The 115,343-nt window shown below is 60.6% G+C and carries 80 protein-coding genes and 1 pseudogene (1 of these 81 running past the window's edge); 28 read left to right on the top strand and 53 right to left on the bottom strand.

Annotated elements, in window-relative coordinates; genetic code table 11:
* The 7 genes from atpA to ACYVM5_RS09005 all read right to left on the bottom strand — a co-directional run.
* Positions 1-536: the 5' end (the start) of a F0F1 ATP synthase subunit alpha gene (gene atpA / locus ACYVM5_RS08975; protein ID WP_460617787.1), read on the bottom strand. The gene continues 1,045 nt to the left of window position 1, outside the view; the window shows 536 of its 1,581 coding nt (coding positions 1-536); its start codon is at positions 534-536; its stop codon lies off the left edge, out of view.
* Positions 537-620: 84 nt separating this feature from the next.
* Positions 621-1,181 (bottom strand): F0F1 ATP synthase subunit delta, encoded by a 561-nt coding sequence (gene atpH, locus ACYVM5_RS08980; RefSeq protein WP_460617788.1) that lies wholly within the window; start codon positions 1,179-1,181, stop codon positions 621-623.
* Between the two features lie 96 nt (positions 1,182-1,277).
* Positions 1,278-1,778, bottom strand: coding sequence for an ATP synthase subunit B family protein (atpF, locus tag ACYVM5_RS08985; protein WP_460617789.1), 501 nt, complete (start codon positions 1,776-1,778; stop codon positions 1,278-1,280).
* A 136-nt stretch (positions 1,779-1,914) separates the two neighbouring features.
* A complete protein-coding gene (gene atpE / locus ACYVM5_RS08990) occupies positions 1,915-2,190 on the bottom strand; it encodes an ATP synthase F0 subunit C (protein ID WP_196287135.1) in 276 nt (91 codons plus the stop codon).
* 123 nt (positions 2,191-2,313) lie between these two features.
* Positions 2,314-3,378 carry a FoF1 ATP synthase subunit a gene (gene atpB / locus ACYVM5_RS08995; protein ID WP_460617790.1) on the bottom strand — a complete coding sequence of 355 codons (1,065 nt, stop codon included), beginning with the start codon at positions 3,376-3,378 and terminating at the stop codon, positions 2,314-2,316.
* 39 nt (positions 3,379-3,417) lie between these two features.
* Entirely contained in the window at positions 3,418-3,822 is a 405-nt protein-coding gene (locus tag ACYVM5_RS09000; RefSeq protein WP_460617791.1) for a hypothetical protein, read from the bottom strand.
* A gap of 27 nt (positions 3,823-3,849) precedes the next feature.
* The gene (locus ACYVM5_RS09005; protein WP_460617792.1) at positions 3,850-4,083 is read right to left on the bottom strand and encodes an AtpZ/AtpI family protein; all 234 of its coding nucleotides are present in this window, start codon (positions 4,081-4,083) and stop codon (positions 3,850-3,852) included.
* A gap of 172 nt (positions 4,084-4,255) precedes the next feature.
* On the opposite strand from ACYVM5_RS09005, the gene porW reads away from it, so the two are divergent.
* The 3 genes from porW (at position 4,256) to uvrC (ending at position 12,103) form a co-directional block, all read left to right on the top strand.
* Positions 4,256-7,699 carry a tetratricopeptide repeat protein gene (gene porW, locus ACYVM5_RS09010; protein WP_460617793.1) on the top strand — a complete coding sequence of 1,148 codons (3,444 nt, stop codon included), beginning with the start codon at positions 4,256-4,258 and terminating at the stop codon, positions 7,697-7,699.
* Positions 7,700-7,784: 85 nt separating this feature from the next.
* On the top strand, positions 7,785-10,124 hold the full coding sequence (locus ACYVM5_RS09015; RefSeq protein ID WP_460617794.1) for a penicillin-binding protein 1A: 2,340 nt from the start codon (positions 7,785-7,787) through the stop codon (positions 10,122-10,124).
* A 143-nt stretch (positions 10,125-10,267) separates the two neighbouring features.
* The gene (gene uvrC / locus ACYVM5_RS09020; RefSeq protein WP_460617795.1) at positions 10,268-12,103 is read left to right on the top strand and encodes an excinuclease ABC subunit UvrC; all 1,836 of its coding nucleotides are present in this window, start codon (positions 10,268-10,270) and stop codon (positions 12,101-12,103) included.
* Between the two features lie 70 nt (positions 12,104-12,173).
* Here the strand turns inward: uvrC and porN are convergent, their stop codons facing one another.
* The 10 genes from porN to lipB all read right to left on the bottom strand — a co-directional run bounded on the left by porN (position 12,174) and on the right by lipB (position 22,729).
* Positions 12,174-13,145 (bottom strand): type IX secretion system ring subunit PorN/GldN, encoded by a 972-nt coding sequence (gene porN, locus ACYVM5_RS09025; protein WP_460617796.1) that lies wholly within the window; start codon positions 13,143-13,145, stop codon positions 12,174-12,176.
* Between the two features lie 58 nt (positions 13,146-13,203).
* Positions 13,204-14,805 carry a type IX secretion system motor protein PorM/GldM gene (porM, locus tag ACYVM5_RS09030; protein WP_460617797.1) on the bottom strand — a complete coding sequence of 534 codons (1,602 nt, stop codon included), beginning with the start codon at positions 14,803-14,805 and terminating at the stop codon, positions 13,204-13,206.
* Positions 14,806-14,856: 51 nt separating this feature from the next.
* Entirely contained in the window at positions 14,857-15,663 is an 807-nt protein-coding gene (gene porL, locus ACYVM5_RS09035) for a type IX secretion system motor protein PorL/GldL (protein WP_460617798.1), read from the bottom strand.
* 77 nt (positions 15,664-15,740) lie between these two features.
* On the bottom strand, positions 15,741-16,760 hold the full coding sequence (gene porK, locus ACYVM5_RS09040) for a T9SS ring complex lipoprotein PorK/GldK (protein ID WP_198069399.1): 1,020 nt from the start codon (positions 16,758-16,760) through the stop codon (positions 15,741-15,743).
* 248 nt (positions 16,761-17,008) lie between these two features.
* On the bottom strand, positions 17,009-18,007 hold the full coding sequence (locus ACYVM5_RS09045; RefSeq protein WP_198075607.1) for a PorP/SprF family type IX secretion system membrane protein: 999 nt from the start codon (positions 18,005-18,007) through the stop codon (positions 17,009-17,011).
* A gap of 187 nt (positions 18,008-18,194) precedes the next feature.
* Positions 18,195-19,013, bottom strand: coding sequence for a uroporphyrinogen-III synthase (locus tag ACYVM5_RS09050; protein ID WP_460617799.1), 819 nt, complete (start codon positions 19,011-19,013; stop codon positions 18,195-18,197).
* Between the two features lie 75 nt (positions 19,014-19,088).
* The gene (locus ACYVM5_RS09055) at positions 19,089-20,282 is read right to left on the bottom strand and encodes a DUF4271 domain-containing protein (protein ID WP_460617800.1); all 1,194 of its coding nucleotides are present in this window, start codon (positions 20,280-20,282) and stop codon (positions 19,089-19,091) included.
* A 13-nt stretch (positions 20,283-20,295) separates the two neighbouring features.
* The gene (locus tag ACYVM5_RS09060; RefSeq protein WP_460617801.1) at positions 20,296-21,378 is read right to left on the bottom strand and encodes an MraY family glycosyltransferase; all 1,083 of its coding nucleotides are present in this window, start codon (positions 21,376-21,378) and stop codon (positions 20,296-20,298) included.
* Between the two features lie 57 nt (positions 21,379-21,435).
* Positions 21,436-21,855 carry a hypothetical protein gene (locus tag ACYVM5_RS09065; protein WP_460617802.1) on the bottom strand — a complete coding sequence of 140 codons (420 nt, stop codon included), beginning with the start codon at positions 21,853-21,855 and terminating at the stop codon, positions 21,436-21,438.
* A gap of 49 nt (positions 21,856-21,904) precedes the next feature.
* Complete coding sequence (gene lipB / locus ACYVM5_RS09070) at positions 21,905-22,729, bottom strand: lipoyl(octanoyl) transferase LipB (protein ID WP_460617803.1); 825 nt, start codon at positions 22,727-22,729, stop codon at positions 21,905-21,907.
* A gap of 151 nt (positions 22,730-22,880) precedes the next feature.
* Here lipB and ACYVM5_RS09075 point away from each other — a divergent pair, with 151 nt between their 5' ends.
* The gene (locus ACYVM5_RS09075; protein WP_460617804.1) at positions 22,881-23,240 is read left to right on the top strand and encodes a YraN family protein; all 360 of its coding nucleotides are present in this window, start codon (positions 22,881-22,883) and stop codon (positions 23,238-23,240) included.
* Positions 23,241-23,245: 5 nt separating this feature from the next.
* Here the strand turns inward: ACYVM5_RS09075 and ACYVM5_RS09080 are convergent, their stop codons facing one another.
* The gene (locus ACYVM5_RS09080; protein WP_460617805.1) at positions 23,246-24,298 is read right to left on the bottom strand and encodes a toxin-antitoxin system YwqK family antitoxin; all 1,053 of its coding nucleotides are present in this window, start codon (positions 24,296-24,298) and stop codon (positions 23,246-23,248) included.
* 198 nt (positions 24,299-24,496) lie between these two features.
* On the opposite strand from ACYVM5_RS09080, the gene ACYVM5_RS09085 reads away from it, so the two are divergent.
* On the top strand, positions 24,497-28,525 hold the full coding sequence (locus tag ACYVM5_RS09085) for a DUF7948 domain-containing protein (RefSeq protein WP_460617806.1): 4,029 nt from the start codon (positions 24,497-24,499) through the stop codon (positions 28,523-28,525).
* 105 nt (positions 28,526-28,630) lie between these two features.
* Complete coding sequence (locus ACYVM5_RS09090; RefSeq protein ID WP_460617807.1) at positions 28,631-31,978, top strand: DUF7948 domain-containing protein; 3,348 nt, start codon at positions 28,631-28,633, stop codon at positions 31,976-31,978.
* A 10-nt stretch (positions 31,979-31,988) separates the two neighbouring features.
* Here ACYVM5_RS09090 and ACYVM5_RS09095 read toward each other — a convergent pair whose 3' ends face one another.
* The 5 genes from ACYVM5_RS09095 to ACYVM5_RS09115 form a co-directional block, all read right to left on the bottom strand.
* A complete protein-coding gene (locus tag ACYVM5_RS09095; protein WP_460617808.1) occupies positions 31,989-33,254 on the bottom strand; it encodes a lipopolysaccharide biosynthesis protein in 1,266 nt (421 codons plus the stop codon).
* An 85-nt stretch (positions 33,255-33,339) separates the two neighbouring features.
* The gene (locus ACYVM5_RS09100) at positions 33,340-34,551 is read right to left on the bottom strand and encodes a glycosyltransferase family protein (protein ID WP_460617809.1); all 1,212 of its coding nucleotides are present in this window, start codon (positions 34,549-34,551) and stop codon (positions 33,340-33,342) included.
* A 153-nt stretch (positions 34,552-34,704) separates the two neighbouring features.
* Positions 34,705-38,151, bottom strand: a complete 3,447-nt coding sequence (locus tag ACYVM5_RS09105; RefSeq protein WP_460617810.1) for a TonB-dependent receptor — start codon at positions 38,149-38,151, stop codon at positions 34,705-34,707.
* Between the two features lie 335 nt (positions 38,152-38,486).
* Positions 38,487-40,175, bottom strand: a complete 1,689-nt coding sequence (locus tag ACYVM5_RS09110) for a T9SS type A sorting domain-containing protein (protein WP_460617811.1) — start codon at positions 40,173-40,175, stop codon at positions 38,487-38,489.
* A 210-nt stretch (positions 40,176-40,385) separates the two neighbouring features.
* Complete coding sequence (locus ACYVM5_RS09115; protein WP_460617812.1) at positions 40,386-43,211, bottom strand: TonB-dependent receptor; 2,826 nt, start codon at positions 43,209-43,211, stop codon at positions 40,386-40,388.
* Between the two features lie 260 nt (positions 43,212-43,471).
* On the opposite strand from ACYVM5_RS09115, the gene ACYVM5_RS09120 reads away from it, so the two are divergent.
* Both ACYVM5_RS09120 and ACYVM5_RS09125 read left to right on the top strand, forming a co-directional pair.
* The gene (locus ACYVM5_RS09120) at positions 43,472-44,371 is read left to right on the top strand and encodes a YicC/YloC family endoribonuclease (RefSeq protein WP_460617813.1); all 900 of its coding nucleotides are present in this window, start codon (positions 43,472-43,474) and stop codon (positions 44,369-44,371) included.
* Positions 44,372-44,726: 355 nt separating this feature from the next.
* Positions 44,727-45,263, top strand: coding sequence for a hypothetical protein (locus ACYVM5_RS09125; protein WP_198069415.1), 537 nt, complete (start codon positions 44,727-44,729; stop codon positions 45,261-45,263).
* A 54-nt stretch (positions 45,264-45,317) separates the two neighbouring features.
* Here the strand turns inward: ACYVM5_RS09125 and ACYVM5_RS09130 are convergent, their stop codons facing one another.
* From ACYVM5_RS09130 to ACYVM5_RS09170, 9 genes are all read right to left on the bottom strand, one after another.
* A complete protein-coding gene (locus tag ACYVM5_RS09130) occupies positions 45,318-47,141 on the bottom strand; it encodes a VanZ family protein (RefSeq protein ID WP_460617814.1) in 1,824 nt (607 codons plus the stop codon).
* Positions 47,142-47,173: 32 nt separating this feature from the next.
* Positions 47,174-47,554 (bottom strand): glycine cleavage system protein H, encoded by a 381-nt coding sequence (gene gcvH / locus ACYVM5_RS09135; RefSeq protein WP_460617815.1) that lies wholly within the window; start codon positions 47,552-47,554, stop codon positions 47,174-47,176.
* Positions 47,555-47,679: 125 nt separating this feature from the next.
* Positions 47,680-55,215, bottom strand: a complete 7,536-nt coding sequence (sov, locus tag ACYVM5_RS09140) for a T9SS outer membrane translocon Sov/SprA (RefSeq protein WP_460617816.1) — start codon at positions 55,213-55,215, stop codon at positions 47,680-47,682.
* 122 nt (positions 55,216-55,337) lie between these two features.
* A complete protein-coding gene (gene ruvA, locus ACYVM5_RS09145; RefSeq protein WP_460617817.1) occupies positions 55,338-55,943 on the bottom strand; it encodes a Holliday junction branch migration protein RuvA in 606 nt (201 codons plus the stop codon).
* Positions 55,944-56,139: 196 nt separating this feature from the next.
* On the bottom strand, positions 56,140-58,410 hold the full coding sequence (locus ACYVM5_RS09150) for an NADP-dependent malic enzyme (RefSeq protein ID WP_460618078.1): 2,271 nt from the start codon (positions 58,408-58,410) through the stop codon (positions 56,140-56,142).
* Positions 58,411-58,529: 119 nt separating this feature from the next.
* Positions 58,530-60,704: a LysM peptidoglycan-binding domain-containing protein gene (locus ACYVM5_RS09155; RefSeq protein ID WP_460617818.1), complete on the bottom strand. Its 2,175-nt coding sequence runs from the start codon at positions 60,702-60,704 to the stop codon at positions 58,530-58,532.
* A gap of 173 nt (positions 60,705-60,877) precedes the next feature.
* Positions 60,878-62,308: an amidase gene (gene gatA, locus ACYVM5_RS09160; RefSeq protein WP_460617819.1), complete on the bottom strand. Its 1,431-nt coding sequence runs from the start codon at positions 62,306-62,308 to the stop codon at positions 60,878-60,880.
* 34 nt (positions 62,309-62,342) lie between these two features.
* Entirely contained in the window at positions 62,343-62,813 is a 471-nt protein-coding gene (locus ACYVM5_RS09165) for a Sec-independent protein translocase subunit TatA/TatB (RefSeq protein WP_460617820.1), read from the bottom strand.
* Between the two features lie 51 nt (positions 62,814-62,864).
* Positions 62,865-63,266 (bottom strand): Sec-independent protein translocase subunit TatA/TatB, encoded by a 402-nt coding sequence (locus tag ACYVM5_RS09170; RefSeq protein ID WP_460617821.1) that lies wholly within the window; start codon positions 63,264-63,266, stop codon positions 62,865-62,867.
* A gap of 269 nt (positions 63,267-63,535) precedes the next feature.
* Here ACYVM5_RS09170 and ACYVM5_RS09175 point away from each other — a divergent pair, with 269 nt between their 5' ends.
* Complete coding sequence (locus ACYVM5_RS09175) at positions 63,536-64,480, top strand: GAF domain-containing DNA-binding protein (RefSeq protein ID WP_460617822.1); 945 nt, start codon at positions 63,536-63,538, stop codon at positions 64,478-64,480.
* A 284-nt stretch (positions 64,481-64,764) separates the two neighbouring features.
* Here ACYVM5_RS09175 and ACYVM5_RS09180 read toward each other — a convergent pair whose 3' ends face one another.
* From ACYVM5_RS09180 to ACYVM5_RS09210, 7 genes are all read right to left on the bottom strand, one after another.
* Positions 64,765-66,306 carry a murein hydrolase activator EnvC family protein gene (locus ACYVM5_RS09180; protein ID WP_460617823.1) on the bottom strand — a complete coding sequence of 514 codons (1,542 nt, stop codon included), beginning with the start codon at positions 66,304-66,306 and terminating at the stop codon, positions 64,765-64,767.
* A 169-nt stretch (positions 66,307-66,475) separates the two neighbouring features.
* Positions 66,476-67,264, bottom strand: a complete 789-nt coding sequence (locus ACYVM5_RS09185; RefSeq protein WP_460617824.1) for a DUF4292 domain-containing protein — start codon at positions 67,262-67,264, stop codon at positions 66,476-66,478.
* Positions 67,257-69,077: a tetratricopeptide repeat protein gene (locus ACYVM5_RS09190; protein WP_460617825.1), complete on the bottom strand. Its 1,821-nt coding sequence runs from the start codon at positions 69,075-69,077 to the stop codon at positions 67,257-67,259. The genes ACYVM5_RS09185 and ACYVM5_RS09190 overlap by 8 nt, the downstream gene beginning before the upstream one ends.
* Before the next feature lie 113 nt (positions 69,078-69,190).
* A complete protein-coding gene (locus tag ACYVM5_RS09195) occupies positions 69,191-70,201 on the bottom strand; it encodes a sugar phosphate nucleotidyltransferase (protein WP_460617826.1) in 1,011 nt (336 codons plus the stop codon).
* 60 nt (positions 70,202-70,261) lie between these two features.
* Positions 70,262-70,699: a dUTP diphosphatase gene (gene dut, locus ACYVM5_RS09200; RefSeq protein WP_460617827.1), complete on the bottom strand. Its 438-nt coding sequence runs from the start codon at positions 70,697-70,699 to the stop codon at positions 70,262-70,264.
* A gap of 57 nt (positions 70,700-70,756) precedes the next feature.
* Complete coding sequence (locus ACYVM5_RS09205; RefSeq protein ID WP_460617828.1) at positions 70,757-72,268, bottom strand: lipopolysaccharide biosynthesis protein; 1,512 nt, start codon at positions 72,266-72,268, stop codon at positions 70,757-70,759.
* Positions 72,269-72,415: 147 nt separating this feature from the next.
* Positions 72,416-73,207 (bottom strand): enoyl-CoA hydratase/isomerase family protein, encoded by a 792-nt coding sequence (locus ACYVM5_RS09210; RefSeq protein ID WP_460617829.1) that lies wholly within the window; start codon positions 73,205-73,207, stop codon positions 72,416-72,418.
* Between the two features lie 242 nt (positions 73,208-73,449).
* On the opposite strand from ACYVM5_RS09210, the gene mscL reads away from it, so the two are divergent.
* Both mscL and ACYVM5_RS09220 read left to right on the top strand, forming a co-directional pair.
* Entirely contained in the window at positions 73,450-73,878 is a 429-nt protein-coding gene (mscL, locus tag ACYVM5_RS09215; RefSeq protein WP_460617830.1) for an MscL family protein, read from the top strand.
* 239 nt (positions 73,879-74,117) lie between these two features.
* Positions 74,118-74,567, top strand: a complete 450-nt coding sequence (locus tag ACYVM5_RS09220) for a hypothetical protein (RefSeq protein WP_460617831.1) — start codon at positions 74,118-74,120, stop codon at positions 74,565-74,567.
* Between the two features lie 196 nt (positions 74,568-74,763).
* Here the strand turns inward: ACYVM5_RS09220 and infB are convergent, their stop codons facing one another.
* The 3 genes and pseudogenes from infB to ACYVM5_RS09235 form a co-directional block, all read right to left on the bottom strand.
* Positions 74,764-77,835, bottom strand: a complete 3,072-nt coding sequence (infB, locus tag ACYVM5_RS09225) for a translation initiation factor IF-2 (protein WP_460617832.1) — start codon at positions 77,833-77,835, stop codon at positions 74,764-74,766.
* A gap of 346 nt (positions 77,836-78,181) precedes the next feature.
* Positions 78,182-79,414, bottom strand: a pseudogene (gene nusA, locus ACYVM5_RS09230) (transcription termination factor NusA); the annotation flags it as partial.
* Between the two features lie 16 nt (positions 79,415-79,430).
* The gene (locus tag ACYVM5_RS09235; protein WP_460617833.1) at positions 79,431-79,901 is read right to left on the bottom strand and encodes a ribosome maturation factor RimP; all 471 of its coding nucleotides are present in this window, start codon (positions 79,899-79,901) and stop codon (positions 79,431-79,433) included.
* A gap of 306 nt (positions 79,902-80,207) precedes the next feature.
* Between ACYVM5_RS09235 and ACYVM5_RS09240 the strand changes: the two genes are divergently transcribed.
* The 3 genes from ACYVM5_RS09240 to ACYVM5_RS09250 all read left to right on the top strand — a co-directional run bounded on the left by ACYVM5_RS09240 (position 80,208) and on the right by ACYVM5_RS09250 (position 82,507).
* Positions 80,208-80,762: a DUF2911 domain-containing protein gene (locus tag ACYVM5_RS09240; RefSeq protein WP_460617834.1), complete on the top strand. Its 555-nt coding sequence runs from the start codon at positions 80,208-80,210 to the stop codon at positions 80,760-80,762.
* An 86-nt stretch (positions 80,763-80,848) separates the two neighbouring features.
* The gene (gene selD / locus ACYVM5_RS09245) at positions 80,849-81,892 is read left to right on the top strand and encodes a selenide, water dikinase SelD (RefSeq protein WP_460617835.1); all 1,044 of its coding nucleotides are present in this window, start codon (positions 80,849-80,851) and stop codon (positions 81,890-81,892) included.
* A gap of 21 nt (positions 81,893-81,913) precedes the next feature.
* Positions 81,914-82,507 carry a hypothetical protein gene (locus ACYVM5_RS09250; protein WP_460617836.1) on the top strand — a complete coding sequence of 198 codons (594 nt, stop codon included), beginning with the start codon at positions 81,914-81,916 and terminating at the stop codon, positions 82,505-82,507.
* Positions 82,508-82,510: 3 nt separating this feature from the next.
* Here ACYVM5_RS09250 and ACYVM5_RS09255 read toward each other — a convergent pair whose 3' ends face one another.
* Positions 82,511-83,920, bottom strand: a complete 1,410-nt coding sequence (locus ACYVM5_RS09255) for a hypothetical protein (protein ID WP_460617837.1) — start codon at positions 83,918-83,920, stop codon at positions 82,511-82,513.
* 180 nt (positions 83,921-84,100) lie between these two features.
* On the opposite strand from ACYVM5_RS09255, the gene ACYVM5_RS09260 reads away from it, so the two are divergent.
* From ACYVM5_RS09260 to ACYVM5_RS09305, 10 genes are all read left to right on the top strand, one after another.
* Complete coding sequence (locus tag ACYVM5_RS09260; RefSeq protein WP_460617838.1) at positions 84,101-84,523, top strand: ribosome-binding factor A; 423 nt, start codon at positions 84,101-84,103, stop codon at positions 84,521-84,523.
* A 111-nt stretch (positions 84,524-84,634) separates the two neighbouring features.
* Complete coding sequence (locus tag ACYVM5_RS09265; protein WP_460617839.1) at positions 84,635-85,444, top strand: class I SAM-dependent methyltransferase; 810 nt, start codon at positions 84,635-84,637, stop codon at positions 85,442-85,444.
* 200 nt (positions 85,445-85,644) lie between these two features.
* Complete coding sequence (locus ACYVM5_RS09270; protein ID WP_460617840.1) at positions 85,645-86,877, top strand: ABC transporter permease; 1,233 nt, start codon at positions 85,645-85,647, stop codon at positions 86,875-86,877.
* Between the two features lie 129 nt (positions 86,878-87,006).
* Positions 87,007-89,985 carry an SNF2-related protein gene (locus ACYVM5_RS09275; RefSeq protein WP_460617841.1) on the top strand — a complete coding sequence of 993 codons (2,979 nt, stop codon included), beginning with the start codon at positions 87,007-87,009 and terminating at the stop codon, positions 89,983-89,985.
* A gap of 109 nt (positions 89,986-90,094) precedes the next feature.
* A complete protein-coding gene (locus ACYVM5_RS09280) occupies positions 90,095-90,535 on the top strand; it encodes an SRPBCC family protein (RefSeq protein WP_460617842.1) in 441 nt (146 codons plus the stop codon).
* A gap of 41 nt (positions 90,536-90,576) precedes the next feature.
* A complete protein-coding gene (locus ACYVM5_RS09285) occupies positions 90,577-91,773 on the top strand; it encodes a class I SAM-dependent rRNA methyltransferase (RefSeq protein WP_460618079.1) in 1,197 nt (398 codons plus the stop codon).
* A gap of 120 nt (positions 91,774-91,893) precedes the next feature.
* The gene (gene crtD, locus ACYVM5_RS09290) at positions 91,894-93,399 is read left to right on the top strand and encodes a phytoene desaturase family protein (protein WP_460617843.1); all 1,506 of its coding nucleotides are present in this window, start codon (positions 91,894-91,896) and stop codon (positions 93,397-93,399) included.
* Positions 93,400-93,544: 145 nt separating this feature from the next.
* Positions 93,545-94,222, top strand: coding sequence for a carotenoid biosynthesis protein (locus ACYVM5_RS09295; protein WP_460617844.1), 678 nt, complete (start codon positions 93,545-93,547; stop codon positions 94,220-94,222).
* 118 nt (positions 94,223-94,340) lie between these two features.
* Positions 94,341-94,913 carry a TetR/AcrR family transcriptional regulator gene (locus ACYVM5_RS09300; protein WP_460617845.1) on the top strand — a complete coding sequence of 191 codons (573 nt, stop codon included), beginning with the start codon at positions 94,341-94,343 and terminating at the stop codon, positions 94,911-94,913.
* Between the two features lie 40 nt (positions 94,914-94,953).
* Positions 94,954-96,681: a M28 family metallopeptidase gene (locus ACYVM5_RS09305; RefSeq protein WP_460617846.1), complete on the top strand. Its 1,728-nt coding sequence runs from the start codon at positions 94,954-94,956 to the stop codon at positions 96,679-96,681.
* 107 nt (positions 96,682-96,788) lie between these two features.
* Here the strand turns inward: ACYVM5_RS09305 and ACYVM5_RS09310 are convergent, their stop codons facing one another.
* Entirely contained in the window at positions 96,789-97,220 is a 432-nt protein-coding gene (locus tag ACYVM5_RS09310; RefSeq protein WP_460617847.1) for a hypothetical protein, read from the bottom strand.
* A 159-nt stretch (positions 97,221-97,379) separates the two neighbouring features.
* On the opposite strand from ACYVM5_RS09310, the gene ACYVM5_RS09315 reads away from it, so the two are divergent.
* A complete protein-coding gene (locus tag ACYVM5_RS09315; RefSeq protein ID WP_460617848.1) occupies positions 97,380-99,014 on the top strand; it encodes an NADP-dependent glyceraldehyde-3-phosphate dehydrogenase in 1,635 nt (544 codons plus the stop codon).
* Here ACYVM5_RS09315 and ACYVM5_RS09320 read toward each other — a convergent pair.
* Together ACYVM5_RS09320 and ACYVM5_RS09325 are read right to left on the bottom strand one after the other, a co-directional pair.
* Positions 99,004-101,139, bottom strand: a complete 2,136-nt coding sequence (locus tag ACYVM5_RS09320) for a tetratricopeptide repeat-containing sensor histidine kinase (RefSeq protein ID WP_460617849.1) — start codon at positions 101,137-101,139, stop codon at positions 99,004-99,006. The genes ACYVM5_RS09315 and ACYVM5_RS09320 overlap by 11 nt on opposite strands.
* Before the next feature lie 152 nt (positions 101,140-101,291).
* Complete coding sequence (locus ACYVM5_RS09325) at positions 101,292-101,852, bottom strand: hypothetical protein (RefSeq protein WP_460617850.1); 561 nt, start codon at positions 101,850-101,852, stop codon at positions 101,292-101,294.
* A gap of 204 nt (positions 101,853-102,056) precedes the next feature.
* On the opposite strand from ACYVM5_RS09325, the gene ACYVM5_RS09330 reads away from it, so the two are divergent.
* Complete coding sequence (locus tag ACYVM5_RS09330) at positions 102,057-104,105, top strand: M13 family metallopeptidase (protein ID WP_460617851.1); 2,049 nt, start codon at positions 102,057-102,059, stop codon at positions 104,103-104,105.
* Between the two features lie 159 nt (positions 104,106-104,264).
* Here ACYVM5_RS09330 and ACYVM5_RS09335 read toward each other — a convergent pair whose 3' ends face one another.
* The 3 genes from ACYVM5_RS09335 to ACYVM5_RS09345 form a co-directional block, all read right to left on the bottom strand.
* Entirely contained in the window at positions 104,265-106,211 is a 1,947-nt protein-coding gene (locus tag ACYVM5_RS09335; RefSeq protein ID WP_460617852.1) for a sensor histidine kinase, read from the bottom strand.
* 261 nt (positions 106,212-106,472) lie between these two features.
* Positions 106,473-107,348 carry a twin-arginine translocase subunit TatC gene (tatC, locus tag ACYVM5_RS09340; RefSeq protein ID WP_460617853.1) on the bottom strand — a complete coding sequence of 292 codons (876 nt, stop codon included), beginning with the start codon at positions 107,346-107,348 and terminating at the stop codon, positions 106,473-106,475.
* A gap of 166 nt (positions 107,349-107,514) precedes the next feature.
* Entirely contained in the window at positions 107,515-108,807 is a 1,293-nt protein-coding gene (locus ACYVM5_RS09345; protein WP_460617854.1) for a serine hydroxymethyltransferase, read from the bottom strand.
* A 252-nt stretch (positions 108,808-109,059) separates the two neighbouring features.
* Between ACYVM5_RS09345 and ACYVM5_RS09350 the strand changes: the two genes are divergently transcribed.
* A complete protein-coding gene (locus ACYVM5_RS09350) occupies positions 109,060-109,581 on the top strand; it encodes an RNA polymerase sigma factor (RefSeq protein ID WP_460617855.1) in 522 nt (173 codons plus the stop codon).
* A gap of 188 nt (positions 109,582-109,769) precedes the next feature.
* Positions 109,770-110,570 carry a hypothetical protein gene (locus ACYVM5_RS09355; protein ID WP_460617856.1) on the top strand — a complete coding sequence of 267 codons (801 nt, stop codon included), beginning with the start codon at positions 109,770-109,772 and terminating at the stop codon, positions 110,568-110,570.
* An 81-nt stretch (positions 110,571-110,651) separates the two neighbouring features.
* Here the strand turns inward: ACYVM5_RS09355 and ACYVM5_RS09360 are convergent, their stop codons facing one another.
* From ACYVM5_RS09360 to ACYVM5_RS09375, 4 genes are all read right to left on the bottom strand, one after another.
* Positions 110,652-110,945 (bottom strand): Riean_0653 family protein, encoded by a 294-nt coding sequence (locus ACYVM5_RS09360; protein ID WP_460617857.1) that lies wholly within the window; start codon positions 110,943-110,945, stop codon positions 110,652-110,654.
* Positions 110,920-111,192, bottom strand: coding sequence for a Riean_0653 family protein (locus tag ACYVM5_RS09365; RefSeq protein WP_460617858.1), 273 nt, complete (start codon positions 111,190-111,192; stop codon positions 110,920-110,922). The genes ACYVM5_RS09360 and ACYVM5_RS09365 overlap by 26 nt, the downstream gene beginning before the upstream one ends.
* Before the next feature lie 332 nt (positions 111,193-111,524).
* Positions 111,525-114,071 carry an autotransporter outer membrane beta-barrel domain-containing protein gene (locus tag ACYVM5_RS09370; RefSeq protein WP_460617859.1) on the bottom strand — a complete coding sequence of 849 codons (2,547 nt, stop codon included), beginning with the start codon at positions 114,069-114,071 and terminating at the stop codon, positions 111,525-111,527.
* 552 nt (positions 114,072-114,623) lie between these two features.
* Positions 114,624-115,322 carry a metallophosphoesterase family protein gene (locus ACYVM5_RS09375; RefSeq protein WP_460617860.1) on the bottom strand — a complete coding sequence of 233 codons (699 nt, stop codon included), beginning with the start codon at positions 115,320-115,322 and terminating at the stop codon, positions 114,624-114,626.
* Positions 115,323-115,343 lie beyond the last annotated feature (21 nt).

The raw sequence follows: 115,343 nt of genomic DNA on the forward strand, positions 1-115,343 counted from the left end.
GCCGACTTTCCGGTCTGGCGGTCACCGATAATCAGCTCGCGCTGGCCCCGGCCAATCGGAATCATCGCGTCAATCGACTTGATGCCGGTTTGCATGGGCTCGGTTACGGGCTGACGGAAGATTACGCCGGGGGCTTTGCGCTCCAGCGGCATGTCGTACAGCTCGCCCTGGATAGGGCCGCGGCCGTCGATGGGCTGGCCCAGCGTGTTCACCACGCGGCCCACGATGCCCTCGCCCACCTTGATGGAGGCGATTTTGTTGGTGCGCTTCACCGTAGCGCCTTCCCGGATTTCCGAGTAGTCGCCCAGCATTACGGCACCCACGTTGTCTTCTTCCAGGTTGAGCACGAGGCCTTGCAGGCCGTTCTCGAATTCAATCAACTCGCCGGCCTGAGCTTTGCTCAAACCGTAAATGCGGGCCACGCCGTCGCCAACCTGCAATACGGTGCCGACTTCTTCGAGCTCGGCTTCGGACTTGAAATTGGACAGTTGCTGCCGCAGGATTGCGGAGACTTCATCCGGACGTACTTCTGCCATCTTGGGAGGGAATAAGGTATAGGGAATCAGGGATATGGGGCGGGGATGCAGGGAACGTATCCCCTATCCCAACTTCCCTATACCCTACAGTTGATTTTGGTAAGAATTTTCTTGCAGCGAGGTGCGCAGCTTGCGAAGGCTGGTCCGCACAGAATCGTCAATTTGGTTGTCGCCCACCCGCAGCACGAAGCCGCCGATGAGTTCGGGGTCCACCTTCTCGGTGAGCTGCACCTCGGTAAGACCGGTTTGCTTGGTCACCAGCGCCTGAATCTCGGCACGCGAAGCAGGCGTGAGCGGCGTAGCCGACGTCACTTGCGCCGACTGTACGCCTTGCATCACATTGTATTGCGCCAGAAACTCGGGCCCAATGCCCTCGATGGCCGACTCGCGGTTTTTCTCGGTGAGGATGGTGAAGAAGCGCAGCGTCATGTCCGACACTTTGCCTTTGAAGATGGCATTCAGGATGGCCAGCTTCTTGTCGTGCTTCACAATCGGGTTGCGCAGCAACAGGCGCAGGTCGCGGCTTTCGGCCATGGTCTTGCTCAGCAGGTCCATGTCCTCTTTCACTGCGCTCAGGGTACCCATCTCCTTGCCCAAGTCGAGGAGCGACTTGGCGTAGCGGGCCGCTACTCGTTGGTCAGCCATATTTAGTAGTGGTTAACGGTTAATGGTTAGTGATTAATTTTTGCAGCCGAACGGTTAGCAAAAGCTCACTAACCACTGACCGTTAATCATTAACCGTTAATTCAATTTAACGTCTTTCAGGTAAGAATCAACCAGCTGCGTTTGGGCGGCGGGGTCGGTCAGCTCGCGGCGCAGGATGCGCTCGGCGATGTCGAGCGACAGCTTAGCAGCGGTGTTTTTCACTTCGGCCAGGGCCGCGTTTTTCTCCGTTTGGATGGCTTCGCGGGCTTGCTGGATGATGGTGTTGGCTTCGGCGGTGGCGCGGGCCTTTTCGGCTTCGCGGTGCTGGTTGGCCATTTGGGTGGCTTCCTGCATCATGCGGTCGCGCTCGAGGCGGGCTTCGGTCAGCAACTTCTCGTTGCCGGCTTTCAGCTGCTGCATCTCGATTTTGGCCTGGTCGGCCATGCGCAGCGCACCTTCGATGTTGTCTTCACGCTCCTTGAGAGCGAGCAGAATCGGCTTCCAGGCAAATTTCCCCAGCAGGAACAAGACCAGCAGGAAAATGACCAGTTGCCAGAAAATCAGGCCGAGTTCAGGGGATAAAAAAGCTGGCAGCATTGATATGGTATTTTAAAGAAATGTCAACTAATCAAGTACTCAGATTAGGAGCAGGTAAGCCCGCCGCGCCAACTGCGTATTGCAGCAGCGGGCGGCGGGCTTCCAACTACTTCCGGGCCCGAAGCCCGGCCCGGCACTAAACGAGTTTCGTCCAGATAAGAACGCAGACTACGACTGCGAACAGGCCCAGACCTTCAATCAGAGCGGCGGCGATAATCATAGCCGTCTGGATTTTGCCCGAAGCTTCCGGCTGACGGCCGATAGCATCCATGGCGCTGCCGCCGATGCGGCCAATGCCCAGGCCTACGCCCAGAGCAACCAAACCAGCACCGATACCGGCACCCATTACAGCCAGACCAGGACCGTAGTTAGCCGCCATAGCAGCAACTTGCAACAACAAAGAGAGCAACATAAAAATTGGAAAAAGGGGAAAAAGATAAAGTTCGTCAGTCCCGCGGCGGGGGGGGGGGATTGCCACGGTCTGGGCGAAACAGCCAGTTGGTCGGATGGCGGGCATCCGGCCGGTTAAGTCAGATTAATGGGAAACGTGGGGAGCGGTGCTGTCCTCATTGTAGCCGATTTGCAGGTCAGCGTCGTGGTGCTCTTCTACTGCGCCGCCGATGTACATCGAGGTCAGCAGCGTGAAGATGAAGGCCTGCAGAACGGCCACCAGCAGTTCCAGCACGTTGATGAACAGGCCGAAGGCCAAGGTCACCGGTGCTACGGCCCACGATTTGAAGATAAACACCAGGCTGATAAAGCTCAGCACTACGATGTGACCCGCCGTGATGTTGGCGAACAGACGAATCATGAGCGAGAAGGGCTTGGTGAAAATACCAATTACTTCCACGATAATCATGATGGGCAGCAGAGGCTTGGGCACGCCGGGCGTGGCAAAAATGTGCGCCCAGTAGTACTTGTTGCTCGATGCCAGGGTAATAATCAGCGTGAGCAGGGCCAGCACCATGGTCACGGCGATGTTGCCGGAGAGGTTGGCCGCGCCGGGCGTGAGGCCCAACAGGTTGTTGAACCAGATGAAGAAGAACACCGTGAGCAGGTACGGCATGTAGCGCTCGTACTTCGGGCCGATGTTTTTCTTGGCTACTTCGTCGCGGATGAAGACGATGATGGGCTCGAAGAACGACTGAATGCCTTTGGGGGCGCGGCCGTGGTTCTTGCGGTAGCCGCTGGCTACAGCGGTGAACACAACCAGCATCAGAATAGCGCTGCCGATAAGACCGGCAACGTTTTTGGTAATGGAGAAGTCGTAGAGCTTACTGCCATCGGTGCTCACGAGTTTCTCGTGGTCGAGCTTCAGGCCGTCGTATTCTTTGGCGGGGCCTTCCGACTCGCCGTTGGAAATGTGCTTCGACGAGAACACCGACAAGCCCTTGCCGGGACGGTAGGCAATGATGGGGAGGTAGGTGGTGAAGTTGCCGTTGTCGGTAGCCAGCCAATGCCACTCGTGCGAATCGCCGATGTGGTGCAAAATCATTTCACCGGGATTGAAGCCTTCGGCCTTTGCGCCCTCGCCGGTGGGTTCGTTAGCGAAAACGGACAGGGAGACGAAGCAAAGGAGAATCGAGAGTAAACGCTTCATTCAAAGTTAATTAATGACTAATTCCGGGCTAACGCATTATCATTGCGCTACTTGCTTTCCTGAAATCGGCCGCAAGTTACTCAAAGTAGCCCAGATTTCAAACCCGGCCCATGAAAAGTACAGGATGAAGAAGGCAGCAAGGAAGGTCCAGATGCCCCTTGGCTCGCGGGCAATTCCGCCCGCCAGCAGCCACGTGACGAGGCCCAGCGAGGTGAGTAAACGGACCGTCATGCCTATCAAATAGCCCATGGCCAGGCTGTGCGGGTCGCGGGCCACAAGGCGCGCGGTGAGGCTGTAGGCGAAGTAGGTGAGCGCCGCCATGACGGCAAAAATGAGCCCGGTTCGCGGGTGCACCACAGCGGTGCCATATATGCGGTGCAGAGCGTAGATGGGCAAGCCCAGCGCGGCGGTAAAGACCAGAAACTGGCGCAGAAACTTAGACATGGATTTTACTAGCGTTGCAGCCGTGCCTTACAGCGACTCTTTGGTGAGGCTGCGGATGACCTGGAATACGGCCACGAACACGCCCAGCAACAGCAGCCCAATGGTAAGCCAGGGCTGGGTGTGGAAACGCCCGTCGAGCCAGGTACCCAGCCAGGCGCAGCCCCCGATGATGGCCAGCATCTGGAAGGCTAGGCCGGAATACTTCATGACGGCCTGCAGGCGGTTGTTGCCCGTGGGCTGGGGGTCGGCGGGAGTGGGCATGGGTGGGATGGGAAAGACGGTTGACAAAGTTACGGCGCGGGCGGGGCTACGTTTGCCCGGGGAAAAACGTAATTTTACCCGTGCGGCTTCGTTATCTGACAGAGCCGTCGAACATTTCCGGCTGCTTTGGGCGTTCCGGCTGCTCCGGGCCGTCCTTTCCCTTGCTTTGATTTTGACACATTATTCGCTGACATATCGCTGGGCTGCGCTGCTCACCTTCCTGCTGGGAGTGGGGGCGGCGGGCTGCGCATCGGACAAAAACCTGGTGGCGCACGCCTTCAACAACGTGGCCGCCCGCGACAACGCTTATTTCCTGGCCCGCGAGAAGCTGCATGCCGCCGAAGACAAGATGTACGCGGCGCGGGTGAACGACTACAACCAGACGTTGCCGCTGTTCCCCACGCTGGACAGCGCCAGCGTGAAGGCCAACCGCGCCGACTTGAATGACATCATTAAGAAGGCCTCAATGCCGATTCAGAACCGGCCGGGCTCGGACTGGACGGATGACGCCTACATTCTGGTGGGCTGGGCACGGTTTTATCAGATGCAGTTTGACGACGCGGGCCAGACCTTTAAGTATGTAAACTCGACCAGCAAGGACGCTAATGCTAAGCACGAAGCCCTGATTGGACTGATGCGGACGTTTGTGGCGCAGGGCGAGATGGAGAGTGCCAAGGCCGTATCGGACCTGCTGGACAAGGAAGAAGGCTTGCCGCAGGATGCGCGCCAGCTGTTTCTGACGCGTGCCGACTACTATATCCGCACGGAGGAGCCGGCTAAGGCCATTCCGCAGCTGGAAAAGGCCATTCCGCTAATTGAGTTCAAGAACGAGCGGTCACGCACGCGCTACATTCTGGCGCAGCTGTACCAGGATGCCGGCGAGAACAAGAAGGCCTACGAGCAGTTGGAGCAGATTATCGCCCGCAACCCGCCGTACGAGCTGGACTTTCAGGCCAAGCTGATGCTGCCGCAGGTATCGGACCTGAGCCCGGCCGACCGGGTGAAGCTGAACAAAAACTTCGCCGCCCTGCTGAAAGACCCGAAGAACAAGGACTACCGCGACAAAATCTACTACGAGATGGCGCGGCTCAACTACCGCGAACAGAACTACCCTGAAGCGCTGAAGCTGCTGCGGCAGTCCGTCAAGGCCACGACTACCAACCGCCTCCAGAAAAGCTACACCTACCTGCTGGCCGGCCGCATCTATTATGAGAACCTGCAGAAGTACCGCCTCGCGGCGGCGTACTACGACAGCACGGTGCAGAACCTGAACAAGGAGGCCAAAACCTACGCCGCCATCAAGGAGCGGAGTGGAATTCTGAAGGATTTTGCCAAGCAGTACACCATCATCGAAACGCAGGACAGCCTGCAGGCGCTGGCCCGCCTGGCGCCCGATGCGCTAAGTCAGCAGCTCAATACCTACGCCGAAGCTGAATTGGCCGCCAAAAAAGTTGCCGCCGACCGGCTGGCCGCGCAGCAGAAGAAGCAAGCAGCCGCCGCCGAGTTTGCCAGCCGGACCACCTCCAGCAGCAGCGGCCTGGGCAGCAACCTGCCCGGCGGGTCCAACAGTCCCGACCCGATGGCCTTTGACCCCACGGCGGTGGCGGCGGGAGCACAGTGGTACTTCGACAACCCGGCGACGCTGGGCACGGCTCGCGCCGACTTTATTCGAAAATGGGGCGACCGGCAATTGCAGGACAACTGGCGCACCAGCCGGCAGACCAGCAGCTCGCCCAATACGACGGCCAATGGCGGCGTGCCGCTGACGATGACCGGCAACGACAATACGCGGGTGAATGGCGGCCGGCCCGATTCGGCGGCCACTGCCGCTGCTGCCAACCCCAACGCCGCCAAGGATGCTTTGGTGGCGCAGTACCGCAAGGATATTCCCACAACGCCCGCTCAGTTGGCTGCCTCCGACAAGCAGGTGGAAGGCGCGCTGTATGAACTGGGTGGCATCTACAAAGAGCAACTGAAAGAGCGCGAAAAGGGCTTCGAGACTTACGAAAAGCAGGTGACCCGCTACGTGCGCGGCGAGCACGCGCCCGATGCCTACTACCTGTTGTACCTGTACTATAAAGACAAGCCCGACGCGGCGAAAACCGCACAATACGCGGCGGCGCTGCAACGCGAGTTCCCGGAGTCGCTGTATGCCAAGCTGATTGCCGACCCGCTGTACCGCGAGCACCAGTTGGCGCTGCACAACGCCGTAGCCAGCCGCGTCGATTCGGCCTTTACTTACTATAAAAATCAGGAATTCCGTAAGGCCACGGCCGTACTGACGCGTACCGAGCAGCAGTACCCCAAAAGTGACCTCAACGACCGGGTGGCCTACCTGAAAACGCTGCTCGTGATTCGGACCCAGCCACCGCTCACGGCTCGTTCCTCGGTGGAGAAGTTCTATAAGGACTACCCGGATAGCCCGCTGGTGCCGCAGGCCCAGGCACTGGCCGCCACTTACAAGAAAATAGATGACGGACAGATTGCCGGCGCGCTGGCTTCTACCGAAAAGCCCGTGGTGTCCATTTTTCGCCCTGGTGAAATTGACAACCGCATGCGCATTGTGTATCGGGAAGGCGACAGTCCGGCCAAAGCGCTGGGACCAACGACGACACCGACTCCGGCAACGCCAGCCCCTACGGCGCCGGCACCGGATGCGATGCGGCCCCGGCCCAAGCCCTCGGCTCTTGTTGAGGCCAAGCCAGAAGCGGAGAATTCGGCCAACGCAGCGGGTTTGTCGACTAATCCTTCCGGTGAAGTTCCGGCTGCTGCTCCTGCCAAAAATGCGGCCCCCACGCTCACGGCGGGCGGGGCACCGATAGCTGCCGCTCCGGTTCGGAAAGGCCGACCTACCCGCAAGCAGCTGGCCGATGAAGCAGCAGCGAAAAAAGCGGCGGCTTCCGCAGCAGCTACTTCTGCTACCGGCGCTGTGCCAACGCCGACTACTGGTAGCAGCCCGACTACTACCGTGCCTGCACCAACAACCACGCCGACTTCTGCCGCTGCTCCGATTGGGGCACCGGGCGCAACGATGCCCGCAACGGCGGCTCCCGTTCGCAAAGGCCGCCCCACGCGCAAGCAGCTGGCCGATGAGGCCGCCGCCAAAGCCGCCGCCGCCAAAACTGCAGCAGCAACCGGGGCCACACCCGGCGCTACGCCTCCTGTGCCCGCCAACACCACCCCGACAACTTCTGCGCCGGCTCCTGCCCCCACAGCTGGCGCCAGCACGGCCTCCTCGGCCCCGGCCACAGCTTATACCACGCAACTGAATAGCCCGCACGTGGTAGTGCTGGCCTTTCCGAAGGACTCGCCGGCTATTGCGGGTCTGGCGGCGCAACTGGCCACGTATAACACCCGTTTCTTCAAGGCGAATAACCTGACGGTGGAATCATCGCCGCTGGGGGCTGAGCAGGAGCTTATCGTAGTGAAAACGCTGCCGTGGGCTAAGGTGGCCCAGAGCTATGCCACGAAGCTGCGCGGGCCGCAGTCGCCGCTGGCCAAGCTGCGCGGGGCCGGTTACCAAACGCTCGTCATCAGCCCCGAAAACCTGGCCTTGCTGCAGAGTAGTGGGGATTTGGCGGGGTATTTGACGTTCTACCAGCGTGTTTACAAATAACCGGTTGTCGACCTGAACAGTACTTCAAAGCCTCCGGCGCGGCCGGAGGCTTTATTTTTGCTGAATAATTCCGTTTTTGATTCCTATGCCCACCTCCTCCCCCGCCCGTCGTCCCAAGCCCATGCCCCTGAAACCGGCCCGTTCCGGCCGATTCACGGCGTTTGTGCGCACCATGTGGCTGCTGTTTGGCGTGGGCGTGGTGGGGCTGGGCCTGTTTGTACTGGCTGTCAGTGGCAACTTCCTGAACCTGTTCGGGCGCATGCCCAACCTCAAAAGCCTCGAAAACCCGCGCTCGGAACTGGCCTCCGAGATTTATTCGGCTGATGGCGTGTTGCTGGGCAAATACTTCCGCGAAAACCGCACGCCCGTCGACTTCAAGGACCTGCCGCAGAACCTGATTGACGCCCTCATCGCCACCGAGGACGTGCGCTTCGAGCAACACTCCGGCATTGATGCCAAGAGCGTGCTGCGGGCCGTAACCGGCGTGCTCACTTTCTCGCACAACGGCGGCGGCTCCACGCTCACGCAGCAGGTGGCCAAGGTGCTGTTTCGTACCCGCGGCGACCTGAACGACGGCACCCTCAACAGCACCGGCAAGCTCGGCCTGCTCATCACCAAAACCAAGGAGTGGATTCTGGCCATCCGGCTGGAGCGCAACTACACGAAGCGCGAAATCATCCGCATGTACTTCAACACCGTGGAGTACGGCTCCAACGCTTTCGGCATCAACACTGCCGCCAAGACGTTCTTCAACAAAGCCCCCAAAAACCTGACCACGCCCGAGGCCGCCACCCTCGTTGGCATCGTGAACGCGCCGGGCCGTTTCAGTCCTGTGCTGCACCCCGACCGCTCGCGCAAGCGCCGCAACTGGGTGCTGCGCCAGATGGCAAAGTCGAACTACATCACGGATGTCGAGCTGGCCCAGGACACCGCCAAGCGCATCGTGCTGCACTACTCCGTCGAGAATCCCAGCAAGGGCCTGGCCCCCTACTTCCGGGCCGAGGTGGTGAAGTCGCTGCTGAGCTGGGCCAAGGAAACCGACCACGACCTGTACGCCGACGGCCTGAAAATCTACACCACCATCGACTCGCGCATGCAGGCTTACGCCGAAAAGTCGCTGGCCGAGCACATGACCTTGCAGCAGAAATGGTTTTCGGCCCACTGGAAGGGTCAGCTGCCTTGGCGCGACGAGAACGGCAAGGTTATCCCCAATTTCCTCGTGAATTCCATGCGCCGCACCCAGCGCTACAAGTCGCTGATGGCCCAGTACGACGGCAACCGCGACTCGGTGAACTACTACCTGCACAAGAAGTACAAGATGCCGGTGTTCACTTGGCAGGGCGAGAAGGAGATGATGATGTCGCCCTACGACTCGCTCGAATACTACAAGCGCTACCTCCAGGCCGGCTTCATGGCCATGAACCCGCTGAACGGCCAGGTGAAGGCCTGGGTGGGCGGCCCCAACTACAAGTTTTTCAAGTTCGACCACGTGCGCCAGGGCAAGCGCCAGCCCGGCTCCACGTTCAAGCCCATCGTGTACGCCGCCGCCATCGACCAGGGCTACTCGCCCTGCTACCCGCGCCCCGACGTGGCCACCACTTTCCCCGCCGTAGCCGGCCGCGCCGCCTACACGCCCCACAACTTCGAGGGCGGCTTTTCGGGCCGCACCTTCACGCTGCGCCAGGCCCTGGCCCGCTCCATGAACTCCATCACCGCCTGGCTAGTGATGAAACTCGGCCCCGAAACCATCGCCACCTACGCCAAGCGCCTCGGCATCACCTCGCCTGTCGATGCCGTGCCTTCCATGGGCTTCGGCACCTCCGATTGCAGCATTTATGAACTGTGCGGCGTGTACTCCACTTTCGTAAATAAGGGCGTGCACACCGAGCCCATCATGGTCACGCGCATCGAGGACAAGAACGGCAACGTGCTGCGCGAATTCGTTCCCCAGACCAAGGAAGTACTTAGTGAGGAAACGGCCTTCATAATGACCAACATGCTGCAAGCCAGCACTACCGAGCCTGGCGGCACCAGCACCATCCTGCACACCGGCTTCAAGTTGCCCTATGAAATCGGGGCTAAAACCGGCACCACCAGCAACTACTCCGATGCTTGGTTCATGGGCATCACCCCCGACCTGGTGTGCGGCATGTGGGTAGGCGGCGAAGACCGCAGCATCCACTTCCGCACCGGCACCTACGGCCAGGGCGCCCGCGAGGCTCTGCCCCTCTACGGCCTCTTCATGCAGAAGGTGTACAAGGACAAGAGCATCGGCATCAATACCGGCCCTTTCCCAGTTCCCGCCGCCCCGCTCAGCATAGAAATCGACTGCTCGAAATACTACGGCGGCCAGCGCGACACCATCCCCGCCGACCAAAAGATGCAGGTGCCCGACGCCGGCGATTTGGACGACAAGGATATTTAATCCCCTTTTAAACCGCAACAATTACCCTTTTTCAAAAATGACCGGCGACTTTTGCCGGTCATTTTTTGTTATTTCCGTACGCTGAACCGCGGGCTTTTTTCTCACCGCCTCCTCCGCCGAATCCGTCTGTCTAACTCTGCGCTATGGCCGCCAACCCCGAACTACAAGCCCAAATCTCCGCCCTGCCCCACAAGCCCGGCGTCTACAAGTATTTCGACGACGAGGGCATCATCTACGTGGGCAAGGCCATCGACCTGCGCAAGCGTGTAAGCAGCTACTTCACCAAGCAGGACCACAACAAGAAAACGCAGCAACTGGTCCGCAATATCAAGCGGCTCGAGTTTACCATTGTCGACAGTGAATCCGATGCTTTCCTGCTCGAAAACAACCTCATCAAGCAGCACCAGCCCAAGTACAACATCCTGCTCAAGGACGGCAAAACATACCCCTTCCTGTGCCTCACCAACGAGCGGTTCCCCCGCCTCATCCCCACCCGCAACAAGATAAACGACGGCTCGCGCTACTACGGCCCCTACGCCAACGGCACCGCCCTCAACGTCCTGCTGGAGCTCATCCGCGCCCTCTACCCCCTGCGCACCTGCAACTACAACCTCACCCCCGCCAACGTCGAAGCCGGCAAGTTTAAGCCCTGCCTCGAGCTCCAAATCGGCAACTGCAACGCCCCCTGCATCGCCAAGGAGGATGAAGCCACCTACAACGGCTACATCCAGCAAATCCGCAATATCCTCAACGGCGACCTGCGCATCCCCAAGCAGTACTTCAAGGAGCGCATGAGCGCCGCCGCCCAGGAAATGCAGTACGAGCTGGCCCACGCCTTCAAGGTCAAGCTCGATAAGCTTGAAGCCTTCCAGGCCAAGTCCACCATCGTCTCGGACACGCTCACCAACATCGACGTCTTCGCCATCGCCAGCAACGAGAAATCGGGCTTCATCACCTATTTAAAAGTGATGAACGGCAGCATCATCCTCACCCAATCCCTCGAAGTCACCAAAAAGCTCGACGAGGATGACGCCGAAATCCTTGCCCCGCTCATCATGCAGCTCCGCCAGGAATTTGAAAGCGAGTCGAAGGAAATCCTCACCAACGTGGCCGTGTCACTCCCGCTGCCTGGCACCACCCTCACCGTTCCCCAAATCGGCGACAAGCGCAAGCTGCTCGAATTAGCCATCAAAAACGTGCTCTACGCCCGCAAGGAAAAGGAAAGCATGAACGAGAAGAGCAAGGACGTGAACGAGGTGCGCATCATGGAAACCATCAAAAAGGACCTGCGCCTCACCGAACTCCCCAAGCACATCGAGTGCTTCGACAACTCCAACTTCCAGGGCGATAACCCCGTCTCGGCCATGGTCTGCTTCCGCAACGCCAAGCCCAGCAAGAAAGACTACCGCCATTACCATGTCAAAACCGTCGTCGGCCCCAATGACTTCGATACCATGTACGAAGTCGTCACCCGCCGCTACCGCCGCCTAGTCGACGAAGGTGCCAGTCTGCCCCAACTCATCATCATCGACGGCGGCAAGGGCCAGCTCGGTATGGCCGTCAAGGCCCTGAAAGACCTCAACCTCTGGGGCCAGATGTCCGTCATCGGCATCGCCAAGCGCCTCGAAGAAATCTACGTCCCCAACGACCCGCTCCCTATCTACATCGACAAACGAAGCGAGTCTCTGCGCCTCTTCCAGCGCATGCGCGACGAAGTGCACCGTTTCGGCATCACCTTCCACCGTTCCCGCCGCGACGCCGGCACCCTCAAAACCGAGCTCACCGATGTTAAAGGCCTCGGCCCCGTCACCGCCGACAAGCTCCTCAACAAGTTCAAGTCCGTCAAGAAAATCCGCGAGCTCAGCGAGTCCGAGCTAGTCGCCGAAGTAGGCAAAGCCAAAGCTAAAATCCTCCAAACCTACTTTGCCGAGCACGATGCCCCCTCCCACCCCATGCCCCCACGCCAACTTCCGGCTTAAGCAAATGTCACCAAATAAAAAGGCCACCGCATTGCTGCGGTGGCCTTTTCGCTTTAGTAACCAAGTGAGGCTAGAAGCTCCACAGGTTGTACTCGTACTCTACCAGGTCAGCCGCCGTCTGCTGAGCAGCCAGGATGCCCTGCTGAGCACCACCGTAGATATCATCCAGACGGCTGTCGCCAGCGTTCGACACTTTGGTGATGTAGGAGTTGAACAACCACAGTTCAAACGCATCAGCGAGGTTCTTGTGCTGCGCATCATTCTCGGCATTGAACCAGATGGCATTCTGCGGATTATTGCGGAACACCTTCACCAAGTCGCTGTACTTGAAGTAGCCAATCGGCTTTTCAATGCCCGAAGTGTTGGCAGGCAACGTCGAAGGAACGAAAAGACCAATGGACTTAATGTCGTGATACATCCGCGACCGTTTCTTGTCGAAAATCATATCTTCCTTCAACTCCATCTCATACAGGTCCTTGTACCGGTACAGGTTGGCGGGAGGTGCTGGCGGGGCTACCGGAGCAACTGCTACGGTCTCATAAATGGTTTTGCCCTTCTTGTCCTTCATCGGCTTGCCGTTAGGGCCAATCTTGGGCTGACGAACCGTTTTAGCACCAGTGGTTTTCTTCTTAGGAGCGCCCCAGTCATCACCGCCACCGCCCAGGTCGGCCTGGCTGAAACCAGCAGCCTTCTCCTCGTCGCTCAACTTCACCGCCTCATCGGCATATGACATGTTGGACGAGATTTCCTGAGGGTTAAACGTAGACGTCAGCGAATCATTTTTGTATGCCTGCAATTCGCCACGCTTCACAGCCTCCAGAATCACCCGGCTGATTTCCTTGCCTTCGGAAAACATGGGCTTGTTCTGCTTCTCGCGCAGGTCTACCTGCCGCCAGATGCTCTTGCGAAACATTTGGTCCGACGGCGGAATCGGCCGGTGCGAGCCCGTGCTGCTCGCCGTAGTGGCTTGCTCCTGGGCCGAAGCCGAGAGGGAAAGCGACAGGCCCGCCGCAATGGCGGCCAAGGTGTGAATGGATTTCATAACGGGCAAAAGCAAATTGATTTTAAGATAGTTCGCTAACGTGACTACAGCACAAATATTATAGCAGCGGGATGTTGAACTGTTTCGAAACGCTCACCGGTTCCACGTTGCCCTGGAAGGTCTGACGCTGCACCTCTTTCACTTCGATGTACAGACGGTCACCGTCGCGGTAGGCATTCACCACATCGCTCAGGTCAGCCGTGGGGCCAGTGATGGTTTTCGTCGGCAGAGCCGGACGACGGCCACGTACCAGCGTCACTTCGTAGCGCGATACGCGGAACTTCGCGTCATCGGGCAGGAAGGTAGCAAAGCCGGCATCCGGGATAGCGCGCAGGTTCAGCGAGCGAACAGCCGTACCGGGGGTACCCTGCTTCTCGTTGGCCTGACGGCCACCTACCCAGCATTCAACGGTAGGCTTAGGAATAGGACGCACCTGGAAAGTCTGCGAGCCAATAGCATTGCCACCGCTGCTAACGTTCAGGGTAACTTCCTTCGAGTTCGGAATCAGCGTCACATCGCCAACCTTCGCACCCTGGATAGCCGAAGCACCCGAAGCCGAGAAGCTAGGTTTGTACTGAGCACCCAAAGCCGGCACCGAAACGTTTAGCTTGTTGCCGCACTTGAAGTACAGGGCCTGCACCGAAGCTGACTGAATCTGCATCACCGGCTTGGTGATGGTGTACTCTACCTTTTTGGTAAAGGTCGTGTCGCGGCCGTTCTGATTGAAACGGATGGTGCCAGTCCAAGAAGCCTTGGCATTACCCGAAGCATCGAAGTTGCCCGGACGAGCCGTGAATTCAATCTTGCCGTGGCCATCAGGACCAACCGGAATGGGCGAGCCATTCAACGCCATTTTCTGCTGCAGGCCAGTAGCCGAAGCAGTCAGGAAAAGTTCGGCTTTGTACTTAGTGCCAGCAGCCACCGTGTTCGACTCAGCGCTAGCGAAAGCACCAATTTTGTCGAACGAAACGATTTTGGCACCTACTTTCTTAGCCTGCTCCGACAGTGCGTCAGCTTCCAGCTTCAGCACAGCTGTTTCCTTCTGCGACAGTACTGCCAAGGCAGCTACCAGCGGTGTGTTCTCAAAGTTCAGCTCAGCAAAATCCTTATTGCGCTGCTCCATGGTGGTGTGCTCCTTGGAGTTGATGATACGCGCATCTTCCCGGCCGTCCAGTGCCAGCGGAGTCGCGTTTGGCACGTAGGTCTTGATGAAGGTCGAGTAGTTGTTCAACTCCGCCTTCAGCGGGTAAGCCAAACCATTCTTTTTGCCGCCCAGCATGATGGGCATCACTTTGTTGTTGGCGTCCGGGTCTTTAAAGTCGGGCGAGCCCTTCACGTTGCCCGTGCCAGCGATGAGCTTGTCGCGAACGTCCTGCAGATAGGCAATCATTGCCTTCGTTTTGGTCCGGATTTCTTCGCTTTGCTTCAGCACAGCCACGTCGCTGGCCATGTTGTGGTTCTTGTCCACAGCTGCCTGAATACCTTTCACGGTATTATCAGCCGCCAGGTTCGTTTTGCCATTGACGTCAATCAAGCTGTCGTCGATGAACTTGAACTTCAGCAGAATCGCTGAGTTCACTTGGAGCGCCAGAAGAGCGGTTAGCACGAGGTACATCATGCCAATCATCTTCTGCCGCGGGGTTTCTTTTCCGCCTGCCATTATCTGTTTCCGCTAAAATTGGATGAGAACTATCTGATGCGCTGGTAGTGCTTAGGCTTGGGCCGGGGCACGCATGGCGTTCAGCATGTTGCCGTACACCCGGTTCAGCGAGGTCAGGTTGCCCGTCAGGTCAGATACTTGCTTCTGGAATTGCTCGGTGTCTTTGCCGGCCTGGGTCATGTTGTCCATAGCCTTGCTCAGCGTACCGTAGAACTGGTTCATGGACTTCAGGTGCGTGTTGGCATCCTGCAATTCCATTTCGTACACAGCGTTCAGCGCGCCCAGGTTTTTGGTCACGTTCTGCACCTGCATGTGGTACTCTTTGGCATCCGAAGTAGCATTCGACATGGCCGAAATAGCTTCTACCGTGTTGCCGTAAGCCACGTTGATTTTGTCGAGCGAGTCAGCGGCCGAGCGCACTTTCTTGGTGTACTCGTCGGTCACGTTAGCAGCTTCGCCCAGTTGCGACATCTGCGAAGTAGTGGTGCTGAGGCGGTTCAGGCCCTGGCCCAGGCTGCTGAGAGCCTCCGGGGTTACGTTAGCATTTTTCAGCATATCGTCCAGCTTCATCGTGAGGCCTTTGGCATCATTGGCACCACCTACCTGGCGGCTGCTGGTCGACGGGTCATAGCCATCATTCAATTCCGGGTACACCAATGCCCAATCGGGCTCGTGTGCCTGGGGCTGGAAAGCGCTGAGGAAGAAGATAACGGCTTCCGTTCCCAGACCCACAATCAGCATGATGTCGGCACCCTGCCAGTGTTCGATTTTGAACAATGCACCAACAATTACAACGGCTGCACCGATGCCGTAGATTTTGGGCATCAGCGAATCATAGAGAAAACTTTTAGCTGCCATGAGGATTAACGATTGAAAGAGGTTGAAGAAGGTGTGGGGGGAGGGTGGTTAAAAGATGGCGTCAGCCGTTTGAAATCTTAGTTGAGGGAGCTGTTCGTGCCCATGCCGATTTGAATCATCGAGCAACGGAAGCCAATGTAGGAACGAGCCGAATCCTGGTATTCGAAATTGCGGGTACCGGTTTCGAGGAAGTACGCAATGTCTTTCCATGAACCACCACGCACCACTTTGCGGGGCTCGTTGTCGTCCGGGTTGGTCGGGTTCAAGTCCCAAACAACGGGTACCGAAGCTTCCATGTATGCATCATCACACCACTCCGAAACGTTGCCCGCCATGTCGTACAGGCCAAAATCGTTGGGGAAGAACGAACCCACTTCCGAAGTGTAAGCGAAACCGTCGGAAGCATAGTCGCCACGGCCAGGCTTAAAGTTGGCCAACATGCAGCCTTTGCTGTTGCGCAGGTAAGGGCCGCCCCAGGGGTACGTAGCCAAGTCACGGCCGCCACGAGCAGCGTACTCCCATTCAGCCTCGGAAGGCAAACGAAAGTTCGGGTCAGCAGCCGAACCGGTTTCTTCGCGGGCGGCGTTGCGGAACTTGGTGCGCCAGTTGCAGAAATACTTTGCAGCAAACCAATCGACACCTACCACCGGGTAATCATCGAAGGCGGGGTGCGTGTAGTAGTACTCCAGCAGTGGGTCGCCCATGTGGTAGGTGAAGTCACGCACCCACACCGTAGTGTCGGGGTAGAGTTCGGTCATCACATACTCTTCGCCCAGAACATCCAAAGAGTCCTGTTTGATGGCATCGACAAACTGGCGGTATTCGTTGTTGGTAATCTCCGTTTCGTCCATGTAGAAGCCGGCGATGGTTACCTGCTTGTTCATGTTCACCATCGACGCGGAAATGTCCTGGTCGGTTTGGCCCATGTGAAACGTGCCTCCTGGACAGGGTACCATTCCAAATGGAACTTCCTGAGGATTAAAGAACGGACGGTCTTCGGAACCAACGAGGTCACCCGTAGGGCCTTTGCCAAATCCACACCCGCCTAATAATGCCCCGGAAATAGCGAAAAGGGATAGTGCTAGAAGCTTGTTCATGAGAGTTAAAAATTCTGTTTTAATTGCCGATACCGCTAAAGTACATTTGGATGGGCTGGCAAATCTACACTTTTTTAGGTCGCGGTGCAATACCTGCCTTCCGCAAAAGGCGACCAAATTGAGGGTAAACACGCTGAATAGCGTAAATAACTCGGTTAATCCGTTTTATTCCTTGCGAGGCCGACTAAATTTTATCCTAACTGAATAGGACAATGCTCATCCTGAGTACAAGATAAGAAATAGGAGAATTAGAAGCTATAACGAGGCGTGCGAATGGCTGGCCGGGTATTAATCGTCGCTTTGGGCAAGCGGTAGGAGAGCATAATTTCGTGCGAGCTGAACGCGCGGGCATCCTGGTTGAAGGCAATGAAGTCGAACGCATAGCCCAAACGCACGGCGTTATCCTTTGCAAAGCTTAAGCCAAGAAGTCCTGAAACGGATTCCTCAGTGCGATAGTTAGCACCAATCCAGTACTTGTCATCAATGGTGGCACGAACGCCGCCTTCGAAAGAGTAGTTCTTAGAGTTGTTAAATTTGCTTGAGCTGGAGAAATCGCCCGGCAATACTGCTTTCGCGAGCACCATCGGAGTTACTACAACGGAAGACGAGGCTTCGATATTGTAACCAGCCGTGAAGTAGGCGTGATTTTCCGCGATGTACTTGCTGGGGGTACCGGCAGTACCGGCGCTCTTGAAGGAATACTCCGAGCGCAGCAGGTTGTTGACACTGAGGCCAGCATAGAACTTTGGTGACTCGTACCAAACGCCCGCACCGGCATCGAACTTGCTGTCGGAAGCACCGCTGGGCACGTTCACGTCGTTCGCGTCGATGGCGATATAGGTGCCTTTGCTCAGGTAGGTATAGATGCCCTGAATACCGAAGCCCAACTTGCCCGAACCCAGCTTGACGTGCTGCGAGTACGAGAGAGCCGTATTAGTCATTTTCGACTGGCCTACTTGGTCGTAGTACACGGACAGGCCAACGCCGCCGTTGAGCGCCAAGATGGGCAGCGAAACGGTAATCATGCCCGTCCGCGGCGAACCGTTGTTACCGTCGAAAGTGCCGTTGTAGTTGTAGTACTGGTAGCGGCCGATGAGGTTTACTTCTCCTTGACCTTTAATACCGGCATAAGCCGGGTTCAAATACATGCCATTCAAGCCGTAATGCGTGAACTGGGGCTGCTGTTGGGCAAGCGCCGAGCCAGCCGCAGCCGTGAGCAGCAGAGTAACGAGTAACGTTCCTTTCATAAGGCGGGGTGGTGATGGTGAAAGAAGAGGGAGGTGGGTGTGCGAAAAAGTGCGGGGGTGGGCACAGTGTAGAAGAACAGCTTCCAAATGTAAGGGAAAAACCGGCTCTAAAAAACTCGGGCAAAAAAAACCGGCGCAATGGTGGGTTGCGCCGGTTCTCAGTTGCTTACGAAAACGCTACGTTGGGCTAAGCGTTTTTGGCGTTCGGCTTTCCGACATCGGTTTGGGCGTGCCGCCGAATGTAGGCCTCGATGGCCCCGGTCATGGAAGGCGCGTTGGGGTGAGGCGCTTCGATGTCGAGGATAAGGCCGGCGTCGATGACGGCTTTGGCCGTGGTGGGGCCAAAGGCGGCAATGCGGGTGCCATCCTGCACGAAATCGGGGAAGTTGATGAAGAGCGAACTGATTCCGGAAGGGCTAAAAAACGCAATGCTGTCGTATTTCACGTCCGAGAGGTCGGACAAGTCGCTGGCGACGGTGCGGTAGATGACGGCCTCCGAAAACTTGAGATTGTTGGCCCGCATGAATACCGGCAGGTCATCCTTGCGGATGTCGGAGCAGGGGTACAGGAACTTTTCGCCCTTGTGTTTCTTGATGACGTCGAACAAATCGGCGGCCGTGCGCTCGCCTACAAACAGCTTACGCTTGCGCAGGACAATGTACTTCTGAAGGTAATTGGCGGTCTGTTCAGAAATACAGAAATATTTCATTTCTGCCGGCATTTCCAGCTTGGCTTCCTGACAAATCCGGAAGAAGTGGTCGACGGCGTTGCGGCTCGTAAAGATTACGGCCGTGTATTCCAGAATATTGATTTTATCCTTCCGAAAATCCTTATAGGACACGGGCTGCACATCAATAAACTCCCGGAAATCTACTTTAATACCGTATTTCTCGGCAATGGAAAAGTAGGGGGAAACGTCGGTGGTGGGCTTGGGCTGGGTAACCAGAATGCTGCTTATGCGCTTGGCATGCCGGCCTGTGCCCGGCTTATCTGCACTATCGGCCATACAGGTAGGAAAGGGTAATGCTTAGGACAATAAGAGAGACGAAAGGAGCTGAACGAAACTGCCGGATGAAGACAATCAATACGTAAAAACAATAAGTTTAAGTAAAACCAATAAAGGCAGTACTTCAGTAGCACAAAGATAAGCAAACAAATGTAGATTCAGGAGGGAGGCGTAGTGGTGCAAGGTGCGGGCTACCCGCAACACTGCGCCGACCAGCAAAACGCCAATAGCAGCGCTGGCCGCCCAGGCCACGGTGTGGGGCCAGCTGCCGTTGAGGCTGAGGTAGAGCAGCAGCACCAGCGGTAGGAACAAACCGGCCAATAAGGTGGTGCGCAGGAACTCTCGGTACTGAATATCGGCCAAAGGCTCGAGACCAAAGATGTAGCCCATAATTTTGACATACAGATACTTGCCGAAAACAAAGGAAGTAATGACGGCCGTGTAGAGCAGTACCCGGGCGACGATGGCAGTTTCGGGCACGTCGAAGAATCGGCGGAGCAGGGGCAGGTTTTGCAGGTCGGTGTGGATGGCGGTGAGAAGCAGCGCAAACGACAGGGCAAAGAGCAAAACCAATAACAGGTTGAGCAGCGAAAAGGCGGGCTTGGTCAGGAAGGCTTGCTGGTCGCTGTTGCGGCCGAACAATTCATCAAGCTGAAAGATGCGTGCCATGCCGGGCTGGTAGGTGGTGCGCACGGCCCCGTAACACAGGCCCAGCACGAGAAGAAAACCCAGATAAACGTTTTGGCCCTGGGGGCCGGGCAAGCGGGGCTGGGCTTGGCCGGAGCTGGCTTTGGCGGACTGGCTGGCACCGGTGGGGGTGTTGCTCACGCCCGAGAATGAGGCCAGAGCGGGAGAGCCATCGGGCTGCCATACGGCGAGCAGATGTTTGCCGGAAGGCAGATTGGGAGGCAGCAGTTGGCCCAGGTCGAGCGAATAGTTACCAGCTGTGCGAGCCGTGAATATCAGCTGATTATCAATAAAAAGGCTAAGACCGCGCTGAGCGGCGAATGACAGCGGGAAGGACTGTGTGTGGCTGACGCGCACCCACTGGTAATACGCATGGGCCGGCTGGTGATAGCCGGGCAGGTAGAAAATGAGGCGGTTGCGGCCGGCATCGTGGATGAGCCAGTCGGTGGAGAGGGAGGTTGGGGAGGCCGGGGGAAGCTGGCGGTACTCGCTGGCGCGCACAGAGCCCGGACTGGCTGCGAAAGCCAGCCATAGACCGATGGCCAGCAGCCACCTCATGCGCCACAAGCCCGGGGTGTTCATTTATGCCTATCTGCTAATTGCTGCTTTCGGCGGCCAGCAGCTGGCGGCGGGAAATGCGGCTTTGATACACTCCGAAGAAAATGCTCAGCAGGGCGGAGAAAACAGCCAGGGCACTGATAAGCACCGTATTGCCGAGGTAGGCGAACTGAATAACGGAGAGCGTGACCAGAATATTGAGCAGGCCCAGCAGCAGCACGGTGCTGATTTGCTGGAAGCCCATGGCCAGGATGCGGTGGTGAATATGGTTTTTGTCGGGTGAGAAGGGCGACTTGCCGGCCGCCATGCGCAGCGAGAACACGCGCAGCGTATCAAACAGCGGCACGAACAGAATACCCACGGCCACCGACGGCGACGAGGAACCGAACGGCTGGCCGACCCGCAGGCCCATCTCGATGAACTGAATGGCCAGCACCGACACAATAAAGCCGCAGACGAGCGAGCCGGTGTCGCCCATAAAAATGGGGGCCCGGTGGAAGTTGTAGCGCAGGAAACCCAGCAGGCCGCCTATGAGGCAAACGGCTACGTAGGCATAGTTGCCGTAACTGGCCCCGCCGTATTGGTAGAAATAATAGCCGAATGTGCTGCAGATAATCAGCACGATAGTGCCGGCCAGACCGTCGAGGCCGTCGATGAGGTTGATGGCGTTGGTGACGCCCACAATCACGAAGAAGGTGAAGGCGTAGCTGATGCCCACGGGCAGCGTACCGATGCCGAGGATGCCCTGGAAGCTGGTGAGGCGCACATCGGCCATTATCATCACGATGCCGGTGGCCAGGAGCTGGCCCACGAACTTTTTGGAGACAGACATACCTACCAGGTCATCCTTGAGCCCCACAAAAAACAGGATGATGCAGCCGGCCAGTAGCTCCTTGACGCCGTTTTCGAGGGGCGCGAAGATGGTGAGGGCCGACATGAAGCCCGCAAACACGGCTACCCCGCCCAGGCGCGGCGTGAGGGACTGGTGCACGGTGCGCCCATTGGGCGTATCGAGCATGTTTTTGAGGTGGGCAATGTAAATGATGGACGGCACCGCGAACAGGGACACCAGCAGTGCCCACATCCAGGACAGCCCTAATGGAATATCGAAATGAGTCATATGACAATACAGTAAAAGAACGGAGAGAAGCCCTGGCTGGCGGCCAGGGCAACGCGTTTAGCTATGTAATACGCCCACGCGGTCGAGCAGGGCAATGTGGGTAAAGTTGTCGGGCACGATGGAATCGGGCACGAAGATGAATTTTTTGTCGAAGATTTTGGGGCCGTGGTAGTAACTCACCCAGTACTGATTGTTGAGGTGCAACAGGGCCGAATCGAGCGGTTCGATGGGCACGGCGGAATGGGGCGGCACTACTTCGAAGAGGTAGCGCAGAGTGGAAGTTCGCACTTTCTCGCCGTCCTCGGGCTGGCTGTAGCCGTTGGCGTTGACGATGACGTTTTCCAGGGGAAAAGCATTGTGATTGAGCAGGTAGACCTGCCAAATGGGTAGACCGTCGGGCGTGAGGGCATTGTCTTCGGCGGGCACTACGGCTACCGAAACGCCTTCTACGGGGTCAAAAGAAATGTCTTGCTTCATGAGGGGTCAGGCAGATTAGGAGCGGCTGGGGGCTTGGGCCCTGCCTTCGCTATTCGGCAGAATTGGAATCGGAGGAGGAAAACGTAGCGGTCTGTGCACCGAGCAGGGCCAACAGATGGGGCAGCAGGCGCTCCTGCACTTCGGCGACGGACACAGAGGCAGCGCCACCCAATTCCTGGGCCAAAGAAGTCACGGCTTTGTCGGTGATGCCGCAGGGCACGATGTGGCCGAAATATGAAAGGTCGGGGCTGACGTTGAGGGCGAAGCCGTGGAGCGTGACCCAGCGACTGCACTTCACGCCGAGGGCGCAGATTTTGCGCGGGTTGGATGCACCTTCTTCCCAGTCGAGCCACACGCCGGTGAGGCCGGCGATGCGGCCGGCGTTCAGGCCATATTCGGCCAGGGTACGGATGACGGCTTCCTCCAGCACGCGCAGGTACCAGTGGATGTCGGGCCGGAAATTATCGAGGTCGAGGATGGGGTAGCCCACCAGCTGGCCGGGACCGTGGTAGGTGATGTCGCCGCCGCGGTTGATGCGGTGGAAGCTGGCTTCGTGCGCCGTGAGGGCGGCTTCGTCGAGGAGCAGGTGCTCGGGCTTGCCGCTTTTACCTAAGGTGTAGGTATGCGGGTGCTCGCAGAGCAACAAGTGGTTGGGGGTGGGCTGGAGGGCTTCGCCGGTGGTTTCGGCGGCGCGGTTCCGGACCTTAATGGCCAGGGTGGCATCCATGAGTTGCTCCTGGAGTTGCCAGGTGGGCACGTAGTCGACCAGCCCCAGGCGCTGCACGTGCACTTGCCGGTTAGGAGCGGAGCGGGCGTCGTCTGGAGCGGCGGCGTCGAGCAGTTGCGGGGGGAACTGTTCTACGAAGGAAGCCATGGGTTGGGGTTGATGAAACGGGACACAAAGGTACTAAGCGCGGTAAGCTTTAGCCTGACCCGCTGCACAGTTGTTGGCGGGCGCCGACCAAACCGCTAGCTTGCACGGCGCTTGCCCCTCTCCCATTCCTGCTATCACCACAGTTCAACTTATGGCCCACGCTCCTCACGAACTAGGCCAGGCCGGCGAAACAGCCGCCGCTGATTACTTCCTGGCTCAGGGCTACGAGGTACTGGCGCGCGGCTACCGCCACGGCCGGGCCGAGGTGGACTTGGTGCTGCGGCGCGGCTCAGAGCTACTGGTGTTTGCGGAAGTAAAGACTCGCTCGTCCGGCCAGTTCGGCCCGCCTGAAACGTTCGTGTCGGCCCGCAAAAAGGAGCTGTTCCGTCTTGCGGCCACGCACTTGCAGGAAGAACTGGACTGGCGCGGCGATATCCGGTTCGATATTCTGGCGCTGACCCTGCTCAGCCAGGGCTTCCGCATCGAACATTTCGAGGACGCGTTTTACTAACGTCCTTACCGGCGCTTGGGCTGCACTTTGGCCGGGGCGCGGGGCACGGTGCGCGGGGCCACGGTGGGCCGGTGCTGGCCGGGACGGTCCTCCACGTCGGGCTGGCCGCGCTTGTCGATGTTCTTTTCCTTGTCGTAGATGAGGACGGCGTTGCGGTTGTACTCACGCACCAGCTCGGGCTCGGTTACTTCGGGGTCGTAGCCGGTTTCGGCGTACTGGTACTCGTAGCGACGGCGGCCCCGGAAGCCCCAGTACTTAGTCCAAGTACCGATGCGCTTGCCGTTTTCGAACTGGCCACGCCAGTCGGGCTGGCCGTTGATGAGAAATTTAGCGTAATCGCCTTCCAGCTTGCCGTTTACGTAGGGCACTACTTCGTTGATGAGGCTGCGGTCTTCGCCATAGTAGCTCACGTTGGCATCGCGCGGGAAGCCCATTTCGTAATGGGTTTTGCTCAGCAGCACGCCGTTTTTGTCAAACTTCTCCCAACGCAGGTGGCGGGTGCCGAGGGCGTAGTAGCCAGTTTCGAGCACCTTGTTGTTTTGCATCACCTTATAGGGGCCGTGCAGAATTTTCAGGTTCGCGGCATCCTCCGGAATCTCGGCCAGCTTCAGGATTTTGTGCTTCTTGGTGTCGTAGTAATAATAGGCCGGCGCGTAGGCGCTCAGCGGCCGGGGGTACTTCAGGAAGTAGAAAATGGCAATTTCCTGGTTGCGTCCCTTGGGGCCTCTTTTCACGAAAGCACGCTTTATCTTCTCGCCCAGGAAGACGTTTTTCTTCTTCTTTTTCGATTTGCGCTGGGTGTCCTTTTCGGCATCCTTGGCGGCCTTTTCCTGCTCCTTGGTGAGCACCACCTTGCGGGCCGTGCTGAGCGAAGGCTTGCCGTTGAGCGAGTCGCCGGTACGGGTGAGCGTATCGGTGCCGAGCGCGGCCAGCACGGGCTGCTCGGGGTTGCTGTTGAAGGAAACGGCTTTGCGGGTGCAGGCCCAGGGCAGCAGCGTAAGCACCAGGGCCAGGGCCAGAAAGCGTAGCGGCCGGAGCCACAGACTAATAATACGCATGAATCGCACGGGATATTTTCGCGGCATCAACGCAAAGGTAGGGCGATTTGGTGCCCACGAGGCGCGGTCCTGAAACAGAAAAATAGGGGCTAACCCAGCCCGCATGGCGGCGGATGGCAGAGCGCGAAGGTGCCGTCCGGCATTCGGCAGCTTAGCACTTTATCTTTACCAGTTCCAATTCCTTTCCCCAATTTTTCAATGAAGCTACTGCTACCCTTAGCGGCCGCCTTACTGCTCAGCAAACTGCCCACTGCTGCGCATGCGCAGCCCGCAAATCCTCCAGCTTCGGCCAACCCAACGCTCGAATTTATTGAAAACAAAGGCCAATGGGACGGCCACGCCCGCTACGCCGCCGCGCTGCCCAACGGCCGCCTCTTTGCCGAGGCCGATGGCCTCACCTTTGCGCTGATTAATGCGCCCGCCCTGGCCCACCACGGCGCAGCTGCCCACCCCGAGCCCGCCAATGCGCCCGCTACCCCGGCCGATTCGCTCATTCGGGGGCATGCCACGACGCTGCGGTTTGTGGGCGCGGCCCCTACCGCCCGGCTGGTGCCCGCCGAGGCCTCCGCCGACCGGCGCAACTATTTGCTGGGCGCCGACCCGAAACACTGGGCCCAGAACGTGCGCGGCTACCACCAGCTGCGTTACGTCGGCCTATGGCCCGGCGTGGATGCGCAGGTGTATGAAAGTGCTGACCAACTGCTGGAATATGATTTTGAGCTGGCCGCCGGGGCCGACCCGGCGGTCATTGTGCTGCGCCACGACGGGGCCGACAAGGTGCAGCTCGACGCCGAAGGCAACCTGCAGCTGCAAACCAGCGTGGGCCGCATCACCGAGCGCGCCCCGCAGGCCTGGCAGACCGATGCCGCCGGCCAGCGCCACCCGGTGGCCTGCCGCTACCGGCTGGCAGCTGATGGCACCGTCCGCTTTGCGCTGGGGAATTATGACCGACGGCAGCCGTTGACGATTGACCCAGTGGTGGTGTTTTCAACCTATACCGGCTCGACAGCCGATAACTGGGGTTTCACGGCGACTTATGACGCGCAGGGCAATCTGTATTCGGGCGGTATCGTGTTTGGGGTGGGCTACCCGGCCAGCCCGGGCGCGTTTCGCACCTCTTTTGCGGGCCTCATTGACATTGCCATCATCAAATACAACACGGCCGTAAGCGGGCCGGCGGCGCGGGTATGGGCCACCTATCTGGGCGGCGGCAGCGCCGATTATCCCACCAGCATGGTGGTGAACAGCCAGGGCGAGCTGCTGCTGCTGGGCATCACCTCCAGCCTCGACTACCCCACCACGGCCGGAGCCATTCAGCGCACCTTTGCGGGTGGCACCGCCGCCGACCCCTACGGCAGTGGCAGCACCGCCAGCCTGCCCAATGGCACCGACCTGGTGATAACCCGTTTCAATGCCGCCGGCACGGGCCTGGTGGGCTCCACCTACCTAGGTGGCAGCCAGAATGATGGGCTTTTAGCCTTCGACCGGTTTCCGACGGTGGCCCAGCTGGTGAATAATTACGGCGACTCTTTTCGGGGTGACATTGTGGTGGATGCAACTGATAATGTGTACGTGGCATCGCACACGGCCTCGCCCGGGTTTCCGGTGGCGCGGGGGCTGGCCGGCGGCTACCACGGCGGGGCCACCGATGGCCTGGTGCTCAAGCTCAACCCTGCTCTGACGGCGCTGGTGTGGGGCAGCTTCCTGGGGGGCAGCGCGGCCGATGCCGCGTACTCCCTGCAAGTAGCGCCCGGCACCGGCGATGTATACGTGGCGGGTGGCACCACCAGCACCAACTTTCCCACCACGGCCGGCAGCTACCAAACGGCTGCGCCCGGCTATATCGACGGCTTCGCGGCCCGCATCAGTGCCAATGGGCTCAGCCTGAGCCGGGCCACTTACGTGGGCACTCCGGGCTACGACCAGGCCCACTTCCTGCAGCTGGGCTCCGATGGCGGCGTGTATCTGCTGGGCCAGACGCTGGGCACTTACCCCCGAACGCCGGGTGCTTTCAGCACAGCCAATGGCACCTTGTTCGTGCAGAAGCTGGCACCGGACCTGAGCAGCAGCCTGATTTCTACCGCCTTCGGCAGCACCGATTCCCGCAATGCCAACCGCGTGTCGCTTTCGCCAACGGCCTTCCTGGTGGACCAGTGCGACCGGGTGTTTGTGTGCGGCTGGGGCGGCGGGGCTAACCAGAACAGCGGCGTTTCTTACCTGGGCAACAATGGCTCGACATTTGGCCTGCCCATCACGGCCGGGGCCATTCAGCCCACCACCGATGGCAGTGATTTTTACCTGGCGCAGTTCACGGCCGGCCTCACGGGGCTGGCGTATGGCACCTACTACGGCCGGAATGGCAGCACCGGCGACCACGTGGACGGTGGCACGGCGCGCTTTGACCCGCGCGGAGTGGTGTACCAGGCCGTGTGCTCCTGCAGCGGCTCAGGCTTTCCGATTTTGGGCGGCGTCAATACTTTTTCGACAATCAATGGAAGTGGCAACTGCAATAACGCCGCCTTTGTCCTGAACTTTCAGCCCGACATTGCCAACGCCGGCACCGACCAGCAGGTGTGCGCCACGGCCGGCCCCCAAAGCCTGGTGGGCACGCCGGCCGGCGGCGTCTGGACCGGCCCGGGCGTGAGCGGCAGCATAGCCACGGGCTTTGTTTTCACGCCCTCGGTGGCCCTGCTGGGGGTGCAAACCCTCACCTATACGGTGGCCAGCACGGGCACATGCACCACCGTCGGCACCCGCCGCATTACGGTGGGCAGCCCGCCCACGGTCACGTTTGCGCCAGTGGGCTCGGGCGTTTTTTGCCGGGCGGTTACGGACCCGGTGCTGGCCCGGGTACCCCTGTCGGGCACCCCGGCCGGCGGCACTTTCAGCGGGCCCGGAGTCGTGAACGGAGCTTTCGACCCCATGGTGGCTGGCGCAGGCACCCACACCCTGACCTATACTTACTTTAACGGCTGCACCGTGGCGATTACGCAGCAGGTTCGGGTGGCCTTCGTATCGGCCGGAGCAGCGCAGCGAGTGTGCACGCCGGGGCCACCCGTGGCCCTGACGGGCACTCCGGCGGGCGGTACCTGGGCGGGGCCGGGCGTAACGGGCAGCCCCGCCACAGGCTTCGTATTTACCCCGACCGCCGGGCTGGCCGGCGCCAATACGCTGGTGTACACAGCTACCACAACGGCTCAAGCCACGGCGGCGGCGTGCACGGCCAGCAACAGCGTCGTTTTCACGGTGGTGCCCACGCCGGTTATCAGCCTCACGCCGCTGCCGGCCCTGTGCACGGCCACGCTCACGCGCCAGCGGCTGACTGCCACGCCGGCCGGCGGCTACTGGACCGGGCCGGGCGTGGGCTTCGATGCGGCGGGCTACTTCTTTCAGCTGCCGCAGGGCTTTGTGGGTACCTATCAATACACCTATACTGTGGGCGACAGCCCTTGCACGGTGTCGGCGGTGCTGAGCGTGGTGGTGGCGGGCGTGCCCGTGGTGGCGGTGGCGGCCGATACGGTACTTTGCCCCGGCAGCACAACGCCTTTCCGGCTGCGCGGCACGCCGGCGGGCGGCATCTGGACGGGGCCGGGCGTGACGGGCAGCCCCGCCACGGGCTTCCAGTTTGCGCCGGCCGGGCTCACTGGCTTCGCCAACCTGACGTATTCGGTGGCCAACGTGGGCTGCACGGGCACGGCCACCCGGCGGGTATCCATCGCGCCGGTGCCGGATATGGTGCCGTCGTGGGCGCCCGAAATATGTGCCGAAACCCGGCTGGCCCCGCTCACGGTGCGCTTCCGGCTGGCCAGTACTTCAAGCATGACTTACACCGGGGTGATATGGGAATTTGGCGATGGCACGCAGTCGACCGACATCAGCCCGGTTCACCTCTACGCCCTGCCCGGCAGCTACCAGCCCCGCCTACGTACCCGCTACAACCAGGGCCGCTGCGAAACGCAAACTACCCTGCCCACCGTGGAAGTGAAGGAGCGCAAGATTCCCAACATCATCACCCCCAACGGCGACAACCAGAACCAGGCCTTCCGGCTCGGCCCCGACTGCCCGCCCCGCTTGCAGGTATTCTCGCGCTGGGGCCAGAAGGTGTTTGAGGCCGCCGCTTATCGGGATGACTGGAACGCCGAGGGCCAGCCCGACGGCGTATATTACTACCTGGCCAGCTACCCGGATGGCCATCAGCTCAAAGGCTGGGTGGAAGTACGGCGGTAGCAACGGGTTTGGTAAGGCCGGACTGGCCGGACAATTTACTCGGTTGCGGCCGCTGGCCGGTGTTTTATTCGTATTCATCAGCACGTTGTTTTTCAATTAGCGCACATGAAGCAATTGCTACTCTTGGGGTTGGGGCTACTGTCGGGCTTCAGCAGCTTTGCCCAGGCAAATGGATACGATGAGCACACTACCCACACGCTGGAGTTCATTGAGAATAAAGGCCAGTGGGACGGCCACGCCCGCTACGCGGCAGCCCTGCCCGGCGGCCGCCTCTTTGCCGAAGCCGATGGCCTGACCTTCGCCCTGCTGGCTGATGACGCGCGGGCGCACCACGGCCGGCACGCGGCCGGCGATACCCCCCCGGCCAGCCAGGTCGTGCGGGGGCACGCCCTCACCCTGCACTTCGAAAACGCCGCCCATCCCCTACTCACGGCCGCAACCCCCACCACCGAACACCGCAGCTATTTCCTCGGGGCCGACCCCAAACACTGGGCCGCAGATGTGCGTAGCTACCGCGAGCTGCGCTACGCCGGGCTGTGGCCCGGCATCGGGGCGCGGGTGTATGAGAGCACCGACCAGCGCCTGGAGTATGACTTTATGCTGGCTCCGGGGGCCAACCCTGCCGCCATAGCCCTGCGCCACGACGGCGCTGACGGCCTGACCCTGGACGGTGAGGGCAACCTCGTGGTGAAAACCAGCGTGGGCAACCTCACCGAGCGCGCCCCACAGGCCTGGCAGACCGATGCCGCCGGCCAACGCCGGGCCGTGCCCTGCCGCTACGTGCTGGCCGGGCGCACCGTGCGTTTTGCCCTGGGCCACTACGATACCTCTCGCCCGCTGACCATCGACCCGGTGGTGGTATTTGCTACTTACAGCGGTTCGACGGCCAACAACTGGGGCTTCACGGCCACTTATGATGCACAGGGTAACCTCTACTCGGGCGGCATTGCCTTCAGTACGGGCTTCCCGGCCAGTCCGGGCGCGTTTCAGACCACGTTTGCGCAGCTCATTGACATTGCCATTATCAAGTACAACACCGGCGCGAACGGGCCAGCGGCGCGGGTATGGGCCACCTACATTGGCGGCAGCGGGCCCGATTTTCCCCATAGCCTGGTGGTGAATAGTCAGGGCGAGCTGCTGGTGCTGGGCTCGACGGGCTCTACCAACTACCCCACCACGGCTGGAGCCATTCAGCGCACCTTTGGCGGCGGCACGGCAGCCCAGCCGTTTGGCAATTTTGGCCCGCCCTACGACCTGCCCACCGGTTCGGACCTCATCGTAACGCGCCTGAACGCCAACGCCACGGCCCTGGTGGGCTCGACCTATCTGGGCGGCAGCGGCAACGACGGCGTACTGCCGCTGAACGTTAACCTCTCGCCTTTTGCCAGCCAGAAACAGCTGGTGCACAACTATGGCGACCCTTTCCGAGGCGATATTCTGGTGGATGCGGCCGACAACGTGTACATCGCCTCGCACACGGCCTCGACCGATTTTCCGGTGGCACGGGGCTTGGCGGGCGGCTACCACGGCGGCACCTCCGATGGCGTGGTGTGCAAGCTCGCCCCTAATCTCACGGCCCTGACCTGGGCCAGCTACCTGGGCGGCACCGGGGCCGATGCCGCTTATTCCATTCAGCTGGAGCCCACCAGCGGCGATGTGTACGTGGCCGGCGGCACCACCAGTGCCAATTTTCCGGCCACGGCCGGGGCCTACCGCGCCACTACGTTTGGCGATGTCGATGGTTTTGCGGTGCGCATCACGGCCGCTGGCACCAGCGTGCTACGCGCCACCTACGTGGGCACCGCCGGCTACGACCAGGCCTATTTCCTGCAAATTGGTACCGATGGCGGGGTGTACCTGCTGGGCCAGACGCTGGGCCAGTTTCCCACCACGCCCGGCCTGTTTCATACGGCCAATGGCACGCAGTTTATCCAGAAGCTCGACGCCAACCTGGGCCAGAGCCTGCTGACCACCTCCTTCGGCAGCCTCGACCCTGACAATGTGGGCCGGGTGAGCCTCGACCCCACCGCCTTCCTCGTCGACCGCTGCGACCGGGTGTACGTGTGCGGCTGGGGCGGCATGGTGAACGGCCGCTACCTGCCCGATTTCCCGGCGGACAACCCCTACCAGGAAGGCAACGGCAGCACCACCCGCCTGCCTCTGACATCCGACGCGCTGCAATCCAATACCGATGGCAACGACTTCTACCTGGCCCAGTTTTCGGCCGGCCTCACCTCCCTGACTTACGGCACCTATTACGGCAACGTGGACCCTAATAGCGAAGGCGAGCACGTGGACGGCGGCACCTCGCGCTTCGACCCGCGTGGCATTGTTTATCAGGCAGTTTGCTCGTGCTTTTCCTACGATGGATTTCCCATTCCGCCCGAAGCCAATACGTATTCGACTACCAACAACAGCGGAGCGCTGGGCGGGGCCGCCGGCTGCAACAATGCGGCGTTTGTACTCAACTTCCAGCCCAATATTGCCAACGCCGGTCCTGCGCAGACGCTGTGCACCACGAACGGGCCGGTAGCGCTGGTGGGTAGCCCGGTGGGTGGCACATTCAGCGGGCCGGGCGTGTCGGGCAGCGTGGCTTCGGGCTTCGTCTTCACGCCAACGCTCGCACTGATAGGCGTAAACACCGTGACCTATACGGTGCCGGGCACCGGCCTGTGCACCACCACTGGCACCCGCCGCATCACCGTGCTGGCCCCGCTCACGGCCGGGGCCGATACCGTGCTGTGCGCCGGCAGCATGCAGCCCATCCGACTGAGCGGCACACCGGCCGGGGGCACGTTCAGCGGGCTAGGTGTGACGGGCAGCGTGGCTTCGGGCTTCGTTTTTACGTTACCGGCTGGTTTTACGGGCACCGCTATGCTGACGTACACCGTTGCCAATGTCACCTGCTCGGGAGCCAGCACGGCCACCCGGCGCATATCGGTAGCGCCCGTGCCGCTGTTGCAGGCCAGCTGGGCCCCCGTGGCCTGCCCCGAAACCCGGCTGGCTCCGCTTACGCTGCGCTTCACGCTGGTTAGCTCAAGCAACTCCTCAACACCCGCCGTGGTCTGGGAATTTGGCGATGGCACGCAGTCGACCGAAGTGAGCCCTGTGCATACCTACACCACGCCCGGCAGCTACCAGCCCCGCCTGCGGCTGCGCTACAACCTCGACCGCTGCGAAACCACGGCAATCACGCCGCCCGTGGAAGTGAAAGAACGCAAGGTGCCCAACATCATCACGCCCAACGGCGACGGCAAGAACCAGACCTTCCAGCTCGGCCCCGGCTGTGCACCCCGCCTCCAGATGTTTTCGCGCTGGGGCCAGCAGGTATTCGAGGCCGCGGCCTACCACGACGAATGGAATGCCGACGGTCAGCCTGACGGTATTTATTATTATTTAATTACTTACCCCGATGGACAGCAATTAAAAGGCTGGGTAGAAGTGCGGCGGTAACAAGCGGAAATTAGGTGTGTGGAACCAATCGTTGCCACAGCCAGCGCACATCGGTCCAGCCCGGCAAAATGTCCGCCCAGGTCGCCTCAATGGCCCGGCGGTAACGCCCCACCAGATGCAGCACGCCGGCCGCGTAGGAAGCCGACATGCTCAGCGCCGCGCCCACAATGCCCAGTTGCGGCACCAGCAGCAAGCACGCGGGCACCGTAATGGCCAGCCCCAGCAGCGTAGCGCGGTTGTTGATGCCGTACTGGCCCGTACCGGCGAAATAGGTGCTGGCCTGCATCCCGGCTCCATTAATAAAAATACCCGGAGCCAGCGCCAGAATAACACCGTGCGCTGCCCCGAATTCCGGCCCGAAAATGGCGGCCAGCCACCCAGCCGGCACGGCGGCCAGCACCGCCACGGCCATGGCCGTAGCCAACAGCGTCAGCCGGCTGCCGCGCAGGGCCGCGTGGGTTTGCTCGCGCTTGTCGGGTGCGTTCACCAGCGCCACGTATTGAATGAGTGCCGTGCTGCGCGGAATCAGCCAGATGGCCTCGGCCAGCGCTACGCCCACCGAGAGGATGCCCAGCGCCCGCGTGTCGGCCAGATACACCACGGCGTAGTAGCTGAAGCGGTAATTGGCAAAGGCTAACAAGTTGGATAAGTGCGCGCCCCGGCTGTGGCGGACCAGTTCGCGGGCCGCCGCCCGCCGACGGATACGCCGGCTGCCCCAGGCATCGGGCAGGCGCAGCAGCAGTGCCGTGCTGATGAGCCACGGCAGGCCGTAGGCCAGGTAGTTGGCGTAATAATAGGCTTCGATGGAAAGCCACCGCAGCGGCCCGAATGCCCCCGCCAGCGCCACGGCCAGCAATCCGGCCTGCATGGTAGTGAGCACGTTATACGTCCGCTCCCGCTGCCGGCCCAGCAGCAGAAACACGTTGATGGACAGCAGCACCTGCACCAGCGCCACCGCCCCGAGGTGCAGCACGTAGGCCACGCCCACCGGCCGCAGCAGGCCCACGATGGCTGCCCCGCCCAGGCTCACCAGCGCGCCCCAGCCGTAGGCGGGCAGCAGCAGCAGCCATACGTTGCGGCGCGGCACCAGGTATATCAGCGAGGAGCCGCCCACCAGCCCGGCCAGCAGCGCCAGCCCCGACACATCGGTGACAAACAGACTGACTTGCCCGCGCCCGGCCGCCCCCAGGTACCGCGCCGTGAGCCACACCACGACGAAGCTCAGCCCCGCCGTGAGCACCCGCGCCGCAAAATGCTGGATGATGCGCTTTATCATACCCAAGAAAGAACTGGCCGAAATGGAAGGCGCATAATATTAGCCGGGCCGAAAACCCGGTTTTTGTACCGATTCTGTACTCTTATTACTCGTTTAATACTTTTCGATATAATTCCCCAAACGCCTGCCCTACCGCAGCCGGTGCGCAACGTGCCGTAGCATCGTCCCGCAGCTGCGCTGAATCGAAGCGAATACCACCGGTAATCACTTGTTTTAAAGCCGTTTCCAGCGCAACTTCATCGTCAGGAGTCACCAACAAGCCGAAAGCATTTTCGGGCTTAAAAAGCTCGGGCACGCCGCCGGTTCGGGTAGCTACCACCGGGCAGCCGCTGGCCCGCGCCTCCAGCAGCACGCACCCGAAGGTTTCGGCGCGGCTGAAAGACACCAGCGCGGTGGCGCGGGCCATTTCGGCGGCCACGGCTTCGTGCGGCAGCTTGCCCAGGAAAGTCACGGTACCATCGGCCAGCAGGTTTAGCTCGGTGGCGTAGGCATGCAGCATCTGCTCATCGGGGCCGTAGCCGGCAATGCGCAGCTTCAGGCCGGGCCAGGCGGTGCGCAGCCGCGCCACCACCCGCAGCACGCCGGAGATGTTCTTCACCTGGTCGTGAAAAGCCGAAACGTGCAGCAATGTGCGCTGGACTGACGGGTTGATGGATTGATGGGTTGATAGAATTGGATGGAAAAGCTCCGTATCCACCACATTGGCGATGACCACGGAGCTCGGATTCTCGAAGCCCAGCGCGGCCATGGCCCGCCGCAGCCCATCCGATACGGTGTGCAGGGCCGCCGCCCGCCGCACCACCGCCCGCGTAAGCACCCGGCGCAGCCACGAAATTCCGCCTGCCCGCTCGGGCAAATACAGCGTCCAATGCTCCGTGACGATGAACGGGATGCCGCGCACCGCCTTTAGCGCCCACGCAAACAGCCCTGTGCGCAACAGTACATGCACGTGCACCAAATCGGGCCGTTGGCCGGCCCAGTGCTGCCGCAGCCGCCGGTAGCCGCGCAGCAGACACCAGAAATACAGCAGAAGCTTCAGCGGCTTATCAATCAAAGCCAGGCCGGTGGGCGCGGCGCGGTAATAGTAGCGCAGCGTAGGCCACGCGCCGCCGAAATCCTCATCGGCCTCAATCAAACCCGGCAGCGGCCCCCGCGCCACGGCTGCGAACAGCACCGCTACCTTCGCTCCGCCGTGCGCCGCGATGGCCGCCACGTGCCGCGCCACGAAGTCGCCGTCCTGGTCGTCGTAGCGGTTGGGGTACCACTTGGGCAGGTGCAAAACGCGGGGCGTTTTCAACGGTTAGTGGCGAGTGATTAGTGGTTAATGAATCTACAAAGCTAGGCTTTCGGTACCCAGCAGCGCCAAAAACAAAGCCGGTCCCGAATATCGGAACCGGCTTTGTTTTTGGCGGTCAGCGGCAATTAACCGCTAACTGTTAACCACTCACCACTAAAACGAGTAGCGCAGGCCCAGCTGGCCCTGCCAGCGCGAGGCCAGCTGGTCGATGGAGTAGGTTGCCGGCGCACCGTAGGTGAAGGCCGGGCGGTTGAACGAGGCGGCGTTGTAGTTGGTCGAGATGGTGCCGGCGGCATCGGCGTAGCCCACCTGCGTGAGGCCGGTGCCCAATGTCGAGTTGAAGGTATTGGGCACGAAGTACTGGCGGCCCCAGCTGCTGTTCAGGAAGTTGCCGAAGTTGATGATGTCCAGCGAAACTTGGATGGTGTGGCCTTTGGGCATGATGCCGGCGGCGTTGGCTTCGAAGCTGCCGAGTTTCACGTCCATCATCAGGCGCACGTCGGCTTGGTTGTTCCAGGGGGTGCGGCCGGCGTTGCGCTCGGTGTACTGGCCGCGGCGGGTTTTCAGGTAGCTGTCGTTGTCGATGAAGCTGTTGAAGGCGGCGCTTTGAGCCCCGGAGGCATCCACGCCGTAGCCTTTGGGGTTGGTGGCCGCCACCACGGGTCCAGCGCCGGCGCTCACGAATACGATGTCGGAGGGCGAAGTCGGGATGTAGGCCAGTTGCACGTTTTGCTGGCCGTTGCCGAAGAAGTTGTTGTTATACACCCAGGTGTAGGGCGAACCGCTGGCGTAGGTCAGCACCGAGGTAAAGTAGCCTGTGAAGCGCTGGGCGAAGGTTTTGTGCAGGTTTATGCTGGCCACCACGCGGTGGCGCAGGTCGAAGTTGGAGTAGGCCAGGGCGGGGTTGTTCACGTTCAGGGCCGGGTTCAACTCCCAGTTGCTCTGGGGCGAGTTGCGGATGCCGTTGCTGATGTCCTTGCTCTGGCCGTAGGTGTAGGCCACCGAGGCATCGACCAGATTGTTAATGGTTTGGCCCACCGAGCCGGTGAGCTGGTAGCGGTAGCCCTTCTGGGTGTTGGTCAGGAAGAAGGCGTTTGAGAAGCCCGAATTCACCTTGCTGCTGGCGTACACGGGGCTCTGCGTGGGGCCATTGGCGATATAGGTCACGTTGTCGTTCAGGTTGATGTTCTCAAACTGTACGTCCTGCAAGGTCTTGGTGTAGAGACCTTCCACCGAGAAGCGGGTGCCGGTTTTCAGCTTGAAATCGAAGGCCAGCGACGAGCGCCACACCTGCGGCATCTTGAAGTTGTTGTCCACCAAGTTGACTTCGGTAGGGCTGCCCTTCAGGTTGCTGGGGTTGTAGTTGGCGGTGGGCAGCTGGCCGTAGATGTTGTTCGGGTTGGTGTTCAGGTAGATGGTCTTGGGGCCGGTATTGCCCGCCGACTGAATGCCCTTGCCGTCGGTACCGTTATAGTCTACCGAGTTGAAGTTCAGGCCGTTGTTATAATAAGCGTAGCCGAACCAGGCAAACGGCACGCGGCCGGTGAAGATGCCCGAGCCGCCGCGAATCACGAACGACTGGTCGCCCTTCACGTCGTAGTTGAAGCCGAGGCGGGGCGAGAACTGCACTTGGCCGAGGTAGTTGTTGTTCAGGTCCGTCCAGGGCGTGTGCGAGTAGGTCTGGTTCAGGGTCTTGGCGTCGTTCTGCGGGTTGTTCACTAAGGCCGTGTTCAGGGCCGGCTTGGTGGGCAGCGAGGCGATGTCGAAGCGGATGCCGGGCGTGATTTTCAGGCGGTCGGTCACGTTCCACTCGTCCTGCAGGTAGGCGCTGTAGAAGTTGATATTAAACGAGGCCGACGGGTTGTTGTAGTTGTACTGGTAGGAGTTGTCGCCCACCGTGCCGTTGTTGTAAGTGCCGCGGATACGGTTCGGCTTATCGGCCAGGAAATCGTTGACGCTGTTGTACTCGATGCGGCCGTTCCAGGAGTTGATGAAGCCGTAATCGATGTTGTAGAACTCGTTGTGCGTGCCCAGTGTGAGGGCGTGCGAGCCCACGTAGTACGTGAAGTTATCGGTCAGCTCAAACGTCTTCTGGCGGGTATTGAAGATGCTGGCCTCCCGGTCGGAGCCGAGCAGAATCTGGTTCGAGCCCGAGTAGTAAGTAGCCGAACCCAGGCCACCGCCAGCCGACGTGCCCACGTTGTTAATCTGCACGGCCGGAAACAGGTTGGCCTGGCCGCCCAGCAGGTCGCGGTAGTCGTGGATGTTGGTGTAACCCAGAATCAGGTTGTTGGCAAACTTGCTGCTGAAGTTGCTTTTCACTTCCAGCACCGTCGAGTTCTGGATATTGTGCTGGGTGAAATCCTGCGAGCCAAACTTGAACAGGCTGCCCGACCGCTCCAGGTTGGTAGCTTCCGACGTGATGAAGTTGTGGCGCAGCGCAATGCTGGTTTTATCGTTCAGGTTAAAGTCGATACGGCCGAAAATCTTGTTGCTGTTCGCGTGGATGTTGTAAGCGCCGTATTCGCCCACGTTGTAGCTGGTGGTGCCCAGCGAGCCGTCGGCGTTTTTCACCGTGTAGTTGCTCAGCTTGCCGGCAATGGCCTGGGCCAAATCCGTGGTCACCGGCGAGCCGGGCGTGCCGGCGGCGTAGAACTGCGGCTCGGTGCGGCGGGCAATTTCGGCGTTGGTAAAGAAGAACAGCTTGTTCTTAATGATAGGGCCGCCCACCCGGAAACCGGTCTGGTAGTCGTGGTACGCCGAGCCAATTTTCGATTCGTTGCCGTCGATGCTGCGACCGGTCACGCCTTGGTTGCGGCCGAAGCCATACACCGAGCCCGTAAATTCGTTGGTGCCGGAGCGCGTCACGGCGTTAATCGAGCCGCCGGTGAAGTTGCCCAGCTTCACATCATAAGGCGCCACCGAGGCCTGGATTTCCTGAATGGCATCGAGCGAAATCGGGTTGGCGCGGGCCGAGCCGCCGGGCAGGCCGCTGCTGCCGCTCTGCCCACCCAAGGAGGGCGAAAAACCAATGGCGTCGTTGTTCACGGCGCCATCCAGGGTGATGTTGTTGTAGCGGAACGAGCTACCTGCGAAGGAGTTGTTCGAGTTCCGCGGGTCGAGGCGCGTAAAGTCCGTGATGCTGCGCGAGATGGTGGGCAGTTGCTGAATGGCCGCGCTGCCCACGTTGGTGCCGGCGCCGGTTTTGGTGGCCTGGGTGTTGCCCACCACCACTACTTCGTTCAGCTGCTGGGCCTCGGCCGCCAGCACGAAATTGAGGCGGGTGGTATTGCCCAGCGTCAGATACACGTTATTGACGGTCTGCTCTTTGTAACCCACATAGGTTACGGTTACCTCGTAAGGGCCGCCGGGAGCCAGGTTCGGAATCGTGAAGCGGCCGTCGGGCTCGGTGCCGGTGCCGCGCTTGGTGCCGGTGGGCAGGTTGGTGGCCACCACAGTCACACCAATGAGGTCTTCGCCCTTGTCGGAAGTCACTTTTCCGCTCAGTGCGGACGTCGTTACCTGCGCCGAAGCCAGATGTTGAATGACCAGAAAAAGCAAGCTGAAACAAGCAGCTCGCACTCCAATAACATACTTCATGATGAAGGGGGAATGTTTGAGCCACAAAGTTCCGGCGGTATCCAAGGGGGTAACATGAAGATTGATTCATGAAATTGTTATGCCTCAGACTGGTTGGTAACAATAAGGCAACAAGCAAACCGGCCCTCGCCCCAGCAAAAAAGCCTGCCCCACGAATGGGACAGGCTTCCAGCTCAGGAATAACATTGTTTAATCAGCACATATATAAGGCATTAATACAGGGTTCTGTCATCGTTCCCATCTGTCATCCTGAGCGCAGCGAAGGACCTTATCACGTCAGAATGTGCAAGTGTGATAAGGTCCTTCGCTGCGCTCAGGATGACAGACGGCTCTGATTACTGCGCCACCACAAAGCGGACCGACTGCGTGGTTTCGGTGGTGGCTACCGTGGCCACGTACAGGCCGGGCTTCAGGCCGGCGGGCAGGGTGATGAGCTGTGGACCGGCGGCCAGCTTCTGGCCGGCAGCTACCGTGGCCACAAGGCGGCCGGTGGCATCCAGCACGCGCACCGTGGCGGTAGTGGTCGTGGCTACTGTGAAGGATAGTTTGGCGGCGCCAGCTGCCGGGTTGGGGTACACACCCAGCTCCAGCGACTTATCAGCGGCGGCTTTAGTGGCGAGGGTCTGGCCGGCCAGATTATAGCAGGTAATCTGGGGGTTGAAGTTGGTCCAGCCAGCAGTCCAGTCGGCGTTGGGCGTGCCGGCCGGGGCGAAAGCACCGCGGTAGCTCACCGGCGTGAAAAAGGCATTGGTCAGCTTGGCATCGGTGAAAGAAGCGCCGCTGCCCAGCGGGGAAGTAGCCGCCGGCACGAAGCCGGGAGCCGTGAGGTTGAAGTTGTTGGCGTTCAGGCTCAGCGAAGCCACCGTGGAAGTGGTGTCGTTGTTGGCGCCCAGAAACTGCTTCACGTTGTAGGTGCTGCCGTTTACGCGGGTAGCCACGGCGTTGCGGGCGAAGCCGGCAAACACGTTGTTTTTCAGGGCCAGCGTGCCGGCGGCGGCATTTACGGCCGAGTTGGTGGCCGAGAAGGGCGCGGTGCCTTCGTCCAGCAGCAGGCCCACGGGGTAGCCGGCTACCACCGAGTTGAAAATGCTCAGCGCCGAGTTGCGGCGGATGTGCATGGCGCGCTTGTAGTTGGTGTTGAGCGTGCCGCTGGTGGGGGTCACGAAGTTGCTCATGTTCGAGAAGATGGCCGAAGTCTGGGGCGAGTTGTTCGAGCCGTTGGCGTCGTTGTCGCTCTCGAAGGCATTGGAGCCGGAGGCGTCGGCCACGTTGGGGTCGCGCAGGCTCACGCCAAACTGCACCTTGCCGTGGAAGCCGTTGTCGGTGTCCCACTCGTCATCAATACCCCGGAAGGCAATGAGGTACTTAGCATTCACCGCGCCGCCGAACCACTCGTAGGAATCATCGCCGGAGTACGAAACCTGGATGTGGTCGATGGTGGTGCCGGCCCCTACCCCGCCTAGGGTCAGGCCGTTGATTTCGTTATCCGTAGTGAATGCCACGCCGGGGAATTCGATGCGCACGTACTGCAGCGTGCCGGAGTTGTCGTTGTCGTCGGTGCCGCCGAAGTAGGTATCGGGCGTGAGGCCGCCCTCAATTTTGGGCAGCGGCTGAGCGGCCGTGCCGGGGATGTTCTGGGTGGCGCGGCCCAGAATAATTAGCCCGCCCCAGTCGCCCCGAGCCCGCGAGCCAGCCGGCTGGTTCGAGGTAAACACGATGGGCTGCGCCGCCGTGCCGCGGGCATCAATACGCGCGCCTTGCTTGATAGTGAGTGTGCCCTTCGAGGCCTGGTCGCCCTTAATGATGGTGCCCGGCTGGATGGTAAGCGTCGCGCCGGCCTCCACAAACACGAAGCCTTGCAGCAGGTAAATGTTGTTGTTGGTCCAGGTAGTATTGGCTGTGATGCTTCCCGAAATTACTATGGGCGTGGGGGCGGCGGGGCAGGTGGTTTGGGCCTGCGCTTGCGGGGTAGCGGCCGCTACCGCAGCCAGCGCCACGAGGGCCGAGAGTACAATCTTTTTCATAGGTATCGGGGTGAAATGGCGAGGAATAAAGCAGTGGTGATTACTGGTGCAAAGGTCTGGTAAGCAGCTCCCAGCCAACTCATTCCGGGGTTACCATTGGGTTAGAGCCGTGTTATCTTATCGTGTTGCCCAAGCCCAACCGTAGCTCACAAAAAAGCCCGCCGTGCGGTATGCACGGCGAGCTTTTTGGGCAGTCGAATGTGGAATGGCTTAAAACTTATAGGTCAGGCCGGCTGTGGAATATTGCCCCCGACGGAAGCGCCCGAACGCGCCCCGGTCGGCGCTGCTGATACCGCCGCTGCGGTCCGAATCATAATACTGGCGGGTGTACTGGTTCAGCAAATCCTGAATGCCGAGGCGCAGGTCGAGGTGCGAGCCGATGCCTTTGGTAACGGCCAGGTCAATGACGTGGCGGGGCATTTCGAATACCGAAAAGTTCTGGCTGTTGCTGCTGGCAAACAGGATGCGCGGCCCAATCACGTTGTACTGCGCCGACACCTGCCAGCGCCGCTCGTCGTCTTGGTAGAAAATGCCGGTGTTCACCACGTAGGGCGACTGGCCCTGCAGCGGCCGGTTGTTGTCCACCGATTTGTCGTCGCCGCTCACCAGCGTCACCCGGCTTTTCACCACCGAGGCATTGAGCACGAAGGAGATGTGCTGCAAAAAGCGGTTTTCGGTGAGGTCGCGCAGGCCTTTGCGGGCCTCCACTTCTACGCCCACGTCGTAGGCGCTGGCAGCGTTGCGGTAGCCCAGGTCCAGGGTCGAGCCGTTGGTAATATTAGTTACCTGCTCGATGGCGTCGGTGAAGTGCTTGTAGAACACGCCTATCGACAGCATTTCCGACTTCGATGGGTAGAACTCGTAGCGCAGGTCGGCGTTGTAGATTTTGGCCGTGCGCAGCGTGTCGTTGCCCTTTATGTTGGCGTTGTTGGTGAAATCGTAGTACGAATAGTTGGCGATTTCGCGGAACTCCGGCCGGTTCACCGTCTGGCTGGCGGCCAGGCGCAACAGGCTGCGGTCGTTGAAGTTATAGGTCGCATTCAGCGAAGGCAGTAGGAAGTAGCGCTTCTCCTCATAGGCCGGCGCGAGCGGGCTGCCCGAGCGCAGAAACTTGCGGTTGTACTCCAGCCGCACCCCGCCCGAAATGCTGAACTTGTCCGAAACCGGGGCCACGGCGCTCAGGTAGCCGGCCACCAGCGTGTTGTCGGCGCGGTAGCTGTCGTTGTCGCTGGTGCCTTCTTTCAGCACGAAGCCGGTTTTGGGGTCCAGGTTTTGGGGCGCAAAAATCTTGTCAATCGACAGCGTATCCAGCCCGTAGTTGTGGAATTCCTCATTGCCGGGCACGTAGGAGAAAAAGCGGCTGGCGTATGTGCGCTCCTTGTATTCGGTGTAGAAACCGGCCCGCAGCTTGTACTGGTTGGCCCGCGTCGAGTCGCGGCCCTGCAGGCGCTGCTCCCACTGGCCGCTGGCCATGTAGGTGTTTTCCTTGAGCTTGGAAAAGTAGGTGGAATTATCCTGTTGTGAGCCCACCTGACTGATTTCCACCCGAAACGGTTTCTGCGGCTCGCCGGGGTTGGGCACGTCGCGGCCGGTGCGGAAGCGGCGGTAGTCGGGCTCGTCGCGGAACACGTAGTTGTAGCCTGTGGCCCAGGTCAGGGTCGAATTGCGGGCCGCGCCCACGTCGTGGCTGCCACCCAGCTGCCCCGAGTAGATGGTGCGACTCTGGTAGTGCAGGGCGTAGTTGTCGCGCTCGCGGCCGTTGCCGCCCTGCGCGTAGTCGATGCCCGTGCGGTGCACCACTTCTTCGGTCCCGTACTGGTTCAGGAAGTTGCGGAAGTCGATGCGGTTGTGGTCGTCCAGGCGGGCCTGCCAGTTATGAATCACGCCCAGTCGGCTGGCCGACAGCGCACGTAAGTCGTTGTAATTATAGATGTAAGAGCCGCTACCGGTTTCCAGGCGCTGGCGCTGCACGTTGTACTGCCCGTGCGTATTGGAGTACGAAGCCGAAGTCACGTTGCTCAGGTACACCTGCCCCAGCTCAAACTTGCGCGTCAGGCCCAGCGAGGCGCGCAAATCGGGCATGGCCGTGCTCAGTGCGGGTTTCCACTCGTTGCGCAGCCCGCCAATGGCCTGCTGCAGCTGCTCGCGGTTCAGCGGCGCGTTGCTGTCGTAGGGCTGGTCGCCGATGGAGCCGGGCACTTTGCGCAGGCCATTGTCGAAGCCCAGCCAGTCGGTGGGGCTGCGCGAGCTTTGCTGATAGCCGTTCTGGAACGTGGTGCCCGCTCGTCCCCAGCCCGATACGGTGAAGTTGGTCGTGTTCTCCAGCACCGAGTTTTTAGTGTACACCTTCACCACGCCGCCGCCAAACTCGCCCGTTAGTTCCGGCGCGCCTGATTTGAAAATCAGCACCCTATCAATCACCGAGCTCGGCAGAATATCGAACGAAAACGAGCGGGTGTCCACCTCCGCCGATGGCGTAAGAGCATCGTTCAATAGCACTGTATTATACCGCTCGGCCAAGCCGCGAATTACGATGAAGTTATTGTTCTGAATCGTCACGCCCGGAATGCGCTTCACCACTTCGGCCGCGTCGCGGTCCAGCGTCTTCACAATCTGGTCGTTGCTCATGCCGCTCACCACCACCTCGCTTTTCTTGAGGTCCTGAATCATGGCCACTTCGGTACCGGTCTGCTTCACGCCGGTCACGGTCACCTCAGTCAGGCTGGTGGCGCTTTCCTCCACCGTGCCATTCAGGGTGGTCGTTTGGCCGCTTTTGATGACGATGCCAGCGAAGGTGAGCGGCTTGTATCCCACATAGGTCATCGTGATGTTGTAGGTACCTGCCTCCAGCGGCAGGGCGTAGCTGCCGTCCACATTCACAGGAGCGGCCAGGGTGGTGCCCGTCACCAGCACTGTGGCCCCGATTACGCCCTCACCGGTCTTTTTATCGGTCACTTTGCCGGCCAGCTTGCCCGGCTGGGCAACTGCTAATCCACTCACAAACAACCACAAAAACCCGAGTAGATAATACCGCATACACTTCATATTGGTTAGATGAAGCAAAATTATCGAGGCCTTATTACGGTATCATAGCCCGCACATTGTCCTATTGTTACGGCCTGATTTCAGGGCTATGCTGGCCATCGGGAGCTACTACTTTTGCGGCCTTTTTTGGCTTTTTGAAGCGTGAAAAGCCTTGCGACCCAACACCCGCCGCGAATGCCGTTCCTTTGCAGTCGCAACCACCAGCCCCGGCCCGTGGCCCTGCTTCCCGCTCACCGCAATTCTCTTTCAGGATGCTTCTCTCTATGACCGGCTACGGCCAGGCCCACCGCGAAACCGACGCCTACACCGCCACCCTCGAAGTCAAGTCGCTCAACTCCAAAACCCTCGACCTGACCCTGCGCCTGCCCCGCTTCCTGCTTCCGCACGAGCTCGAAATCCGCAACACCGTGGCCAAGGCCCTGCTGCGCGGCAAAGTCAACCTCAACATCGATTTTGTGCGCCCCGCCGCCACCCGAGCCGCCGCCACCCTCAACCGCGAAGCCCTCGTGGCCGCTTACCACGAGTTGCAAGCCGTGGCCGACAGCCTGGGCCTGCCCACCGGCGAAGACACCCTGTTGGCCGCTCTGCGCCTCCCTGGCGTCATCCCCAGCGCGAGCGAGGTGCGCGATGCCGAGCCGGTGGCCGAAGACGTGACCTGGGCCGAGCTTCAGCCGCTGCTGATGCAGGCGCTGGCCGCCATGCAGCAGTTCCGGCAAGATGAGGGCGACACGCTCACCACCGAAATAATGGGCTACATCGCCACCATCCGGCAGCAGCTGGCCGCAGTGGAGCAGCACGACCCCGCCCGCATCGAGCACGTGCGCCAGCGCCTGGCCAGCCACCTCGCCGAGCTCACCAGCCACGAGCAGTTCAACGCCACCCGCTTCGAGCAGGAGGTACTGTACTACATTGAAAAGCTGGATATTGCCGAAGAGAAAGTACGACTCGCCGCCCACCTCGCCTACTTCGAGCAGGCCGTACTCCAGCCCGACGAAGCCGTGGGCAAAAAGCTCGGCTTTCTGGCCCAGGAAATCGGCCGCGAAATCAACACCATCGGCTCTAAGGCCAACGACGCTACTGTGCAGCACCTCGTGGTAGGCATGAAGGAAGAGTTGGAAAAAATTAAAGAGCAGTTGAATAATATTCTCTAAGCCGGACCCTGCTTTTTAACTTGCCATGTTGGTCTTAGCAGGCTCACCGTTCGCCCAGCAAAAGGTCCAGTTAACCGAAAATACTCGAGTCAATTTGGACTATACCATTTAATATTGAAATCTGATAGTGACACTTTTACGATGTGGCCGGAAAGTTGTGTAGGTACAGCGCCTGAGCCACGATGCCTTCAACCGCTCGATTTCTAGGCATTTATTGTTAATTTTACTACCGACTCAACCGGCATCCCAAAAAAAATGACAATATTTGTGCGTTCAAAGTTGGATATTTAATTATTGTATCTAACTTGGGTTTACAAATAGGCAGTTAGTTACCAACCCCTTATCCCCCATTAGTATGAAATCTACACTTTTACTCTGTATTCTGGGACTTTTACTAACGGCTGCGCGTCCCGCATCTGAAATTGAACTTGTTAAGAAGCGTGTGCTCAGCGAGCGGGTTGAAATCCTCATTCCCAAAGGCTTCGAGGTGATGACCGAGCAGCAGATGGACTTCGCCTACGCCAAAGCCCAGAGCCGCCCGAGCGTTATCTTCACCAATAACAACCTCATCAGCCTCGCCTTCAACTACAGCGACAACGACGCCGACCAGGATATGGTGGACGTGTACTCCGCTTCGTTTGGCAAGACTTACCACAAGCAATACAAGGATGCCACCTGGTTCGGTGATGGTGTGAAGAACATCAACAACCGCAAGGTGGGCTACCTCGAATTCATGAAGCCCGAGATGGGTCACGAGGTCTACACGCTGGTTTTCTTCACCGACGTAGAGGGCAAACTGATGATTTGCACTTTCAACTGCGCCGACCGTCAGAAGCCGGAGTGGGAACCCATCGCCAAGCAAATCATGCTTTCGCTGAAGGCCAAAGGTTAATATCCCTGCAAATCAGTACCGTAGTCGGTGGTTGAACGTGAGTTCGGCCACCGACTATTTTTTTGCGGCGGACGCGGCTCCTTCTTCGTTTAGGAAATCGCGCACCAGCCCGAAGGCCCCGGCAAAGCCAACCAGCGACAAAGCTTTGGGCTGGTCGTTCACGTCGTGGTAGGCGGCGCTACCGCCGCGTGTGTACATGAAAAACGCCGGCACTTTGGCTTCGGAAAACGGGAAGTGGTCGGAGTTGGCGGCCCGGCCGCGGGCTCCCAGGGCAGGCAGGTAATGGTGAGCCTCGTTGATGGCTACCAGACGACGGTAAGGTGCCTCCAGCAGCTTGCCATTGACGACGGTGGCGCCTTGCTCGCCCGTGCCCAACAGGTCGAGGTTGAACAGGAATTTGATGCTTTTGAGCGGCACCAGCGGGTGCGCCACAAAGTAGCTGGAACCCACCAAACCGGCTTCTTCGCCCCCGAAAAGCAGAAAGACGACGGAGTAGGCCGGGCGGTTTTCGGGCTTGGCGTAGTGGGCGGCCAGTTCCAGAAGCAGGGCCACGCCGCTGGCGTTGTCGTTGGCGCCGGGGAAGTACACGTCCTTGCCCATCATGCCGAGGTGGTCGTAGTGGGCCGAAACGATGAGGAAAGAATCGGGCCGGATGGAGCCGCGCACCACGGCGGCCAGGTTCTGGGTCTGGTAATTACGCTGGAGCTGGGCCTCGACGCGCACGGTGCTCCACACGGTGCGGCCTTGGGGTGCGCCGGTAGCAGTATCGCCAAAAATAGCTTTATCGAGCCACATAGGCACCTTTTCGGCTAGCACTTCCACGCGGGGCTGCGGCATTTGCTCAGCGGCCAGCGAGGCGGTGAGCTTAGGTACCACAGTTATCCAGGCGGCGGCGGAGTTTAGACGCTGACGTAGCGCGGCGGGCAGCGTGGCCAGGCGGTTGGCATCGGCGGCGCGCAGGAGCAGGATGCGGCTGCTCCACTGCGTACGCAGGTAGCGGGCCTGCACCGAGGCTTTGGTGAACACCAGCGTATCGAGCAGCAGGAGGCGGCCCTTGGCAGTACCAGTCCCCGAATTGGGCGCGGCAATACAGGCCGTGCCGGCTTTCCAGGTCGTCATTTTACCGGCTGCCCCATCGGCTTTGATGGAAGCGCTTACGCGGCCCGGAAACGTGTTTACATCCAGCGTGAAGGGCTGCGTGTAGTTGGGGGCCAGCGGCGTTAATTTGAGCTGCGTCAGCTGCTCGCGCAGGTAGGCGGCGGCCAGGTGTTCGCCCTGCTTCAAGTAGCCCCGGCCGTACATAGTGGGCGCAGCCAGGGCCTTAATGGTACGACGGGCGCGAGCGCGAATTATCAACGCATTCTGCGCCCGCGCGGGCAGTGGGGCGGCGCTGAGCGTGGCAGCAGCGGCCAGCACCAGCCACGGCCCGCTGGCCAGCGGCCGGACGCGGCCGTCGGGTTGGCGGGCCGTCCAGACGGCCGCCACGCCTACGGCCAGTGCGGCCCCAATGCCGTCGCTCAATAGGTCCGACCACTCGCCGTGGCGGCCCAGGCGCATGGTCATTTGCAGCACTTCAATGACGGCACCGAACAGAATGCTGCCGGCCAGCACGGCCCAGCCGGCGTGGCGGGCCAGCCGGGGCCAACGGCGCTGCCGGTGCAGCGAGAACCAGCTCAGCCCCGCCAAAACCAAAAACACGCCCGCATGGGCGGCTGTGTCAAACGACAGCAGCTCCCACACGGGCGTGCGCGGCATTTCATCAGAAGGGGTAAGCGTGAGAACGAGTACCACGGCGGCCCACAGCAGCGGCAAAGCGGCGTAGGGGCGGCGGGAACGGAGTAGTGGGGGCGTTGGCTTGGGGTTAACGAAATCAGGCATCGCGGCGCACAAGCCAAAGCCGTGCTAGTTTTTTAGGCTCCCACCAGCTCCCCGTAGGCTTCGGCGCTGAGCAGTCCGCTCAATTCCTCGGGTTTGGTGATGGAAATTTTCACCATCCAACCGTTGCCGTAGGGGTCTGAGTTCACAGTTTCGGGCGCATCGGCCAGCAGGGAATTGACTTCCAGCACAGTGCCGGTGATGGGGCTGAACAGGTCCGAAACCGTTTTCACAGCTTCCACGGTGCCGAACACTTCGTGCTGGGCCACGTCCTTGTCGAGCGTGTCGATGTCGACGTACACGATGTCGCCCAGTTCTTTTTGGGCGTGGTCGGTGATGCCCACGTAGGCAGCATCGCCTTCAACGCGAATCCATTCGTGGTCCTTGGTGTAGTGCAGGGTGGCGGGCAGGTTCATACTATGGCGGATTGGTGGGTTGGTGGTGTAGTGGATGGGTAAAGCAGCAACTTGGTGGAATTGTCAGTCAAAAGTACACAGTGAACTTTGCCAACCCACCAATCCGCTCGCCCACCAACCCACTGCTACTGCGTCAGGCTGTAGCGCAGCTGAATGCCGCCTTCGGTGTTGGAGTTGCGGAAGGCGTTGCTGATGCGCGGCGTGGTGATGGTCTGGCTGTAGTAGAACTGCAGGTTGAGGCGGGTATTGAGCAGGTAGTCGATGGTGGGGCGCAGCTGGAAGGTCTTCGAGCCGTTGGTAATCTGCCCCTCGGCGCGGCCCACCGACGGCGCGAGGCCCTGCGTATTGCCGGGGTCGGCCGAGTCGATGATGCTGCGCTGGATGGTAATGTTGTCGCGGATGCTGAGGTCGAGGCGGGCGGTGAGGTTGTTTTTCAGTACGCGCTGCTCGCCGCCCACCTTGAAGGGCAGCTTGAGGCTGTTGGTGGCGTAACCGAAGCCAATCACAAACTCCTTGGTCGACAGCTCGGTGACCTGGGCGTTGGTGATGTTCAGGGCCACGGTGCGGTTGGTGCGGTATTCCACGCGGCCGGTTACCTTACTCACGGTCTGGAAGTTGACGCCGATAAGCGGGGCCAGCGTTTCCACGATGCTTACCTGGCCCACCACGTAGTAAGGCAGGTACTGGTTACTGGCATTCACCTGGAAGGGATTAGCCGGCGGGCTGCCCGGTGAGCCAAAGCTGGGCTCGGCCGAGTAGGTATTGGTGGTGGTGTAGCTGCCGATGCTGTAGATAGACGAGTACGCGTGGTTCAGCGTGAACGAGCTGAAATACTGCTTGATAAGCGGCAGTTGGGCGAAACCGTTGTAGTCGACGCGCCAGTTGGGCAGCGGTATCATGGCAAAGGGGCTGAACTCCTTGGCCTGATAGCCGTCCGATGAGCGGCCGTGGTAGGCGTCGATGAAGCTCTGCACCAGCACGTCCTGCGAATTGTAGCCGTAGGTACCGTTGGGGCTTTGGTTGGCTAAGGCCAGCTTGTTGCGCACAATGAGGCGGTTATCAACGAAGCGCTGGAAAGCTTTCGACGTCTCGCCATTGGCGCTGAGGTCGCCAAACAGGGTATTGATGGTGATGGTGGACGTCTGGAACGAACCCGAACCCAGGGTCTGGGGCACGATGGGCAGGTAGTTGTTATTGGCATCGCGCAGCGGAATCAGCGTCTGCTCATCCACGGTGTGCCGGTAGTAGGCGTCGAGGTTCTGCACCTTCTGCTGGCGCGCATCCACCTGAATGTTGAAGTCGCGGAACGGCTCCAGCGCCGTGCGCAGGGTGATGGTCTGCGTAAGCAGCGAGCTCAGCGGCGTATTCAGAAATTCGCTCCGGTCGGTGTACCAACCGTTGCTGCTGGCCCGGTCGTAGAGGGTTTGCAGGCCGGGCTGCTGGCCCAGAATGAACGGCAGGCCGGGGGCCGTAAACGTTTCATCGAGGCCAAAGGCCTTGGTTTTGGGCAGGTAGCCGGGCAGCAGCGTACCGTTGGACCGGCTGAAGGTAAAGTTGAGGGAGCGGGCCGTCATCAGCGAGCGCAGCACGGCTTTCACGAAACGTAGCTTTTCGCGGGTGGTGTCGGCGGCCGGGGCGGGCTTGACAGCCGCATTGGCATCGCCAAGGTTGGGCCGCATGGCCCCGGGCCGGGCCTGGGGCGGCTGCGCGTTGTTGATGATATTCAAAAACTTGACCTTGTTATAAAGCTTCACGAGGTCAATTTTGCCGTTGGCGCTGATTTCGGCGTTGTTCTGAATCGTGTTGCCGACGTTGATTCGGTAGGTCGTCGTATCGGTTTCGCTGGTGGGGTTGTTGAGGGCGCGCTGGCCCTGGGCGGCGGCCTGCCAGCTGTAGGTAGCGGCGTAGCGCGTGTCGGCGCTCAGCCAGTCGGTGAGCGGGAATTTATCGAGCGGCAACCGGTAGGTGAGCGCGGCCGTCTGATTAAAATTGACGGTGCGCCCGCCGCGCAGCAGGTTTTGCTGCAGCTGGCTGCGGTTGCGAATGGCATCGTCGCTCACCCCGATGGTCCGGCCGGTGCCTTCATCAACCACGCCCCGGTTGGTGGCGGTATAGTCGAAAATCAGGCTTTTGGTCAGGTCCCACTTCAGGTCGTAGATGCGGCTAATGAAAAAGGATTTCTGCACCACCGGCGCGATGCCGTCGGTGCTCGGCACTTCGCCGGGGTTCAGCACGCGCTGCAGGAACCGCTCGTTGTAGCGCCGGTCAATGTCGGTGCGGAACGAGAAGCGCGAGGGCAGCGGCGTGAAATTGATTTGCTGGAAAATCTTCAGATACGGGTTGTCCAGGGCCTTGAAGCTGGCCAGCGGCGTGTAGTTCTTGGGCGTGGTCTGGTACACGTAGGCCACGGCGGCGGTGTAGGCCTTGGTATAGTCGCGGTCGGTGCGGATGTCGGAGTGCAGGCGGTCGGTGAGCGAGTAGCTCAAGGCCACGTTTTCGATGTCCCAGGGCTTGGGCTTGGCGGGCAGGGCGCCGGGCTTGGGCAGGGCGCGCTCCTTTCGCACGTTCAGCACCGAGATGCTGCGGCTGGTGGTCTGGTCGATAACCTTTTTGCGGTACTCGGCCTGGGCCGCAGTGTTTATCTCTTTGGATATCGGGTCCCTGAATTTCTGCAGGCTTTGCTCCAGCTTGGTGTCGGGGTCGAGGGGGTCGTAGAGGGGCGAGCGGCTTTCGCGGCCTACCTGGAGTAGCACCGGCAGGCGCAGGTTCAGCTGTGGGGGCAGGAATTTCTCCACCGCTACGGTCGTGTTCAGGTCACCGCGAAACACGTCGTCCACGGAGCGCTGCTGCACTTTGTCCTGCAAGCCGCCGAAGCCCACACTGGTGAAGCTGCCCGTGGCCGTCACGTTGGCCACGTCGGCCAGCTTCACGTTGAGGCGGGCAGTAGCGGCGTAGCCGGCCTGCTGCTCGAAGTCGAACACGCGGAACTCATCGGCCCACAGGTTCACGGTTTTCTCAGCCGTGCTGGGGTCGGTGGGGTTCAGCACCCCCAGCATCACGCCCTGCACCGCCGAGAAGTCGGGGTTGCCCACCACCGTAATGGTCGCGCCGTTATCCAACGTTACCGTGAAGGGAATCAGCAGCGACGCACCGCTCTGGTTGCGCTTGGCTTTGGCATCGATGAAGTCCTGAAAGCCTACGTCGATGCGGTTTTCCACGGGCCACACGCCATCAGGGGTCTGGTCGCCCACGGCGGTCAGCTTCAGCGGCAGGGAGTACTGGTAGTAGTTCTGGCTGTAGTCGGTGCCGATGCGCAGGAAAGCCTGCACGTCGCCGCTGAGGGTGGTGGGGTCGTCTGAGTCGCCGTGCAGGAACATGCGCAGGCGCTTGTAGCGCAGCATGTTGATGGTGATGTTCTTGTAAGCAGCCTTGGCAAAACCGTCGCGCAGGTTCACCACGGCCAGGCGCAGGCTTTGCTCGTTTTGCAGGCGCGAGGTGCTGCTGCTGCCGTACTCTTTGTCGCGCTGAATGCCGGGCGGCGATACATAGGGTATTCCGTTGCCCACGGCAATGCCATTTTCCTCCACGCTCACCGTCGAGATGTTGAAGGCATCGGCATCGGTGAGGGTACCTCCCGGAGCGGTGTTGCCCTGGCGCGAATCCACGATGGGGTACAGGAAGCGGCGCCACTGGTTGGCCACAAACTGGGGCTGCACCAGGCGCAGCACCACAGGGTCCTGCCAGTTGGTCATGTACATGCGCAGGAAGCGGATGGACTTGAAACCGAAGTCCTTGCCGCCGTTGCCCTGCACCTTGTAGCCCTCCCGAATCGGAATGCGGAACAGGTACCAGTTCACTTCCTCACCGTTCACGTTGTTCTTCACGTTGTCGATGATGTAGTTCGAGCCCACAGCAAGACCGCCGGGCCGCAGCGACATCTTGTACTCGTAGTAGCGCTCCACGTCCTGCACCACGTTGTCGCGGTTCAGGTCTTCCTTATCAGGAAAGGCAGTGGAGCTGAGCTGGCTGTTTTCGGGCGAGTTGCCGTCGTAGCCGTCGTAGTTCTTGTAGCGGCCCAGAATTTTGGTGTTGTTCTGGTCGTAGCTCGGGTCGAGGTGGTGGCGGAAGTCATCGCCCGAGGGGTCGGGCAGGGTGCCGTACACCGGGGCCACCGTGCCCAGCGTGGAGGGATAATTGCTGAAATAATTCTTCTCGTTGTCGTCGCTCAGGCCGTCGAGGCCCACGTCCTGCGCCGTACGGGCACCGGGGGCGGCATTGAAGGCATCGGTCAGGAACTGCTGGCGCGTCACGCGGCCCCACACCGTGTTGTTGGTGTTGTCCTGCACGTCCTGCGGGTCGTTGGTCACGGGCAGGCCGTTCTCAAACTCGTGCTGGTTGCCGTCCTTCAGCACGTCCTCGCTCACGTTGCCCAGGTTGATGACGAAGTCGCCGCCGGTCACGTTGGCCTTGTCGTTGCCGTCCTGGTCGGTGATGTTCACACGGGCAGCCGGGGCGTTGGGGTTGGTGCTTTTCAGGAACGGGTCCATCATCCAGAACTCCAGGTACTCGATGTTGGCGTTGTCAAAATCGGTATCGAAGGTGATGGCCCGGCTCACGCCGGCAAACTTGTCTTCGGGCCGCTCGCCGTTCGTAAACTTCTTGCCGTTGTTGTCTACGTTCGGGTTGTAGTTGTACGGGCCACGCTCGCTGGGGAAGTAGGCCAGGTCGAAGCTGTACTCGAAGCCGTTGCCGGTCGAGCCCAAATCCTTGTTCGGAAACACCTCGTCGCGCTTGATGCCGCGAGTGTAGTGGTTCAGCAGGTCCGAGGCCCCAATGTTGCCCGGCACGCTGGCTCCGCCGGTGTAGTAGCTCTGGTCCACGGTGTACCAGGCCAGCTTGGCGCGCTGGTAGTTGTAGGGCAGCCCGCCCACCGAACTATTCTTGATGGGCAACGGCGTGGAGGCCAGCCGCCAGGCCGGAATGGACGCCAGCCCGCCCAGCGTGTAGGGCGTGCGGGCATTCTCAAAATCGTCGATGTACGACACGCCATTCTCGCCGTTGCCCAGCTGCGAGCGGCCCGGCAGCAGCTTGGCAAACTCGCCACTAAAAGCAATGGTCGAAATCTCCTTCGTCGATACGAAGGGCAGCATATCGAGGTATTTGGTCAGTACCCGGCTGTCCTTCCGAATGCTGCCGTCGAGGCCAATGATGGTGTTATTGCCCGGCTCGTCACCAATGTTCACACGGTTAATACCCGGGGCCTGGTTTTCCAACAAGTGCAGGGCCGTGCCGCCAATGGTCACGTCCTTGTTCAGGCGGTAGTCCAGGCGCACGCCCAGCAGCTTGCGCGGCTGCACCTGCACCAGGGCATTTTTCTCAAACTCCACCCGCAATTCATTGGCCGAGTTCAGGTAGGCCGGGTTCAGGATTTTCACCTTGGCCTGGTCGTAGAACACCTGATAGTCGGTGCCTTCCGTAAGCAGCGTCGAGCCCGAGCGCACCCGCACCGAACCCTGCGCAATGCCAATCCCCGGCAGGTTAATCTCGTCCGAAGCCGCCCCGCCCTGAAAGCGCCCACGCAGGAAAAACTTGTCCTTTTCCTGCCGCTGCTGGGCGTCGCTCTGGGTCTGGTTGTACAGTTCGTTGTAAACGTATTTGTCGATGTACTGCTGCTCACCCGCAAACTTGCTTTGCAGGAAAGAGCCAAACGGCTGCACGTTCGGGAAAATAATCTTGCCCAACTCGGGGTCAATCGTAATGCCCGGGAAGTAGTCAAAGTTGCCGTCCGGAATCTTGTCGTTGTTGGAGTTAACGTGGTCGAGGTTAAGCACCTCCACCAGCGGCCGGTTGGTCACTTGGGCCCCTTCCTTGAGCGAAATCAGGTCCACGCCGGTCGCGTCGTCTTTGTAGATGATTTGCAGCTGGAAGTTGTCGCGCTGCAGCTGCGAGGCGTTCAGGGGATAGATGTTTTTCATCATCAAATCCCAGGTCGGCGTGTTCAGCGTGAGCAGGTTGGGGTTGCTGGGGTTCTTGCTGGGGTCGGCAATGCCCACGCCGGGGTTGCTGGCCTTCAGCATCTTGAGGAAGATGACCTGGTCGGGCGTCACGTTGTTGTAGTCGCCCGACAGCTCGCCCACCTTGTAGGTCTTGCCGTTGTAGATGTACTCGAAGCTCACGCCCAGCACCTGGTCGGGCAGCAGGGCGGTGTTCAGGCTCAGGTAACCGAGCTGGGCATTGAAGGTGTACTCGCGGGTATCGAGCTTGCGGGCTCGCACGCGTTCAAAGTCCACGTTCTTGGTCAGGCCCTGGCCAGCGGCACTTTGCAGAAAGTCGTCGACCGCAATGTTGTCACGCGTGGCGCCGGGAGCAGTCAGGGTAGCAAATTCGGTGTTGGCCGGGTTGTTGGCCGGCGACTGAATAGTAGGATTACCGGTGCGGTACTTGCCTTGGTACAACCGAAACGGTTCACCCAAGTCCATCAACGTCACCACGTTGCGCAGGTTCTCGGTGGTGCGGTTGTCGTTGGTCACGTACACCTCCAGCCGGTTGATGGTAATCTGGCTCTGGATGGTGGGCAGGCTGCGCAGCGCCTGGTCGTACCGGTCGCGGAAGAATTGGGCCAGGAAAAAGTGCCGGTCCTTCTCATACTGGCTGGCCTTGATTTCGTACTGCCGGCTCTGCGCGCCGTTCTGGATGCGCACCTCGTCGGCGGTGCCGCGCACGGTGGCGGCCACGGCCGTCACGCCCAGCTTGCCAAACTGCAGCTGGGTCTTGATGCCGAACAGGTTTTGCCCGCCCTGCACCAGCGAGTTGGTGAGCGGCAGGCTCACGTTGCCCAAATCGACCTTGCGGATAATGTCCGTTTCCTCGCCCGCGTAGTCGAACTTCATCTGGTTGTCGAAGTCGAACGCAGCCTTGGTGTCGTAGTTGAACACCAGCTTGAGCTTGGTGCCAATGGCTCCCGACAGGTTGACGTTGATGTTCTGCTCAAACAAAAAGTCGCCCACGCTCTGCTGGCGCAAAGTCAGAGCCGGGTTTTCGTTCTTATTGAAGCGCGCCCCAAACTTGAGCGTGACCGAGCCGGCCGGCCGGATATCGACATAGCTGCCCCCGAAAATCCGGTTGGCAATCGGCCCCATGTAAATTTTTGGAATCAGGCGCTGGGCCTGGGCTGTGCCAGGGGCCGCCGCCGGGCCGGTGATGCCGCCCTTGGCTTTCTGCCGATAGTAGTCGCTAATGGCCTGACGGCGTTGAAACTCCGTGTACTGCTTATAGCTAAGCACGCTGGGGTCGCGGTAGTCAACCTCCTTGCCCACCGTCTCCTTCACGTCGAATTGTTTCAGGCTGTCGTCAACCGCAACGTTCAGTTTTACGTTCTTAGGCAAGGGCAGCACCAGCGGCGACTCGCGGCGGTGCGGCCCGAAGGGGCTACCCGGCCGGTCGTGCGCCCGCACCCGGGGCCGCCGGCTCGGTTTATACGGGCCCGTGGTATCCGCCAGTGCTTTGATGGGCCGGGGCGTATCGGAGGCCAGGGCCCGGCTGGCGCGCAGCCACAGACCAGTTGCTCGTGGGCCGGCAATGGGTGCGGCCTGCGCCCACCACGCCAGCAACGACGCAACCACAACAACCGACGCGGGGAGTAATTTCTGTCCGGATTTCAAGCAGGATAGGTGGATAATGACGCGAGCCAGCTGGCCCGCGTCAGGCACGGCATTTCAAATACAATAGCAAGCCAACCGAGGCAACCCGTGCAACGACGCGGGCTAAAAACCCGCGTCACGACTCAGTGCGACTTCAAAGCAAATTTAATCAATTCCTCCACGCTTAGCTCCCCGCCGTGCTTGTGCTGAATCTGGTCCAGCTGTTTCTCGGCAGCGGCCCGCGCAAAGCCGAGGGTCACCAGGGCCTGCAACGCTTCGGCGCGGCGCGTATTGTGTTGGCGGGCCAGCGGCACGGTGTCCACGCCGGCTTTGGCCAGCAGCTCGTCTTTGCGCAGCTTGTCTTTGAGCTCCAGAATCACGCGCTGGGCCGTTTTCGGCCCCACGCCCTTAATGGCCTGAATGGCGCGCACATTTTCGCTCACGATGGCTTCGCGGATTTCGCCCACGCTCATGCTGCTCACCATCACAATGCCCGTGCCCGGCCCGATGCCCGACACCGAAATCAGCTGCATAAACAGCGCCTTTTCGCTGGGGTCGAGGAAACCGTAGAGCGTCTGCCCGTCTTCCTTGATGTGCTGGTAGGTGTAGATTTTGGTGGCCGCGCCTTCGGCCGGGAGCTTGGAATAGGTGGCCAGCGAAATCCGAACTTCGTAGCCGATGCCGAGAATGTCGACAATGGCGAGGGTGGCGTCTTTGTAAGCGAGTTTACCGTCGAGGTAGGCAATCATAAGCCGGCGAAAGGAAGAAAAGAGAGGGACCAGGATGTTACTTAGGCAACACAAGTCCCCGGTTTTTATCTCCCAAATTTACTGGCTTTTCCGCCAAAAATATTGGGTGAAATGAAGAAGATATGAGGCCCTAAAAAAAGAACGTCCTGTGGAGCAAAAGCCCGCAGGACGTTCCGAAATGCCGGTATTTTTCTATTTACAGGGCCCGGCTGCCCGTTTGGGCATCTACTACCGCGATGGCAGCCATGTTCAGGATGTCGCGCACGCTGGCCCCGAGCTGCAGAATGTGCACCGGCTTGCGCATGCCCATCAGCACCGGCCCGATTACCTCCGTGCCGCTGATTTCCTGCAACACTTTATAGGCAATGTTACCCGACTCCACATTGGGGAAAATCAGCGTGTTAGCGCCTTTCTCAGCCAGTGGCGAGAAGCCGTAGTGCTCCTGCAGCAGGGCGGGACTCAGGGCCACGTTGGCCTGCATCTCGCCGTCAATCAGCAGGTCGGGGAAGCGGGCTTTGGCCAGCTCGGTGGCGCGGCGGGTTTTTTCGGGCAGCGGCCCGGAGTTCGAGCCGAAGTTGGAGTAGCTGATGACGGCCACGCGCGGCACCGCATCGAAGAAGCGCACGGCGCGGGCCGTGAGGCCAATAATCTCGACCATTTCCTCCGCCGTGGGGTTGATGTTCACCGTGGTATCAGCGAAGAAGTACGGGCCTTTCTTGTGCTGAATGATGTACATCGACGACACGCGCTTCACCCCGTCTTCGGTACCAATGACTTGCAGCGAGGGAATAATGCTCTTACCATAATCCTTGGTGAGGCCGGTGATGCAGGCATCGGCTTCGCCAGTTTCCACCATCATGGCGGCGAAGTAGTTGCGCTCGCGCATCAGGCGGCGGCCTTCGTAAAGGGTCATGCCCCGCCGTTGCCGCTTCTGGTAGAGCAAGTTGGCGTACTCGTCGCGCTTGGCGTCCTGCTTCAGGATGTTGATGATTTCGCAGCCTTCGAGGTCGAGGCTGTTTTCGCGGGCAATGGCTTCGATTTTTTCCTGAGGCCCCAGCAGAATAGGGTTGCAAATGCCTTCATCCTGCAAAATCTGAGCGGCTTTCAGGATTTTGTAGTTGTCGGCCTCGGCAAATACCACGCGCTTGGGGTTAGCCTTAGCGGCCGAAGTGATGCGGTTCATCAGCTTCTGGTTCACGCCGAGACGGGCGCGGAGCTGGTCCTCGTAGGCGTGCCAGTCCGTGATGGGCAGGCGAGCCACGCCGCTTTCCATGGCGGCCTTTGCCACGGCTGGGCTTACGGTGGTGATGAGACGCGGGTCAAGCGGCTTCGGAATCAGGTAGTTTCGACCAAATGCCAACGTGTTATCGCCGTAGGCCTTGTTCACCATTTCCGGCACGGGCTCCTTGCTCAGCTCGGCCAGGGCGCGCACGGCGGCCAGCTTCATGGCTTCGTTGATTTCGGTGGCGCGCACGTCGAGCGCCCCCCGGAAAATGTAGGGGAAGCCCAGCACGTTGTTCACCTGGTTGGGGTGGTCGGAGCGGCCGGTGGCCATAATCAGGTCGTCGCGGGTGGCCATGGCCAGCTGGTAGCTCACCTCGGGGTCGGGGTTGGCCAGAGCAAACACGATGGGGTTATCGGCCATCAGCAGCAGCAGGCCAGCGGGCAGCACATTGGCCGCCGAGAGGCCCAGAAACACGTCGGCCCCGGTCATGGCTTCCTCCAGCGTAGTCACATTGCGGCTGGTGGCAAACTGCATCTGAATGGGGGCCAAATCGGTGCGGTCGGCGTTAATAACGCCGTCCTTGTCAAACACCACCACGTTGTCGCGGTTCAGGCCCAGCGCCAGGTACAGGCGCAGGCACGACACAGCCGCCGCCCCCGCCCCGCTCACCACGAGCTTCACTTCGCCAATCTTCTTGCCTACGATTTCGAGCGCGTTCAGCAGCGCGGCCGAGGTGATAATAGCCGTGCCGTGCTGGTCGTCGTGCATCAGCGGAATGTTCATCTTCTCCCGCAGCTCGGTTTCGATGCGGAAGCACTCCGGGGCTTTGATGTCCTCCAGGTTGATGCCGCCAAACGTGGGTTCCAACGATTTCACGATGCGGATAAACTCGTCGGGGTCGGTAGCATCAATCTCAATGTCAAAGCAGTCGATACCCGCGAACTTCTTGAACAGCACGCCTTTGCCTTCCATCACCGGCTTGCTGGCCGCGGGCCCGATGTTGCCCAGGCCCAGCACCGCCGTGCCGTTTGAAATAACCGCCACCAGGTTGCCCTTGGCGGTGTATTTGTACACGTCGTCGGGGTTTTCGGCAATGGCTTTGCAGGGTTCGGCCACGCCGGGCGAGTAGGCCAGCGCGAGGTCGAGCTGGGTGCTCATGGGTTTGGTGGGCACCACTTCGAGCTTGCCGGCGGGCTCCTGCGAGTGGTAGTTGAGGGCGTCTTGCTTGTTTATTTTGAGCATCGGGAATTCTTCAGACATGAAAACGGCCGCGCGGGCAGCGCGGCCGTCTAAGGCGAAATTACCGCGAAAAGCGCAGCAAGGCCGGGTTTAGTTTTTAATTTAATGCCAGCACCGACGCCTTACCCCTGCGGCACCAGCAGCTTCTGGCCCAACTTCACCTCATCCGAAGCCAGGTGGTTGAGCTCACGCAGCGTTTGCACGCTCACCCCGAAGCGCCGCGAAATATTGAATAGCGTATCGCCGGGCTGTACCAGATGCACTTTGGGCGTTTCCAGCCGGTTTTCCGGCTTGGCTTGCTTGGCGGTGGTTGCCGCCAGCACGGTCGGCTTTGTCGATTTACGCAGCGCTTCGCTTGCGTCGTTCTGTCCAACCGGAGCCCGGAACACCAGCCGCTGGCCCGACACTACTGTTTCCGAACTCATCTTATTCCACGCCATCAGCTGAGCCACCGTTACATTATGCTCACGGGCCAGCTTGGTGAGGTTGTCGCCTTTGCGCACGGTGTAAGGGCCGATTTCGGCTACGGTTACCGGAGTAGGCTCTTCTGTTTCATCAGCCTCCGGTGCTACTGCTGCAACAGTGGCTTTGGCTTCGTTACGTTTGGTTTCGGCGGCCTGCGTCTGCGCCAGGCGGCGGGCCGTGATGCGGGCCTGCGCCTCAGCGGCCGCCTGTTGCACAGCCTGCCGCTGCTTAATGGCAGCCAGGCGTACATCCTGCATTTTCTCCTGCCGAATCACGTCTTGCAGCCGCGCCACTTCGCGGGCGTTGGCCTCCGCCTGCTCGCGACGGGCCGCCACCTCTTCATCCGATACCGTGGGGCGCACGCGCACAGTCGGAGCCAGCGCAACAGTTGGTACCTTAACTGTTTCCATCGCCTTGCTGGGGGCCGCCGTCGGTATTGGCATAAATATCACCAACTCGCGTCCGGGTTTCAGGGGCCGGCCTTTGGGCAACTCATTCCAGCGGCGCAGCTGGCTTTGGCTCACTTCAAACCGTTCGGCCAGACTGGCCAGGGTTTCGCCGCGCTTCACCTTGTGCGGGACGCGCCGGAAGCGGGGCGCAGCTTCAGCAGCATCAGCCCGTGGGCCGGTGGTGGCGGCCAGCAGCGAGCGGTTCACCCACGGCTCCACACCGTCGAGGCGGGGCGGCAGGAAGGCCAGCGGTCGGGGCAATTCGGTGGCCGGCTGGCAATAATCGAGCAGCGTGTTCCGGTCAGCATCGCCAAAATGCACCGCCGCCGCGGCCGGAAACCGCACCACGTAAGGCCGGTAACCAGCGGGCAGCGCCGCCCGCCGCAGCTCCGGATTGAAGCGCGTGAGATACAGCGAATCATCGTAGCCGCAAGCCTGGCTCAGGCGGCGCAGGTCGAAGGCCCGGCCGCGTAGGCTGAGCGTATCCATGGGCTCAGCGTACTGGTAGCGCAGTGTGGGCGTGCGCAGGCCGTGGGCCTCGGCGTACTTCATGCTGTACATGATGGCCGTGAAGGTGGGCACATAGTTGCGCGTCTCGGCCGGCATGTGCGGGTACAGGTCCCAGAAAGTCTTTTTGCCGGTGCGGCGCATCACGCGCTGCACGCTGCCTGCGCCCCAGTTGTAGGCCGCCAGCACCAGCTCCCAGTCGTGGAAGACGCCGTAGAGGTAGCGCAGGTGTTTACAGGCCGCTTCGGTGGCTTTTTCAGGAGCCATGCGCTCATCAATCCACTCGTCGCGCTTCAGGTGCAGGTCGCCGGCGGTAGGCCCCATAAACTGCCACAGGCCGGTAGCGCCCACCGGCGATTTAGCCGTGGGAATCAGGGCTGATTCCACCACGGCCAGGTATTTCAAGTCAAGCGGCAGGTTGTACTGCGCCAGGTATTTCTCAAAAATAGGGAAGTACAGGTTTTCGCGCTCCAGCACGCGCTGCATGTAGCTCCGGTTGCGAGCCGTGAACAGGGTGACGTAGGCCATCACCGAGTTGTTGAATTGGTGCGGGGCCTCGGTTTCGAAGCAACCCACGCGGTCGCACACCAAATCGCGCATGGTGGGCGGGGTGCGCAGCCATTCCAGTCGGGCCGAGTCGATGACGCCGGGCACCACAGGCACGGCCACCAGCGAATCGGGCTGTAGCTCTAGGCGCACCCGCACGGTGTCGCCCAACAGCGCTGGCATTGTGGAAATTACCCGGCCCGTCGAATCACGCGACGGCACTTGCTGGGCCTTGGCAGCGGTGCCCTGCAACAACAGAAAAGGCAGCGCCAACCCCAGCCACAACGGGCGGGGGCGGGAAAATTTTACGTGCTTAATCCCTTGCTTCATAGCACTAAGATAGGCGATGGGTAAAGAACTTGTAGAGATGCCGCTAAAAAAGTTCTGATACGCAGCTTTCTGCTTTCCGGCTGGTTTGGCCACAAAAAATGCCCCGGCCAGTGGACCGGGGCATTCGTTACCGCTAGCAGTTCATATGCTCGCTAGCGGCTAAATCGTAAGCTTTAAGCCGCTACTTCTTCGGTGAGGGCGCTGGCAAAAGCCAGCAACTCGGCCTCGCGGAAAGCGCCAGCCATCACCTGCAGGCCGATGGGTAAGCCGGCGGTGTCCTCCCCTACCGGCACCGAAATGGCGGGCACGCCGGCCAACGAAGCCTGCACCGTGAAAATATCAGCCAGGTACATGGAAACCGGGTCCTGCTTCTCGCCGATTTTGAAGGCCGTAGTGGGCGTGGTGGGTAGCACCAGAAAGTCGTACTGACGCAGGAGCTCGTCGGTTTTGTCCTTAATCAAGCGGCGAACCCGCTGGGCCTTCGTGTAATATGCATCGTAGTAGTTGGCGCTGAGCACGAAGGTGCCGAGCAGAATGCGGCGCTGTACCTCAGCCCCAAAGCCCTGGGCGCGGCTCTTTTTGTAGAGCGATTCCAGGTCCGTGGCATCCGGGGCACGGTAGCCGTATTTCACGCCGTCGAAGCGGCCCAGGTTGGAGCTGGCTTCGGCGGTGGTGAGGATGTAGTAGGTCGGAATCATGAAATCGAGGTAGGGGAAATCCACCGCCTCTACTACGTGACCCTGGCCGCGCAGCAAGTCGAGTTGGGTTTCCATCGCCGCCTTGATTTCGGGATTCAGGCCTTCGCTGTTCACAGCATCAGCAATGTAGCCGATGCGGTAGTGGGCGGCGGGCGTGAGCTGCTGGCTGTAGGCGGGCACCTCGCGCTGGCTGGCGGTGCTGTCCATGCCATCGGGGCCGGCCATTATTTCGGTCAGCAGTGCGGCATCGGCCACGGAACGGGTGATGGGGCCAATCTGGTCGAACGACGAGGCAAAAGCCACCAGCCCGTAGCGCGAGATACGCGAGTAGGTAGGCTTAAAGCCCACCACGCCGCAAAACGCCGCCGGCTGGCGCACCGAGCCGCCCGTATCGGAGCCAATGGACGCCAGGCACATATCGGCCTGCACGGCTACCGCCGAGCCACCCGACGAGCCGCCAGGTACCCGGCTGGAATCCACGGCATTGCGGGCCGGGCCGAAGTACGAAGTTTCGTTGGAGCCGCCCATGGCAAACTCGTCGCAGTTCTGGCGGCCAATGATGATGGCGTCGGCATCAATTAAACGCTGCACGGCCGTGCCGGTGTAGAGCGACTTGAAGCCGTCCAGCATCAGGCTGCTGCTTTGCAGCGAGTGGCCGGCGTAGGCCAGCACGTCCTTGATGCCGATAACCATGCCGGCCAGCGGGCCAGCAGTGCCGGCAGCCAGCTTGGCATCCACGGCGTCGGCCTGGGCGCGAGCCTCGTCGGGCCACACTTCCAGGAAAGCGTTGAGGGTAGCATTCTGGCGCTCGATGTTGCCCAGGTAATACTCAACGAGCTGGCGGCAGGACGTGGTGCCCGCCGTCAGCTCGCTACGAACTTCGGATAAAGACTGAAAACGCTTCAAACTATTTGCAGATTTTAGGTGACCGATTCAGGACTTAAGCGTCGGGGTTGGCGGGAATGTATGGCTGCCGGGGCTGGGTGCCTTCGGGGGCCAGGTTGGGCGGCAGTGCGGGAGCCACGTAGGGCGCATCGGCCGTGGGGTAGCTCGTGGGCTCGGGATGAGCGGTGGTCACGGCTGCCGCAGCGGGCGTGGCCCACGGGTCGAAGCCAGAGCCGGTTTCTGCCACGGGGGCCGGAGCGTAGGGCTGGGGCGTGGGATACTGGTTCTGGGGGGCGTAGTTGGGGTTGGGCTGCTGGTTGTAGTTGGGCTGCCCGGGCTGGCCAGCCTGCTCAAACTCGCGGCGGATTTCCGTGCTGGCGTCCTTAAACTCGCGGATGCCTTTGCCCAAGCCCCGGGCCAGCTCGGGAATTTTATTGGCTCCAAAGAAAATGAGGATAACAACCATTATCAGCATCAGCTCCGAGCCGCCGATATCGCCCAGAAATAGGATGAATGGGGTTTGCATGATTTCTAACTACGCGTTAAAACGGGATAAATAAAAGAACCGGACCGCAGCCTAACCGAGCTGCTGGTTGGGGTCGTTGGGGTTGTAGGCCGGCGGGGCAGGCTGCTGGTAACCGGGCTGGCCGGGTTGTGCATACTGGTTGTGCTGGGGCTGCTGGGGATAGCCGCCTTGCTGCGGATAGCCCTGCGCGGGGGGCACCTGCTGGGGGTAGCCCTGCTGGGGATAACCTTGCTGCGGGTACTGCTGCTGGTAGGGCGGAGCTGGCTGGTCGCGGTACTGCGGCTGCTGGTCTTCGGGCTTGGTGCTGGCGTCTTTGAACTCGCGCACGCCCTGGCCCATGCCCCGGAACAACTCCGGAATACGCTTGGCCCCGAATAACAGAATAACTACGAATAGAATAAGCAGCATTTCGGTTGTCCCGAAGCTACCAATCAGAAACAGGGAGTGAAGCATGGAGAGGGGGGCACTTGGGCCCAGTGAGGGGTGAGAAAAGAGGATATACGCAGCCGAACGCCTTTTGGAGTATCAAAGATACCCGATAGAGCTGTTTAGATGATGAAGCGCGGCCTCGGCGGACAATTTAGCGGGGTTCGACGGGCAAGTGTCACGGTTGGACGGCATTGTATCTTCTTCTTGTCGCAACCAATTAGCTTTGTTATTCCTTTTAACCGGGCTTTCTCATTTCGAATGAGTTAGGCTGTACTTTCTTAACCCAATTAGTTGTGAAATCATCCAAGACCACGAATTCCGCCGCCCTTCCCTTACGGCAGGTAAACGAGCCCGAACGTCTGGAAACGCTCTATAGCTATAATATCCTCGACACCGACCCGGAACAGGTATTCAATGATTTGGCGCAGCTATCGGCCTTTATCTGCGGCACACCCATGTCGCTGGTGTCGCTGATTGATGACGAGCGGCAGTGGTTTAAAGCCCGCGTGGGCCTCGAAGCTCGGCAAACGCCCCGCGAACACGCCTTTTGCCAGTACGCCATGCGGGCCCCCGATGTGTACGAGGTACCCGATGCGACCCTCGACCCCCGGTTTGCCGATAATCCGCTGGTAACGGGCAACCCCAACATCCGCTTCTACGCCGGTGCGCCCCTGCTCTCGCCCGACGGCCAGCCCCTGGGTACGCTGTGCGCCCTCGACACCGTGCCCCGGCATCTTACTTCCGACCAGCGCGAAGCACTGCGCGTGCTGGCCCGCCAGGTAATGGCCCACATGGAGCTGCGCCGCGTGCGCACCCAGCTCGAAGACGAGCGCCAGAAGCTGGAAGGCGTGCTGCGCATGGCCAACAGCACCGGCGACTCGCTGTTCACCAACGGCCGTGCCGAAATCTTCGTGAAGCAGGACCAGCGCCTGGTGCGCGTGGCCACTGCCGATTTGCAATACGTGGAAGCCCTCGGCGATTACGTGAACCTGCACACTACCCGCGAGCGTCTCACCGTGTACGGCACCATGAAGGACTTCGAAGCCAAGCTGCCCGGCCGCGATTTCGCCCGCATTCACCGCAAGTACATTGTGCGGCTCGACCGCATTGTGGCCATTGAGGCCGACGCGGCCCTGCTCGACGGCAGTGCCAACACCGGCCCCACCCGCACGCCCATGCGCGTGCCCATCGGCAGCTCTTATAAAGCCGGGTTGCTCAATCGGCTCACCTTGGTTTAAAGGCTATCCAAGCAGCCTTGCGAACCCCATACCCCGGCAAAGCCGACGTTCGCCGCGCCAATGGTCTCCTTCGCCGAATTATCCAGTTAATGGGCCACCCCGCCCTGCATCTTTGATACGGTTATCGGTTGCAGCAGGCTAGTAGCCGCTGCTGCCGACAGCTAAGTTTGTTTTCATAGCTCAGAAAGGCACCGTGCTTTGCGCGGTGTTTTTTTATTTTAGGCCGGTTTGGTTCGAGCCAGCCTGTCATTTCCAATCGTTCGGTCTTGAATCGGTTCTGCCTGTTAGCGGTGGCCCAGCCAGTTTTCCGGGTTCAGGTTAGACGAGTTGTGCCACACCTGGAACTGCACTTCGGACGTACCTTCGGCATCCGTCGCCACCGTGCCGATGACGTCGCGGGCACTCACGCGCTGGCCCACGCTCACGTTCACGGAGCGCAGCTTGGCATACACCGTGAAGAAGTCGCCGTGCTGAATCATAACAATGGTGTTCATGCCTGCGATGTTGGTCACGGTTTGCACCTTGCCATCGAAGCAGGCGCGCACAGCCTCGCCGGCCGCGGTTTGAATATCCACGCCCCGGTTTTCCACGGTCACATTCTTCAGCACCGGGTGCGGGTGCCGCCCAAAATGCTGGCTGATAAAACCGCGGCTCACAGGCCAGGGCAGCCGGCCCCGGTTGCCTGAGAAAGACGACGACAACTGCGCCGTTTCGGGCGTGAGGGCAATGCGCAAAGCGCGGCGGTCGGCAGCGGCTTCGGCGGCCGTTTCGGGCGCGTCCATTTCCGGGTTGGCCGTGTCGTTGTTGGCGTCGGAGTTGGATTCGGAACTGGCCGTTTCTTCGTTACGGCGGGTGCGGGCCGGGCCGGCGCTACCGCTGGCATTGTTGCGAGCCGCGGCGGCGCGGCGGGCATCGCGGGCGGCGGCCAGGGCGGCTTCGCGGCGGGCAGCCAGGCGGGCGGCGCGGGCGGCGCGGGCTATTTCTTCGCGCACCCGCTCGGCAATCAGGTTGTCGAGGCGATTCACGGCCTGGCGACGTTCCTCCAGCTCCTGGCGTAGGCCCTGCTCCTGCTGGCTAAGCTGCTGCACCATCTCATCTTCTTTCGATTTGAGGCTGAGCAGGTTTTTATTCTCGCTCAGCTGGCTGTTGAGCAGACTGCTTTTGCGTTGCTGCTGCTTGGTAAGGCCCGACAACTGCTCGTGCAGCCGGTACTGCGTGCCCATAATGCGGGCCGCCTGCCGCTGCCGCTCCTCGGTGTACTGCCGGATGTAGCGCAGCCGCAGCGCAAACTGGTTGAATGACTCCGAAGCAAACAAAAACATCAGCCGGTTGAAGGCATTGGACGTTTTTGAAGCCGTATAAAGCAGCCGGGCGTATTCAGCCTTCAGTTGGGCCAGCGTTTGCTGGGTCTGGATAACCTGTTTCGCCGTCTGATGCACGTTGGTTTCGATGCCGTGCAGCTGCGTCGAAATCCCCTGAATAACCTGCTTTTTCTCGGTCAGCTTCTCGGTGATGACGTGCAGCTGGCCCAGGCTCACCTTTTTCTTTTCCTGAGTTTGGTTCAGGGCCTGGCTGGTTTGCTGAATCTGGCGGAGATTGGCCTGGCGCTCACGCTCCAGCTGCTCTTTGCTTTTGGCGCGGGCCGGCCGGGTGCCGGCCGCAGTTTTTGTGCGGGTACGAACGGGCTGTTTTGCACTACGGCCCGGCTTGGCGGACTGCCGAACCGGCTTAGCTGGCTGTTTGGGCTTGCGGTGCTGCGCACCCACTGGCCCAGCCAGTAGCAGGCCCAACAGGGCGAATAGCCACCACCGGCCACGAATGGCCATCGCGCCAGCTTTTACTTCTGAAACAAGTGCTTTCCCAGCCTGTACTACCTGCTTATTCAACGTGCGCCATTCAAAACCCGCCACTACTATGGCGGGGCAAAGGTAATCGGGTGAGTGGTTGTTAATTGTTGCCCCGAATCAGTTTCCACCAACCGCGCTTGCGGGCCGGCTACTTGATGCGCCGAAAGCCCTTGGGCACGGCAAACGGAAACGTCAGCCGCTCGCGGCCGGTATTCACCTTATTGTAGTTGATGGCGGCCGTGACCACGCCTGCCGCCGGCTGCTGCGCCTGAATGAAGGTGGCGTGCGCAAAAGGCAGGCCCGCCGGCTCATCCAACGGCTGGAAGTCGGTGTAATCGACGGTGAGGTTGCGCTTGGTGGCTTCATCGCTCATTTTGAGCTGCTGCACGCGGCCGGTGCCGGCTTGCAGCAGGCGCTCTACCAGCACGTCGGCCAGGGGGTAGGTCACGCGCTGGCGGCCAGCTTCTTCGGTGGCCACTTTGGGCGTGGTGCCGGTGGGCGCGGGCAAGTAGTCGCCGAGCAGCAGGGCCTGCATCTGGGCGAAGCTCACGGGCACGTTCAGCAGCTTGCTCAGGTAGTCGTAGCCGCCCGAAAAGTAGGTTTTATCCAGCCGGTTCATCACCCGTACCGAATCGTGGGTGAGCACGGCGCGCACGCCCTCGATGCCCGCCAAACCGGCCGACACCCAAATGATGCTGTCGCGGCGCATGCGCAGGGAAAGGTTGGCGCCCTGCTTGTTACCCTTCATGTTAATCTGGGCTTTCGCCTTGGCATTGAGAAACATGAAGGTGGTATTGGTGGCCTTCACCGAGGGCAAGGAAGGCTCCATCGCGGGGGTGGAAGTGCCCGGCCCGGCTGCCGAAGTGGTAGTGGGTACGGCCTTGCGGGCGCAGCTGCCCAGCAGCCCCAGGGCCAGCAGTAGCGTGACTTTATTCATACAGTTTATGGTCTTTCAGTTTTCGCTCCAGCAGGTCGGAAGTCCCTCCGATTTTGTGAGCCCGCTGCCATTCCGCCACGGCTTTGTCCTTTTCGCCGAGCTGGAACAATACGTCGCCGTAATGCTCGATGATGGAGCCGTCTTTGCTGGTTTGCAGCGCTTTTTCCAGGGCAGTTTTGGCCCCGGCGTAATCTTTTTGCTTGTAAAGCACCCACGCATACGTATCCAGATAGGTGTCGTTGTCGGGGAATTGCTTCACGACTTTGCCCGACATCTGCTTGGCCTTGTCCAGCTTTTCGCCCCGCAACGACAGGAAATAGCTGTAATTGTTCAGCACCTGCACGTTGTCCGGGTCGCTCACCAGGGCCGATTCGTAAGCTGCATCCGACTTTTCGTACTCGTGCAGCTCGTGGTAGGCATCGCCCAACTGCGCATCAAACTGCCCCAGCAGCTGCGCGTTGTTCACCACCAGCTTGCGGCCGTGCTCCAGCGCTTTCACGCCTTTCTGGGGCTGCTTCTTCAAGAGGTAAGCCACGCCGTTATAGAACCACAGCGACGACTGGTTGGGAAACAGCTCCAGCGCCCGGCCCGAGTGCACGAGTAACGAATCGGTCTGGTTCAGCTCGGCATCGATGAGTACCACCTGCTGCCACACCTGAAACTTGGAATTATCGTAGCGCAGGGCTTGCAGGTAGGTGTTGCGGGCCTCTTTTTTGTGGTCAGTTAGGGTTTGCACATCGCCGGAAATGGCATAGGCCTTGGCATCCTTGGGGTAGCTCTTAACGGTGGCCGCCGCTAGGTCGCGCACCAGTTGGTTAGTCGGCTCCTTGGGGCTGGGCAGCTGCTTGATGTAGCCCACCAGAATGCGTACCCGGGCATCAATGTCCAGCGCGGGGCTGGCAAACGCCTGACGCAGCTGCTGGTCAGCCTCGTCCTCCTGCTTCTGCTGGCGGTACACTTCCGACAGTATCAGGTGAGCCTGGGGGTTGTCGGGGTCGAGGCGCAGGGCCTGCTGGGTCACGCGCACGGCGTCGGGCAGGCGGTTGTTGCTGGCGTACATCTCGGCCTGGGCCAGCACATAGCGCGCCTCGGTTGGGTTGGCCTTGATAAGCTTTTCGCCCTCAGCCAGCGCCAAATCGAGCTTGTTCTGCTTTAGGTAAATCTGCTGCTTCTTGAAGGAAATCTCATCGACCTGGCCAAACTCCTTTTCGGCCTGGTCGAGGGTGGTCAGGGCTTCGGGCAGGTGGTTTTGGGCGAGGTAAAGGTCAGCTAAGTTGAACAAGTAGCTGCCCGAGTTGGGCACCTGCTTGATGAGCGTGGCGTAGGTTTTGGTGGCCGCCTCGTACTGCTTCTGGCTGGCCTGCACCTGGGCCAGCAGCAGGTAGTAGTAGGCGTTCTGGGGGTCGAGGCGGGTGGCGGCTTCGGCGTAGTTGGTGGCGTCGCGCAGGTTGCCGCTCAGCAGGTTGGCTTCGGCAATCTTGTAGTTGATGGCCGCGTTGTCGGGGCGCATCGAGTAGGCTTTCAGCAGGTTTTCGAGGCCTTTGGGGTAATCCTCCAGCATCACATACTTCACACCTTCCACAAACAGCGCCTCGCTTTGTTCCTTCTCTCGTTCTGAGAGGCCGGGCATCGTAGCGCGTTTAGCGCGCAACTCGGCCACCCGCTTCTCCAACTCGTGCTGCTCTTTTTCGAGGGCACGCTGCTCCCGGCGGCTCAGCTTGGCCGGCGGCTCAGGCGTGCCGGCCGGGGCCTGTGCGTATCCCGGGGCCGTCAGCCCCACCCAAACCAGCAGACTCAGAACAACTTGACGCATATACAAGAAAACCGGACCTGAGGCCCGGCCCACGAAATTACGGGGAATAAAAGCCAACGACGCGGCCCCCGGGAGAAGGCCGCGTCGTGCTAACGCATTTCGGACTTAAAATGTCACACCCGCAGCTGGTTATAATCGCCGAGGCTCAGGTCGTCGGGCGTGCCGGCCACGGTGGCGAAATTGCCAATCATCGAATTGGTGATAACCGCGTTCAGCACCGAAGCCGACTGCTGCACGATGGAGTTCGACAGGCGCGAGTCGCGCACGTTGGCGCTGGCGCCCAGCGAAACGTGTGGCCCTACCACCGAATCAGTTACAATAGCACCTTCGCCGATGTACACCGGCTCGATGATGACAGAATTGGTGATTTTGGCCGACTCAGCCACCAGCGACTCGCCACGCTCTTTCAGATATTCCAGGTAGCGCTGGTTGGTAAATACCGTGGCGTCCTTGTTGCCGCAGTCGAGCCACTCGGTCACGCGGCCGGGCACGAAAACGGTGCCCTTGTTCTTCATATTTTCGAGGGCATTGGTGAGTTGGTACTCGCCTTTGTCTTTGATGTCGTTGTCGAGCAGGTATTGCAGCTCGCTGCGCAGATACTCGCCGTCCTGGAAGTAGTAGATGCCAATAATGGCCAGGTCCGACACGAATTCCTGCGGCTTCTCCACAAACTCTGTAATCTGGCCGGCTTCGTTCAGTTTCACCACGCCGAAGGGCTTGGGGTCGTCCACTTTCTGCACCCAGATGGTGCCGGGCACGCTGGAATCCAGCGTGAAATCGGCTTTAAACAAAGTATCAGCAAAAGCCACCACTACCGGTCCCGTCAACGACTCTTTGGCGCACAGAATGGCGTGGGCCGTACCCAGCGGCTCATCCTGATACACAATGGTGCCCTTGGCGCCCACCGATTCGGCAATTTTCACCAGGTTTTTCTCTACCTCGGACCCGAAGCGGCCGATGATAAAGGCCACCTCGTCCACCGGCTCGCCGCACACTTTGGCAATGTCCTCCACGAGGCGCTGCACAATGGGCTTGCCCGCGATGGGAATGAGCGGCTTGGGAACGGTGAGGGTGTGGGGGCGCATGCGTTTGCCCATGCCGGCCATCGGGACGATGATTTTCACAGTGGAAATATTGTGAGGTGAGAATTACTTTTTTGAAGAAATATAGGCGCGTTTCAGGATTTAGCCAATTCCTGTGCTTCCATACCCGCCCGCGCCGCGTTGGGTTGCGCTCAGCGCCTCCACGGGCTGCCAGGTTATGGTTTCGTGTTTGGCAACTACCAGCTGGGCAATGCGTTCGCCGTCGTTCACCACGAAGGGCTCGTGGGATAAATTCACGAGCAGCACCCGAATTTCACCCCGGTAGTCGGCATCAATCGTGCCCGGGCTGTTCACAATACCAATGCCATGCTTCACGGCCAGCCCGCTGCGGGGCCTTACCTGGGCCTCGTAGCCCACCGGAATTTCCAGGCTCAAACCCGTAGGAATGAGCTGGCGCTCCAGCGGTCCGAGCGTGATGGCACCTTTGGGCAGGTGGGCGCGCAGGTCGAGACCGGCGGCGTGGGGCGTCTGGTATTCGGGCAGCGGGTGGCCCGAGTGATTGATGACGGGGATGTGCATGGGCAGCAATAAGGGAGCGGGCAAAGATAGAGCCCGGGCTATACTATTCTAATGCTGCTACGCTCCGGCAATTCCCACAGCCGGGCGGGGCCGCTCCACCGCGTACAGCGCCAGTAGGAAGGCTACCGTGAGGCCCGCGTGCCAGGCGTGGCGCACCCACCAGCCCGCCGGTTGCACCCACCAGCCCAGCGCCACAAGTCCCGCCGCAAACACCAGCCACAGCCCCAGCCGCAGCGCTGGATACGGCACCGGGAAATGCCGCTCGCCCAACCGCCAGCACAATACGGCCATCATGAAATAACATGCCAGCGTGGCAATAGCCGACCCCAGATAGCCCAGCAGCGGAATCAGCACGAAGTTGAGGGCAATGGTAAGCACTGCCCCGCCCGCCCCAATGTAGGTGCCGTAGTACGTCTTATCAGTGAGCTTAAACCACACCGACAGGTTGTAGTATACGCCCAGAAACAGGTTGGCCAGCAGCAGAATGGGTACCACCACCAATCCCTGCAAGTACTCCGGCCGCCGCAGAAACAACCGCCCGAAATCCTCCACGTTCAGGCTGATGCCCACGAAAATCACCGCGCAGCACAGCGTAAACCATTTCAAAATCATGGCAAACGTGGCCGGCGAGTTCTTCTCCGTGCTTTGAGCAAAGAAGAAAGGCTCGGCCGCGTAGCGAAACGCCTGAATGACCAGCGACATGAAGATGCTCAGCTTGTAGCACGCTCCATAAATGCCCACCGCCGTGAGGCTGCTCTGGCCGGGGTAGAAGTTATCGGGCAGCCACTTGGGCAGCAGAATGCGGTCCAAAGTTTCGTTCACCATGCCGGCCAGCCCCATCAGCATCAGCGGGAAGGCATAATTCAGCAGCGGCTTTAGCAGTGTCAGATTCAGCCGGAAGCGGAAATCCAACAGTTCGCGGCCCAGCAGCAGCAGCGTGAGGCCACTGGCAAACAGGTTCGACAGGAAAACGTAGCCCACGCCCATCGTGGGGTCGTACACCCGCGCCACCAGCGGCTGCAAAAATGCCAGCCACTTGCCGCTCATCACGGCCGGGCAGAGCACGATAAAAAACAGGTTCAGCGCCACGTTGGCGATGATGCCGGCCAGCTTGATGCCGGCAAACTTGCGCGCCTTATTCTCCAATCGCAGCCGGGCAAACGGAATGGCCGTCAGCGCATCCAATCCCAGAATCAACGCCACCCATACCGCGTATTGCTCGTGTCCGGGCGGAATCTCAAGCAAATTCAGCAGCGGGCGCGCCAGCATCATCAGCAGCACCGTGAGGCCGGCCGTGCTCACCAGCAACAGGCTCAGCACCCGGTCGTATAGCTCTTTACGGTCAGTCCCAGCCCGGTTGGCGAAGCGGAAAAAAGTGGTTTCCATGCCGTAGGTAAACACCACGTTCAGAAACGACACGTAGGCGTACAGCCCCGTCACCACCCCGTACTCCGCCGCCGAAAACGCGGCTGTATATATTGGCACCAGCAGATACGTGAGCACCCGGCCCACAATGCTGCTCACGCCATATACGGCCGTCTGCGAGGCTAATTTTTTGGCTACACTCATTCTTGTTTTTAATGAAGAACGTCTGTGGTAATAAAAGAAATCTGTCATCCTGAGCGCAGCGAAGGACCTTTTCACAGTTGAACTGTCACCGTTCAATCGTGATAAGGTCCTTCGCTGCGCTCAGGATGACAGATGAAATCCCCAATCTTATTTACCGGTGAACACCGCCGGCCGCTTTTCCACAAAGGCCGTGGTGCCTTCCTTGAAGTCCTCGCTCTCGAAGGCTCGCTCGAAAGCCTGAGCTTCGGTTTCGTAGCCATCAGCACCCTTGGCGTAGTGCGCGTTCACGCAGTCCAGCACCAGGCCCACGGCCAGTGGGGCCTTGCCCAGAATCTTGGTCAGTAGTTGGGTACAGAACGGCAGCAGTTCGGCTTGGGGCACCACGTGGTTCACCAAACCCAGACGCAGGGCCTCGTCGGCCTTCACCATGTCAGCCGTCAGCAGCAGTTCAATGGCTTTGCCTTTGCCGATGAGCTGCGGCAGGCGCTGGGTGCCGCCGTAGCCAGGGGGCAGACCCAGGTTCACCTCCGGCTGCCCAAAGCGGGCATTGTCCGAAGCCACGCGCATGTGGCAGGCCATGGCCAGCTCGCAGCCGCCGCCCAGCGCAAAGCCGTTCACAGCCGCCACCACGGGCTTGGGGCTGGCCTCAATGCGGGCAAACGCCTCCTGCCCTGCCAACGAGGCCCGGCCAGCCCGTTCCGGCGTAAGGGCCGCCAGCTCCGCGATATCCGCGCCCGCCACAAAGGCTTTCTCCCCACTCCCCGTCAGGATAATGCCGCGCACCTGCGGCTCGGCCAGCGCTTGCTGCACGGCGGCGTCGATGTCGGCTATCGTGGCGGCGTTCAGCGCATTGAGCTTGGTGGGCCGGTTGATGGTGATGGTGAGGATGCCCCTGGCGGCGTCCAGGTCGTAGAGCAGGTTTTCGAAAGAAGCAGACATAAGCAGATAGGATGCCCCGAAATGCGGTTGGCAGCGCCAAAGATAGGACACACGCCGCCCCATGCTGGTCGGGCCAAGGCTCCAGTTCAACGCTCCGGCAGCCTGCCCGAACGAAACTACCGGTCTGACCAAGCCAAAACCAGCCAGCTTTGTACCGGCAAATAGGTATAATTATTTGAATTTAAATACCTAGCTTTAGCGCCATACCTTACCCTTTTTTCACCTTTTAACCACTTACTGCGATGGGATTTGTTTCCGAATTCAAGGAGTTTATCTCCAAAGGCAATGTGCTCGACCTGGCGGTCGGTGTCATCATCGGCGGCGCGTTTGGCAAAATCGTGTCCTCGCTCACCGACGACATCATCATGCCCATTCTCAGCGTGTTCACCAGCGGTATTAACTTCAACGAGAAGTTCTTCACCCTCGATGGTAAGCACTACGACACCCTAAAAGCCGCCCAAGACGCCAAAGCCGCTACCATCGCCTACGGCAACTTCATCAATGCCGTCATCTACTTCCTTATCATCGCCTTCGTAATTTTCTGGGTGGTGAAGCTGGCCAACCGCTTCAAGCGCCCCGCCGAAGTAGTGGTAGCCACCGAGCCCGCCCCTACCAAAGACCAGCTCCTGCTGGCCGAAATCCGCGATTCGCTGCGCGCCGGCCGCGCTTAGGCAGCCCAATTCCGTTCAACCAGAAAAAACCGTGGTTTGCCGAGTGGCAGGCCACGGTTTTCGCTTTTTTGCTTCAACCAGTCATTTTATTCAAGCCACTTAATTGTTCGATTCAAAATAAGTTGCGAACTTAGGGGCATCCTAACGCCGCAGGCCTTCCTTTTGAATGCCCGCATTGAACCACCCACTTCTCTCAATCGTTAGGCCGCTATCCTGCTCCCCTCACCCCACTGCGCCCTATGAAAGTATTGTTTGTTGCCGCACTTCTTGGCGGCTTGAGTTTTGGAGCTGCTTCGGTGGCCCACGCCCAGACCGGGCCGGCATTCCCCATGCCCGGCAAAGCCACCAGCGAAGAAGGAGCCCGCGTCACCTCGGCCAACAACGCCCAGGAGCTAGCCCGCAACCAGCGCCGCGCCGCCATGACGCCCGACGAAGTAAAGCGCGACCAGCAGCTCGAGCTTCTCGAAGCCCGCACCGGCAATACCAGCTTCGGTGCCCACGGCCCCGAGCGTCAGTTCGATTCCAACCGCAGCGGCAACGGCTTCATGGTTCGCAAGTTCAAGGCCTCGCCCGGCAAGCCTGGCTACGTGAGCAAGCGCGGCACCGGCCACACCCCGGGCAGCTCCAACCCTGCCGGCAAGCCCTTGGTGCACAAGCATAAGAGCAAGCATAAATTCCTCTTCTTCTAGAAATCGGTTATTACAACTGAGAGCCCCGGCTGCTGATGCAGTCGGGGCTTTTTTGTGCATTCATGCCTTGGCTTAACTTACTGGCGACATTCCTTTCAAGTGTAAACGGGCATATCAAGCAAAAAAATCACTTCAAAACAAAGCCCCGGCTGCATCAGCAGCCGGGGCTTTTTCACCTTCGCAGGTTGCGCTTGCCTTACAGCGTACGCTTGATTTCCTTTTCTTCGAAGCCTTCGATGTTATCGCCTTCTTGCAGCTCGTTAAAGCCCTTGATGGAGATACCACATTCGTAGCCCTGGCGCACTTCGCTCACATCGTCTTTGAAGCGCTTGAGGTCCTGAATGTCGCCGGTATACATCACGATGCCGTTGCGTACGACGCGCACCTTGGTTTTGCGAGTCAGGGTGCCTTCCGTCATCATACAGCCGGCAATGGTGCCCACTTTGGTGATGTTGAACACCATCCGTACTTCGGCGTTGGCCGTCACCACTTCCTGCACCGTTGGGGCCAGCATGCCTTCCATGGCATCCTTCACCTCGTTGATGGCGTTGTAAATGATGGAGTACAGGCGGATGTCAATCTGCTCATTCTCAGCCAGCTTGCGGGCGCTCTGCGAGGGCCGCACCTGGAAGCCGATGATGATGGCGTCGGAAGCCGAAGCCAGCAGCACGTCGCTTTCCGAGATGGCGCCCACCCCTTTCGAGAGGATGTTCACCTTCACTTCCGGCGTACTCAGTTTCAGCAGTGAGTCGGAAAGTGCTTCCACCGAACCGTCCACGTCGCCCTTCACCAAGATGTTGAGTTCCTTGAACGAACCAATCGCCAAGCGGCGACCGATTTCGTCGAGCGTGATGTGCTTCTTGGTCCGGATGGTTTGCTCACGGGCCAGTTGCAGGCGCTGGGTAGCAATTTCGCGGGCTTCGCGCTCCGTTTCCATTACTTGGATGCGGTCGCCGGCCTGCGGGGCACCAGTGAGGCCGAGCACCTGCACCGGCGTTGCGGGCGGAGCCGACTTCATTTTCTTGCCGCGGTGGTCCGTCATGGCTTTCACGCGACCAAAGTGCGGGCCGGCCAGAATCACGTCGCCCACGTTCAGCGTACCGGTTTGTACCAGCACAGTCGTCACGTAGCCACGGCCTTTGTCCAGCGAGGCTTCAATCACGGTACCGATGGCACCGCGGTCAGGGTTGGCTTTCAGGTCGAGCAATTCGGCCTCCAGCAGCACCTTTTCCAGCAAGTCCTCAATACCAATGCCCGATTTGGCCGAAACCTCCTGGCTCTGGTATTTACCACCCCATTCTTCCACCAGAATGTTAATCTGGGAAAGCTCCTCGCGGATTTTCTCAGGGTTGGCGGCGGGCTTGTCAATTTTGTTGAGGGCGATGATAATTGGTACCCCAGCCGCTTGCGCGTGGTTGATGGCTTCCTTGGTCTGCGGCATTACCGAGTCATCGGCCGCCACCACGATGATGGCAATGTCCGTCACCTTGGCACCACGGGCACGCATGGCCGTAAAGGCTTCGTGACCCGGCGTATCAAGGAAGGTAATGGGCTGACCCGATTTCGTGCGCACCTCGTAGGCACCGATGTGCTGCGTGATGCCACCGGCTTCGCCTTTGGCCACACTCGCATCGCGGATGTAGTCAAGCAGCGACGTTTTGCCGTGGTCGACGTGGCCCATGATGGTCACGATGGGGGCGCGGGGCTTGAGGTCTTCCTCAGCATCGCCAGCGTCCACATCAATCTCCTCCTCTTCAGCCGACAGAAACTCTACGTCAAAGCCGAATTCGTCGGCAATCACGGTAATGGCTTCGGCATCAAGACGCTGGTTGATGGACACGAACATGCCCATGCCCAGACACACCTTGATTACCTCGTTCACGTTCACGTCCATCAGCGAAGCCAGGTCATTGGCCGAGATGAATTCGGTGAGTTTGAGGGTCTTGGCGTCGAGTTCGTTCTGTGCGCGCAGGGCCTCGCGGTCCTCCGCCAGCATACTGCGCTTGTCGCGGCGATACTTGGCGCGGTTCTGATTGTTGCCGCCCTTGTTACCGCCGAGTTTGGCGAGCGTAGCCTTAATCTGCTCCTGAATCTGCTTTTCAGCCTGTTCCGGAGTGAGCGCGGGGGCATTGGTCTTGGGAGCCGACTGGCCGGGACGCTGGCCGGCACCTCCGGGACGGTTGCCACCGGGGCCACCGTTGGGACGGTTGCCTTGGTAGCCGCCACCCTGGCCGGGAGCACCCGCCGGGCGGTTGCCCTGATAGCCGGGGCTGGGGGGCGAAGTGGTGCTGCCGGGAGGGCCGGGCAGGCGCGTGCGCTTCTTCTGGCCGGGGCCAGCGGGCAGGCCGCGCTTGCTCACATCCGATGAAGCAATGGGGCGGGGGCCACGGCCACCCGGACCACGCCGGTCGTTGTTGATGGACGATAAATCAATCTTGCCGAGCACGGTCAAACCTTTCAGCGTATCCGACTTAGCAACGATGGTGCTGGTATCCTCAGGCGTTGCCGTCGGCTCAGCCGCAGCAACTGGAGCAGCAGCGGGCGTAGCCGGAGGAGTTACAGGCGCAGCAGGGGCAGCCGGAGCTGCAGCCACCGGTTCAGCTTTTGCTACGGGCTGGGCTACAGGAGCCGGAGCGGCAACTGGTGCCGAAGCAGCGGGAGCTTCTACTTTAGGAGCGGGGGCAGCCGGGGCTTCCACTTTCGGCACGGCCGGAGCCGGGGCGGGCGTTGGAGCTGGTGCAGCAGCTACCGGGGCAGGGGCTGGAGTAGCTGGCCGGGGCGGAACCACGCGGCCTTTGCTGTCCAGCTCAATTTTACCCAACACTTTCAGACCGGGCACGCTGGGTGCTTCGGCTGCGGGCGTGGGAGCCGGAGTAGCAGCAACGGGAGCCGCTGGTGCTACAGGAGCAGCCGGGGCTGGCGCCGCTGCCACCGGAGCAGCCGCTACGGGCGCAACCGGTGCAGCCGGCTTTGGAGCCGGCGCAGGCGTAGCCACCGGCGCGGGACGCGGGGCTGGGGCAGCAGGTTTCGGAGCCGCGTCGAGGTCGCTCTGGCGCTTGGCCTGAATGACTTTCTGGGCTTCTTGACGGTCGTGGGCAGAGGCGGCGAATTCCTTCTCCAGCGAGGCCACTTGCTCACCGGTGAGCTTCGTGGTCGGCTTGTTCTCTACTTGTATACCTTTTTTGGCCAGGGCTTCTACCACCCTGTCCATTCCAATATTCAGGTCTTTGGCCGCCTGTTGTAGCCGTTTCGGGGTTGCTTCCGCCATTCTATCTTTTCTCGCGTACGATACGCTTCTAATTGCAAAGGTATTACATTAAATCTTGCCAGCAGGGCACAAACCGCGCCTGCTGGCTCGATTTGTTACCCTTGCCGTACCGGCCGCGCGGCCGTCATTGGGCTGGCTCGGCGGGAGAGCTCGCGCCCGCTTCCTCAGTCGTGGTATCAGTGGTACCCTCAGCATCGGTGGCCAGAGGCGTGTGTTCTGCGGCAGTTTCGGTGGCCGAAGCGTGCGTTACGGCAGCTTCTTCGTCGGCGGCACCGGCGTTTTTGCTAGCGGCAGCGCTGTTCTTAGCCGTTTCCAGCGAGTTCTCGTCGAGGTCTTCGTCGTCGGCAAATTCCTGGCGGATAATGCGGTACACATCGTCCACCATTTCTTCCTCCAACTCCGTGCGGCGCACGATGTCGTCTTTCTTCACTGCCAGTACGGCGCGGCCGGTGTCCAGACCAATTTTTTTCAACTCGGCCAGTACCCAGGGTTCGATTTCGTCCTGGAACTCGTCCAGCGAAATGTCTTCCTCGTAGTCGATGGCTTCGCGGAATACGTCGATTTCCATGCCGACGAGGCGGCTGGCCAGCTTGATGTTGGCACCGCCGCGGCCGATGGCCAGGCTCACCTGGTCGGGCTTCATGAACACCGAAACCCGGCCGTTCTCCTGGTTTATCTTCATAGAACCCACCTTGGCCGGCGATAGTGCCCGCGCAATGTAGAGCTCGAGGTTGTCGGTGTAGTTGATGATGTCGATGTTCTCGTTTTCGAGCTCGCGCACCACCGGGTGGATGCGGCTGCCCTTCATGCCTACGCAGGCACCCACGGGGTCGATGCGCTCGTCGTAGCTTTCGACGGCTACTTTGGCGCGCTCGCCGGGCTCGCGCACTACGTTCTTAATCACGATGAGGCCATCGTAAATCTCGGGCACTTCGAGCTCGAACAAACGCTCGAGGAAAGCCGGGGCGGCGCGGGAGAGAATGATTTTCGGCGTGCCGTTAATTACCTCCACGCGGTGTACTACGGCGCGCACGGTATCGCCCTTACGGAAACGGTCCTTGGGGATTTGCTCGCCTTTGGGCATCACCAGCTCGTTGTCGTCTTTGTCCATAATGAGGGCCTCGCGGCTCCACACCTGGTACACTTCGCCGGTTACGATTTCGCCCACCTGGTCCTTGTATTTCTGGTACAGGTTGTCGCGCTCCAGGTCTTTCACGCGCTGAATCAGCGTTTGGCGAGCCATGAGCACGGCGCGGCGGCCGAAATCCTCCAGCTTCACGCCTTCGGCTACGGACTCGCCTACTTCAAAGTCGGGCTCGATTTTCTGGGCTTCGGCCAGCGGAATTTTGTCGTGGTCCCAGATATCCTCCGAGTTATCGTCCACGATTTCGCGGTTGCGCCAAATCTCCAAGTCGCCGTTATCGGGGTTAATGATGACGTCGAAGTTTTCGTCCTGGTCGTACTTCTTGCGAATCATGGTGCGAAACACGTCGTCCAGGATGCTCATCATCGTGGGCCGGTCGATGTTCTTGCTCCGGGCAAATTCGCCGAAGGATTCAATGAGTTCGTGGCTGTTCATAGAGGCAGAACTGTATTTATTTGAAAGAGATAACAACCTTGGCCTCCTTAATGTCCCCGAAGGAATAGAAAGCGGCGGGCAGGGTGGTTTTCTTGGTTTTTTGTTTGATTACTTCCTCGATTTCCACGCCCTCGGCGGTGGCGGCGGTGAGGGTGCCGGTTTTCTCGGTGCCGTCGGCCAGCTTCAGGGCCAATGAGCGGCCGATGTGGCGCGGGTACTGGCGCGGGTCGGTGAGGGGCTGGTCGGCGCCGGGGCTGGTGACTTCCAGGGAATACGCGGAATCTTCGCCGTAGTGCTCGTCGATGCGGCGACCCAGACGGCGGCTGATGGTGGCGCAGGACTGGATGGCGAGGCCGTTGGGGCCGTCGAGGGTGACGGTGACCTTGGGCAGCACCGAATCGGACACGGTGAGGCTCACAACGAACAACTCCTCATCGCCGATGGCGTCGTGGAGCATTTCCAGCAGCAGGTTACGGTCGAAACGCATAGGATTTGAAAAAAGCGGGCAAAAAAAGAGGGGACTGCGCGTCCCCTCTTTATCAGATTGAATACCAACTTCGGGGCAAAGGTACGACAATTGGCCACGGAATGCAAGATGGGGCGGATGCGGAGGCTGGGCGTCGGAACCGCAGCCCTTCCGGAGGCCAACAGGCTTTGTACTTGAAATCGGCACCGGCTGCAACTCCGGCGGCAAGTCGCGTCTTTGGTAAACCGTGACGGCTGGTGTGGAGTTTGCAAGTCAGCAGCCGATATTCACGGCCACATTCACCCTCATTTTCAGCCTTTAATTGTCATGAAATCATTTCTGAATCTTCGTGCTGCCGCTTTCGGCCTGACGCTGGCATTGGCCGGCACCGCTGCCCACGCTCAGACGACGCCCGCCACCATGCCGGCACCCGCCCAGGGCGCGGCGAAACCTAGCCCCGCCGCCAACGCTACCGGCAAGATTGGCGCGGCCGACGTGACGGTGAATTACAGCAGCCCAGGCGTGAAAGGCCGCAAGATTTTTGGCGGCCTAGAGCAGTATGGTAAGGTGTGGCGCGCCGGGGCCAACGAAGCCACTACCGTAGAATTCAGCAAGGCGGTGACGGTGGAAGGCAAGCCGCTGCCGGCGGGCAAGTACGGCTTCTTCGTGATTCCGGCGGAGAGCGGGCCGTGGACGGCCATCTTTAACAAGGTGCCGAACCAGTGGGGCGCGTTCAAGTACGACGAGAAGCAGGATGCGCTACGCGTGATGGTGACGCCCCGCAAAACGGCGGCCGTGACCGAGCGGCTGGCGTATGAGGTGACGCCCAAGGCGTTGGTACTGCGCTGGGAGAACGTGGAGTTGCCGGTGGCTATTAAATAGTCGTCGGTTCTTAACCGGAATGGCGGCGGGCGGCCCGGGTGGGCCGCCCGCTTACTTTTGTGCCTTCGCTAGACATTATGCAACCCATGGAATACAAGCTCACCCAATACAGCCACGGCGCGGGCTGCGGCTGCAAAATCGCGCCGGCCGTGCTCGACCAGATGCTGCACACCAGCATTGCCCAGCCGCAGCACGAGAAGCTGCTGGTGGGCAATGCCAGCCGCGACGACGCGGCCGTGTATGACATCGGCGGGGGCCAGGCAGTGATTTCGACCACCGATTTCTTCATGCCCATCGTGGATGACGCGTATGATTTCGGGCGCATCGCCTCGGCCAATGCCATTTCGGATGTGTACGCCATGGGCGGGCGGCCGCTGCTGGCCATTGCCGTGCTGGGCTGGCCCGTGGATAAGCTGCCGCCTGAGGTAGCGCGCCGCGTGCTGGAAGGCGCCCGTAGCATTTGCGTCGAGGCGGGGATTCCGCTGGCGGGTGGGCACAGCATTGACTCGCCGGAGCCCATTTTCGGCTTGGCGGTGACGGGCATGGTCGACATCAAAGACCTGAAACAGAACGATACGGCCACGGCGGGCTCGGAATTATTCCTGACCAAGCCGCTGGGCGTAGGCATCATGACGACGGCCCAGAAGAAGGGCATTCTGCGGGATGAGGACGCGGCCCTGGCCCCGGCCCAGATGATGCAGTTGAACAAGATTGGGGCGGAGCTGAGCAAACTACCCGCCGTGACCGCCCTGACCGATGTGACCGGTTTCGGCTTGCTCGGGCACTTGGCCGAGGTGTGCGAAGGCAGCCACCTGACAGCTGAAATTGACTTCAGCAAAGTGCCGCGCCTTGCGGCGGCCGAGTCGTATTTGAAGCAGGGCAGCGTGCCCGGCGGCACCGGCCGCAACTGGGCCAGCTACGGCCATAAAATTGGCCCGGTGACGGACGAGCAACGGGCGTGGCTGTGTGACCCGCAAACGTCGGGCGGCCTGCTGGTATGCGTGGAGCCCAGCGGGCGCGCGGCTGTGGAAGCCATTTTCGCGAAGCACGGGCTGGCGCTGGAGAGCTTCGGCCACCTGCGGGCGCACACCGATGGCGAGGCCTGGGTGCAGGTGCAAGTGCAGGCCTAACGTGGGGCCGGATTTTCAAGCATGAAATCAACTTTTTTCCGCCCGCTGATTGAGGCGGCCGTGGTGATTTTTCTGGTGCTGGGGGCGGCGCGCTGGGTCACGGGGCTGTTTTCGAAACGCACCCACGTGTACCAGACCACGGCGGCGCGGCAGCTGCGGCTGCTGTTCTGGCCGCTGCTGGCGCTGGGCGCGGGGCTGAGCGTGCTGCCCGCCGTAGCCATGGGCGGGGCTGAAGTCAGCGGCTTCGAGTGGGGGCTTACTGCGGGATTTATGCTGTTTACGCTGGCCCTGAGTGGGCCGGCCCTGCTACTGCACTTGCGCTACTGGGTGCTGAACCACGAAACCACGCTGGTTTTTCAGCCCGTCGACAATCGGCTTGAGGTGTACGAGGCCGGGCAGCGGGCGCCGTTTGAGCGGCGCGATTTGGCCCGCGTGGAGCGCGTGACGTGTAGCGCCCGCCGCACGTTCTGGGCGAAATACGACTACCTGACGCTGCACTTATACGATGGCCGCGTCATTACGCTCACCTCCCTGCTTACGGATTTGGAGCCGCTGGCCGTTTTCCTGCGCAGCCTGCCCACGGACCGGCGCACCAAGGCGTGGTGTTGGGTGTAGCCCTTACTTCCGCTTGTACAGGCCGGGCGTGTCCGTTGGCTCGTAAGCGCTAAATATGCTGGGCAGCAATTGCTTCAGGCGGGGCACTGAGCGGCTTTGGTCGAGCAGATAGGCGGGCGGGGTGGGGCCCATTTTCTGGGCTACGCGCACCACGGCGGCGTACTCGTTGAGATGGCCAAAATCGACCTGCGACAGTGCCCAGTCGAGGTAGGGCGTGACGGGGTGGTTGTTGAAATAGGCACGGTCATCGGGGCCGAGGATTAGGAGTGTCTGGCCGCGTAGGGCGTCGTAGCGCGGGTCGGGCTCGAGGCCGAAGCGGCTTTCGGCGGGCATGTGCAGCAGGCTTTCGAGGCGCGGCACCTGGGCCCGGTAGCGCAGCACCACCACGGCGTTGATGATGAGCAGTAACAACAGCTCCAGCAGCCAGCTTTGGCGGTTGCGCTGCCACAGAAACAGGCTGAAATACGCTACCGGCGGCAGCAACAGCACCAATACGCCGGGGGCCGCGCCGCGCTCGACCGCGGCAGCCACGGCGGCCACGGCCAGCCACACCAGCATCATCTGGCGGAATTTCACCTGGAACACCAGCCCCAGCGACGTGCCCAACGACCGCAGCAGCGCCAGCGCCAGCACCAGCATGGGCACAATCAGCAGGCGCAGCTGCAGGCCGGCGGGCAGGCCGCTGGCAATGAGGTCTGTAAGGCCCGGCTGCAGGTGGAACTGCACGAAACCTGGCAGGGCATCGGTGTAAAAGAAAAACGTGCCCACCAGCGCATACGGAAAGAAAAACCCGCACAGCAGCAGCAGCGAGCTGCGGAAGGAATTGGCCGCGAAAATCACCACCGCAAACAGCCCCACTATCACAAACAGGCTCAGCGGCAGGTAGCACAGCGCGCCCAGCCCAATCAGAAACCCGGCCCGGAACAGGCGGCGGTTGTCGTAGCCCTCGCGGGAGGTGGGCAGCAGCGCGCTCAGCGCAAAAACGATGAAGGTATTGCCCAGCAGCAGCGGCGAGAGGGCATCCAAATCGGTGCTCACGCTGCCCACCAGCAGGTAGGTGAGGGCGGCCACGTAGCCGCGCTCGGGGTGCACGTCGTAGCGGTTGAACACCAGGTTCAGGCGCAGGCCCTGGATGAACAGCAGCCCCAGCGCCACCATGCGGTAGAGCCACACGGGACGCGCCAGCACGGCATCGAGGGCGGCGAAGGTGGCGGCGGCCAGCGGCGCGGTACCGTCGTAGAGGTCGCGGTAGGGCATGGCCCCGCCGTGCAGCCGCTCGCCCACCAGCAAAGCCCGGAGCTCGGCGGCCGTCAGGGGCAGGCCCAGCCAGAGCAGCGGCAGGCGCAGCGCCAGCACCAGTAGCACCAGGGCCAGCAGCTGCGTGGACAACGAGCTTTTAAAAAAGCGAAGCAATGCGCGGGGGGATAGGGAATAAGGGAAATGGGAGAAGGCAAAGGTATCGGGAGGACGGGTTCTGCCGTCACTGACTGGCCGCAGACTCGCCGGCCTAACCCCGCTTAACGCCTTATCCCGTTTTCCTTATTCCCTATCCCCTACACCCTTCTCCCCTATCCCGTACCTTTGCTAGTCATTATGGATAGCAAACGACAACAAAAAATGGCCAGCCTCCTGCAACAGGAGCTCGCGGCCGTATTGCAGCGCGACTTACCACACCTGTTTGGCGGCGGGCTGGCCCCCAGCATCAGCATGGTGAAGGTGACTCCCGACCTGGGCCAGGCCCGCGTGTACCTCAGCCTGCTGCTGGGCAACGACGCCAACGAGCGCCTCGAAATCATCAAGGACAACGCCAAGGAAATCCGCCACGCCCTGGCCAAGCGCATCCGCAAAACGGCCCGCGTGGTGCCCGAGCTCATCTTTTTCCACGACGACAGCGCTGCTTATGCGGCCCACATGGACCAGGTTCTCGGCACGCTCTACATTCCGGAAGCTCCGAAGGAAGACACTTCGGACGACGACGACAAGCCCGCCCGCCCGCGCCTTTTCAAAGGCGAGTAGTTTTTTAGGGTATGGGGCTAGGCGGGTGTGAGGGCAAGAGTTTGTAGCTCTTCCCTCTTTTAGTCCCTCCTACCCTCCTACCCTCCTACCCTTATATCCTCATACCCTCCCTTGTACTACGACCCTATCAAGAAGACGCTCGGCCAGGTATTCAACCGCACGCCGTGGCTGCGCCGGCTATTTTATCACCTGCTCGATTTGCTGCTGCTGCGCACCTGGCACGTACACCGCGAGCTGCGCCGCTGGGCCAAGGGCCGCACCCAGGAGCCCCTGCACATCCTCGATGCCGGCTCCGGCTACGGGCAGTACACGTACTGGCTGAGCGGGCTGAGCTCAAAGTGGAACATTCTGGCCGTGGACGTGAAGGACGACCAGGTGGCCGATTCGAACCAGTTTTTCCGCCAGATTGGCCGCAAGAACGTGCAGTTTGCCGTGCAGGATTTGGTGCTGTATCAGGAGCCGAATTCTTTCGACCTCGCCCTGTCCGTCGATGTAATGGAGCACATTCTGGAAGACGTGGAAGTGTTCCGCAACATCCACGCTTCGTTGAAAGACAGCGGCATGCTGCTGATTTCGACCCCCAGCGACCAGGGCGGTTCCGATGTGCACGACGACGGCGAAACCAGCTTCATTGAGGAGCACGTGCGCGACGGCTACAACATCCGCGAGATTCAGCAGAAGCTGCGCACCGCCGGTTTTGAGCGCATCGAAGCCCGCTACAGCTACGGCGAGCCGGGCCAGGTTTCGTGGCGCCTGAGCATGAAATACCCCATTCTGATGCTGGGCAAGTCGCGCGCCTTTTTCATCCTGCTGCCCTTCTACTACGCTGTGGTGTTCCCATTCTGCCTGCTGCTAAACTGGTTCGACGCGCGCACAGCGCACGACTCCGGCACGGGCCTCATCGTGAAAGCCTGGAAGTAAATCACGGATGCGTCGGATTTTGCTCAGATTACCCGGGGTTTGTGGCCGTTATCAGTCGGCTCTAGTTTGCTAACTTTCCTTTTACGTCTTCGTTAGCGTAGCTTTCCGTTCGCAATTCCTGCGCAGTCGCCCTCCTATCACTTGAGGAGTCGTCCACGAAATCCGCCCAATCCGCGTGAAATCCGACGAATCCGTGATTTATGAACGTACCCATCCTCATTGCCCGGCGCTACTTCCGTTCCAAGAACAAGCGCAACATCATCACCATCATCTCCAACATTTCGATGATTGGGGTGGCGGTGGGCACCATGGCGCTGATTATCGTGCTGTCGGTGTTCAACGGGCTGGAGGACTTGGTGCGCACACTCTACGGCAAGTCGGACCCCAACCTCGTCATCTCCGCGGCCAAAGGCAAGGCCTTCCCCGTCGACCGCACCTTCCTGATGAAGCTGGAAAACACGCCCGGCGTGGCCCTGCTCACGGAGGTAATCGAGGACAATGCCCTGCTACAATACCACGACCGCCAGATGGTGGTGAAAATGCGCGGCCTCTCGGATAACTACTTCGGCCAGAGCCAGATTGACGCCAACATCCGCGAAGGCGACCACCGCCTGCGCCGCGACAGCCTGGAGCTGGCCCTGGTGGGTGCCGGCGTGCAGCACGAGCTCAGCATCACGCTCAACAACCGCCTGTCGCCCATGCGCCTGCTGTACCCGCGCAATACGCCCGGCAAAAAAACCCTCGACTTCAACCCCGAAAACGCTTTCAACGAGCAGAACCTGACGGCCGGCGGTGTCTTCCTTATTGAGCAGCACATCGACGACAGCTACATTTTTGTGCCGCTCACCTTCGCCCAGCGCCTGCTGGGCTACGGCACCCGCCGCACGGCCCTCTACGTGAAGGTGGGCCAGAGCTTCGAAATTGAAAAGGTGAAAGGGGAGCTCCGCAACCTCCTCGGACCCGATTTCAAGGTGCAGGATTCCGACGAGCAACACGTCAGCCTGTTCAAGGCCATCAAAGTGGAGAAGCTGTTCGTGTTCATCACCTTCACGCTCATTCTGCTCATCGCCTCGCTCAACATCTTTTTCTCGCTCTCGATGCTGGTTATCGATAAGAAAAAGGACATCGCTGTGCTGCTGGCCATGGGCGCCAGTCAGAAAACGGTGCGCCGCACGTTTCTGTACGTGGGGGCCATTGTGGCGCTGGTGGGCGCGGCCACCGGGCTCATCCTGGGCGTCACGCTGTGCTGGCTCCAGCAGCGGTTCGGCTTCGTGAGCATGGGCATGGCCACGAGCGTGGTAGACGCTTACCCCGTAAAAATGCAGGCCTCCGACCTGATTTTTACCTGCGTGTCCATTATCGTCATCACCCTGGCCGTAAGTATTCGCCCGGCGCTGAATGCGAGCAAGTTGGACTTGCGTGAGAATTTATAGCGTTTATCGAATTTCTGGTATCTTGGAGGTTGCTACGCCGTAAGGGGCTAGCAATTCGCTCCTGCAGCAAAGCGCTACGATACCAATTTCCGCTTTCTGCCCTACCTTGCGCCTTCCGCGTGCCCGGCTATGAAAGTATCTACCGCAGAACCGTTTCAAATCGTCTACTCGCTCTTCGAACACGAGTTCCTGGGCCACTTGTTTGCGGCCTACGTGGTCCAGCTCGGCCCGCGCGGCCAGCTAACGCTTCAGCACCAGACCGTTTCGGGAAAAAATGCCCACGAATTCGCGGCCGGGCTTGATGCTGCCGACTTCGAGTTGGTGGAGCTTTGCGACCAGATTCAGCAGGAAGCAGTAGTGAAAGAATTCTGGCCCCGCAAAATCGCCACGGCCGAGTTTTTCCTCAAGACTTACAACGCCGAAAAGGGCGACAAACCGCTTCAGGAGCTCATTTCCAAGTATGTGCAGACGCGCATGGCCGGCATTCTGGCGCGGCTGGCGGGCAAGCAGGTCTTCATCATGGGCCGCGATGGCGAGCCAACGTGGAAGGAAATCGGCATGGCTCCGGCCAAGGCGTCCATCCTCTTCCACTTCCGCCGCAACGAGGAGGGCACGCATTATTTCCCTACCATTCAGTACCAGGGACAGAAGCTTGATTTCCAATATAAAGACGCGGTGCTTGTGTGCCTGCAGCCGGCCTGGCTGCTGCTCAACGATTTGCTTTACTCCTTCCGCACCGAGGTGGATGGCAAGAAGCTGCTGCCGTTTTTGAAGAAGAAATTCATCGTGGTGCCCCGGCAGGTAGAGGAAAGCTATTTCCAGAAATTTGTGGCCCCGCTCATGGAGGCCTTCGAGGTGCACGCCCGAGGCTTCGACATTCGTTCGGAGCGCTATGTGGCGCGGCCCCGGCTCACGTTCAGCGATGCCCAGCCGGCCCTGCCCGCCCCCGAAGCGCCCGTGCGGCCGCCCGGCCCGCCGCGCCGGGGCCGCATTCCGCTGCCCAAGCCCATTGCCCCCCTCCTTACCGGGGCCGAAACCGAGCAGATTCATTTCGAGCTGAGCTTCCGCTATGGGCCGCACCTCATGCCGCTGGGCACCAGCAAGCCCGTGAGCGTGCACCTCGAAAAAACGGCCGACAGCTACGTGTTCCACCGCCTGCTACGCAACCCGGAACAGGAGCAAGCCACCGTGGAAGAACTGCAGGCCCGCCGCCTCGTGGTGGCCAACGGCCACGCCTCGCTGCCCAAAGCCGAAGCCTTTAAATGGCTGCACGACAACTCCCCCGCCCTCACGGAGCTGGGCTACACAGTTGAAGCTGCTTCTACGGCCACCAAAAACTACTTCATTGGCCCTACCAGCGTGCAGGTGGGCATTCAGGAGGCGGGCGACTGGTTCGACGTGCGCGGTACCGTGCGCTTTGGCGATATCGAAGTGCCATTTATCCGGCTGCGGGGGCACATTTTGCAGCGCCGACGCGAGTTCAAGCTGCCCAACGGCCAGATTGCCATCATTCCCGACGAGTGGTTCACGGACTACCTGGAGCTGTTTGCCTTCGGCGAAGAAACCGAGGACGGCCTCAACCTGCGCCGCCACCACCTCGCGCTAGTGGCCGACCTGCAAAGCAACGAGTTGGCTACCGTGCGCATGGGCCGCAAGCTGGAAAAGCTGCGCGACTTTGCCGAAGTAGAAGACCACCCGCTGCCCGCCGGCTTCCTGGGCGAGCTGCGCCCTTACCAGAAAGCCGGCTACAACTGGCTGCGCTTTGTGCAGGACTACCATTTTGGCGGCTGCCTGGCCGATGACATGGGGCTTGGCAAGACCATTCAGACGCTGGCCATGCTCCAGCACCGCCGCGAAAGCGGGGAGGCACAAGGCGCTGCATCGCTGCTGGTGCTGCCTACTTCACTGGTTTTCAACTGGCTGAACGAAGCCCAGAAGTTCACACCCGAACTGCGTGTGCTGGCCTACACCGGCACTTACCGCGACAAAAACCCCGACCGCTTCGCCGACTATGACGTGGTGCTGACTAGCTACGGCATCGTGCGGCTCGATACGGAGTTGCTGGCCGGTTACAAGTTCGACTACGTGATTCTGGACGAATCGCAGGCCATCAAAAACCCATCGAGCACCACCTCGCAGGCCGTGCGGCAGTTGCATTCCAAGCACCGGCTTATTCTCACGGGTACGCCGGTGGAAAACAGCACGATGGACTTGTGGTCGCAGATGTCCTTCATCAACCCCGGCTTGCTGGGCACGCAGGCGTTTTTCCGCAAGGAATTCCTCAAGCCCATTGAGAAAGACCAGGACGAAGGCCGTACCCGCCGCCTGCACGCGCTCATCAAACCATTCATCCTACGTCGTCACAAAGCGCAGGTAGCTAAAGAGTTGCCTGCCAAAACCGAGCAGCTCAGCTACTGCCAGATGACGGACGAGCAGGCCCACGCCTACGAGGAAACCAAGAGCTTCTACCGCAACAAAATCCTGCGCAACCTCGACGAGCACGGTCCGGCTAGCACGCAGTTTCTGCTGTTGCAGGGTCTCACGCGACTGCGCCAGATTGCTAACCACCCGCGCCTGGCCGACGAGAACTACACCCACGAATCGGGCAAGCTGCGCGAGGTGTTGCGCATGATTCGCAACGTGGTGGCCGAAGGTCACAAAGTATTGGTTTTTAGTCAGTTCGTACAGCATTTAGCGCTGGTGCGGGCCGCGCTCGATGAGCGTCAGATGCACTATGCTTACCTCGACGGGGCCACGCGCGACCGGCCGGCCGAAGTAGCCCGCTTTCAGGAAACCGAAGACCTCAAAATCTTCCTTATCAGCCTCAAAGCCGGCGGCGTGGGCCTCAATCTTACCGCTGCCGACTACGTCTTCATCCTCGACCCGTGGTGGAACCCCGCCGTGGAGGCCCAGGCCGTGGACCGTGCCCACCGCATTGGCCAGCAGCGCCCGGTGTTCACCTACAAGTTCATCACTCAGAATACGGTGGAAGAAAAAATCCTGGCCCTGCAACGCCGCAAGCTGGCGCTGGTGAGCGAACTAATTGCCACCGACGAGGCTGTGATTAAGCACCTCACCCGCGAGGATATTGAGGAACTGCTGGGATAAAACGGCGAAGTTCGCCGGCACAACCGCTCTCGCCGGCGCACCGATGCTTGGTTGTGCGATTATCAATAGGGCTCGGCCAACAATTGCCACTGGCCAAGGTTAGCAACCCATGCACGTCACCCTCCGCACCGCCGTTTCTCAATCCCCGGCCGCGGTCATGGCCGGCTTCACGCGCGAGTTATTTGTGGCCCTGGCCCCGCCGTTTCCACGGCTGCGGCTGTTGCGCTTCGATGGCTGCCGCACCGGCGACCGGGTTGAAATTGAACTGGATACGCTGGTGAAGCGTCTACCCTGGACTTCGCTGATTGTGGGCGACGGTGTGCAGCCTGACGGCACCCATTTCTTTGTGGATGAAGGCCAGATTCTTCCGCCGCCGTTGCGGTTCTGGCGGCACCGCCACCTCATTCAACCCGGCCCTAACGGCGGCAGCGTGATTGTAGATGCCCTGGAATACCGCACGGCTTCGCGCCTGCTCGATGCGGTGATATACCCAGCCATGTGGGCGCAGTTTGCCTGGCGGCGGCCCATTTACCGGCGCTGGTTCCGGTAGGCAGAGCGGCCCGGCGCGGAGCCGTACCTTTGCGGACTATGCTGAACCCCGCCACCATCGTCCTCAAAAACGGAAAAGACCACAGCCTGCGCCGCCGCCACCCCTGGGTGTTCTCCGGGGCCATTGCCCGCGTACTGGGCGAGCCCCGCGAGGGCGAGCCCGTGCGCGTCGAAGCCATCAACGGCGAGCTGCTGGGCGTGGGCCACTTCTCCAGCGGCGGCTCCATTGCCGTGCGGATGCTGGATTTCGGCCCCGAATCTGAATTGCCCACGGCGAAATACTGGGAAGACAAGCTGGGCAATGCCTACCGCCTGCGCCAGCGTCTGGCCTTGACCGGCACGGCCGATACCAACGTATTTCGCTTGGTGCACGCCGAGGGCGACGGCCTGCCCGGCCTCATCATCGACGTGTATGGCGACACCGCCGTGGTGCAGGCGCACAGTGTGGGCATGTACCGCGCCCGGCCCGAAATAGCGGCCGCACTGCGAGTGGTGTTCGGCGACAAGCTGCGCGCCATTTATGACAAGAGTGCCGAAACGGTGCCCGGCAACGCCGTGCCCGACGCCCAGAATGGCTACCTGTTCGGCGAAAGCTCGGGCAGCGAGCATATCGTAACCGAAAACGGCCACCAGTTTGCCGTGGATTGGGAAACAGGGCAGAAAACCGGCTTCTTCATCGACCAACGCGACAACCGCGAACTGCTGGCCCGCTACTCGCCGGGCCGCAAGGTGCTCAACACGTTCTGCTACACGGGCGGCTTCTCAGTGTACGCACTGGAGGCTGGTGCTGAGCTAGTTCACTCCGTTGATTCGAGCAAGAAGGCCATTGCCCTGACCGAGCGCAACGCTGAATTATCAAACCACGCCGACCGCCACGCCGCCTACCCCGACGATGTGCTGGGCTTCCTTAAAAACCACTCGGCCCAGTACGATTTGCTGGTGCTCGACCCGCCCGCTTTCGCCAAGCACATGGGCGCCCGCCACGCCGCCCTGATGGGCTATAAGCGCCTGAACGCGGCCGGCATCGCGCACCTCGCGCCCGGCGGACTGCTGTTCACATTCTCGTGCTCGCAAGTCGTGAGCCCAGAATTATTTGAGGGCGCGGTGCTGGCGGCGGCCATCGAAGCCGGCCGGCCGGCGCGCATTCTGCATCGCCTCACCCAGCCTGCCGACCACCCAGTGAGCTTGTTCCACCCGGAAGGCGCTTACCTGAAAGGGCTGGTGCTGGCGGTGGAATAGTCAACCTTATAATCAAAAGCGGCGCTCCGGCGTGGACAGCAAACGTCCGCGCCGGAGCGCCGCTTTATTTTTGGTCGCTTCGGCAAAACTTCTCCCCCCACTGCGGCGGTTAGCAGTCCAGTGTTCAAAAAGAAAAATAAAATAGCGCCTTCCCGGCAGCCCGTGGCCATTATCGGCGCGGGCATTGCGGGCATTGCGACGGCGGCGCGGCTGGCCGTGGCCGGGCACCCGGTTACGGTATTCGAGGCGGGCGCTTCGTTCGGGGGCAAGATGCATCAATTTGCGCTGCCCGGCGGGTATCGGTTCGATGCCGGGCCGTCCTTGTTTACGCTGCCGCAGCTGGTGGATGATATTTTCCGACTGGCTCAGCGTGAGCCCGCCGACTATTTCCGCTACGAGCGGCTCGACCCCATCACCAACTACTTTTTTGCCGATGGCACCCGGCTCACGGCCTGGGCTGAGGCGGCGAAATTCGCGGCCGAAGTAGAAGAGAAGCTGGGCACGCCAGCAGCGGCGGTCACGCAATTTCTGACCCGCGCCGGTCGGGCGTATGATGCCACGGCGGGCACATTTCTGCATAAATCCCTGCACAAGGCCGGCACCTACTTCAGCCCCGAAACGCTGAAAGCCATGGCCGCCCTGCCGCAGTTGGGCCTGCTGGGCACCATGCACCAGCGCCACGAAAGCGCCTTCGGACGCGACCCGCGCCTCGTGCAACTGTTTGACCGCTACGCGACTTACAATGGCTCCGACCCCTACCAGGCTCCGGCCACGCTGAGCATGATTCCGCACCTGGAGCACGGCATTGGGGCTTTTTATCCGGAAGGCGGCATTTATGCCATTGCCGAAAGCCTGGTGAAGCTGGCGACGGAGTTTGGCGTAAAATTTCGCTACAACGAGGCCGTGAAGGAAATCATCATCGCCGACAGGCGGGTGACGGGCGTGCGCACGGCGCAGGACGTGTACGATTTCGGCCGGGTGGTGAGCAACATGGACGTGGTACCCACCTACCGCCGCCTGCTGCCCCGTGAGCCCGCCCCCGAGCGCACGCTGAGCCAGCCCCGTTCCTCCTCGGCGCTGATTTTTTATTGGGGCATCACCCGCGAATTTCCTGAACTGGATTTGCACAACATCTTTTTCTCGGCTGATTACCAGCGGGAATTTGAGGCTATTTTTCAGGAGCAAACCGTGGCCGATGATGTGACGGTTTACGTGAACATCACCTCCAAAAAAACGCCCACCGATGCCCCGCCCGGCCACGAAAACTGGTTTGTTATGGTGAATGTACCCCACGACCAGGGCCAGGATTGGGCAGCCCTTACCCAGCAAACCCGGCGCGCCGTGCTGCGTAAGCTGCGCCAAGCATTGGGCACCGACATCGAGCTCTTGATTGCCACCGAGAAAATCTGGACACCGCCCGGCATTGCCGCCGATACTTCGTCGTTTGGCGGGGCGCTGTATGGCAGCTCCAGCAACAACGCGCTGGCGGCCTTCCTGCGGCACCCCAATTTTTCGGGGCGGCTCGAAGGGCTGTACTTTTGCGGTGGTTCGGTGCATCCGGGCGGCGGCATTCCGCTGTGCCTGCTATCGGCCAAAATCGTTTCGTCTTTAATTAATGATGCGTGAGTTTTAATCATTTGTCATCCTGAGCACAGCGAAGGACCTTCTCACGTCTGAACGATTGGCACTAATCTCAAATCAAGCAGACGCGAGAGGGTCCTTCGCTGCGCTCAGGATGACAGACGATTAAATTTCATCCTCCTTCAAATACATGGTTGATTACACCGAGCCACTCCCGGCCGCGACTTACCGCCGGCTGCGCGTGGCCCAGGGCCTAGTGTTGCTGTTTCATTTCACCGGTTTTGTGGGGTTGGCGTTTTCCAAAAACCCCGACTTTTACCTGCGCTTTACGCCGCTCACGCTGGGTCTCACGGCCCTGTTGCTGCTCTGGTTTCAGCCCAAGCGCGATGCCAGCTTCTGGGGCTTTTGCCTCACGGTGCTGCTGCTGGGCTTCGGGGCCGAATTTGTGGGCGTGAACACGGGCCGGTTTTTCGGACATTACACCTACGGCGACACGCTGGGATTTAAATTATTCGATACCCAGCCCTTCAAAGGCGTGCCGCCGATGATTGCCTTGAACTGGCTGGTGCTCACGTACCTGTGCGGCATGCTGGTGCGCTACCTGCCGCTGGGCGAACTGCCACGCATTCTGCTGGCAGCCGGGCTCATGGTGGGCTTCGATGCCTGCCTGGAACCGGTGGCGGGGCGCTATGATTTCTGGCATTGGTCGGCCGGCGTGATTCCGTTCCAGAACTTTCGCGACTGGTTCATCTTTGCCTGTATCTTGCAGATGCTGTTCAACCGCACCACCTTCACCAAGCGTAACCCGCTGGTGCCGCTGGTGTACATCACGCAGCTGCTGTTTTTTTTCCTGCTCGGGGCACTCTAGCCAACGCGACAGCGTTCGGCGCGAGGCCAGCCGGCCACGTTCTCTTCCTTCTGAAAATAGACTTACGCCTCCCTTGATGCCTGATTTTACGCTGCCGACGGCTTCTCTGGAAGCCGCTATGCCTGTTTTTTATCGTTACGGCCTGCATACTGCGCCCAATGCCGTGCTGGCCACAGCCCTACACACCACCGAGGCCGACCTGGTGGCCCAGTTTCCTAGCCGCGAGCTGCTAGTGCACCACGCCATTCTGGCCGATATGGAGCGCCAGAAGCGCGAACACGTAGAACTATTCGCTCAATATTCATCGGCCGTGGAGCGCCTGTATGGCTTGCTGCAACTTGGCCTGCGCGACCTGGCCGCCGTGCCGGGCCAATTCTACATAGACCTGCAAACCGGGTTTCCGCAAACGTGGGAAGCGGCCATGGAGAACGTCAATACCTATTCGGCCCCGCAGCTCCAACAGCTGTTGAATGACGGCATTCGCAACCGAATGTTTCGTTCTGACATTAATATTCAGTTGGTTACCAAGATTATTGTGGAGCAGTTGAATATGCTGCTCAACCCGCAGGTATTCCCGCCCGACCGCTACAACATGCGCGAGGTTTTCCGCAGCATTTTCCTGTACTACATTCGGGGCATCTGCACCGATGAAGGCGCGCGGATTGCGGCCGAGCATTTTGCCCGGCTGTAGGCAGCTCCGGCGTCGCGGCCGGGGGTAACTCTCTGTACCGATGCGTTTATCAAAATTGCGTGGCTGGCTGGTGCCGGCCGCCGCGAGCCTGCTGCTGGCGGGCTGCCAGGGCAAAACTTCGTCGTCGGAAACGGCCACGACGACGGCCCCCACCGAAACTGAAGCCGCCCCCACCGACACGGCCAGCGTGCCCGCTCCGAACGACGGCATCACGCCCGCGCTCATGGCACAGCACATCAAGGTGCTGGCTTCGGATGAGTTTCAGGGCCGGCGGCCATTCACGGCGGGCGAAGAAAAGGCCACGGCTTATCTGGCTTCGGAATTCAAGAAGCTGGGCTTGCAGCCGGGGGCCAATGGCTCATATTTTCAGGCGGTGCCGCTGGTGGAAATCGCGGGCCAGCCCGACTCGATTGCGACGGTGACGGGCAACGGCAAAACCTTGCAGCTGAAGTACCGGCAGGATTTCATGTTCCTGACCGAGCAGGAAAAGTCGGTTATCAGCATCAAGGATTCGCCGCTGGTATTTGCCGGCTACGGCGTGACGGCGCCCGAATATAAATGGGACGATTACGCCGGCCTCGACGTGAAGGGCAAGACGGTGGTGGTGCTCATCAACGACCCCGGCAACGCGGGCAACGACACCACCATGTTCAAGGGCAAGGCCATGACGTATTATGGCCGCTGGATGTACAAATATGAGGAGGCCGCCCGCCACGGCGCTACCGGCTTGCTCATCATTCACGACACCAAGCCTGCCTCTTACCCCTGGACGGTGGTGCAAAGCAGCAACGGCGGCGCCAAGCTGCACCCCCAGACGCCCGACCACGGCGCCAGCAAAGTGGCCCTCGAAGGCTGGATGACGCTCGACGCGGCCAAGCGCCTCTTCACGGCCGCCGGCCAGAACTACGACGAAGCCTACGCCGCAGCCAACCGTCCCGGCTTCCGCGGCCGGGTAATGAACCTGAGTTTGAGTACTACCATCCACAACAAAATCACGCGCAAAACCTCGAAAAACGTGGTGGCCGTGCTGCCCGGCACCACGCGGCCCAAGGAATACATCATTTACTCAGCGCACTGGGACCACCTGGGCATCGGCAAACCGATTGCGGGCGATTCGATTTACAACGGCGCGCTCGACAACGCCAGCGGCTGCGCGGGTCTGTTGGCCATTGCCACCGCCTTCAAGCAAGCCAAGGAGAACCCCCAGCGCAGCATCGTCTTCCTGGCCGTGACTGGCGAGGAGCAGGGCTTGCTGGGCTCCGATTATTACGCGCAGCACCCGCTGTTCCCAGTGGCCAGCACGGTGGCCGACATCAACATGGACGAGCTGCTGGCCTTCGGGCCGATGCGCGACTTGACCATCATTGGCTACGGGCAATCGGAGCTGGACGACTACGCCCGCGCCGCCGCCAAGGAGCAGAACCGCTACGTCATCCCCTTCCAGCATCCCGAAACCGGCAGCTTCTACCGTTCCGACCACTTCAGCTTCGCCAAAGTGGGCATTCCGGCGCTCTACGCCAGCGGCCAGTTTGAGAGCCGCCTGCACGGCAAAGCCTTCGCCGAAAAGCAGCGCAAGGACTTCGAAGAGAAAGCCTACCACCAGCCCGCCGACCAGTTCGACCCCAAATGGGACCTGCGCGGCGCGGCCGAAGATGCCCGCCTGCTGTTCCGCGTCGGGCAGAAATTGGCTTGGGAAACGACGTTTCCGAAATGGAAGGAAGGGTCAGAGTTCAAGGCCACGCGGGAGAAGAGTCGGGCCGGGAAATAGGGTTTATTTAAGGATGTAGAGACGCATAATTACGTCTCGTCGTTGAACGATGCCGTTGAACGGTGCAGTTCCGGCTGTTCAACGACGAGACGCAAAATGTTGCGTCTCTACAGCGCCAGCAGCCAGCCAAGCAGCGCCATTCGCGCCGTCCACGCCAGCGTCCTTATCCAGTTGGTGCGCGTGAGGCCATCGATAGCAATGTAGTCGTAGCCTTGTTCGAGGCGGTTGTGGAAGAGCCCCGAAACGAAGAACGTGGCTGCCCAGATTACCCCCACCAGGCCCAGGCTCCACCAGCCCGCGCCGCCCGGCAGCACCACCCGCCCGGCCCAGGCCAGCCAGATGGCGAGGGCCAACTCCAGCATCATTGGGACCATCACTACGTAGCTCATGCGGCGGGTGTGGGCCGCGTGGAAGGCCGCCCACGCGGCTTTCGGCACCTTGCCGAAGCTGGGGTAATGCACCACCTGCACCGTCCAGATGAGGCCGGTGAGGTAGGCGGCCACGGCGAAATTGAGCAGAAGCAGGAGGTGAAGCGACATAAGCGGAAAAATAATTTCACCGGAAACATAGCGGTTTTCGGGGGCTTGCGCGGTACGCAAACGTTCCCGTGAGAAGAAGCCGAAACCAGCACAGCGGGCCAATATTTCCGTACCCATACGCTGTTGCGTAGGTTCGCACCGCACATTTTGCCCATTACAATGGCTGTAAGCATCGAAAATCTCACCCAACTCTTTCCGCCCGACGCGGCGGCCATCCCCGAAGCCTGGCGGCTGACCGAGCCGCTGCACCAGCGCCAGTACCTGCTCGACGGTGAGCTGCGCGAGTGGGCCGGGCCCACGCAGGAAGTCATCTCGCCCATGTTTGAGCGCCGGCCCGACGGCTCGCTCGCGCCCCGCGTCATCGGCTCATACCCGCTGCTCGATGAGGCCGAAGCCCTCAAGGCCCTCGATGCCGCCGTGCAGGCCTACAACTTCGGCCGCGGCGAGTGGCCGATGCTAAGCGTGGCCGAGCGCATCGCGGCGGTGGAGAAATTCACCCGTCTTATCGTGGCCCGCAAGGCCGAAATCGTGAAGCTGCTGCTGTGGGAAATCGGCAAGTCGACGGCCGATTCGGAGAAGGAATTCGACCGCACCGTCGACTATATCCACGCCACTATTAACGCCTTGAAGGATATGGACCGCGACTCGTCGCGCTTCACCATCACCGAAGGCATCATCGGCCAGATTCGGCGCTCGCCGCTGGGCGTAGTGCTCTGCATGGGCCCCTTCAACTACCCGCTGAACGAAACGTTCTGCATGCTGATTCCCGCCCTCATCATGGGCAATACGGTCCTCTTCAAACCTCCGAAACATGGCACCCTGCTGCACTTCCCGCTGCTCCAGGCCTTCACCGAAGCCTTCCCGAAAGGCGTGGTGAACACGGTGTACGGCCGCGGCAACGCGGTGGTGCCGGCCCTGATGTCGTCGGGCAAGATTGATGCACTGGGCCTCATCGGCAGCAGCCGCGTGGCCGATTCGCTCAAGAAGCTGCACCCCAAATCCAACCGCCTGCGGGCCATTCTCGGGCTCGATGCCAAGAACGTGGCCATCATCATGCCCGATGCCGACCTGGACGTGGCGGTGAAGGAATCAGTGCTGGGTTCGCTGAGCTTCAACGGCCAGCGCTGCACCGCGCTCAAGCTGTTTATGGTGCACGAGAGTATTGCCGGGGATTTCGTGCAGCGCCTCGCCGCCGAAATCAACAAGCTGAAACCCGGCATGCCCTGGGACGCGGGCGTGAACATCACCCCCCTACCCGAGCCCCAGAAGCCGAACTACTTGGCCGAAGTCATTGCCGATGCCGAGGCTAAAGGTGCGCGCGTGATGAACGAAGGTGGCGGGACCACGGCCGGCCCGCTGGTGTACCCCGCCCTGCTCTTCCCCGTGAAAAACGGCATGAAAGTGTGGCGCGAAGAGCAGTTCGGCCCGGTGGTACCGGTGGCCTCGTTCGCCAACGTCGACGAAGCCATTCAGTACATCATTGACTCCGACCACGGCCAGCAGGTAAGCATTTTCGGCAGCGAATCGCAGGAAGTGGCCGACCTCATCGACCAGCTCGTGAACCAGGTGAGCCGCGTGAACATCAACGCCCAGTGCCAGCGCGGGCCCGATACCTTCCCCTTCACCGGCCGCAAGGATTCAGCCGAAGGCACCCTCTCGGTGTATGACGCGCTGCGCTCGTTCAGCATCCGCACGGTGGTGGCTACCAAGCAGACCGAAGCCAACAAGCATCTCTTCAACGAGATTGTGGACGGCCAGGAAAGCAGCTTCCTCAGCACCCGGTTTATTTTGTAGGCCCGGTCGCGGCGGCTTCGGCCGCCGCGACTACGGTTGCCGTTTGGTCCTGCGGCAAAGTCACCACAAACTCGGTGAACGCGCCTTCCTCGGAGCGCGCCGTGAGCGTGCCGTCGTAGCCGTTGGTGATGATGTCGTAGCTCAGCCACAGGCCCAGGCCGGTGCCTTCGCCGGGCGGTTTGGTAGTAAAAAACGGGTCAAAAATCTTGTCCAGCACCACGGCCGGAATGCCGGTGCCGTTGTCGCGCACGTGCAGCTCCACGGCGCCGCTCACGCGCCGGGTGCGCACCCGCACCGAGGGCGTATAGGCCGGCCCCAGCAGCAGGGCCTTCTGGTGTACCGCGTAGAAAGCGTTGGTGAACAGGTTGAGCAGCACGCGGCCCAGCTCCTGCGGCACCACGTGCAGCGCACCGAGGGCGGGGTCCAGGTCGAGGGTGCGGGCTACGGTGAAGTCGCGGTGGGTGTTTTGCAGGCTGTGGTAGGCCAGGCGCAGGTAGTCCTGGGCCAGGTCGTTGAGGTCCACGGGCTGGCGCTGGCCGGGGTCGGCGTGGGTATGCTCCAGCATGCCGCGCACAATGCTCGCCGCTCGATTGCCGTGCTGGTTGATTCGGAGCAGGTTTTGCTTCAAATCATCCAGCAGCGAGGCTTCCAGTTCGGGGTCTCGGGATGGCTCCTGCCGCTCTGCTTCCAGCTCCGCCAGCATTTCCAGACTCACCTCCGAAAAGTTATTCACGAAGTTGAGCGGGTTCTGAATTTCGTGAGCCACGCCCGCCGTGAGGGCGGCCAGCGCCACCATTTTCTCGCTTTGCACCAACTGACTCTGGGCCACTTTCAGCTTGGTGAGGGCCTGGTCGAGGCGGTCACGCTGATGGGCAATCTGCCCGTTTTTCTCGTTCAGCACCCGGTTGGCGCGCTGCTTGAGGAAAATGTTGCGGGCAAGCAGGCCGGCCAGTAGCAGCAGGCCCGCCAGGCCGGCCAGTAGCAGCAGGCCCGCCAGGCCGGCCAGCAGACCCCGCATTTCCTGGCGCTGCTGGTGGGCCTTTTGCTCCTGCAACTGCTGGCGCTGGGTGAGCAACACAATCTGGTCCTGCTTGCGGGCCAGCTCGTAGCCGTAGCGCAGGGCGCTGGTGCGGCGCTGAGTTTCGATGCCCGCCACCGAATCTTTGTACGCCACCCACAGCCGCTGGTACCGGTAGGCGTTGGCAAAGTCGCCGCGCCGGGCGTAGGCCTGGGCCAGAATGTCGCTGCCGTTGCGCAGGCTCTCGTTGCTGCGCGACGGCTGGCTAAGCGCAAAGGCGTGTTCGGCCAACGCCACGGCGCTATCGGTGCGGCCCTGTAGCAGGTACACCCGCGCCACGGCCAGCTCGGCGGGCGGCAGGTTGTAGATGTCTTTGGTGGCTTTGGCTTCGGCCCGTGCCTGCGTGGCGTAGTACAGGGCCTGCGGCAGTTTGCCCTGCCCGGCGTACAGTTCCGACAGCCTTATTTCGTCGCTGAGTGCGTTTAGCACGTCGCCGGTTTTGCGGTTCAGCTGCACGGAGCGGCGCAGGTAGCGCAGCGCTTTGGGCTGGTCGTTGAGCTGCCGGTAGCAATTGCCCACCATATTCAGGGCCGAGGCCACCATGTGCTCATCACGCAACGCAGCAGCATTGCGGAAAATGGGCAGCAGCACACCCAGCGCATCCTGATAATTACCAAGCTGCGCATATACTCCGCCAATGGCTACCCGCGTCCGGTTGACAATCTTCAGGTTACGCGACTTCTCGGCGTAGGTCAGCCCCCGGAGCGCCGCCCGCAGCGCAGCCGCGGGGTTGGCCTGCTCGTTCTCAATCAGGCTCCATTGCAGGAACGTGTTGGCCAGCCCCACCATATCGCGGCGCTTGGCAAACAGAGCCTGCGCCTCCTGCGTGCGCTGCCGGGCGCGGCCATAGTCGGCCCGGCGGCGGTAGCGCGTACCCAGCCCCAGCAATTCCTGCCCCAGGCCCACGGAATCGCGCAGCTGCCGGCTCAGGGCCAGCGCCTGCTCCAGCACGGCCGTTGACTGCGCCGCATCGTCCATAAACAAGGCCCCGCTCAGGGCTTGCAGCTGGCGCACGCGCGTGGTGTCGGGGCGAGGATTAGCCCGCAATACTGCCTGTAGGCTATCCGCGGTGCGCGGCTGGGCCCACAAACCCAACCTTAGGCCAACAGCGAGAAGCAGGATAAGCCAGCATTTCACGGGCGAAAGTGCTAAGCGTGACGCATGATAGTAGCAATGTAAATCCGTACTCCAGCGTCAGCTTATGGGGGGTAAGGAGGATTTACAATCATCCCAAAATCATCTTTCACTTGAGTAAGTTTATTGTCTTTATCGCTAATTGGGGTATCCGTATGCATAACGACTCGCCAAGCCCTTTTTCCATTAATCGGCTTGTCCAGAACCGTATCTTGTACGATTGTTGCGCCCTTCTTTTTGAGTTCGAGGATTGCAGTACCAATAGCGGCCGCGTTTGACGCATCATCGGTTTCAGAACTCGCATCTATCTCATAGTATGGAACTTTCTTTCCGTTCGATTGCACCGAAGGCTGGGTAATGAAGCGCACCTCATATTTCTTACCCAGTAGCCATTTCTTATCCTTAAAGGAATAGACCAATGGGTCGGTACTCACCGGAGTTGGCTTATCTCCTTTGTTGTACTTGGTTGCGGCATCCGTACACGCGGCATTAGTAGCGTACTGAAATTCTTCTGATGCGACCCTCCCGAACTTAAGCTTATCCGAAATATAAATGTATTCGTTTGTCGTACAGGAAGCGACACTCAGCGCGAATAACAGGCAGGCAACCAATGAATAGAACTTCACAAACCAAATATGCAAATTATACTATAAATATTCATTATTAGAATTATTAAATTGAAAAATAATTTAGCCTTGCGCTCCTAAAGTCAATGGGCGCGCAAGCATCCTTTGTAGCTTGGTAATTGTCGTTGCCCGCCAACTTTGCATGCTGGCTTATGGCCTGCCTCTGCTACTCTTCTCATCATCAACCGCTGCCGTTTTTCCCGCATGAAAAAATCCCTCTTCCTGCTTCCTCTGCTAGCCGCGGCCGTTACCGGTTGCCCATCAAATTCCTTGAAAACGGCCAGCACCGCCGATAAGCCCGACATCCTGCACGCGGCCCTGGACACGACCGTGGCCCCCGGCGACGATTTCTTCACCTACGCCAATGGCACCTGGCTGAAAAACAACCCCATCCCGGCCTCGGAAAGCAATATGGGCATCGGCAAAAAGGTGCAGGACGAGATTTATACCCGCCTGCGTCAGACCAGCATCGAAGCTGCCGATGCGAAGGCTACGGCTGGCAGCAACCAGCAGAAAATCGGCGATTTCTGGGCCGTGGGCATGGATTCAGTAAAAGCCGATAAGCTGGGAGCAACACCGCTCAAGCCAGAGCTGGACCGCATCGCAGGTATGAAGGCCGTGGCCGAAGTGCCGGGCGTCATCGCCCACGAAATTCCACTGGGCGTGAACGCGCTCATCGGCCCGCGCGTGGGCCAGGACGACAAGAACAGCGACAAAATGGCCCTCTACCTACGCCAGGCGGGCCTGGGCCTGCCCAACCGCGATTACTACTTCAACACCGACTCGCGCACCAAAAACATCCGCGCCGAGTACCTGAAGCACGTCGCCAATACCTTCAAGCTGCTGGGCCAGGACGCCGCCACCGCCCAGGCCAACGCCGCCAAGGTGATGGCCCTGGAAACCACCCTGGCCAAGCCCTCGCGCAAGCTCGAAGCCCTGCGCGACCCCTATGCCAACTACCACAAGATGAGCATCGCGCAGCTTGACAAGCTCACGCCTGGCATCGACTGGAAAACCTGGCTCGGGCAGATGGGCGTGGCTAAAGCTGACACCGTCATTGTGGGCCAGCCCGAGTTTTACCAGACCGTGGGCCAGCTGCTGAAAACCACGCCGCTGGATGACTGGAAATCCTACCTCGCCTGGCACGTGGCCCACGAGTTTGCGCCCACGCTCAGCCGCCCGTTTGTGGATGAGAACTTTCATTTCTACGGCACGGTGCTACGCGGGGCCACCGCCATCCGTCCGCGCTGGAAGCGGGTGCTCGACATGCAGGAGAATGCCCTGGGCGATGCGCTGGGCCAGCTTTTTGTGAAGGAATACTTCAAGCCCGAAGCCAAAGCCCGCTACGACACGCTGGTAAAAAACGTGGTTTCGGCCTTCGCCGAACACATTCAGAAAGTGGACTGGATGAGCGCGCCCACCAAAGTAGTGGCCCTGGACAAGCTCCACAAAATCACCCCCAAAGTAGGCTACCCCAACAAGTGGAAAGACTACTCGGCCCTGACCATTGACCGCAGCTCCCTGGCCGCTAACGTGATGCGTGCCAACCAGTGGCAGTATAACTACGAGCTCAACAAGCTGGGCAAGCCCGTGGACCGCACCGAATGGGGCATGACCCCACAGACCTACAACGCCTACTACAACGGCTCGAACAACGAGATTGTGCTGCCAGCGGCCGCCTTCGCCATCCCCGGCCTGCTCGATGCGGATGCCGACGATGCGCTGGTGTACGGCTACGCCGGGGCCAGCACCATCGGCCACGAACTCACCCACGGCTTCGACGATGAGGGCAGCCAGTACGACGCCCACGGCAACCTGCACGAGTGGTGGAGCAAGGACGACCGCAAACGCTTCAACGAGCGCGTGAACGGCATCGTGAAGCAGTTCAACGGCTACACCCTGCTCGATTCGCTGCACATCAACGGCAAGGCCACGGCCGGCGAAAACATTGCCGACCTCGGCGGCATCGTCATTGGCCTGGATGCCTTCAAAAAGACCAAGCAGTACAAGGAAGGCAAGAAAATCAACGGCCTCACGCCCACGCAGCGCTACTTCTTAGGCTATGCCCTGGGCTGGCAGATGCACGTGCGCGACGAAAGCCTGGCCTCGCAGCTGCTCACCGACGTGCACTCGCCCGCCCAGTACCGCGTGAACGGCCCGATGGCCGACGTGCCCGCCTTCTACGAAGCCTTCGGTATCAAGCCCGGCCAGAAGCTCTACCGCCCCGACTCGACGCGGGTGGTTATTTGGTAGAGCGATGAGGCATAAAATATTGAGCATAAGACTGTCATCCTGAGCGCAGCGAAGGACCTTTTCACGTCAGAGCAATTTGTGCGAACGTGATAAGGTCCTTCGCTGCGCTCAGGATGACAGTCTTTTCATTGAGCCACACTTAACCCTTCCCCTCCGCAACTACTTAGCCGCTGGCATGCTCACCGTCACGTTGGTACCCGCGCCGGGGCGGCTCTGAATCACGAGTGTGCCGCCGTGGCGATGCACGAAAGCGCGGCACAAAGCCAGGCCCAGTCCGAGGCCGGTGGCCTGGGGCACCGGCGACGGTTCGGGCAGCGCCGGGCCGCTCATGAGCGATGATACGGTGGCGGCGCTCATGCCCGGCCCGGTATCGGTGCAGCTAAGCAGGACCATGCGCGGGTCATCGGGGTCGGGGGCGGCTTCGAGGTGGACGTGGCCGCCGGCGGGCATGAATTTCAGCGCGTTGCCCACCAGGTTGCGCAGGATGGTGCGCGTCATGTTGCGGTCGGCCAGCAGGCGCAAATCCGGCGGGGCGGCCATGGTGATATGCTGCCAGCTGGCAGCGGCCGTGGTCTGGTACAGGGCCTGGCACTCGGCAAAGAGCTCCGTGACCAGCAGGGGCGTGGGGCGGCAGTCGAGTTCGCCGGTCTGGCTCACAGCCCAGTTCAATACGTTGTCGAGCAGGCGGTTGAGGCTGTCGGAAGCCTGGCGCACCAGCGCGGGTAGGCGGGCCAGGCCGGCCTGGTCGTTCTGGGCGATGTAGGAATCAATGAGACTGGTAACGCCCGCAAAGGCCGTGACCGGGCCGCGCAAGTCGTGGGCCACAATGGCGTAGAGCTTGTCCTTGAACACGGCCACGGCGCGCAGCTCCTCCGACGCTTTTTCCAGGGCGCGGTTGTTGGCGGCCAGGGCGGCGCGGCTGCGGCGCAGGTTGCGGTGCAGGTACACGGCCACCAGCAGACCCAGCGCCAGAATAGCCACGGCCGCTCCCAGCACGCGGTTGTGCCAGCCCTGCTCGGCCTGCTGCGCCGTGAGCTGGCGCAGGCGGCGGGCGCGCTCCTGGGTTTCGTAGCTGACCTGGGCCGCTGCCAGGGTTTGCATGGTCTGGCGGTTGTTCAGAGTATCGTTCAGGTCTACGTAGCGCTTGTTCCACTCGTAGGCTTCGCGGTACTTGTCGTGCTCGGCGGCTTCGGCGGCCAGAATGCTATAGGCGTCGAGCACGCGCTCCAGGTAGCCGCTTTGGCGGGCCAGCGCCAAGGCTTCGCGCACGGCGGCATCGGCCCGGTCGGGCTGGTCGGTCTGGATGTAGTACATCGCAAACAGAATCAGCTGCTCGGCTTGGTTGCGGGCCGCATGCTGGCGGCGGCTAATGGCCAGCGCCTGCGTGAGCAGCCGTTTCACCCGGGGCAGGCGGCCCAACTGCATCTGGTAGGTTGCCAGACTGGAGAGGTAGGTCGATTCGGCCGTGGAGTCGCTTTCGCGGCGGGCCAAAGCCAGCGCCAGCGAATCGAAGTGCAGGGCCTGCGGCACCTGCTTCCGAAAAAAGAACAGGCTGCCTACGTTGCCCAGCAGCTTCATGCGGGTGTGCCCGCTCACCCCGGGCCGCTGGCTGAGCTGTAGCGCCCGCTGGTAGTGCCGCCAAGCCGTGGTGGAATCGCCGCGCTCGTGGTAGATGCTGCCCTGAGCGGTGTACACGCGCATCAGGGCATCGGTGTCGTGCTGGGTGCGGGCCAACTCTTCGGCTTCGTTCAGCAGGCTCAGGGTCTCCGGGCCGTTGGATAGGTTGGCGTAGCAGCTGGCCAGGGCCAGCAGGCTGCGCAGCAGGCCGGGGGACTGCTCATCGGCGGGCAGGGTGCGGGCCAGGGCCACGGCGGCCTCGCCGTAGGGCAGGGCACGGGTGGGCTGCTCGTCGTGCAGGCGGTAGCACATGGCCGTGAGCAGGCGCAGCCGGGTGGTATCGGGCAGGCCGGTGGCCAACTGCCGACGCAACACCTCGGTACTGACCGGCACAACGGCCCCGGCTTGGGCGGGCACTAAATGCACCAGCAGCCCCAAGGCTATCAGCCATCTCAGCAAAAAACCGGGCCGCGTCATAAATGGCTGCATAGTGCTAGTCAAAGATAAGCACTGCGCCGTTAACTTTCACGCTTTAATGCTATTTCAGCATTGCGATATATTCCCAATTTGAAACTCTACGTCAGGCACAAAAGGCGCACAAGCGGGATAACAATTGATTTTATCTGATTAATTCTACTGCCCGGCAACTCCAAAACTGGATTCTGGGTACGATGATACAATTTCTAACCCTGAAGTTCAACGAGCCGCCAAGCCGGCAGCCACGCCTGTCAGCCCGGTTAGCAGCCGAACTTATTTCTGCCCCGCATCGCGCTCAGCCTGCCGGGCCAGCTTGGCGTTGAGGCGGGCGGCATCGCCACGGCGCACCACGCGGGCAATGTGAATGCTGAGCTCGTAGAGCAGCAGGATGGGGATGGTGACGATAATCTGGGCCGAAATGTCGGGCGGGGTGATGACGGCCGCGATGATGAGGATGACCACAATGGCGTGCTTGCGGTAGGTCTGCATGATTTCGGGCGACACAATGCCGGCCTTGGCCAGGAAGAACACAATCATGGGCAGTTCGAACACGAAGGCGCACGACACGCTCATGGTGGTGAGCGTGCTCAGGTAGCTCTGCATGTCAATCTGGTTTTCGATGCTGGCATCGACCACGTAGCCGGCCAGGAAGTTGATGCTGAGCGGCGCGGCGATGTAGTAGCCGAACAGCAGCCCCATGATGAACAGCACCGACACGAAGAATACGGCCCCCTGCGAGTTCTGCCGCTCGTGCGGGTACAAACCCGGCTTCACAAAGCGCCAGATTTCCCAGAACAAATACGGAAACGCCAGCAGAATGCCCACGATGAACGAGGTGCTGATGTGCATGGTCAGCTGCCCGCTCATTTCGCGGTTCTGAATCACGAAGCCGATTTTGTCGATGCACAAATCCGGCGCGTGCACCCACTGCCCGAACTTGCAGAACATGCGGTAGGTCCAGAAATCGGGCCGCGAGGGGCCCAGAATCAGGTCGTGAAACAGGAAATCCTTGGCGAAAAACGCGCCGGTGGCAAACACCACCACCGAAATAGCCGCCCGGATGATGTGCCAGCGCAACGCCTCCAGGTGGTCGATGAAGGACATTTCGTGCTGTTCGCCCAGCGGTTGGTTGGTTTGTTGAGGTTGCACGGAGGGGAATCGATAATAAAGGGGAAATAAATATCGTCTGTCATCCTGAGCGCAGCGAAGGACCTTATCGCGCCCGCAGCAGCTGGATTGCGGCCAACCGTTCAGCGGTGATAAGGTCCTTCGCTCTGCTCAGGATGACAGACGATTTCATCCTATACGCAGAAACCTACGCAAACAGCGGGTAGTCCTGCAGCCAGGTGTTCACCTGCTGGCGCACCTGGCCGATGCGGGTGTCGTTGTCGTGGTTCATCAGGGTTTCGTCAATCAGCTCCACGATGCGGTGCATGTCGGTTTCGCCCAGGCCGCGGGTAGTTACGGCGGCCGAGCCGATGCGGATGCCGCTGGTTACGAAGGGCGACTTGTCGTCGAACGGCACCATGTTTTTGTTGATGGTGATATCGGCGCGTACCAGCGTGTTTTCGGCCAGCTTGCCGCTGAGGCCCTTCGACCGCAGGTCAATCAGCATGAGGTGGTTGTCGGTGCCGCCCGAGATGATGTCGTAGCCCAGGCCCACGAAGCCTTTGGCCAATGCCTGCGCGTTGCGCGCTACCTGCTGGGTGTAGGTTTTGAAGTCATCGGTCAGCGCCTCGCCGAAGGCCACGGCCTTGGCGGCGATGACGTGCTCCAGGGGGCCGCCCTGGGTGCCGGGGAACACGGCCGAGTCGAGCAGGGCCGACATGGGGCGGATTTCGCCTTTCGGGGTTTTCAGGCCGAAGGGATTGTCGAAGTCTTTGCCCAGCATGATGAGGCCGCCGCGCGGGCCGCGCAGGGTTTTGTGCGTGGTGGTGGTCACGATGTGGCAGTGCTCGAAGGGCGAGTTCAGCAGGCCAGTGGCGATGAGGGCCGAGGGGTGCGAGATGTCGGCCAGCAGCAGGGCACCCACTTCGTCGGCGGCTTCGCGCAGGGTTTTGTAATCCCAGTCGCGCGAGTAGGCCGAGGCGCCGCAGATGATGAGCTTGGGCCGCTCGCGGCGGGCAATGTCCTTGATTTTGCTCCAGTCGATGAGGCCGGTTTCGCGCTCCACGCCGTAGAAGCTGGGCTGATAGAGCTTGCCTGAGAAGTTCACGGCCGAGCCGTGGGTGAGGTGGCCGCCGTGGCTGAGGTCGAAGCCGAGGATTTTATCACCGGGCTGCAGGCAGGCCAGCATCACGGCGGCATTGGCCTGGGCACCGGAGTGGGGCTGCACGTTGGCCCACTGCACGCCAAAGAGCTGCTTGATGCGGTCGATGGCCAACTGCTCCACTTGGTCCACGATTTCGCAGCCGCCGTAGTAGCGCTTGCCGGGAAGTCCTTCGGCGTACTTGTTGGTGAGCACGGAGCCCTGGGCGGCCATCACCTGGTCCGAAACGTAGTTTTCGGAGGCGATGAGTTCGAGGCCGTGGGTCTGGCGGGTTTTCTCCTGCGCGATGAGGTCGAAAACGGCGGTATCGAGAAGGCGGGCGGGGGCGGCTGTTTGCATGGGCGTAAAGGTAAGGGGGGATAAGGGATAGGGAATAAGGTCCGTCTGTCTGTACGGCTGTCCTGCCGGCTGTCATCCTGAGCGCAGCGAAGGACCTGCCCACGTCAGCGCCGACTGAATTACTGTAAACCCTTCTAACGTGAGCAGGTCCTTCGCTGCGCTCAGGATGACAGCCGATTTTCCTGGCTATCTCTTGAAGCTGCTCCTATTCCCCGTTTCCGTTGTTACTTGCTATGGCCTTTACTTTCTGCTATGTCCACTCCTCTTGCCGAAACCCTTACTCAGCTGCGCATCGGCAATCAGAAATTCCTGATTGACTTTTACCAGCGCAGTCGGCACCTGTTTGCCCGCTGGGCGCAACGCAAGCACCAGCTGCCCGCCGACAAGGCCCACGGCCTGCTCCAGGACACGCTGCTCGATTTCTACGACCACGTGGCCGACGGCCGCATCACCCGCATGCCCGACGACCTGCGCGCCTACCTCTACGGCATGGCCCAGGAGCGCATTGCGGCCCATGTGCCCGCCCACCAGCCCCTGCCCGCCGCCGAGGCCAGCCGCCGCCAGCGCCTGCTGGCCCAGTTCAATCAGCTCAGCACCGACTGCCAGCAGGTGCTCACCTACTTCTATTTCCGGGGCTACCATTTTGAGAAGATGGGCGGCAAAATGGGCTTTCCCAACGCCACCGTGGCCCGCCGCCAGAAAAGCACCTGCCTGCGCAAGCTCTACGACCTGGTGCGCGGCGGCTATGAGCCGATAACCGGCGAGGTGGCGTGAATGGAGGCTGAACGAAACAAGCACGACAAAAAAACCGGTCATGCCGAGCGCAGCGAAGCATCTTTACCGCGCCACTAATCCTTTTGATTGAATTACTATTGCGGTAAAGATGCTTCGCTGCGCTCTGCATGACGTTCTTTTGTAAAGCAGCCTGACGCTTTCACCCCACTTCTCCTCCCCTTCGCCCCGTGGCCATAGACCTCCGCCCTTATTTCGATGAGCTCGAACGCTTCGCCGATGGCCAGATGAGCCCGGCCGAGCAGGATGCTTTCGAGCTACGGCTGGAGCAGGACGAGGCCCTGGCCGACGCCCACGCCGCCTACGAGCAGCTGACCGCCGACCTGCGCTGGGCGGCCGGCCACGACACCCTGCGCCAGCGCCTACAGTCCCTCGACGACCGCATGAACGAGCGCGGCACCGCCCTGGCCCGCGCCCACCACCTGGCCCAGCGCCGCCAACGCCGCTGGGTAGTGCTGGGCACTTTGGGCGCGCTGCTGCTGCTAGCCGGCGTGGCTGCCTGGTACGTGGTTCGCCCCACCCAGGCGCGCCCGGCCCGCAACTGGGAGGCCTACTACCAGCCCGACCCCGGCCCCGCCGTGACCACCGGCCTGCTGCACAGCCGCCCCCTGCTGGCCGAAGCCCTCGACCAGTACCAGTCGGGCCACTACCCGGCCGCCCTGCACTCGCTGGGCCGCGTGAGCCCCACCAACGTGGGCGCCGATACCCTGCTCTACCTACGCGGCCTGATGCTGCTGCGCCAGGGCCAGGGCAACGCCGCCCAGCTCTACCTACGCCGCGTGAGCGACGACAGCGCCGCCACCGGCGCCCTGGCCCGCCGCGCCCGCTACCACCTCGGCATGGCCTACTGGCAGGCGCAGGAGCTGGCCCCCGCCTTGGCCACCCTGCGCGCCGTGGCCGCCGACTCGCTCAGCCCCTACCGCGCCTCGGCCCGGCGGGCAGTGGCGGCGGGCGTGCTGGATGGCAAGTAAACCAGCCGAAGAACGCCACAAATGGCACAACTGGCGCGAGTGTAGCGCCGCGTAACTCGCGCTAGGCGGGGAGTGATAGAATCAGAATTTGGCGTCGAAGCGCCCTTGCGTGATTTTGAGCGTGTCGCAGCCGGTACGCGCAATTATTGCGTCGAAAGTCCCGGCTATGATTCGACTATTAATGTCAAATCGGGTGATGTTTAGCGTTGCCTTCCTGTAAGTCACGTCACGACTATCATACATAAAACCGCATGGTTGTACGCCCCCGCTGGAATAAAGCACCTCCCCAATCCCTGTACTCAGATTCAAGGAGTAATTACCCGGAGTATTTGCCGGGGCAGCATCGATACTATAGGTACTTAGTGAGTCCCCCACCCTCTAACCGGTAAGTCTCAATCCCCAAAGCTCCACCTCTAAAAGTTGAGTCGTAAGACACGTAAAGATTACTCATCCCATTATTGCCTTTAGGCGTGTAAGCTTGGCCATTGACGAGGCAGCCAAAGGTATTGGCCCCGGTCTGGGTGGCGGGGGGCAGTTGGCTGGCCGGGTCGGGGTCTTTCTTCTTGCACTGGCTCAGGCCCAGCAGGGCGGCCAGCAGCAGAATGGCGGCTTGTTTATTCATGGCTGGAAATGGGTAGAATCCGAGATGCCGCAGTGCCTGACGGGGGAGCGCCAGTACCCATCAAACGTAAGGGGCTTTTCGATGGAAATCAATTAAATGTTTCTACTCATTAGACCTTTAAACCGGCCTGTCGCCCGAGCTTTCAGCTGCTTTAAGTGCCTTCCGGCGCACTGGCGGCCCATTGCTACGCATGAAAAAGGACTTTAGCGACTTGAATACATCGCCGGATTATGCATCAAAAAGCCCACGCCTACCCCAACAAGAAGCCCCGGCCGCTGGCGCATCCGGGGCTTCCGGAAACAGGCGGAAACGCGCGGGGCGCGGCCCTCGCCTCAGTCTTTCACCACGCGCTGGCGCAGCACCTGCCCGCCCACGGTGGCCGTGAGGATGTAGGGGCCGGCCGCGCAGGTGGGCTGCACCCGCACGGGGGCCGCGCCGGGCGTGAGGGCCTGCTCCTGCTGCCACACTTCGCGGCCCATGGCATCGAGCAGGCGCAGGGTGGCGGTGGTGGCGGTGGGGTGGTTCAGGGCCACAGTCAGCTCGGGGCCGAACTGCGTGGGGTAGGCGGCCAGCGTGGCCGGGGCCGCGTCGAAGCGCAGCAACTGGGGGTCGTAGTAGTGGACGGTGCCGTCGCGGTCGTCCTGGCGGAGGCGGTAGTAGCGGGGGCCGGCCTTGCCCTCGGCGGCATCCACGAAACGGTAGGCGCGGGGGGCGCTGCTATTGCTGCCCTCGGCGGCCACGAAGCCGATTTGCTTGAAGGCGTGGCCATCGAGCGAGACTTCGAGGCCGAAGCCGTGGTTGTTCTGCTCGGTGGCAGTGGCCCAGGTGAGGACGGCATTGGCGCCCTGGCGCTCGGCCCGGAAGGCGGTGAGGCCCACCGGCAGTGGCGCGGTGAGGTCGCCCAGCGTCCAGCGCGAGAAGCCGCTCACGCCGCTGAGCGTGGCAAAGCCGCTGCCGGCGCTGGTGAGGCCCTTGTTCTGCCAGGTCACACCGTTGTCCACCGACTTATAGAAGCGCAGGTTGGCGGGGGCGATGCCGTTCAGCTCGTGGGCGAAGTAGCTCATGGTCAGGCCCAGGTTGAGGCCCGTGATGGTGGGCGCGCTGATGTCGAAGTAGCGCAGAATGCCTTGGTGGCCGGCCACGCCCACCGGCGCGGTGCCCGTGATGCGCGTTACCTGCGTGGCACCTGGCAGCGTGGAACCCACGGCCGGCAGCATGGTCAGGCCCACGCCGCCGAAGTCCTCCAGGTCGCCCTCAGTGGGGGTGCGGCGCACTTCCACGCGGCCCAGCACGTAGCTGGCGTCGGTTTCGGAGAGGTTGGCCAGCGGGTCAATCTTGAGGCGGTAGGGGCCGGTAGCCAGGATGCCGCTCAGCATCTGCACACCGTTGTACACCTCGGCGTCGTCGGTAAAGGTTTTCACGCCGCCGCCGTTCACTTCCAGGTTGAAGTAGAAGCCGCCGCTCACGGTCTGGTTGCCGGCCCCGGTCAGCTTCACCTTGCCGGTGGAGCAGGTGAATTGGCCGGTATTCAGCATGTTGCCCTTCACTTCCAGGTCGCCCAGCGTTTGGGCGAAGGTGCCGGTGCTGGTGTTGGTGAAGTTGCCGTTGATGAGAATGTCGCCGCCCGTATGGTTAAGCACGCCCGCGTTGGTGAGGTCGCCCAGCACCACAGTCAGGCCGCTTTCCACCACCATCAATTGGCCGTTGCTCACCGAGAAGGAGTTCAGGATGGTGGTGGCCTGGCTCACGAGGCTGTTCACGCCGCTGGTGCCGGTGTTGGTCACGTTCGTGACGGTGTTGCCAGTGAGCTCGGCGCGGCCCGCCGCCACGCCCATGGCCGTGAGGGAGGCGCTGCTTACGCCGGTCAGGCTCACCTGGCGCACGGTGTTGCCGGTCACCTGGTTGGTGAGCGTGGTGCTGTTGCCGCAGCTCATCACAATGCCTTTGAAATTCTGGGTGCCCGCGTTTTCCCAGATGCCGCCGGTGGCCCCGGCCGTGCGCCCACCAATGAAGTTGCTGCTCACCAATGCCCCGTTGGCCCCGGAACCAGGACGGAAGTCGATGGCCGTCTGGGCGGTGGTGGGCACCGCCGTGGCGTTGTAGTAGAAGCTGTTGCCGCTGATGGTCCACTGGTCGCCGTTGCCGGCCCCAACGAATACGCCGGCGCGGCTGAAGTTGAAAAGCTGGCTATTGAGCAGGCTGAAATTGTCGTTGGTGCCGCCGCCTGCATTGGCCGCGTACAGCAGGTTTGCGGGCAGTAGGGCTGGGTCGGCATTGCCCACGAAGCTTTGGATGATGGTGTTGTTGTCGTTGCCGCTGGTTAGGCCGCCGCCGATTACTACCACGCCGCTGGTCAGCAGCGTATTCGAACCCAGCACGATGGCCTCGCGCACCTCGTTATTAGAGGCATCATTACCGAACACCACGGCCGGGGCCGTGAGGCTGGGTTGACGCACCGTGAGGGCGCGGGAAATGGTGCCGTTGTTGCCATTGAGGCTGGCAAATGCGCTGCCGGCCCCGAAGGTGAGCGTGCCCGTGAGCACCGTGCTAACGCCCGCCGCCGGCCCGATGACAAGCGGGTTCTCAGCCGACCCGGTTTTGGTTAGCAGCACGTCTTCACTATAGGCAGCATCCAGCAGGCGCAGCTCGTAAGGCTGCGTGAGGGGCGAGGGCACGGCTACAAGCGCCGCGCCGATAGTGGTATAATTGCCACCAGCACCCACCGTGATGATGACGTTGGCCTGCGCCCGCACGCCCATCATCAGCAACATGCTCAGCAACAGCCCTACCAGCTGCCAGCGCCGACGCACCCACCACGGCTGGGCCGGCAACGCTCCAAACGAGTGCGCCGGGGAAATAGAGGAGACGAAGTGTTTCATATAGCGGAATAAAAAAATGAGGAAAGCATTAGGGCAGATTACCCGACGGTTTGCTATTTGATTCGACCAGGGTTCGACACAACTGCTGTGCTTAAACCAGCTCCGGATAACCATATTATTTGTTTCTGATTTCCGGCATCATCCGGAATACCTGAACCATATAACGGATTATCATTAATAGCATTTATCAAACGTAAACCCTCCTCATAGCCCTTGCAACAACCCAGTCAATTACTCAAAGACATAATGCAAATTCAATGTAATTTTCTATTCATCATCCTATCAATATCGTATATTGGTGCCATTATTTTTTTATTATTTCAATTATTCCACCCTTTTTGGTAAATCCAGACAACATCAATAAATCGTGCACCTGCAATCACTGTCGGAGTTCTTTTTTATAATTATTATAATACAGCCCAACTCACAAATATCATATCAACTCGTCATCATCTACAAAACAACTCCCTTCATATAGTCATAATACAAAACCACCTCTGCCGATACGGGCAGAGGCGGTTTGGAACAACAGCATTTGGGATTTGGCCCGGGCTACCGCTTGCCGATGGTGTAGGCGGGCTCGCAGTTGGGCACTAGGGTCAGTTTCCAGGTATCGAGGTTGAGGGCGGCGAGGTGGGCCAGCTCGGGGTTGTGGCGGTACACGCAGCCGGTATCGAGGCCCAGCGCGCCGGGGTGCAGGGCCGCTTTGGCACGCACCTGGGCCGTGGGCGTGGGCACGTGGCCGTGCAGCAAGCGGCGGCCGCCCAGCCGCACGGGGTCGTACACGTAGCTTTTGGTGTTGAGCATGGTGGAGTAGTCCTGGCGCATCTCGGCGGGAGGCAGGGCGAAATTGTAGCCGGCGTGCACGAGCATGAAATCGGGCAATTCAATCTCATATGGCAAGGTGGCCAGCCAGTTGAGATATTGCGCGGGGATATCGGAGAGGCGCGATACGCCGAAGCTGCGCAGCGTGGGCAGTCGGCCGCGCGGCCCCAGCCAGTCCCAGCGCCAGCGGTGGCGGGCGGCATCGAGCAGGGCCTGGTCGTGGTTGCCGCGCAGGCAATGCACCTGGTAGCCGGCAGCTTGCAGCCACATCAGGTAGTCGAGCACGCCGCGGCTGTCGGGGCCTTTGTTCACGTAATCGCCCAGCAGGTAGAGTTCGTCCTTCCGGCTGAGATTTAGCTCTTCTTCAACCAAGTGGCGAAAGGTGTGCAGGCAGCCGTGGAGGTCGGTAGTGGCGTAGCGGCTCAAAGTTCTCGGGGATTGGCGATT

The sequence above is a fragment of the Hymenobacter ruber genome (assembly GCF_054783255.1).

What these genes read in the sequence shown, in the direction of transcription:
- ACYVM5_RS09115 (WP_460617812.1), bottom strand. Translation starts at nt 43,211, where the DNA reads ATGCGGTATTATCTACTCGGGTTTTTGTGGTTGTTTGTGAGTGGATTA.
- atpF (WP_460617789.1), bottom strand. Translation starts at nt 1,778, where the DNA reads ATGCTGCCAGCTTTTTTATCCCCTGAACTCGGCCTGATTTTCTGGCAA.
- porL (WP_460617798.1), bottom strand. Translation starts at nt 15,663, where the DNA reads ATGGCAGCTAAAAGTTTTCTCTATGATTCGCTGATGCCCAAAATCTAC.
- ruvA (WP_460617817.1), bottom strand. Translation starts at nt 55,943, where the DNA reads ATGATTGCCTACCTCGACGGTAAACTCGCTTACAAAGACGCCACCCTC.
- ACYVM5_RS09045 (WP_198075607.1), bottom strand. Translation starts at nt 18,007, where the DNA reads ATGAAAGGAACGTTACTCGTTACTCTGCTGCTCACGGCTGCGGCTGGC.
- ACYVM5_RS09350 (WP_460617855.1), top strand. Translation starts at nt 109,060, where the DNA reads ATGTCCACTCCTCTTGCCGAAACCCTTACTCAGCTGCGCATCGGCAAT.
- ACYVM5_RS09345 (WP_460617854.1), bottom strand. Translation starts at nt 108,807, where the DNA reads ATGCAAACAGCCGCCCCCGCCCGCCTTCTCGATACCGCCGTTTTCGAC.
- ACYVM5_RS09300 (WP_460617845.1), top strand. Translation starts at nt 94,341, where the DNA reads ATGCCTGTTTTTTATCGTTACGGCCTGCATACTGCGCCCAATGCCGTG.
- lipB (WP_460617803.1), bottom strand. Translation starts at nt 22,729, where the DNA reads ATGGCTTCCTTCGTAGAACAGTTCCCCCCGCAACTGCTCGACGCCGCC.
- ACYVM5_RS09150 (WP_460618078.1), bottom strand. Translation starts at nt 58,410, where the DNA reads ATGCTCAAAATAAACAAGCAAGACGCCCTCAACTACCACTCGCAGGAG.
- ACYVM5_RS09060 (WP_460617801.1), bottom strand. Translation starts at nt 21,378, where the DNA reads ATGACTCATTTCGATATTCCATTAGGGCTGTCCTGGATGTGGGCACTG.
- ACYVM5_RS09305 (WP_460617846.1), top strand. Translation starts at nt 94,954, where the DNA reads ATGCGTTTATCAAAATTGCGTGGCTGGCTGGTGCCGGCCGCCGCGAGC.
- ACYVM5_RS09330 (WP_460617851.1), top strand. Translation starts at nt 102,057, where the DNA reads ATGAAAAAATCCCTCTTCCTGCTTCCTCTGCTAGCCGCGGCCGTTACC.
- porK (WP_198069399.1), bottom strand. Translation starts at nt 16,760, where the DNA reads ATGAACAAGCTTCTAGCACTATCCCTTTTCGCTATTTCCGGGGCATTA.
- ACYVM5_RS09335 (WP_460617852.1), bottom strand. Translation starts at nt 106,211, where the DNA reads ATGCAGCCATTTATGACGCGGCCCGGTTTTTTGCTGAGATGGCTGATA.
- ACYVM5_RS09000 (WP_460617791.1), bottom strand. Translation starts at nt 3,822, where the DNA reads ATGTCTAAGTTTCTGCGCCAGTTTCTGGTCTTTACCGCCGCGCTGGGC.
- gcvH (WP_460617815.1), bottom strand. Translation starts at nt 47,554, where the DNA reads ATGAACCTGCCCGCCACCCTGCACTACACCAAGGACCACGAATGGATT.
- selD (WP_460617835.1), top strand. Translation starts at nt 80,849, where the DNA reads ATGGAATACAAGCTCACCCAATACAGCCACGGCGCGGGCTGCGGCTGC.
- ACYVM5_RS09270 (WP_460617840.1), top strand. Translation starts at nt 85,645, where the DNA reads ATGAACGTACCCATCCTCATTGCCCGGCGCTACTTCCGTTCCAAGAAC.
- ACYVM5_RS09190 (WP_460617825.1), bottom strand. Translation starts at nt 69,077, where the DNA reads ATGCGTCAAGTTGTTCTGAGTCTGCTGGTTTGGGTGGGGCTGACGGCC.
- ACYVM5_RS09205 (WP_460617828.1), bottom strand. Translation starts at nt 72,268, where the DNA reads ATGAGTGTAGCCAAAAAATTAGCCTCGCAGACGGCCGTATATGGCGTG.
- ACYVM5_RS09015 (WP_460617794.1), top strand. Translation starts at nt 7,785, where the DNA reads ATGCCCACCTCCTCCCCCGCCCGTCGTCCCAAGCCCATGCCCCTGAAA.
- ACYVM5_RS09080 (WP_460617805.1), bottom strand. Translation starts at nt 24,298, where the DNA reads ATGCGTATTATTAGTCTGTGGCTCCGGCCGCTACGCTTTCTGGCCCTG.
- infB (WP_460617832.1), bottom strand. Translation starts at nt 77,835, where the DNA reads ATGGCGGAAGCAACCCCGAAACGGCTACAACAGGCGGCCAAAGACCTG.
- ACYVM5_RS09210 (WP_460617829.1), bottom strand. Translation starts at nt 73,207, where the DNA reads ATGTCTGCTTCTTTCGAAAACCTGCTCTACGACCTGGACGCCGCCAGG.
- ACYVM5_RS09365 (WP_460617858.1), bottom strand. Translation starts at nt 111,192, where the DNA reads ATGAATAAACAAGCCGCCATTCTGCTGCTGGCCGCCCTGCTGGGCCTG.
- ACYVM5_RS09250 (WP_460617836.1), top strand. Translation starts at nt 81,914, where the DNA reads ATGAAATCAACTTTTTTCCGCCCGCTGATTGAGGCGGCCGTGGTGATT.
- ACYVM5_RS09155 (WP_460617818.1), bottom strand. Translation starts at nt 60,704, where the DNA reads ATGAAGCAAGGGATTAAGCACGTAAAATTTTCCCGCCCCCGCCCGTTG.
- ACYVM5_RS09165 (WP_460617820.1), bottom strand. Translation starts at nt 62,813, where the DNA reads ATGCAAACCCCATTCATCCTATTTCTGGGCGATATCGGCGGCTCGGAG.
- ACYVM5_RS09240 (WP_460617834.1), top strand. Translation starts at nt 80,208, where the DNA reads ATGAAATCATTTCTGAATCTTCGTGCTGCCGCTTTCGGCCTGACGCTG.
- ACYVM5_RS09110 (WP_460617811.1), bottom strand. Translation starts at nt 40,175, where the DNA reads ATGAAAAAGATTGTACTCTCGGCCCTCGTGGCGCTGGCTGCGGTAGCG.
- ACYVM5_RS09260 (WP_460617838.1), top strand. Translation starts at nt 84,101, where the DNA reads ATGGATAGCAAACGACAACAAAAAATGGCCAGCCTCCTGCAACAGGAG.
- ACYVM5_RS09055 (WP_460617800.1), bottom strand. Translation starts at nt 20,282, where the DNA reads ATGAACACCCCGGGCTTGTGGCGCATGAGGTGGCTGCTGGCCATCGGT.
- ACYVM5_RS09130 (WP_460617814.1), bottom strand. Translation starts at nt 47,141, where the DNA reads ATGCCTGATTTCGTTAACCCCAAGCCAACGCCCCCACTACTCCGTTCC.
- ACYVM5_RS09295 (WP_460617844.1), top strand. Translation starts at nt 93,545, where the DNA reads ATGGTTGATTACACCGAGCCACTCCCGGCCGCGACTTACCGCCGGCTG.
- ACYVM5_RS09090 (WP_460617807.1), top strand. Translation starts at nt 28,631, where the DNA reads ATGAAGCAATTGCTACTCTTGGGGTTGGGGCTACTGTCGGGCTTCAGC.
- ACYVM5_RS09170 (WP_460617821.1), bottom strand. Translation starts at nt 63,266, where the DNA reads ATGCTTCACTCCCTGTTTCTGATTGGTAGCTTCGGGACAACCGAAATG.
- porM (WP_460617797.1), bottom strand. Translation starts at nt 14,805, where the DNA reads ATGGCAGGCGGAAAAGAAACCCCGCGGCAGAAGATGATTGGCATGATG.
- ACYVM5_RS09075 (WP_460617804.1), top strand. Translation starts at nt 22,881, where the DNA reads ATGGCCCACGCTCCTCACGAACTAGGCCAGGCCGGCGAAACAGCCGCC.
- atpH (WP_460617788.1), bottom strand. Translation starts at nt 1,181, where the DNA reads ATGGCTGACCAACGAGTAGCGGCCCGCTACGCCAAGTCGCTCCTCGAC.
- ACYVM5_RS09105 (WP_460617810.1), bottom strand. Translation starts at nt 38,151, where the DNA reads ATGAAGTATGTTATTGGAGTGCGAGCTGCTTGTTTCAGCTTGCTTTTT.
- ACYVM5_RS09120 (WP_460617813.1), top strand. Translation starts at nt 43,472, where the DNA reads ATGCTTCTCTCTATGACCGGCTACGGCCAGGCCCACCGCGAAACCGAC.
- uvrC (WP_460617795.1), top strand. Translation starts at nt 10,268, where the DNA reads ATGGCCGCCAACCCCGAACTACAAGCCCAAATCTCCGCCCTGCCCCAC.
- ACYVM5_RS09315 (WP_460617848.1), top strand. Translation starts at nt 97,380, where the DNA reads ATGGCTGTAAGCATCGAAAATCTCACCCAACTCTTTCCGCCCGACGCG.
- mscL (WP_460617830.1), top strand. Translation starts at nt 73,450, where the DNA reads ATGGGATTTGTTTCCGAATTCAAGGAGTTTATCTCCAAAGGCAATGTG.
- ACYVM5_RS09275 (WP_460617841.1), top strand. Translation starts at nt 87,007, where the DNA reads ATGAAAGTATCTACCGCAGAACCGTTTCAAATCGTCTACTCGCTCTTC.
- ACYVM5_RS09310 (WP_460617847.1), bottom strand. Translation starts at nt 97,220, where the DNA reads ATGTCGCTTCACCTCCTGCTTCTGCTCAATTTCGCCGTGGCCGCCTAC.
- ACYVM5_RS09005 (WP_460617792.1), bottom strand. Translation starts at nt 4,083, where the DNA reads ATGCCCACTCCCGCCGACCCCCAGCCCACGGGCAACAACCGCCTGCAG.
- ACYVM5_RS09235 (WP_460617833.1), bottom strand. Translation starts at nt 79,901, where the DNA reads ATGCGTTTCGACCGTAACCTGCTGCTGGAAATGCTCCACGACGCCATC.
- ACYVM5_RS09180 (WP_460617823.1), bottom strand. Translation starts at nt 66,306, where the DNA reads ATGGCCATTCGTGGCCGGTGGTGGCTATTCGCCCTGTTGGGCCTGCTA.
- porN (WP_460617796.1), bottom strand. Translation starts at nt 13,145, where the DNA reads ATGAAATCCATTCACACCTTGGCCGCCATTGCGGCGGGCCTGTCGCTT.
- ACYVM5_RS09125 (WP_198069415.1), top strand. Translation starts at nt 44,727, where the DNA reads ATGAAATCTACACTTTTACTCTGTATTCTGGGACTTTTACTAACGGCT.
- ACYVM5_RS09185 (WP_460617824.1), bottom strand. Translation starts at nt 67,264, where the DNA reads ATGAATAAAGTCACGCTACTGCTGGCCCTGGGGCTGCTGGGCAGCTGC.
- ACYVM5_RS09280 (WP_460617842.1), top strand. Translation starts at nt 90,095, where the DNA reads ATGCACGTCACCCTCCGCACCGCCGTTTCTCAATCCCCGGCCGCGGTC.
- ACYVM5_RS09050 (WP_460617799.1), bottom strand. Translation starts at nt 19,013, where the DNA reads ATGGCCGATAGTGCAGATAAGCCGGGCACAGGCCGGCATGCCAAGCGC.
- ACYVM5_RS09085 (WP_460617806.1), top strand. Translation starts at nt 24,497, where the DNA reads ATGAAGCTACTGCTACCCTTAGCGGCCGCCTTACTGCTCAGCAAACTG.
- dut (WP_460617827.1), bottom strand. Translation starts at nt 70,699, where the DNA reads ATGCACATCCCCGTCATCAATCACTCGGGCCACCCGCTGCCCGAATAC.
- ACYVM5_RS09095 (WP_460617808.1), bottom strand. Translation starts at nt 33,254, where the DNA reads ATGATAAAGCGCATCATCCAGCATTTTGCGGCGCGGGTGCTCACGGCG.
- ACYVM5_RS09065 (WP_460617802.1), bottom strand. Translation starts at nt 21,855, where the DNA reads ATGAAGCAAGACATTTCTTTTGACCCCGTAGAAGGCGTTTCGGTAGCC.
- atpB (WP_460617790.1), bottom strand. Translation starts at nt 3,378, where the DNA reads ATGAAGCGTTTACTCTCGATTCTCCTTTGCTTCGTCTCCCTGTCCGTT.
- ACYVM5_RS09220 (WP_460617831.1), top strand. Translation starts at nt 74,118, where the DNA reads ATGAAAGTATTGTTTGTTGCCGCACTTCTTGGCGGCTTGAGTTTTGGA.
- ACYVM5_RS09370 (WP_460617859.1), bottom strand. Translation starts at nt 114,071, where the DNA reads ATGAAACACTTCGTCTCCTCTATTTCCCCGGCGCACTCGTTTGGAGCG.
- atpE (WP_196287135.1), bottom strand. Translation starts at nt 2,190, where the DNA reads ATGTTGCTCTCTTTGTTGTTGCAAGTTGCTGCTATGGCGGCTAACTAC.